This window comes from Mesorhizobium sp. M0954, assembly GCF_040319155.1.
Classification (GTDB): Bacteria; Pseudomonadota; Alphaproteobacteria; order Rhizobiales; family Rhizobiaceae; genus Mesorhizobium.
On sequence record NZ_JAMYNR010000017.1, the window covers coordinates 1 to 115,343 of the forward strand.

Below are 115,343 nucleotides of genomic sequence, written 5' to 3' on the forward strand. Positions count from 1 at the left end.
AGCACTGCAACGCTTCGTTTCGATCTTCTCGGCTCTGCGCAATCTCTTCGTCCCGCCCCCCTCAAACGCTCAGCTCTCGCTACACATACTCACCGCCTGCAGGCCATGGCGGAATGGAAAGCCGTGGCCGTGGTCAGCTGACATCAGCGGCCGCAGCTCTCAACGCGTTTATGTGCAGACAACGTGACATCGCCGGAAATCGCATGCCGGGAAGTTCCTGGCGAAGAATCTCGCCAGCGCGTTTTTCGTGGGCGTCGTATCGATAGGCGTGGACAAAGCAGACTGCGACGGCAGCAACTCCCGCGGAACGCAACTGGGCCGCCGCGGCTCTCACAGCGGCTTCATCCAGCGGTATGAGTTACATCGCCGTCCGCAGTGTACCTTTCGGCAATCTCAAGGCGTAACCAGCGCTCGACCAGGGGCGCTGGACGGTGAATGGAATAGTCATAGAGGTGCGGACGCTGCTGCCGCGCGATCTCCAAGACGTCCCGGAATCCCCTTCATGGGGACCAGGCCGGTCAACGTACCTTTCCGCTCAATGATCATGTTAGTGGCGACAGTGGTGCGTGACCAAAATGAGCGATAGCCGCTGGATTGAACCCGCTATCGATGACCTTTTTCAATCCATTTTCGATCGCCTCCGACGGATCGTCAGGCGTCGAGGCGTCTTGAAGTGGTGCAGTTCACCCGTGAGTTCATTGGCCAGCGACAGATCGGTGAAAGTTCCGCCAACGTCCACCCCGATCCGATATTTCTCCTGCGCCATTCCGCCCGACCCTCGACACGTTCAATACCTCGGGACAGGTTCGTTTCCTTTCGTAGTCACGGACAGTCAGAATTGCGCCAAAAAATAGCGGAATCCTGCCAAACAACTGTCAGGTTAGCAAACTTGGCAAGATCAAAGGCCCGCTGGGGCGATCACAAAGGTGTCATGTGCCTATCCGAAGGTGCGCCACATCAGGCAGCCCAATCGGAGCAAGATCAGCCAAACCGCGCGTTCTCCTATCGTTTGGGCGGCCGCCCGCGAACGCCAGCAGCTGCTATTCATCACCCGCGACGCCTGCATCCTCTTCCCCGTCATTGGAAAACTCGGCATGATGTCGCCCGCAAGCAGCTTTTCTTTGGAGAGCAGGCCTGCATCCTCGAGCGCCTCGAAGTCGGCAAGATCGCGCAGCGTGTCGAGCCCGAACTCCAGCAGGAACTCTTTGGTCGTAGTGTAGGTGTAGGGAGCGCCGGGTGTCGGGCTGCGGGGGCCGGAGGCGATCAGGGCGCAGCCACGCAGATGGCCGATCAGGTCGCGAGAAATCTCCCTGCCGAAGAAGGCCGAGAGCTCGGTACGGGTCATCGGCTGGAAATAAGCGATGCACATCACCACCAGCGCTTCCGATTGCGAAAGGTCCTTTTGCCCCTGCTCGTTCGTGCCTAACGCCGCGCGAATGGCATCGCCGTCGGCCGGCCGTGTCAGATGCCGAGAACCGCCAGCGACCGCGACCAGGTCATAGGGGCGGCCACGCAGTTCCTCGCGGATGTCATCGATGATCAGATCGAGATTGCAGTTCTTGCCGACGATGCGCGCGAGAACCTCACGCGAGACGGGTTCGCTGGCGGCAAATATGGTCGCCTCGACGCGATGCATCCATTCGCGCCAGCGAACCTCCGCCGGCAGATGATCGAGCTCGCGGTCGACCAGCATTCGCTGGACATCTCTTTTTCTCGTGTGCGTCGTGTCGGTTCCACCATCGATCACAATCCGTGGACGCGGAAGGTCGGCCGGCCGGACAATTCACGCACCACCCCGAACTCGAGCAACCGGTCGAACAGCCTGCGCAACCCGCGATCGCTCATGCCGGCAATCTCTTGCGAGGCGACGACCGCATCGTCGGAAAGCAGCTTTTCGATGACGGCATCCGACCCTTTCGCGCGCAGCTTTGGCGCCACTGCCAGCAGATGGTCGGCGCGGCGGCCGCGCATAGGCGGCAAAAATGCGCTGCCGGGATGCTGGCAGCGCCTGCCGTTGGTCCTTTGGCGACGATCGACCACCGCTTGCCGGTGGCGTCGGGTAGGCGCCGAGCAAAACCGCGCGCGGCCACCCAAGCCGACCGGCGACAATGACGCCGGCCAGCCACGGCCCAATCTCACGCGCGGCGCGCAGACGCTGGCGCTCGAGCATCGCGATCGCATCGGCGGCCGCGCCGAGCGCATTCCCGTGCGCGGTGGCAATCCGCTCGATCTCAGCGCCGAGACGTCCTACCGCCTTATTGTCGATCAAGCTCCCCAGATCCGCGCCGACCTCGCCCAGCGCCGTTTCGCCGACCAAAGTCGCGACCGGGCGCCGCCAGCTTGCGCCAGGCCAGCAGCATACGGCCGGCGGGTCCGACGTCGTCGCCACGACGGGTGATCACCAGCGCGTCGCGCAGCGCGGCCTCGTCTTCAGTGCGACCGGCCTGCCGCGCCGTCGCCGCCGGCGCTAGCGCCAGGCGCTGGCGCGAGGCGCCCGCCATTTTTCGTCCCGGCGCACAACCGCATCGAGCGCGGTCAGCGCCGCGCCGGCGGCAAGCGCAGCATCCCTCAACGGTTTGCGCCGTCTCGACGGCCCGGCGCAGCCAGGCCGGCACCGTCGCCATGTGCGGGCACGCGCGGCGCCGAGCGGCTGGACTGGGTGGCGCGGGGACGGTTGGGGTGAGGAATCATTCCGGCCAAGATGAAAGATAGCGGCGCTTATGGCAACAAAAAGCGGAAAACCGCCGCGCCCTGTCGACGTCGTTTTATGTCCGATAAGCTTGCGTTATCGCACGGAGCGGCAAAACGCCTAGCGCAGCACCTCCAGTCCGTGCTTCTGCACAACGCGGACAAAACGGGGAGCACGTCAGCTCTGATCTTGTCAACGCGGCTCAACGGAGCAGCGGTATGCCGCCCATTGGAACGAGCTGAGGCACTTCTGAAGATTCATTCCTCACCTCATCATAGTCTGGCCCCTGGTATCCAACTTCCTTGCAACGACCGAAATGCTCAGCCCTTTGGCCAGCTCGGCTATCGCAGCCAGACCGCCAGATCAGAAAGAGCACGCTTACGAAATAGGCCAACTGAAGGAGCAACGAACAAGCCAGCGTCGTGACGATTACTGTGCGGATGGAATGAGAAGCGAAGCAGACAATCAGAGCATTGCTGCAGAGGAACAGCCCCAGGACGCGACAAAAGATTTTTAAGGGCAACGCCGTTCTCCTGGTTTTTGTCTCCTCAGATCATGCTGCGACCTGGTCGGCCGCAACATGGGTCTGGCAGTTCTTCGGGCAGACGCGGGCGCAGGCTCCGCAGCCAATGCAGCGGCCGGCATGATCGACGACCATGATCATGCGATTGAGCTCGCCATCGAAATCGTCATCCTCGTCGTCGCAGACGCCCAGAATTTCACCCGCGTCATCGACGCCGTAAAGATGCATGACCTCGCGCGAGCAGACTTTGAAACAGCGTCCGCAGCCGATGCAGGTCTTGCCATCTATTGCGGTCAGATATTCCGGCATCCATATGGAGCCGTTGCGGGTGGTGAATGTGCTCCTCATCGTAACTTCTTCATTGCAGCGAGCTCTCTCTTGGCACCATCCAACTCGGCAAAAACGGCGGACGTTTCCTTGGCAACGTCCTCTATCTCCGTCCATTTTCCCGGGAGATCCTCTGCAAGGTCGCGCAATTTCATCTTGGCGACTGCTGCGCGCAGCTGAAGCTTTCGGACTTTCTTCCCCATTTCATCTAGCTTTGACATAAACCCTTCCTCGAAATCGGTTTCATCACGCCGGCGCCACACCGGGACCGGCTTCAGTGGCTGCGGTCGCATCGTCGATTAGTTTCGCACCGGCCTCAGCCAGTTTCCGGAGCATCTCGAAGCCGACCGAATGAACGTCTTGCCAGAACGACCAACTGCCCGGCCGTGGAAAGGAATCGTCCGAAGCCCCATGGGTTTCATCTCCATGATCGGCGGGTCATCAGGTCGGGGCCCTCCTCGGTCGCAAGCCCCACGGCGCTGTAAACTGTCGAGCCTCCACAGCACGTCCGGATCGGGATCTCCGATGACAGGCATCGCACGGCGCTGTTTTCTGGTGACGGTGAAGTCAGCCAGCAGCGTGCGTCCCATATGCCTTCCCATGCCCGTAGAGACCCTGAGCACGGATCAGGCGCACGAGGCATTTGACGAACGGGTGGCAAGGGCCGCCTCGTCCACGTTGACACCGAGGCCAACCGAGGCGTGAGACACTTCGCCTACTCCTCATTTCAGTCCACTTTCTCGAAGGACGGTTTCTTTTTTCGGGGACGCCTCCCTCGGGCACACTTGCGCAGCCGACGCCCGGCTCGGCGCGGCTGAAGCCACGCAATTGATGTCCCTCTGGCCGACCTTGAACACGTCCTTGACTGCGAAGTCTGCAACGTGAATTCGCGTCGAACATCCCTTCCGCCGCAATGGGGCCGGAGGCCATGAAGTTTCGAGCCTCGATCCTGCTGCAGACGATCGACCAAGTGCTGCATTGACCCTCCTGCTGCGGTCACGCCAGGGAAATGGACGAATTGCCCAGTGAGCCATTTCGACCAATCACCCCTTTCTATTTTTTGTCCTCGGCCGACCGCGCTTTGGCACCTTCGTGAGATTGTTTTGTGGAGCCGCCCAGAGAGCGCCGTAACAAACCTTCCCACCCCTGTACTTGGCGAGGGCCTGCAGCAAATCCGGCAAATGCTGCTCTTTCAATTCGGCCGGGATAGGCTCCGGCCTGTCCAGCGACGTCAGTGCCAGTTCGACCAACTCGATCGCGCGATCATTGTTGCCGTTCTCGTGATAGTACCGGGCGACTGCGGGATAGGACCGGAACTTAGGGCTGTCGCCTTGCGGGGGATTCAGCGCCAGGATGTGTTCGGACAGCTCCTTGCCCATCGCGAAGCGCTCAGCAGGGGGAAGGCGCGAATGGTCATTGACCGGATGGAAAAGTTGGTCTAGCGCCGACACCATCCAGTCCTCGGAGTTTTTGTCGATCGCTTCGCGAACCAATTGGCGCATCACGGGCAAGCCGGTCCACATGTCTTGAATTTTGTGAAGCAACAGATGCGCATGAGCCAAGCGGAAATTGATGTCGTCCGGCATCAAGGCGATGCCCTCTTCGATCGCCCAGAGCGCCGTCTTCCAATCTTCTAACTTCACCGCCCCCCAGAATCTGTCATCGATCGGCTTCTTCAACGCTTGTTCACGCGCCATGGACTCGCTTCTGGCGATCCGCTCCGTATCGGCGGCTTTCGCTTTATCGCTGGTGCCCCAGCTGCCGTTGAGCACTTTCGGCAAAATCTCATAGAGTTGGCTGGGATGACCGATAAAGGCGATGTGGCCGTCTCGGTCGACCACGAACGAAGTCGGAATCCCGGCGGAAAAGCTGGGTTTCATCCAAAGCTTGTTCATTTCACCTGTGTGGTCGAACGCGATCCGATAGCTCAGATGCGAGCACTTTTCGGTCAACCACGCGTCCAACTTGGTGCGAGCCTCAACGGCCGTTGGAGCGTCTTCATTAGCCGCGACGCCGACGACCTCAAGTCCGCTGTCCCTGTATTTTTCCTGGAGCCGCATCAGATCGAGCATCTCCGCCATGCATAGTTCGCACCAAGTTGCCCAAAATTCGACGATATAGACTTTGCCGGGCTGGAAGTTCGCAAGGGGCTCGCCACGCAGCCAGTCCTCCACTTTGATCGAAGGAGCCGGTGACCCCAGCTGCACTACCATGTTGCTCTCCAAAGCTGTTGCCAAAGGTTGGGTGACCTTATGCGCGAGCTTGTTCCCCTTTGAGACGGGGCACGAGGGTTCAAGGAAGGGAGAGCATCGCTCGTCTTGCGAATCTGCGTGCAGTCAGCCTTCACTCAGTGTTGCTGACTCTCAATTCGCAAAGGCCGTGCCAACGCGCTAAGCGCGCAGTAAATGCTTGATTCCACTTTGAAAACCGTCCGGGTGCCCAAGATAGCCGGTTGTATTGGACGCGACATGTTTTCTGCCACTGTCAGATCTTGGACACGCATCACGCGCTTCGCGTCGCCAGAGAAGCGTGGCCACGGACGACTCGACATATATTCGGGCTGATGGACGAGCAGATGGACATCGTGACTGCGTTGGCTACCGCCAGGCTCGTCATCATCGTCGGCCTCAAGCCTTGCTTGAGCTTCTTGCCATCTCGGTCGCTCAGGTGGTAGCAGAACGCCATTGCGATTGCAGGGCCGCTCCATCCGAGCATCGCCTCTGCCCTACCCTTCCGCTTTGCCATTGATTTCCTGGCTCGCGACGCAGGAGTTCTTCACGAGGCCCGGTCCAGCTGCGGGTCGCGAGTACCGTCATCACCAGATTGACGATGACGATCGTGGCGAAGAGGGCCAGACGAGTGCCGGCATATCCCGGCCGGTGAACTCTGCGGGATCCCTGCTTTGTGTTTACTTCTGTGTTCCCGGTGCTCAGGTGCAACGGGACCTCGCGGCGCGACGTGAGCGTTGGCGGAATGCAAACCCAAAGACCGCTCGGTCGCCACGCAGGTTGGGCCGGACCAACGGGAAACGCTGGAGATGCGGCTGTCCGCCACTAACCCGGGCTACCATCCCAGAGATGACAAGGCGATTGATGCCATCGTTCGCGCCGACGCCGGCAAGAGCCCGACCGTCCCGACTCGAAGGTCGGTGCCTTGGCCACTGCACGGCCGTTGCGGTGGTCAGCTCCCGGCCAGTGGTGAGGGAAATCGTGATAACGCGAATACGATGCGGCTACGGTCCGAACGCGGCCTGCCGCGCTGAAACGACTCTCTTTCTCGACCTGACGCCGACGTGAAGCGGTGGTTTTGAGTGCATTGAGGAGCGCCTGTACCTCTGCGCGGTCTTTGGGCTCCGCGTTACGGATCATCTCGGGCGAGGAGAACCCCCGAGCGCGCCTTAGAGACGTCCGGGATGTCTCGGCGACGGCGCTTGCAGATTCGAGCTTCGCGAAGCTTGCACGTTTGCCACGATCTTTCTCCGACTTGGCAGGGTGACCCAGTGAGTAGAGCTTCGAACAGCGTCGGTGCTGCTTCGGAACCCGTCAGCGACCAAAAACAGCGGCAATGGCGGCTTCCCAACTATCCATCTCGTCACGCCACCGAAGAGCCGCTCGCGCAGCCGGCGGCTGCCGTAAGCGCCCATGACTATCATGTCGGCGGACGTGTCGATTGCGTGCTGCGCGAGCACCGTGGCCACCGGTTTGCCGGCACTCGGCAGCAGGTCAACCGAGACCCGAGCACCGTGCCGAGTGAGTCGGCTCCCGGCTCGGTATCGTTTCCGGTGCAGGTCGCCTCCGGATCGACTAATGCGACACGAACTTCCTCAGCATCGGCTAGCAGATCCAGCGCTTCCCGAACTGAATGGGACGCCTCGACTCGCGAATCCCAGCCGACCAGCACGCGCCGTGCCGACAGAGTCGCCTCAGCGCCCTCCGGCACGACAAGCACCGGCTTTCCGGTATCGAACAGGCTGCCGTCGATAACAAGAGGTCCGAGATTAATGTCGTTGAGAAGTGCGGGGCCGACGATTGTCAGGTCATTGCAGAGCGCCCGCTGTTGCACCGCGTCACCGACGCTGGCCTGATCGCAGTAGTGGGTATCGACGTCATAGCAAAGGGCGTGGCTCTCAGCTGTTTCTGAATTTCCCTGGATGTTGTTTCCAGTCTGGCCATGTCCTGTGAAAATCTTTCGATCTGCCTAAACCGTTTGTCCAGTCTGGCGATGGCCTGTGCGCGTTGTCCAGGCCACTCGGGGATGCCATCGCCGAGCAGCGGAGAAGGCACATAATGAGCGGCGGAGGCGACATCACCAGTACGGAAAGATACGCGCCGACTTCGGCACACAAGCTGGCAGCTGTTCTGACATCCTGATCGGAGTGGTCAGCTCCCGTCCCACTGAGTATGCTTCTGAAAGCCATTTGACTGCTTCTTTCTGAATATGTCGTACCTGCCGGCGCGTTTCGAAGCCGCAAGACTTGCCCTCAGCACGGCGGAAATGCGGAGTGGCACCACATCGGTTATCTATTCAGCCGTCCGGCCACTCGAGCGAGTAGCCGGCCGACCTGACGGTACGAATGACGCTGGAGGGGGAGGCCGCCTTCAGAGCCCTTCTGAGCCGGCTGATATGGACATCCACGGTGCGTACACCGACATGGATATTGGGCGGCCAGGCCGCGCTGATCAGCTCGTCTCTGGTGAAGACCTTGCCGGGAGTCTCAAGCAAAAGCCGCAGCAGGTTGAACTCGATCGGCCCAAGGTGGACTTCGTGGCCATTACCCCGAACGCGGTGGGCATCGAGCCTTATCTCAAGGTCGCCACAGGAGATCCAGCCGCCGTTTTCAATCCCGTTCGAACCCGGCTTTGGCAGCGCCAGCTTCATCCGTAGACAGTCAAGCAGCTTGGCCGGCGCGAAGGGCCGCACAAAGCTCTCGTCAATACCAGCCTTCAAGAGATCGAGGTGCTGGTTCTCGGCGCCGGGCGCGATCAGCGCAATTACGGGCAGGCCGCCGGTCCGGGGCTCCCCCTTGAGCCGGGCGCAGATTGTGGAGCCTGTCGCGATTGTTGGCTGGCAGTCCAGCACCACGGCCTTCGGCTCCCGTTCACTGGCCAATGCAAGCGCCTCCTCCACGCCGCCGGCCAGTTGAATCGTGAAGCCATCCACCTCCAGAATGTGGCTGTGGACCAGATAGAACTCCGGATCCTGCGAACAGATCAGGACCAGTGGCTTCATCAGCGCTACCCCAAGAACCACATCGGCCTCGACCGCCTCGATTGAGAGGGCTGGCCATCGCATGTCCTCAAGGCCTGACACGATCCCGTTGATCGAAAATCGGTTTCATCACGCCCGCGCCACCTCGGGATGAGCCTCAATGGCTGCGGTCGCATCGCCCGCCAGTTTGGTACCGGCCGCGGCGAGTTTCCAGAACGTCTCGAAGCCGAACCGGTGGACGTCGCGCAGGGTCTTCGACAGAACGACCAACCGCCCGGCCGTGAGAAGCACGCGCCCAAAGCCCTCATGGCTCATCTCCATCATCGGCGATGCCATCCGGCCGGAGCGCTCCTCGATCGCAAGCCCGACGGCGGTGTAAAACATCTCGAGCCTCCACAGCACGTCCGGATCGGGATCGCCGATGATCGGGATCGCACGGCGCTGTTCCCTGGTGACGATGAAGTCGCCCAGTAGCTCGGCGTCCGATTTGCCTTCCCAAGACCCGTGGGAATCATGAGCCCGGACCAGCCGCACGAGGCATTTGACGAACGGGGTGGCAAGGGCCGCCTCGTCTTCGGCGACAGCAGGGCTAACCAGGGCGTCAGACATTTCGCCCGCTCCTCATTTCAGTCCTCGTCCTCGAAGGACGGTTTGTGTTCGGCCACACCTGCCTGCGCCAGCACCTTGCGCAGCCAAGGGGGAGGACACATCCTGAGCATCATCTGCGTGCGCAACAGCACCTCTTGGATGGTTTGGGGGTGCGGCACTTTGATCGGATGAATTTTTGCCGAAACAAGTTTGGCTGCCGAAGGTCCGCCGATCGCCAGACAAAACAGGAGATGACAGCCCTTCAGCGCCTCCACCTTCGGGGTGATGCGGTCGTCGCCCTCAGTTCGATGCTTCCCGCTCTCGTCGGAAACGTCATCGAAGGCCACGGCCTCGACGAGCTTCCACTCCTCGCGCATCACGTCGTAGACAGCAAAGCGCCTGGCCGAACCGAAATGGGCGTTGAGGTTCTTCATGTCCTGCGTGGCGATCGCCACGCGCAATGCGCCAGCTTGGCGTTCCGGCGTCGGTGCGTGAACCTCGTCAGTGACGAGCGAGAGGCGACGAACGGAGCTCATCTGGCATTTCTCGCTTACGGAGTGGATCAAGCGCCTCAGGCGTCGGCGCGTGCCGGTTGGCTTCAAAAATGTTGGCGACCTCGAAGATCAGGTCGCGGGTCCCCTGGTAGAGGATTGTGAGCTTGTGCTGGTTGCCGAGCCGGTCGAAGATCGGGAAGCCGACCCGCATGAGCGGAATGCCGAGGCGCTGCGCCGCCTGGCGGCCGTGGGAATGGGTGACGAGAAGATCAGCGCCGGCGCCAAGAGCTTCCAAATCGCCGAGATCGCCGATTTGAACCGACTGCGCCGGTACTTCCTCCAAAATTTTCGACATGTCGGTCGTGGTGACCGCCGCCGCGATTTCGGAGCCCATTCCGATGAAGAAGCTCGCGAGTTGGTAGAGTTGGTCTGGTTCAGCAGCGATCGCAATTTTCTTGCCTCCAAAGTGGAAATGTCCGTCGAGCAACGCATCCTGCAACTGCGCCCGGCGACGGCGCACCCCAGCCGGCGCCGCCGCGCCCGAAACCGCGGACAGCAGCGAGACGAACCGGTCGGCGTCCTTCAATCCAGTCAGCGATCGGAACAGCACGTAAGGCACGCCGGTCAACCTCTGCAGCAGCTCGGCCGGGCGGCGCATATGCTCACCGATGACGATGCATTGCTCGGCCGTGCCAAGCTCACGGATATCCTCGACACTGGTGCCGCCATAGGTGGTCGTGACCCAGCGGTCGGGCACCGTACCGTCGAGCGAGCCGGAGACGTCCGGCAGAATCACGGGCTTCAGTCCAAAGCTTTCAACTGTCTCACGCAAATGCTCGATATCAGCCACAGTGAAGTTCCAGCCAGGCAGGATCACGATCTTCTTCGACTGGCGCGCCTGCTCGCCGGGCCGCGTAATCCTTTCGATCATCGCGGTGACCGCCTTGGCCCAGCCCTCTTCGATCGCGCCGTCGAAATCCGGTGTGTTGGCTAGCACCACCTCCGTACCCGCGAGTTCTTCCGTGCGCTTCAGCCTGATATCGGCGATATCTCCTGCGCAGTCTTCGCCCCGGGTTTCCACCAGCGCCGTCGTGCAGACCCCGATCAGCGTTGGCTTTGTGCGGGCCTTGAGGTTGAGGATCGCCTCTTCCAGATGGTCTGCCCCGCCGAGGATCGTCGCCACCTCGTCCATCGCCGTTGTCTGCAGGGGGATGGCTTCCTTGAAATGCCGCACGAAGAGCACGAGCGCGAAGCTGGTGCATCCCTGGCTGCCGTGGAACAACGGCATCGCGCCGTCGACGCCAAGAAAGGCCAAGGCGGCACCCAGCGGCTGCGATGACTTCAGCGGATTGACCGCCGCCGCTTTGGTCTGGGGAAGGATGCGGACCATCGGCTTTCTCAACACTCGCCGAAATCGTCGGCCGTCGTGCCGGCGAATTCCTGGACAGCATGTAAGGTCGCGGTCTCATTTTTCGTGCTCGGCAGTTCCTCCCTCACCGCAGGCTGGCAATCCCATGGTGCCGGCTCCCGCACCTGGCACCAGATTGGGTTATGAATGGCGAGATCAATCTGGCGTATGAGTTCCACCATGCCGTCATAGCCGGCGTAAGGGTGTTGGCGCTCCTGGTTGATATCGAGCCAGGGTGTCTTGGCCTTCAGCGCGATGAATTGCGTGCGCCCGCCCGACAGCATGATATCGGCCTTGTGTTCTGAGAGCATGGCGTAAAGCTCGCGCGCTGCCATCTGCTCAAACATGTGGTTGTCGTCCTTGAGGATGTGCTTGATGCGCTCCTTGTCTTCGACTGTGGATTTCTTGACAGAGGTGCCGACGATCTCGATGCCGATCTTCATCAGCGCATGGACGACCGACCAGGACTTCACACCACCGGTATTGAGCAGCACGCGCTTGCCTTCGAGCCTTGGCCGGTAGGCCGCGAGCTTCGTCCATGCGATCGCCTCCTCATCTGCAATCAATGCCTCGGTGCGGCCGAGGATCTCCGGATCGGCACCCATCTTCACGAGCAGCTGAGAGATCTGTCGGAGCGCTTCCGAGGTGTCGGTGATGCCGTAGAAGGAGCCCTCGAAGAACGGAATATCCCAGCGCTGCTCCATCTTGCGGGCGAGATTGATGAGCGCGGTCGAGCACACCATCATAGCCGCCCGGGCGCGGTGCGCGGAGGCAATGTCGAGGTAGCGCGCGTCGCCCGGAATGCAGGCGCGCACCCGGATGCCCAGCCGATCAAGGAGCGGCTTCACCAGCCAGAATTCGCCCGAGAGGTTGAATTCGCCAAGGATATTGATGTCGTAAGGGCCGGCATCGGCGGGCTCCACCGTGCCGATGACATGATCGAGCAACGCCTCGCCGGCAAGCTTGTTGCCAAGATTCTTGGAGCCGACGAAGCCCGGCGCATTGACCGGCACCACCGGCAGGCCGAACTTTTCCGCCGCGCGCTTACAGACGGCCTCGATGTCGTCGCCGATCAGCGCCGTAACACAGGTCGGATAGACGAAGATCGCCGGCGGCCCATACGCTTCCTTGATCTCGCGGATCGCTTTGAAAAGCTTCCGCTCGCCCTGGCCCATCACAACGTCGAGTTCGGTGAGGTCGGTGGTGAAGCTTGTGCGCCACAGCGTTGGCCCGGACGAAGCCGCACCGCGGTTGTCCCAGGAATTGCCCTCGCAGGCGAGCGGCGCATGGATCAAATGCGCAACGTCGGTGATCGGCTGCAGCACGATCTTGGCGCCATCGAAGGCACAGCCGCCGGCCGCCGCCCCGGGGGTCAGTGGCTTCGAACAGCCCTTTTTGCTCGCCTTGGCATCCTTGCCGCGGTTCTTCTCGCAGGCAGGCTCGTTGAAGACATCCTGGATTTTGGCTCTAAGCAAGGACATTGCGTCGGTCTCCAAAGTCCCTCGGGAAGACGACCGGCCAAAGCCGACCGTCACGCTTAGCGGGTGAGGTCATACGAATAGTCCGTCACGCCCGTCTCGCTTGTCTCGTGATCGAGCTTGTCGAAGATCTTGTCGAGGATCGTCGTCAGGACGCGCAACCCGCCTTGGTAGCCCATGAGCGCAAAGCGATGGTGATGGTGGCGGTCGAAGATCGGAAACGCCAGCCGGATCAGCGGCGTGCCCGTGTCGCGCTCCAGATACTTGCCATAGGAGTTGCCGATCAGCAGGTCCACCGGCTCGGTGAAGAGCAGCGAGCGCATCGCCCAGAGGTCCTTGCCCGCCCAGACTTGAGCATCCTTGCCGAAGGGCGAGGATGCAAGCAGTTCCTTCAACTCCGCTTCCCAGGCCGAGGTGCCGTTGGTGGCGAGGCAATGGGTCGGCTCGCCGCCCGTCTCCATGATGAAGCGGGCCATGGCGTAGACAAAGTCCGGATCACCGTAGATGGCGTATTTCTTGCCGTGCAGCCAGGATTGGCTGTCCGCCATGGCGTCAACAAGTCGGCCGCGCTCCAGGCGGATTGCCTCGGGGATTTGCTTGCCGGAAATCGCGGAGACCTCCATCAAGAAGTCGTCGGTCGCCTGGACTCCGAGCGGGTAATGGAACGAGGCAGTCGCCTGCCCTACCCCCTCGCAATACTCCAGTGTTTTTCGGGTGTTGTAATGCTGTAGCGACAGCGTCGCCTCGGCGTTGAGTGCCTTCCTCACGTCTTCGATCTTCGTGCCGCCGTCATACATGCGGTATTCGCCGTCGGACGGCGTGTCGAACTGGTCAGAGGCGTCTTGGATGAAGGTATAGGACACGCCTATCAGATCGAGCAGGCGCTTGAGTTCCCGGTTGTTGCCAACACAGAAGCCGTCGAAACCCGGAATGACGTTGATGGTCCCCTCGGCTTCCGTTCGCTCCTCGCCTTTCCAGAAATGCTCCAAAATGCCCTTGACCGTTACGTCATAGCCATCGACATGGCTGCCGACGAAGGCCGGCGTGTGGGCGAAGGGCACGTCGAAGTCGCGCGGGACCGAGCCTTGGTCCTTGGCGTTCTCGATGAAGCTGTGCAGGTCGTCGCCAATGACCTCCGCCATACAAGTGGTCGAGACGGCGATCATCTTCGGGTCGTAGAGTTGGTACGTGTTGGCGAGCCCGTCAACCATGTTCTTCAGGCCACCGAACACTGCCGCGTCCTCGGTCATCGAGGAGGAAACTGCGGAAGCAGGCTCTTTGAAATGGCGCGACAGGTGCGAGCGGTAATAGGCCACGCAGCCCTGGCTGCCGTGGACGAAGGACATGGTTCGCTCGAAACCCGCGGCCGCGAACACCGCGCCCAGCGGCTGGCAGGCCTTGGCGGGGTTCACGACAAGCGCTTCGCGAGCGAGGTTCTTTTCGCGGTATTCCCACGTCTTGGTGAATTCGCGTTGGTCGGTAACGACCTGGTCCGGGTGCGGACATTCGAAATTCAGCCTCTTCTCGGCGAGCATCTGCCTGTATTCCGGCTCGCGGAACAGGGGCGCGTGGTCGAGAACTTTTTCAGCCGACTGCGGCATGGGTGGTTACCTCTTTCCATCTGGCCCGCCATACGGCGGCACAGGGACGTCGAAACGTTTCAGGTCTCCCGCGGACAAAGGGCCACAGGCGTTCAACGGCCTCCCGGCTTCCGGGAGGCCAGGTTTTCATTCGGCTGCGATCGCCGCCGACGGCTCGGCTTTTTTCTTCCAGGGGGCGTCGTAGAGGTTCCAGACTGGGTTGTTGATGGCCAGATCCATGTCGCGGGCGAAGATGGCGAAGCCGTCGTAGCCGTGATACGGGCCGGAATAATCCCAGGAATGCATTTGACGGAACGGTATGCCCATCTTCTGGACCGGGTACTTTTCTTTGATGCCGGAGCCAACGAGATCAGGACGGATCCCCTCGATGAACTTCTCCAGCTCGTAACCAGTCACGTCGTCATAGATCAGCGTGCCCTTCTTCACGTAATGGCCGGTACGCTGATAGTCGTCGTTATGGCCAAATTCATAGCCAGTGCCGACGATCACCATGCCCAGATCCTCATATGCCGTGACGACGTGACGGGGGCGCAGCCCGCCGACATAGAGCATCACCGTCCTGCCTTCGAGGCGCGGCCGGTACTTGGCGATGACGGCATCGACCAACGGCCGGTATTTGGCGATGACCGCCTCGGCCTTGGCCTCGATTTCCGGCCCGAAATGCTTGGCTATCTTGCGCAGAGAGGCTTCAGTCTGGGAGGGGCCGAAGAAATTGTACTCCATCCAGGCGATGTCATATTTTTCCTCCATATGCCGGCAGATGTAGTTCATCGATCTGTAGCAATGGATGAGATTGAGCTTGGCCTTCGGCGCTCGCTCTATTTCGGCCAGCGTAGCGTCGCCCGACCAGTTGCCGACCACGCGCAGGCCCATCTCCTCGAGCAGGATGCGCGAAGCCCAGGCGTCGCCGCCGATATTGTAGTCGCCGATCACATTGACATCGTACGGGCCGGCCTCGAACTCGACGTCCTTCTTCTCGAACACCCAGTCGCGGATCGCGTCGTTGGCGATGTGGTGGCCGAGTGATTGCGAGACGCCGCGGAAGCCCTCGCAGCGCACCGGGACGATCGTCTTTTCGTGTTCCTTGGCCTTGTTGCGGGACACCGCTTCGGTGTCGTCGCCAATCAGGCCGATCGGACATTCGGATTGCACGCTCATGCCCTTGTTCAGCGGAAACAGTTCCTCGATCTCGTCGATGATCCGTTCCAGCTTCTTGTCGCCGCCGAAAACAATGTCCTTCTCCTGGAAATCGGAGGTGAACTGCATCGTGACGAACGTGTCGATGCCGGTCGTGCCGACGTAATAGTTGCGGCGTTGCGACCAGGAATATTGCCCGCAGCCGACCGGGCCGTGCGAGATATGGACCATATCCTTGACTGGACCCCAAACCACGCCTTTCGAGCCGGCATAGGCGCAGCCGCGAATCGTCATCACTCCGGGGATGGACTTGATGTTCGATTTGACCTCGCATTCGGAAAGGCCCTCGCTTTCCTCGCCAGCCTCGTCGCCGCTCTTTGCGACGCTGAGGTGCTTTTTGCGGCGCTTCGCCGCCTTGTCAGGATATTGCGACAGCACCTCCTCGATAAGCTTCGCATGGAGGGCGCCGTCATTCTCGTATTCCAGGCTCATGGGACCCCTTTCAAGGTTCAGGGTGACGCCTCACCAACGAGGCGCCGTTCTTTGAAAGGCGCGCCAGGTCAAGGCCGCGCCTCGTGTCGGCAGCGGTTGTTACTGTGCGGCCGCCTTCGCCGCTTCCTTGACCTGAAGCTCGGCAAGCATCTGCTCGTCAGTCTTCATGATGCCGAAGTCGAGCAGCATGTCCTCGAGCTCCTCCATGGTGATCGGGGTTGGGATGGTGCCCTGGCCCGAATTGGCATGGATCTTCTCGGCCAGTGCCCGGTATTCCCCGGCCTGCTTGGAGTCCGGCGCATACTGGATGACAGACATCTTCCTAAGTTCGGCGTGCTGGACGATGTTGTCGCGGGGCACGAAGTGGATGAGCTTGGAATTGAGCCTGGAAGCCAGCGCTTCGGCGAGGTCGAGCTCGCGGTCGGTTTGGCGCTCGTTGCAGATCAGGCCGCCGAGCCGCACGCCGCCCGAATGGGCGTATTTCAGGATGCCCTTGGCGATGTTGTTGGCGGCATAGAGCGCCATCATCTCGCCGGACATGACGATATAGATTTCCTGGGCCTTGTTCTCGCGGATCGGCATCGCGAAACCGCCGCACACCACATCCCCGAGCACGTCGTAGGAGACATAGTCGACATCATCGTAGGCACCGTTCTCCTCGAGGAAGTTGATCGAGGTGATCACGCCGCGGCCGGCGCAGCCGACACCCGGCTCAGGGCCGCCCGACTCCACGCATTTGATGCCTTTGTAGCCGACCTTGAGCACGTCCGCGAGTTCCAGGTCTTCCACCGAACCTTCCTCTGCCGCGAGGTGCAGGACTGTATCCTGCGCCTTCGCGTTCAGGATCAGGCGGGTGGAGTCGGCTTTGGGGTCGCAGCCGACGATGAGGATTCTCTGCCCGAGGTCGACAAGGGCGGCGAGCGTATTTTGGGAGGTGGTGGACTTGCCGATGCCGCCCTTGCCGTAAAAGGCGATCTGACGCAAACCTGACATGTAGCTTTCCTTCCTTCGTTCCATTCATCGCGGCTGCCGCGACATGAATGCCGGTCGGGCAGCTGTCGCCGCCTCGCACCCAAGGATCTCAAGACTCGTGCCAATTTGGCTCGTCGAATCGAAGAATAATTTTGTGGTTGTTTTTCAGGTATTTAGCTTGAAGCCGCAGAAAGGATCGTCGGAACAAGCCGTGTAGCGGACCCGACAATGGCGACACAAAGCGTCGGATCGCGATCCCCAGTCACGCATTCGTTCGAACCGCATCGTTGTGTTGAGGTGGGCGAACAGCATCTCGACCCTCTTGCGTTTTTGCGGGATGCTGCGAACTCTCCTGTTCCGGCGAGCTGACGTGCTTGGTCTCGCGTGCCCTCATCGACACTGCGCGGAATCTTGCGCCACGCTGGCATACCTGCGAGCCACCGCCATCAATTCGGGGCTGCGGGCGATCATCCGCAATATCATCAATCCAAGAGGCTCGGCTCACTTATTGGCGCAGGAGTTCAGTATCGGCGTCATCGCCTTCACATGTTCGTCGATCCGCTCGATCACTTTCGCCGCGACAACGTCGCGCTCAGGCAGATGCCACCAGTGCTCGTTGACGAGTTCGACGGTCTCGACCACTGCCTTCAGGACTGCCGGCTCCGGAAGCCTTGCACGGTTCGCGAATGCTTTCCATCGCGGTGCTGCTAGCGCCTTGAACGAGCGCTCCCCTCCAAGCGAAAGCGCCATGGCGTCGGCGGGAATATATGGCACGGTCGACAGAACGTCGTAGATTGGTGCAAGCACCGGCTTGTCGCCGTTGCCGGGATAAATCAAAGACCAGTTCTTCAGGTGCATGTCGCCATGGCCGGTGATGACCGTCAGCACCAGGCGGCGGACGAATTCGAGAGCCGCCGTAGGCGAGACGGCTACGCCAAGGGCCAAGGCTATGTCGTGATAAGCGGCCCCCTCATTTTTGCGCGAGGAATAGACACCGAAGACCTGAGCGAAATCCTCGATGTGTATCCTCTCGCCATCGGCGCCGCGATCGAAGCGATTGACGAGAAGGACCTTGCCCTCCGACAGCGTGTTGAATTCTTCGGGAACGCCCTCAAAATCGGACTTCTCGACCAGTTCGCATTCAGGAACCTCCATGCCGATCGCTGCAGCCAGCGCCAGGTTGGCGAATTCGTTCTCGGAAACGCCCGGAAACGCCGCCGAAGGGAACTTGGCGATGTACCGGCCCTGCTCGTCGTCCATCGGCAAGGTAAGGCCACCGCCTTTTCCAGTGTTCTTCATGACCGACAGCTTCATCTGCACGCCGGCAAGTGAGAACCGTGCCTTGGGTTTATCTTTTGAAGCATCCTGCGAAACCGCTATCGCGCCGTCACTGGGCAACGCCCGTACGGCTCCCGGCAGATCGGCGCCCAGCGCCGCTAAAAGATCGAAATCATTGCCTGGCCGGACATTGCCTTCGTGGTGCTTTTCCATCGCCTCGCGCAATTTCTCCTCCGGCAGGAGGTTCGCGAAGAAAGCGGGCAAGGCGCCCGCCAGAGGCTTCGGATCTTTCCGCAATCCTCCCGTCGCTGCCCGGAACGACAGGCTGAAAACCGGAAAGCCGCCCGTCGCGCGGTAGGCCTCATCGAAGTTGAATGCATTGAAATCGCCCGGCGTCCTAACGATTGTGCCGACCTTCAGTGCGTTCAAGAGCACGTCCAGCGACGGGATCGTCTTAGGTGCGCGAAAAACTGGAGCCATGATCGTCATCGTCAGGTTGAGGAACAAAAGCGGGTCGATCGTCATCATCATTCGGACGCAATAGAGCCTGGACAGCCGGCACCATGACTTGCGGAACCATCATCATTTCCAGACCGAGTGCGCGAGCGATATTCATGAGCGTCGTCGCACGCGCCGCTGCGGCTCCCTTTTCGATGTCGCGATAGCGGGGACGGGATATACCCGCCAAATCAGCGACCTGCTCCTGCGTCATGGCACCGGCCAGCCTCGCCTGCCTGAAAAGCCGACCGATCTCGCGCAGAATTTCCGATTCAGATGCCATCATGATGCCTATACGATCTATTCCAATGCGCGATGATACGCAAAAGTATCTCATTGCTCCGGTGAGTGCGATATGAGCCCAAGGAACCGGTGCGACCTGGGAGAGCAACTCGGCGGGAATATCGATGCCCTGGCTGCGGACATAATCGACAGCGCAGCTGAGATAGACGGTAAAGCGCGTAGGCTATTGGCGGCCCGTTCAGTTCTGGCTGTCGGAAAGGCGCCCGAAGCCGGTTGCGAAGTTCGCCCTTGATCTCCGCCGCCCGGAGCTGCACGAGCATATGCGCACCGTGAAGTGACCAGCGCATCTGCTGCTTCTTGACCATACGTTTCCCGACGACTGAGTTCACCGCCGACTCGGCGAGAGTGGTGGCGACGGCGAAGCCCAGCCCGGCAGCGCTTTCCATCCTTTCTCACTCAGTAAGACTAGGCGCCCGCCGCCACGTGCGGGCGCCGCCGGCGTCAACCAGCGGGCAGATGCGCCGAGGGCAACAAGCGCGCCTGACGCAACGCCGCCAGATCAGCCGAGCCGGTGCAGAAGCAGGCGACGGCCAACTGGCGGATGACGATCTCGAAATGCGCGACAACCGCCTCGGTGGATACCGTAGCCGCGCGTAGCACGCCGGCTGCCTGCCCGGCGATGTCCGCGCCCAGGCGGATCGCCTTGGCCACGTCGACGCCGTCGCGGATCCCGCCCGACGCGATCAGCTTCACCGCTGGCAGCGCCCTACGTACCGCCTGCACGCTGGCTGGGGTCGGAATCCCCCAACCGGCGAACGCCATCGCCACTCCACGGTCGGCGGCATCGCGGGCCCGCTCGCCCTCCACCGCGGCCCAGCTGGTGCCGCCGGCGCCGGCGACATCGATCACCGCCACGCCCGCCTGAACGAGCGCACAGGCCACCGAGGCGGACAGGCCCGACCCCACTTCCTTGGCCACGATCGGCACGCCCACGCTGCGCGCGGCGCGAGCGATCTGCGCCAGGACGCCGCGCCAGTCGCGGTCGCCCTCCGGCTGTACCGCTTCCTGCAGCGGATTGAGATGGACAATGAGTCCATCGGCCTCCAGCGCATCCACCGCCCGGCGCGCAAGGTCCAGGCCGTCAGCCTCGCGCAGTTGCGCGGCGCCGATATTGGCAAGCAATGGAATGTCTGGCGCCAGGCGGCGCAGCGCGCGCGTCAGCCCCTGGGAGTTGCGGGATTGCAGGCTCACGCGCTGCGAACCGACGCACATGGCTATCCCCAAGGCTTGCGCTGCCTCGCCCAGATGCCGGTTGATGGCCTCGGCGCGTGGCATGCCGCCGGTCATGGAGCTGATCAGCAGGGGCGCGCGCATGGTCTTGCCAAGCAGCGAGGCGCTCAGGTCGATCTGCGTCAGGTCCAACTCGGGCAATGCACAGTGTTCGAAACGAATGTACTCCCAGCCGGCGGAGGCCTTGGCCCGCGCTGTTCGCCGATCCAGCACGATGTCCAGGTGGTCGTCCTTGCGCCGGCTCAGGTTGGTGTCGCTGATGCTCGCTCCATCCGCCGCATCGGGCGACGGCGTTTCGTCGGATCGGACCGACGGCAGCGCGCGCACGCCGCCGTTTCCCGCGCGTTCAGGCCGGCGCACGCTGGCCTCCGCCCGCAGCGTCGCTGCGGTAGCGGCTGGTCGAGGTCTGGTAGTACTGCGCGCGGATGGCCGCCATGGCCTCGATCAACGGTGCCCACGGCGGGGGAAAGCGTTGTTGCGCCATCACCCCGTGCAGCATGCGCATATGGCCGGCCAGCTCGTCCTTGAGGAACTCCACCACAGGCATAGCCGGATAGCGCTGCAGCAGCAGGATCGCCGCGTTGTCTCCCTCGCCGGCCGACCTATCCTTTTCGCGTCCATGGAGATCGTTCTGCAAGCGCCCTATCGCGGAGATGAGCCGCAGGACCTGGCGAAACGCCGGACGCGCGCGCAAGGTCGCCATGTCCAGCCCCCACAGCAACGACAGGCAACAGAACACGTTCGTGTAGGCGATCGAATCGATGCCGTTGTGCAGGTACTCGGCGTAGGACCAGCGTTCCGCCCCTGCCGCCTGCGCGTGTCCGGCGCGCAGCGCCGCGCAGTAGCATCGGGTATCGTCGAGTAGCCGAGCATAGTCGCGACGATCGTAGGCGAGCGCGGCCAGCGAAGCGCGCAGCACAGCGCAGCCCTCGAATCCGGGGAGCGCGCACGGCACGCCCTGCCCCAGCGCCTGCTCCACCGCGGCGAGCTGCTCCGGCGCGATCAGGCCAAGGTCGTTGCAATCGTCGAGCCAGAACAGCAGCGCCAGTTCGCGATAGAACGCCACGATCAGCGTTTCGTCCTGCGGATCGCGGCCGGTGCGGGCGCTGGTGTCGCGCAGGCTCGGGTGGATGCGCTGCAGGATGTACTGGCCGCCCCTGACCGCTTCCACGGCATGCTCGTCGGCGAACCCGGTCAGCGAATGCCCCCACTCCAGCACCTGCTGCAGCGCGCGTTCGGTCTGGATCATGGCGCCGCTCCTGCTCCCTCGGCCAGGACGCGCCGCCCCCAACGGAGCGCCAGCCACAACCCGGCGAGTTCGGCCACGCGCACCACCCGGCTGGGGCAATACAGTTCCTTGCCGATCCACAGCGGCGTCTGCGGCCATGCATGCGCCGCATGGCGGGCGAGCATCCACTCCAGCGCACGCGCCACCGCCTGCGCGATGCGCCGGCGCCCTGTCGGCTCTTCGCTCCCGTCCATCACGTGCAACGCGAACAGCGCATAGGCGGTTTCTTCGAATGTGGACGCGCGACCGGCGCCCCAGCCGCCGTCGCCGCGCTGCGCCTGCAGCAGCGCCGCCAGCGCGCGCTCGTCGCGCCACTGGGGCTTGCCTTGCGCCAGCGCAGCGACCGCATGCGCGGTGGGATACAGCCACGAAACGTGCCATTTTTCGTTGTCCCATAGACCGTGCGCGTTGCGATTGGCCTCGACGTAGGCGCTGGTGCCGGCGGCGGGCTTTCCCAACATTCGCAACGCATGCAGGGCGTGGATGTTGGTCGACACCGAGGCATTCCGCTCGCCGGGGAAGGTGACGAACAGCTCGCCGATTTCGAAATGGCGCAACGCATGGACCGCCGGGTCGCGGCCTGCAAGGCGCAGGACGCACATCGCAACGGCGGTATCGTCCGCATCGGCCGCGAAGTGCAAGGCCGGGCCCAGACCGCGCACGCCCAGGCGGGCGTCGAGCTGCGCGACGATCACTTGCACCGCCTCGGCGAGCGCGGGATGCGCGAACAGACCGGCCAGATGCAGGGTGTACAGCGACCAGCATGGCTCGAATACATTGATCGGCCAGACGTTGGGAAAGACACCTTCGATGCCGCTGCGCGTCGCCCGCGATGCCGCCTGCAGATACGCGTCGGCGCGCCCGACCTGCGGCGTGCTCCCCTGTGTCACGGCGTGCGCACGCCACGCGGCGGTGGCCGCCGGACTGATGCCGATGCTGCCGTCGTCATCCGGGCATGCGGTGGTCGGCGACGTTCCCCAGGCTTCCCAGGAGTGCAGCAACGGATGGCCGCTCGGCAACGTCGCCACCGCCCCCAGCTTGACCAGGCACGCTTGCCGCAACGGCAACAGCGCCGGGTGGCGCGGAAACGCCACCCCGCCCAGCAAGGATGCGGCCTCGCCGCACAACTGCGGCTGGATCCGCTCCGCGCCGAGCGGCGCGTCTTCCGGCACCGCATGCGCGTAGGGATCGGGCTGGCGCTCGAGGAACCGGGTTGCAGCCTGGACTGCGTCGGCAGCGCCGGGAAGAGGATCGGCACGCTGCAATGCCAGCAACGCCGCCCACGTGGGCGCATGGCGGAACAGCGGGAAGTCCGCACTTCCCCATCCGCCATCGGCCTGTTGCTGCGCGATGAGCCACGCGTATGCGTCCTGCCGACCGGTGACGTTGCCGTGGAACTGCAGAGCTCGCGCCGTGTCGTAGACGGACGGACCGACGCTGCCGCCGTCCCTCATCTCGCTCAGCAGGTGGCGCAATTCGGAAAGGATCTGTTCGGACAGCGCGTTCACGCGGGATGTTCCTTCTGCAGACGGTTGACGAGAACCAGGATCGGCAGACGCCGCGCACATCGCCGCGGACTTGGGCACAGTGCAGCATGCACCGCTGGCGCCGGCCGATCGCACCGGCACAGGGGCGAGTCCATGCGGACGGGCGCTCATGCGTATGGCGCGGACAGATACACGTTGGCCCGCTGCAGCATCTGCGCCAACCGTTCCGCACGCGGCCCCAGGGGGGCGATGGCCTCCCCGGCGTCGCGCAACAAATCCAGCGCGAACTGGCGCGCTGCCTGCAGCCCCATGATCGACGCGCAGGTCGGCTTCTGCGCCGCCGCGTCCTTGCCGGGGGTCTTGCCCAGCGTCGCGGTATCCGCTGTCGCGTCGAGAATGTCGTCGATCACCTGCAACGCCAGGCCGAAACAGGCGGTATAGCGATCGAGCGCACAGTACAGCGCAGCGTGCGCGGCATCGTCCGCGATGGCGCATAGCGCGCCCATGCGAACGGACGCGCGCACTAGCGCTCCGCTCTTCTTCCGGTGCATCGCCACGATCCTGTCCAGCTCGGCGTGCTTTCCGACCAGCGACAGATCCATGGCCTGCCCGCCTGCGGCACCCTCGGCGGAAACCGCCTGCGCCATTTCGCGCACGAGCGCGATTCGGTTGTCGCCCGGCGCATCCAGGCTCGCCAGGGTCAGGAAGGCGTGCGCCTGCAGCGCATCGCCGACCAGGATCGCAGTGGCTTCGCCGAACTTTACGTGCACGGTCGGAAGGCCGCGGCGAAGCACGTCGTCGTCCATCGCGGGCAGGTCGTCGTGGACCAGGGTACAGGCGTGCATCATCTCGATGGCGGCGCCGACGTCGTCGAGCATGTGCGCCGGCGTGTCGGCCAGTGCGCCGGCAGCCAGACAGAGCAAGGCGCGGGTGCGCTTCCCGCCATGCAAGGTGGCGTAGCGCATCGCCGCCATCAGCTCGGTCTCACCGTCGTCTTCGGCGCAGAGAAGACGCGCCAGCGCCTGTTCGACCCGCTTTGCGCCGTCCTGCATCCAGATCTCCGGCAGCAGCCTGCCGGATGCGCCGCGCGCCTGCGCGCCCAATCCGCCGAGCGCGGAAACGCCAGTTCGGTCGTCGTGTAGCGTGGAACCGGTCTGCATGTTTTTCATGTCCTTGTACCTGACACGAGATGGCCACGGCGAGCGCCAAGCCGCAGCGGTGTTGCCGGCGTCGCACGGAGCGCGTGCGCTGAGCGCAGCAATGCCGCGCCTCGCCGGCGCGGCTGCCTCGCCACACGGGGCATGCGATGCCAGCTCATGAGAAGCCTATGCGGATTGCCAGGGACGGATGTGCGGTCGGGTAATAGCGCCGGCCTTTTTCGACGCCGCTCAGCAACTGCGGCCGCACCCCGGCCTTGTGCATGGTCAGCGCCAAGGCGATGCAGAACTGCACCATTTCCAGCCATACCAGGTGGTAGCCGATGCAGACGTGTGGGCCGGTACCGAACTGCAGCATGTCCACCGGCCGGATCGGCTCCGTGCGTTGCAGCCACCGCGCCAGGCGGAACTGATCAGGCGCCTCGTGCAGCAGCGCCGAGGTCGAGAAATGCAGCAGCGGGATGCACAGATGGGTGCCCGCGGGAATGCGCCGTTGGCCGAGTTGCAATTCCTGCAGGGCGCGACGCGGCAGGAGCGTGGTCGCCGGATGCAGGCGCAGCGTCTCGCGGAACAGCGCCTCGGCGACCGGACACTGCGCCAGGTCCGCGTGCCGGGTCGGCACCGCGCCCACGCGTTGCGCCTCCTCGACCAGGGCGTCCCACAGCACAGGCTGCCGCGCCAGCTCGATCACCATCCAGGCCATCGTCGAGGCAGTGGTGTCGTGACCGGCAAGCAGCAGCAAGCGGATATTGGCGACCAGGACGTCATCGGAAAGCGCATCGTCGCTGCGGTCGGAGGCGCTCACCATGTCGTTGATCAACCCGGTGCGCGCGGCATGCGCGCGCGCATTGCGGACGAACTGGCGCAACTGCGCGTCGATCCAGTCGCGGGCGGCGCGGCCTCGCCGCAAGGGCAGTCCGGGCAGGTCGACCGGGGGCGCGACGATCAACTGCAGCAGTTGCCGGTACTTGCGATGCCATCCCGGCAGGTCCTGCGCGGGGATTCCCATGAGGCCGAAGATGAGCTTGAGCATCAGGTCGCCGGTTTCGCGCAGGATGGTTACGTCGCCGCGGTCGCGCCACGCCTGCACCCGTGCCCAGATGACGGGCGCGAACAGGTCGCCGATGCCGGCCTGGGTCAGCCCCTTAGGCAGGAACGCCGCCTTGATCGCATCGCGCGCCTGCCGGTGCGCGCCGCCGTCCTGGGCAACCAACGTTCCGCCAAGCAATTCGGGCGCGATCTCTTCGATCAGCGCCGAGGACACGTCCTTGTGCCGGAGCAGTGCGAACGCATCCGGATGCACACAGGTCATCAGATGTCCGGCAGGGCCGAAATCCAGCCAGAAGTGGCTGCCCAGCGTCCGTTCCGCGCGCCGCAGCAGCCGCGGCAGGTCGAAGACGATGGCGGGAAGATGCCCGACCAGGGGGAAAGCGCCGGGCATGACCGGGATGTCGTGTCGCAGCCGGTGCCGACGCTTGAGCGGATTGAGCAGCATGTCCATCAGCAGCGCGCCGCCGCGGCCGCTTCGGCGGTGTCGCCGGCAGGCCGCGCGGCGCAGCTGTTGCCACCGTCAGCGTACGTCGGCACATGCGCCAGCATGCCGCCGTCGATGCACACGACCTGGCCAGTGATGAACGCAGCATCGTCGGAGAGCAGGAACGCCACGAGCGCGGCCACGTCCTCGGGGCGGCCGACGCGCTGCAGGAGCTGGTGCCGGCGCAGATGCCGTTGCATGCACTCGTCCAGCTTGGCGAGGAGACGCTCGGTCATGACGAGACCCGGCGCAACGGCGTTGCAGCGGATCTGCGCATGACCGTACTGGGTGGCGAGCGAGGCCGACAGCATGTTCATCGCCGCCTTCGACGCGGCGTAGGACGTCTGCGCCGTGTCACCGCTGAGTCCCTGGCACGACGACATGTTGACGATCGCGCCACCGCCACGGGCGATCATCCGTGGGATGGCCTGCCGGCAGCAGAGCAGCGTGCCACGCAGATTGGTGGCCATCGTCTCATCCCAAACCGCTAAGTCCAGGTCGAGGATCGCGCGGTCGCGCGGGGTCAGATGCATGGCGCTCGCATTGTTCACCAGCAGGTCGACCCCCCCGAAGTGCCGCTCCGCCGTCTCAAACAGCGCTGCTACCGCCTGCTCATCGGCGATATCCATGGCTATGGGCAGCGCGTGGCCTGCTTCGGCCGCGATCTGCGCGGTGCAGGCGATGGCCGCCGAGCCATCAATGTCGGCCACCACCACTCTGCCGCCCTCGCGCGCGATGGCGAGAGCGCATGCCTGGCCGATGCCGGCGCCGGCGCCGGTCACCACGGCCACCTTGCCTTCAAACCGTCCCATCGTGTCTCCTGAATTGCATTGGTCTTTCGCAGCATGCCGCTGGGCCTGCTCCGGAGAAGGCGCAGGGTCGGCGCTGGCGCGCTCGTCATGGCCAGCGTCGCTTTCGATGACCCGAATGGCGGCGACCGGGCACTGGTTGGCCGCAAGCCGCACGGCGGCGTGCAGCGCCTGCGGGACCGTCGCCACGCACACTTCGGCCACGCCGTCCGGTTCGCGCTGGCGAAAGGTGCCCGGCAGCGTCAGCACGCACTGCCCGGTAGTTCCGCATAGATCCTGATCGACCAGGACGCGCATCTCAGCCCTCCTGCCCATGCAGCCGCACCGGCAGCGCGCGGAATGTCCTAAGGAACGCGGAGGGCTCCCGCGTCGGCTGCTCGGCCAATGCCAGCGTGGGGAAGCGCGCCTGGATCCGCGGCAGGCTCTCGGCCAACTGCACTCGGGCCAGTTGCGCACCCAGGCAGAAGTGGATGCCGTGGCCGAAGCTCAGCATGATCTTCCCGTCGATCGACATGCCAGGACTGGTGCCGTAGAACCGCACGGGATCGAAGCGGTCGGGATCGGCGAAGGCGTCCGGGTCGCGATTGCCGGCCGCGATCAGCACGCGCACGTCCGCGTTCTTCGGGATCACCACGCCGCCCAGTTCGATGTCGCGCTGGGCGATACGCGGAATGGAGCTGAACATGGCGGGCGCGTCGTAGCGCAGGGCTTCTTCGACGAATGCCTTCACCCCCACGGCATCTCCCTTCAGCCAGTGCCGCTGTTCGGGATACGCCAGCATCGCCAGGACCGCATGGCCGATGGCCGCGGCAGTGGTGGCGAAGCCGCCCAGCAGCATGCCCCAGAGCATGCTGATCAATTCCGCATCCGACAGCATCTCGGCATCGTCGTCGTGTGCGCCGACCAGCATTGACACGATGTCGTGGCAGGAATCGGTGCGCTTGCGCTGTATGAGGTCGCCGAAGTAGGCCTGCACTCTGGCGCTGGCCGCGTCCCCCGCAGCGAGTTGGGGATCGCTGGCGTGCGGGCTCAGGCCTTCCAGAATGGCGCTGATGCCGGTGACGAGCCCGAGAATGTCGTCCGGGGGCATGCCGAACAGTTCGCCGAAAACCAGCATGGGCAAGGCCAGCGCGAATTCCTGATGCAGGTCCACTGCCTCCCCGCGCTCCAGTGCGGGCGCCATGCCGTCCAGGCGCGCTGCGACAATGCGAGCGATGGTCGGCCTCAGGTTGTCGATCTGGCCCATGGTGAAATCGCGCGAGATCAGCCGGCGCAGACGCGTATGCGTCGGTGGTTCCTTCATCGCTAGCGTGGACGCCAGCAGATTGAGTGACAGGCTGGTCGCCGCACGCGGGAAATAGCGCGCCAGTTCGCCCGGCGCCGGTCCCCGAAAAGCATCGCCCGTGGCCTTGAGCGCCCAGTAGATGTCGGCGTGGCGGCTCAACAGAAAGAGGCCCGACGCCGCGCGATGCACCGGATCGTGCTCGCGCAACCACCGCATGAACGGATACGGGTCGTGGATGCACGCTGGCGACGCCAGTTCGGCGAAGGCGTCCCGGCATGCTACCGTGGTTTCTTGCACGTCCATCTTGGTTACCTGTTGGCTGGCTGATCTGACCGGCGCGCGCCAGGCGCGCCGGCAAATTGCGGAGAAGATCGCGATTCCCGGCGGCGTCCGCGCATCACCAGAGCACCGGGAACTCCTCGAACCCGCCAGTGATGATCTCCTTGCGCAACTTCAGTTCTTCGGGCGCCACGGCCAGGCGCAGCGCGGGAAAGCGCTGGAAGATCGAACCGAACACCACCTTGAGTTCCAGCCTGGCCAGCGCCGCGCCGATGCAGTAGTGCGGCCCATGGGAGAACGCCAGGTGCGGGCTTTCGTCACGTCCGATGTCGAAGATTTCCGGGTCGTTGAAATGGCGCGCATCGAACGAGGTCGCCGGCAGGCCGACAAGCACCTTGCTCTCCGCAGGAATTTCCACGCCCGCGATGGTCACGTCTGTACTCGGATAGCGCATGATGCCATCCCAGCCCGCGCCCGGCGGGTACATGCGCAGGATTTCCTCCACCGCCTTGTCCACCAGGGATGGATCGCCGACCAGGCGTTCGCGCTGTTGCGGATGGCGGAACATGGCCAGCAGGCCGAATTCGATCTGCGCGACGGTGCTCTCGTGCCCCGCCACCAGCATGCCCGTCGCCAGGCCGATCGCCTCTTCCTCGGTCGCCTTGCCCTGGTCGACCGCCGCGAGCAGATCCGTCAGCAGGTTGTCGCCAGGATCCTGGCGCTTGTCCCGCATCTTGCCGCGAATGTAGGCGCGCAGTTCTTCCCAGGCCAAGCGCGACGCGCTGCGCGGGCCGCTTTCATGCTGGTGCGTCATCACCTCGTCGGACAGCCCGGCGAAAAAGGCGTGATCCTCGTAGAGCACGCCCATCAGCGCGCTGATGACCATGGCCGGAAGTGGAAAGGAGAGGTGGCGCCGCAGGTCGGCGGGCTGGGGCTGGGCCGCCAGTGTCTCGAACAACTGCGCGGCGATCACCTCGACTTGCTGCGCGAGCAGCTTCACCCTGCGGTTGCTGAAGGCCGGCGCCACGATCGTGCGTAACCGGGCATGCTCGCCCCCCTCGTGCGAGACCAACCACCCCGGCGATCCGAGAATCACCGAATCCGGGGTGAATGCCGCCGGCGGCATTCCCGAGGGCCGGAACGCCGCGTCGGACAGCACCGCCTTGGCTTCATCGTAGCCTGTCACCCACCAGCCTTCGTGCCCGGACGGGAAGCGCACGCGGTGGATCGGACCGTTGGCGCGTTGCGCCAACATCTCGGGCGAGGGCTCGATGTGATCGACGCGCCACATCGGCAGCGTCGGCAAGGGTTGTTCGGACATGGTGGCACTTGATCTCTAAGCGATGGAAGGGCGGAAGGTGACCGGCAGGCGCTGCGGGCAGCGAATGGCTTAGGAAGGCATGTAGACGACGTCCTCCGCAGCGTAGCCGATTCGATTATCAAGGTCGGCCAACGTGTAACTGCCTAGGCATACCGCGCGGCGAGATGCAGAACGTTATCCTGCGCCTTCGAGTTCAGGATAAGGCGAGTGTGGCGGGCCTTTGAGTCGCAGCCGGCCATCAAGATTTCCTGCGCAAGGGTCGACAAGGGCGGCGAGCCTGTTTGGTAGGGGGCGGTTTCGCCGAGGCCCCCTTCCCATAGAATGCTATCTGATGCGGATTTGACATTTTGCTTTTCTTTCTTCGTTCCATTCGTGTCATCCACGAAATGAAAGTCGGTCGGCGGCTCCCGGCCAGCAACGAAGGTGCTTCAAATCTCGTGCCAATTTGGCCGCAGCAGAAAAAATTGTGGCAGCTTCTCAGCGGCCTAGCCTGAGGCCAGAGAAGAGCTAGGCGAAATAGGCCGGTGTCGCGGGCCAACAAAGGCGACGGAACAGTGTCGGACAGAACGCCTCGGGCGACCTTTAGGTCGGGCTTGCGACATTCTGGTCCAGTTTCGAACATAAGAGGGCGGCAAACAGACACGATTGGGAATTCGATCCTCACGGCGCCAGGGCGCTTGCCCAAGAGCGCGCGCTCATGTTGCTGCGACAGGCGCGTGTTCGCGATAGCCGGGCCTGCGCACCCATGAACGCTAGCGGCACACGCTACGCAATGACTGGAGTGCCCGCCAGCCTCAGGTAGTGCATCGGCTCCGCTTTCGGTTCTTCTTTGCCCAGCCGGGGCTGAAGCGCCGAATATCCGCACCCTACAGCATCGTTGTTGCCTGTGTGACGAGGCGGTATAGCGCGCGCCCGATCTTCTAAGACACGGCCTCCGAGAAGAAGGGGGCGGTCCAACAGCACCTCTATTTGAAATGGCACGCCGCTTGCTGCTCCTGGTTAGAGCACCATCAAATCACGATGAAAGCGACTTGCACCATGCCCGACGCGCGAAGCTCTAGACAGTGGCCTGAGGAGACGATGCCCGTTCCCGCTGAACATCGGGACACCGTCTCCTCCGGAAGGCCGTTCTCGGTGGCCGCTTTGCGCATGGCTGGTCCGATGCCGGCACGCCAACACGGGCCGCTCGCGCAAATGCCGTTTACCGGTTCTGTTCAGCATGTGAGTGCCCAAGAGCCCCGTCAAAGGGTCACCCAAGCCAAGGCCGGCGGGTCACTGCCACATATCGACAACACGCTGAACCAGTCCAGTGACCCGAGTCTGCGTGAAGTGACATTTCAGGCCCCCACATGCTTGCGATATTGGCTACTTCCGGCCGCTATCCCTTTTCCAAACGCACGATCGCGAGTGACCGATCCCGCTTCCGGCGCCATAGCCGGGGGAACCAAGCGGCTCGACGGTGTCCAGCTCGCTCAGATCGATTGCGTTCGGGTGGCCAAGACCAGCCGCCAAGACCTTCCTATACGTCGGGAGGGAAAAAGGAGGTTGCGAGCCGCGAGGTCCTCATTCCGTGCCGGGCATACGAGCCTTTGCTCGGTATTGCGCCAGCCTCTACCAGAATTCAGCGCCAGTTTTCTTCTTTAGGAGCAACTTGATGACAGTTCAAAAGAAAGTTCCCTTCGTCACCTTTCTCACGCGTGTTCACGATAAGTCAGTCCAGGGGACAAATCCATATCGCTGGCAAGAAAAGACATCTGACGACTACTTTGCCGGCAAGCGGGTCATCCTGTTCTCGCTGCCTGGCGCCTTCACGCCGACCTGCTCGACCTACCAATTGCCCCAGTTCGAAGAGCTCTATGATGAGTTTGAGAAGGAGGGAATTGACGCGATTTACTGCCTCTCAGTCAACGACGCCTTTGTCATGAATGCGTGGGGGAAGTCCTTGGGTCTGAAGCAGGTCGAGCTCATCCCCGATGGCTCAGGCGAGTTCACACGCAAAATGGGCATGCTGGTCGCCAAGGACAATCTCGGCTTCGGGATGCGCTCCTGGCGCTACGCCGCCCTGATCAACAATGGCGTGGTGGAGCATTGGTTCGAGGAGGAAGGTTTCTCCGACAACTGCGAGGCCGACCCCTATGGCGTCTCGTCCCCGCAAAACGTTCTCGAAACGCTGAAAGCCGCCGCATGACCTAGAATACGTCTCAGTGGTGCCATTGCCGGCCCCAAGAGGCTCCTCGACAGGATTTTCGCGCTCACCATGCAATCCTCAGCAAGCCTGCTTCAGCGCCAGAAGCAATCCATGGTCGCATCGCCTCAACTCATTGAGTCGATTCGCCTGCTGCAACTGGCGCATACTGAACTGCATCAGTTCGTGGAGCGGGAAATCGAGAAGAACCCGCTTTTGGAATCTGCATCAAGCGATGGCGGGCCTTTTGACGACGTCTCGATTTCGGGAGCGGATCAGCCTGTCGGCCCTGGCGCAAACGCCGTTGAAGGACCGACCGGGGCAGGGTCGGCTGAACGGCTCGGGCAATGGAAATCACTCGGCAACACGACCAACAACCCGCCGGGCAATGGCCCTTCCCTCGACGAGTTTGCCACCCTCGCCGAAACATTGCACGACCATGTCGCTCGTCAGATCGCCCTCACTGCGTTCACACCACAGGAGCGGCTGATCGCTGGCCAGCTTGCCGCCGATCTGGAAGACACTGGCTATCTTCGGGCAAACCTTTTGGAGCTGGCCGAGAGCCTGAATGTCCATGAGGCTGTTGTGGAACGGGTTCTCGGAACCTTGCAGCAATTTGATCCACCGGGAGTTTTTGCGCGAAGTCTCAGAGAATGCCTCGAGATTCAGTTGCGCCAGCGAAATCGGCTCGACCCGGCAATGGCAGCTTTGGTTGCCAATCTTGAAATGCTTGCGCGACGCGATTTTGAGGCACTGAAGCAGCATTGCGGCGTCGATGAAGAAGACCTTCTCGACATGATGCATGAGATTCGGGCGCTCGATCCCAAGCCTGGGAACCGATTCCAATCCGGTGCGTCTGAATCAATCATACCCGACGTCTGGGTCACGCCCTCGCCGCAAGGCGGGTGGCAGATCGAACTTGATCCCGCCACACTGCCAAAGCTGCTGATCAACCAAAGCTACTATGCCGAAGTGTCGCGTCAAACTCCCCAAAATTCGAAAGATAAAGCATTTCTCGACGAATGCTTGCAAAACGCGACCTGGCTGATCCGCAGCCTCGATCAGCGCGCCAAGACCATTGTTAAGGTTGCGGCTGAAATCGTGCGTCAGCAGGATGCCTTTTTGGAACATGGCGTCGCCCACCTGCGGCCTCTCAATCTCAGAACCGTCGCTGACGCGATCGGCGTGCACGAGTCGACGGTAAGCCGGGTGACCTCGAACAAGTACATGCTTACCCCGCGCGGAGTCTTTGAACTGAAGTATTTTTTCACCGTCGCGATCGCGTCCTGCCAAGGCGGCGATGCGCACTCCGCCGAAGCTGTCCGGCATCGGATCAAAGCGATCATTGCCGCAGAATCTCCCGGCGACGTGCTTTCCGATGAGGACATCGCTGTCCGGCTGAAGGAAACCGGCATCGATGTTGCGCGCCGCACCGTCACAAAATATCGCGAAGCAATGAACATCCCCTCCTCCGTGCAACGCCGCCGGGAAATGCGCTTGTGTTTTTAGATTTGGGTCAAGGCAGCCAACATCACGTTGCATTGCATCAAAGTGGAGACTTCGTTCATGACCCAATCCGCAGCAGGCGTCATGGACGCTGTTCTGCACGACCCAGAAAAGCCCGTCCCACCGTCTGGTCCCGCATGGGGTGCGGTCATTTCGCTTTCCTTGGGCACCTTCGGGCTGGTCACGGCAGAGTTTCTGCCTGTCAGCCTGCTCACGCCCCTCGCGCATGATCTCGGTATCAGCGAGGGAGCGGCTGGACAGGCGATGACGGCAACAGCTATCGTCGGGGCGATCTCGGCGCCGACGGTGGCCATCATCACAAAGCGCCTGGACCGCAGGACCGTCATGTGGACCATGACGCTGCTGCTGATCCTGTCGGACGTTCTGGCGGCCGGCGCGTGGTCGCTGGCGGCTCTCCTGACTGCACGCGTCGTGCTCGGCATAGCGCTCGGAGGCTTCTGGTCGATGTCGGCAGCACTGGCGATGCGGCTCGTTCCAAGCCACTTCCTGCCGCGCGCCATGTCGATCATCCTCACCGGCGTTTCCGTAGCTACCGTGTGCGCAGCTCCAATCGGCGCTTATGTCGGCGATATCTGGGGATGGCGAAGCGCCTTCGTGCTCGCCGCAGCCGGCGGCGCCGCTACACTGCTCGTGCAACTCATAACTATTCCGAGACTGCCTCCGATTGGAGTGGCTAGCTTCCGCAGCCTGCTGGATGTGGCCAAGATTCCGATGGTCAAAATTGCGCTTTTGGTCATCCTGCTGGTCGCTTCCGGCCACTTCGCCGGAATCACCTATATCCGCGCCTTCCTCGAGAAGATTCCCGCGCTGGATGTCGAAACGATCTCGCTTGTGTTGCTTGCTTTTGGCATCGGCGGATTCTTCGGCAATTTGGCCGGCGGGCTTCTGGCCGAGTACAGTCTCAAGGCAGTCGCTGCCCTTGCACCGCTGCTCATAGCGATAGCCGCTGTTTCGCTGCTGACGGCGGGAGCATCGGCCTCGGCCTCGGCGATTGCGGTTGCCGCGTGGGGCTTTGCTTTCGGCGCGGTGCCGGTGGGATTGCAGACGTGGATGGTGCGGCGCGCCGCTCCCGAGCAGGCCGAAAGCGCCGGTGTGCTGATGGTCGTAGCGTTCCAAGTGGCAATCGCAGCCGGCGCGATTTTCGGCGGACTATTGGTGGACAATGCCGGGATTACCAGTGCCATTGCCTACAGTGCTGTTGCCACGTTCCTCGCCGCCCTGACAGTGTTCCTGCTCGGCCCGAAGCGGGAAACCTAGACCGCCTGACAGAAGAGGCCTCAGCAGCGCAGCGGGACGAGAGATGCAATCGCATGCACGGCGCGGCGCGATCCTCCGCATGATTACGCATGGACCAGCGCAAGCGCCTCGCCGGCTTCACCTCCGGGCCACGCGACCGACACCGGTTGTCGACAAAGCACCTCGGTGCGCGGCATCTGCCGCACCGTTAAAGCCAACGTACAGCGACCTTAGAGGCTCGCGCATACACATCTGAGACACTCAAGGGTAGAGATGTCCCAAAATGCAAGACGATAAGAAAGCCTCTCGGTTTGGCGTTGATCGTTGACACAAGTGCTATATCAGCGGTCTGCGTCACTGAGCTCCACGTCAGGAACATACTGTCGGATGCCAGACTATCCGAATCGACGGACGATGCAGTGTTCATCGAACTGCGCAGCAGACTGATTGAATCTACGGCGTGATATACGCTGAATTCGAGCAATCGTACAAAATTGGCCGCACTGAGCTGGCGCAAACATCGATGTCGTACGTAACGCGATACGATCTCAAGCAGGTTCGCGGAGGAAAACGAGTTCGTCACAGCTCTGCGCGCCGGCGAGTAAGGACTGATTGCACGATTGCGAAGCATGAGGGACCATTACTACCGACTTGAGCATCGTTTGGAGGACTGCGATATCCCCACACGAGAGATTGGGTTCGGCACCGAAAGCAGCAATGCCGATCCATCGCGACCCTGAGCTTTAGCCTCTGGACGTTCGGCGCTTGCTTGCCAATCAACCAGCGCCGTCGGGCCAGCGGATCTCGAATCCGCCGGTTCCAATGGGCCAGGCCAGGCCAAAGCCGTTGTCAAACGCCAGACTTAGATCGTTCTTGCTCGTCACCTTCGCACTGACGAGAATTACCTGTCGGCCAGTCCACCGCTGATGCTGGCGGTAGTCGAGCAACTGGCCGATCGCGGCGCGAATCGCGAAGCGCATCGTAGCCGCATCAGCAGGCTTGATCTCGACCATCACTTCCGGCATTGCGTCAACCGCAACCGAAGGTCGTCGCGAAAACAAGCGGGAAAATCAATCCGCGGATATCGCTCGCTGAGAAACGCTACGAACTGTTTGTGCAGACTGTCATGCTGAGGATGGACATTGATCTCGTACTTCCGCACATACCGTTTGTAGACGTCGGACGCTGCCGCTCCAGCCGGTCGGCCACGACCTCCATCATGATCGGGCGATGCCCCGACGGGAGCGACTGGCTCGCCTTCGATAAATGCCTTTACTCTCTTGACGAATGCTCTGGCGGATCGATCTGTCGTATCGTTCGCATACCACCAGCTTGCCTGGCCACTCCACCCTTTGCCACGGTGCCTATCCTCCGGGGGCAGCACGAATGCATTTTCGGCGAGTGTCCTAGCCCTGAACGACCTGATCTTATCCTTGTAGTGCTGGGCGGAAGGGTTACGCCCTTGAAGTGCTGGCGGTGGCGATACAGTCGCGCACCGCGATACCACCCGACCACCACGCGCGGATCTTTGCCTTCCTCCGGAGCCGTCCAAACGATGTCGATCCCGTCGACAAATTCGTCGTGCTTGCCTGAACCCAGATTCTGGATGCGCACCTGCCGATCCAATTCGCCCTTAATCGTCTCGAAGCGCCGTAAACGTACCCGTCATCGGCTGCAACAAAGTTGCATTCTTCCGCGCAATAACCCTGCTTACTCGGAAATGCCCCGCCACCGAGAGGCGGGTCATCCGCGCTCCGCCCGGCGTAGTCGTTCATCCACGCAACATTGCAGAACAAAATAGGCATTTCTCAACCTCTATGGGACGTCATGACGGATTCGATCGAAAGTTCCTATGTCAGACGAGTTGGTTAGTTGAACCGTTTTGAGGCGAATTCTAATCGAGCCTAATCCAGCTGGTGAATGGTAGATTGTGGCACAACAGCCTTGGCGATTTCACATAGGTGCTTGTGGTGCGTGAGATAGATGACCTGACCTGTGTTCGCCATCTCCCCAAACAATCTGAAAACCTCCTCCGAGCGAATATGGTCAAAGGTTTCCATGATGTCGTCGGCGATGAAGGGAACCGAGGGCCGGAATTGCGCGAACTCGTAATAACCGGCGAGCCTCAGTGCCAGGTAGAGCTGAAAGCGCGCGCCCTTCGAAAGCGCGTCAGCGAGCTTGGATTGCCCGTCGCGCTGCACCGCGATGAGAACCTCCCCGCCTTTCACGGGCTGGGTTGTAAGGCCTGAATACTGCCCACGGGTCATTAGCTTGAATGCGTCTGATGCACGCGCCATCATCCCCGAACGGTGGTTCTCACGGTAGATCCGCAAAGCATTTCCAGCCGACATGATGCCGAGCTTCAGCTCGATGTAACGAACGGCCTTCTCCTCGATTTCCAACAGGGTTGTGCGCCGTTCGGCATCCAGGTGTGCAACCGCGCTGTCGCCGCCGATGGCGTCCAGCTTATCGGCCGCGCGTGTCTGCCGGATCAGCTGTTGCTGGATCATCTCATCGAACTGGCGAAGCCGCTGCTCGCCCTCAGCCTTCTCGACCGTGAGGCTGTCGAAATCGATCGCGTCCAGGATCGAGCGTGCCTCCTCGAATCCGTCGACTGCAAGTTCCGCCACTACCCCTTCCTCAAGGTCAGCGACGGCAGCGCGCAATCCATCCCGCTCGCGCAGCAGCTCATCGCGTTCGACTACTTCGGACAGAGTGGCGACGCCAAAAACGCCCAGCACTTCGTTCTTGCGGCGTTCGTGCGCCGAAATCTCATTGTCGAGGATGTCGCGCGCCTCCTTCAGGCGCTTCAGGTCGTGGCCGAGGCTTGCCTTCGTTTCCCGTGTCCGCTGGGCGCGCTCCAGGCGCTCGGCAAGGCGGATGGCCAACTGCTCCGGCTCGCTATCCTTCGTCGGCTCGTCGGCTTCAACCGCTACGGCGATGACCTCGACCAGAAAATTAGCCCTGTCGGCCGCCATCTTGTCGATACGCAGCTGCAGATCGTCCCGTTCCTGCAGGCTTCTTGACAGTTCGGCCAATTGATCGAGCACAGTGCCGACGCCGGATGCTGAGAGCCCGCTTTCGAGCCAAGTTCCCTTGAGTGCTTCGACAATGCCGGCCAGCCATTCCTCCTCGCGACGCTCCGCCACGCCTACGGCAACCCGTCGGGCCGCTAGATCCTCTTCTTTGGAGCTCACCATTCTGAGCGCCTCGGCATACTCTGCGTCCACCTTGCGCTGCCGATCCAGAAACAGCTCAGCGATGGCCATGATTGCTTCGAGGGTGTCGCCGGGCTCTGATACTATGCCGACGCTTTCCAGCGCTGCTCTCATTTCCAAGCGTATCTGCTCGCCGGCGTCAGCGGCTCGCTCCGCCTTCCTGCGGAGAAGTTCGATCTGCTCCCAGGCAGCGAGCGCATCGCTGCGCGCCTCGATCTGATCCTCGATCCTTTCGATCAGGCGCTCAGACGAAGGTTCCACGGCGTCTCCGAGCAGGTCTCTGGCGGCCGCGCGGATTTCCAACAATTGGGTATCGACATCCTTGCCGAGCTGTGTGCGTTGGATGCCGTTGCGTGACAGGTTGGCCGCGACCTCGGCCAGTTCGCGAGTCGTTGCCCGGATCTCGGCAAGATCCGCCGCGCCGGCCAGCCGGCCCGCGCTGGCAATGTCATCGCGCGCCAGTGCCACGGCGAAATCGTCAGCGGTGTCACCGGTCAGCGCTGCGCGGTGCGTTGCCCACGCATCATCGCGGACACGGCGGATCGCGGCAGCCCCATCATCGTCGACAACGTCGACCGAGGCACGAAGGGCATCCAATCCAGCCTTGAGCATGGCATGGTTGCCCTCGTATTCGGCGAGGCGTTCGGCAAGTACGGCGGTGTTTCTTGCCAGTTCTGACGCTACTGTCTTCCAGGCGGCAATGTGCCCGGCGCTCGGAACCGCGACGTTGGCGAGAGCAAGGGCATCTCCTCTCCATGGACGCAAGCGCGCGAGCGACACCTCCCATCGAATTGTTCCCGCATCTTCTGCCTCGCGAGCCGTCCTGATCTCCGCCAGGTGTCCGCTTGCTCGCGCTTTCGACAAAGCCGAGCCCAGCCTTGCCCTGGCAGGTTCGGGCACTGCCCTTTCCTCGCCGACCCGCTGCCTTGCCGCCTGCAGCGCATCGAGTGCTGCCGCCGCCTCGTCGCGGGCGGCGCGCACCCCGGTAGCAATCCCGGACCTCTGCTCGACCATAGCGCGAACGACGCCAACGGTGACGGCAGGCAGAAGCAGCGCGGCAGGATCCGGCTCGGAAGATCGACCCAAGGCGGCTAGGCAGCTTGCCACGGTGTTGTTGAGGATTTGCAGCCCCATCCTGCGAGTGGGCAAGTCAAAGCCAGCCGCGGTATGGCGCACTTTGCTCTCCGCAAGCCCGCGGATTCGTTCGGAAATCGACAGGATCGATTCATCCTCATCGACCGCAGTGACTTTTGCCGCCAAGCGCTGGACCTCGTCGATGTTTGCGGACAGCCGCGTTCTGAGGCTGGCATCGTCATCGATGAGTCCGGTGACACTACCCGTCCACGTGCGAGCTGGGGAGGCGATGTCCGGCAGCTCATTCAGCCGGGCAATCTTGCGCCGGATATCCGCCCGCATCGGCGCAGCACGCACGTAACGAGCAATGGTATCCAGCCTGGCCACCAGCACCGCTCGGTCACTGATGGTCCGGTCGTATTGCTGCGCTGCATCGAGACGTTCGGCCTCCAGGCCCTCGTAGGTTGATGCAAGGGTATCGATCGCATCCCTGCGCGACTTCACGTCAACAAGGCGCTTCTTCAGGAGCGCCAGTTCGGTGCCATGCGCCTGCTTCCGATACAGAGCGTCTGCTTCGGCCTCGAGGGTGTTCAACGTATCACTTGCGTTCCCAAGACCGGCGCTTGCCGTGAAGAGGAGCTTGCCGAGGTCGCCCCGCGACTCCAGAATCGACTTCCCGCCCGCTTCCAGCGTCTCGTCATCGAGTGAGAACATCGTCGTGTAAGCGTCACGCGACAGTCCGGCGAGATGCGCCGTGATCGCCACGTCGCTCACCGGTTGGCCCGTCGCGTTCAATAGCGAATTAGTACGCTGTTTCGTACGCGTGAACGTGTGCTCGGAGCCGGCCAGTTCCAGCACGCCGCCAATGCGCATGGCGCTGTACTCGTGCAGGAAGTTGTAGCGGCTCCGTTCCTCGATGCCGAACAGCAAGTCTAAGTAGGCGGAAAGCGCGGTCGATTTGCCGGCCTCATTCAGGCCGAACACGATATGCAGGTCAGGTCCGGATTCCGGTTTGGGTCCGAAGTCGATCGTACTATTGGTGAACTTTCCATAGCGAATGAGGTCAAGTCGCCGCAACCTCATGACGATCCACCGGACTTAAGGCGGGCAGTGACCAAGTCCGCACCCTTGGAAAGCACCTGATCGAGGAACTGCTCCAGCCCGGCTTCGTCCTTCCCAGCAAAATCCCGTCCGTCGGCCGGAAGGTCGGCGACCATCTTTTGGACGAACGCCCTCGCCTCAGCGCGGAAGGCCTCCGAGGTGGCATCGGCACGCATTGATTGCCCGAGTTCGAAAATCGGATCAGCAATATCCTCGGCGGTCTCCGTCCGAGGCGGCGCGAGGTCAAGCTCGAGCTTCTCCACCCACATATGGCCCAGCTGTTCCGCAGCCTGTTCGGCTTCGGCAAGAAGGAGGTCCCTGTCGCGGATCAGCGCCCATAACAATGGTGACGTCCCTCTCAGGCCGACGCGGGCCACAGCATGACGCGATCGGACGGTGGCCCGCATCTCTTCGAGCGCGAAACGAATACGCGCGACGGCCTCGGGCCACTCCACCGCCCCGGTAAGGTCGACGCTCACCCGTTCGAACTGCGCAACGCTGGTCAGCCGTTCCTCGATCTCCACCGAACGGTCGTCGCGCACCGTCACCAGGGTGACTGATTTCTCACCCGCCTCGTTAATATCCCTCCCCTGAGGTATTCCCGGCATCACCACGGTGCTTGCGCCGGAATAGACTTGACGAACATGAATGTGGCCGAGGGCCCAATAGTCGAAACCGTGGGCGTGCAGGTCAGCGATGCTGCAGGGCGCGTAAACGTCGTGACCGGGCGATCCAGCCAGACTGGTATGCATGATGCCTATGTTGACGGCCCCTTCACGAGCAGCCGGATATTTGGTCAGCAGGCTGTCCGGGGCCTTTGGGTTCGCAAAGCTCAAACCGTGGAAAACGATGTCCAGACCGCCGGCTGTCTGCAATACCGACTGAGCACGACCGCCGAAGATGGTAACGGTGTCGGGAAACACCAGCTGTTTGGAAATCCGCGACAAGGCGTCATGATTGCCGCGGATCTTGAAAACCCTGATGCCGGTCTGGTGCAGGCGTGTCATTTGCGATGCCAGAAACCGCGCAGTTTTCATCGAGGTCTGCTCGCCATCGTATAGGTCGCCAGCAATGACCAACGCGTCGACTCGTTCCTCAAGGCAGAGATCCACTATCGAAACGAATGCCTGGCGGCTGGCGTCGCCCACGAGCCCGGCAAGATCGGGATTTCGCATCGCCAGCGAACGAAGCGGCGAGTCGAGATGAATATCGGCCGTGTGTACGAATCGAAATGCCATTCGGCCTTCGCCAGGGAAAGAGGTGTTCTGAGCTCGACTGAAATTGCAGCGAGGTCGCTGCAACGCCCCATTACACTTCGGCTAATTTCTCGCTCGTGGAGTCGCCGACCACCAACAAGCCGTCTTGGGACCGTAACAATCCCTTGGCAACTGAATCGGCGACCGCGGCCGAAATCAGCTGCTTCAATTGTGCGCTTGTGGCTTTGAAGCCCAGCATCCTCGCAACGCCTGTGGCAATTTCTTCCTCTGTCGCACCGAGATTGGATTTCACGACTTCCATAGCGCCTTGGGCGACCTCGTCCTGCGCAATCATTTCGGGCTTGCGCAATCCAGCGGACACGACCCCACTGCGATCCCTGAGACGAACAGGAGCACTTGGCTTGAAGCAGAAGTTGCCTCGACGGGCTACTGCACCACCTCTCTGTGCTATGCTTATCCCCCGCTCGATTGCATCCTGAATCCTGCCACCGGCCCGCTGCAGACCCCAGGCGTCCCGAATACGCGAAACTATTTCGTCGACATGGATTGGCGTTTCTGTAGCCACGACCTGCTCGACCAGTCCGGCCATGATTCCGCTGGGCGTCTCGTGGAGTTCGAACGATCCCGGTCGCTTTAGTTCGGCCTCTTCGTAGGCTCGATTGGGTGTCTCGGATCCGTTTGTGCTTTCGAGACCGATTTCCGTCACGTTGCCTCTGTCAACCGTAACAACCTGCACGGCTACAGCTCGATTTCTCTGGACCCCCAATTCGGCCCGCTCATCGAGTTCCTTTCTGGCAGCCTCAATCGCTATTATGGTTCGCTCCAGCTGCTCACGAGGTCGTTGGAACCAGTCAGCGCTCCAGATCCGATGAATAATCCAACCATGGTCTTCCAGAACAGATTGCCGTAGCCGGTCACGATCTCTGGCAGAGCGAGATGAATGATATTCCGCGCCATCGCATTCGATGCCAAGAATATAGCGGCCTGGCCTCTCTGGATCCGCAACAGCGAGGTCGATGAAGAAGCCGGCAATGCCTACCTGAGCATGAACCTGATAACCCTTTTCGATCAGGGCGTTGGCTACCTGTTCTTCAAAGATTGAATCCATTTCGCGAACCGTGGCTTGGGCAAGCGAAATTCGCCCTGTTCTCGCGTAGTGCAAGAAGAGCTTGAAGGCGAAGATGCCTTTCCCTTTGCCACGCTCCAGGTCGATGTCCTCGTCTGTGATGGACGCGAATACTTCGCAGCTGCGCTTGGCGCGGCTTATGAGGACGTTGAGCCGACGCTCGCCGCCTTCCGCGCCAAGAGGGCCGAAACGCATGGCCATGTATCCCTGCGCATTCTTGGCATACCCCACCGAGATCATGATCACGTCGCGCTCATCGCCTTGAACATTTTCGAGGTTCTTGACGAAGAATGGCTCGCTTGGATGAGCGTGAAAGAATTCCTCGGTGTCGGGATTTAGTCGCCGCAGCGCTTCGAGTTCATCTTGGATCGCGCGGCGTTGGCTAACCGAAAATGTTGCAACGCCTAGAGTCTCTTGCGGGTTCACCTTCGCATGACGGATGATCGCTTCGGCTACAGCTCTCGCCTCTACCGGATTGGTTCCTGTGCCACCGGAATCGAAGACCCCCTCCGGCACATGATGAAACCGCAATCCCATACCTGCCTCTTGGGTATAAGGGCTTGGCACGATGAAAAGCCGGTTCTCGTAGAACTGGCTGTTCGATACTGCGATTAGAGATTGGTGACGGCTACGGTAGTGCCAGCGGAGCATACGCTGCGGCAAGCCGCGGGCCGTGAACAGGCCGAGGATGCTTTCAATGTCGGCGACCTGCGCGCCCTCACCCTCGTCATCGTCAGACTGCGAGCCTGTCATCTTCGCGAAGAAGGTCGTGGGTGGAAGTTGGCGTTCGTCGCCAACAACGACCACCTGATTGGCCCTGGCGATCGAGCCAAGCGCGTCCACGGGTTGTATCTGAGACGCCTCGTCCATCACGAGCAGATCGAAGGACATCCGGCCGGCCGACAGGAATTGCGCCACCGAAAGCGGGCTCATCATGAACACTGGCTTCAGTGCCTGGATGGCAGGGCCTGCCTTCTGCATCAATTGCCGGATGGGCATGTGGCCTCGTCTGCGCGCCATCTCAGAACGAAGCAGTCCGACAGGTCCAGCTCCGCCGTCTCTTGAAGGAATTTTCCGGTGATGAGCCGTTACAACTTCGATGGCGCCGGCCTTGATGCGCCGGCGGTCCAGATCTGCGAAGTCACGTACAGCCCTCGAATGCAGTTCTCCGTCGAACCTTGCCAGCTCCGGCTCATCGGTCGCCATCGCTAGAAACATTCGCTCGTAGTAGGCCATATCAAAAACTGATCGCGCCGATCCTGTTGTGATCTCGCCGTTGGCCAGGCCGTCTATCAACTGTCCCAGTCCGGCCTTGCGCGCTGTTTCAGACCGCTCTTCATAGGCAACCCATTTCGAGAGCTGCTCCTGATGATCGAGCCAACCCTCAAGTCGAGAAACGACCTCGCCTATCGCGACGTCCGGAAAATCGTCTACTCCAAACAACGAGGAAGCATCGGCTTTCAAATTGCTTGAAAGCGCCTTCAATTCCTGCGCTGCCGCTTGGGTCGCTTCACGTGCTGAACGAGCCGAGTTTGCGATCGCGATTCTTTCAGGCAACCGCGCAGCCAGATGTCGGATCGAGCCATTTTCTTTCAGCCAAAGCTCGGCTTGCGTGAGAGCGGCCCAATCGGATCCTCGACCCTGCCACGACGAGCCGAATGCGAACTTGCCAAGGCTTTCCCCGGCATCGATCTCTTGAGCAAGCGCTTGTAGTCTGCCTAGTCGGCGCAGTAGCTCCACCCGCTCAGTGATCAGATCCGGAGCGTCAGTCAGAACCTGTCGTGACGCATCATCGGCTTGAGCTACAGTGCTCGCCTTCGCTTCCATCAGTTGCAGCGAGGCCCGCTCGGCGGAAGCCACGTCGCCTAGCATGGATGACGCGAGGTGCCCGAGATCGTTCCAGAAACCCTCGATAATCGGCCGACCGATTTCGATGACCTTGCGAACTCGCGCTGCACGCGCGCCGGCCTCGGTGCGTTCCGCCATCCGGCCGGCGATAATCCGAGGTTCGGAGCCCAGCCCCCGTAAAGTGCGCATCCATTCCACTAGCGCCAGCAGTGGCACAGATGGCGATCGCTCCCCACGCCAATCTGCCCCGAAGGCGGAACGGCCAAAAGCGTCGCCTTCGCGGACTCTTGCTGCGGCAGCCTGACCCTTCATCAACAGGTCGAGGAGACCAACTATCTGCGTCGCAGGCGCGCTGGGGTCGACCACAATAGTCCGCACAAGTGCAGTGGCGCGACGGTAGTCGCCGTTCAATGCTTTCAATATCCCGGTGTGTGTGGCGAGCGCTTGCCGCGCCGCGGCCACGTCGGTACTCCACGCGGCATCAACAACCTTGCCCTGAAGCTCGGCTCTGGCAGTCTCTAGCGTCGCTACGCTATCGGCAAGGTCGCCTGCCTGTTCCAGCCCAGAGTCCCAAACGGTGGCTGCGAATGCCTCAGGGCTCGCATCGGGGGCTGCCGCAACTCTCTCGCCAGTCACCACTAACCTGAGAAGTCCTGCAAGCGTGTCCGGTAGGACCGTAGACCCCAGTTCTTGATTTAGCCGCTCAGCTTCTTCCTGCAAGCGTGGCAGCAACACGGTTAGTTGGCGCGCACGATGGAAACCATCTTTCGGAAATTCCGAGGGAAGCTTTGCAAGCTCTGTCTCGAGACCTTCAATTGGCGTGTCGATAGCCATCGTCGCCAACTGCTCTGAAAGTTCCTCGGACTTGCGGGCGAAATCCGTTCCTGACCAGAGAAGCGATGAAGTGTCTTTCGGACGCTCATCCCATACCGGCGAGACGAGCGCCTCGGCAGGAAGCCCAGGCGCAGACGCAAGAAGTTCAGCGCGATCTTCTATCTCACCGCTGTCGCTGAGAATTTGCGGAGGCTTCGCCTCGATCCGCTCAGCAATATCGACCAGTTTGGCGTGCAGCGCCTTGGCTTGATCCAGCAACGCCGCGATGCGTGGGACGAGCCTCTCAATGGTCGTTGGAAGAACGACATCCAGGCCAACTCCCCTCCATGGGTGGTGGATGGGCAAGCCGATCTCGTTGATCCGTTGAGAGACCTCATCGAGCAATTTGCGACGTTGCGAAACGCCATCATTTGTCCAGCTTGTGGCGTCCGTAAGTTCGATGTCCACGGGTTTCTGACCGGCCTGCCTTAGGCGGGTCAGCTGACCTAGAACCTGATAAGCGGTGAGTTCGGAGGCTCCATACGGAACATGCATCCTTGTAGCATGTGCATTGAGTTTATCCCTAGCCTCCAGCAGGCGTTCAGTAAGAGAAGAAGCCAGCTGTCCGCGAGGCGATCCGAGTTGCCAGGTGCGCCGCAACTCCTCCAGCATCATGCGCTTGTTTGCCTTGTTGCTATGGAGCTCGAGGCAGGCGTCGCCCACCCCCGCAGTGTCAAGCCGTCGCTTCACGACCTCAAGTGCGGCCATTTTTTCCGCAACGAACAGCACGGTCTTTCCGTCGGCAACGGCCGACCCGATAATGTTCGCGATCGTCTGCGATTTTCCTGTCCCGGGAGGACCTTGGATAACGAGGTCGCGACCCTTTCTTGCATCATGGATCGCCAGCGTCTGAGAACTGTCACTGTCGACGATATGCAACATTTCGGCAGGCGCAATATGCGGATCAATCGCAATGTCGTCCGACATCAGCGGTTCGCGTGTTTCGAAACCATCTGAAAGAAGCGAGCGGATCTTCGGTTGTTCGATAATCTTTGCGCCATCCGGCCAGAGATCCGGATCCAGGTCACGGTACATCAAGAACTTAGCGAACGAGAAGAAGCCGAGCACCATATCATCGGCAAGCACCTGCCAACCCTCTTTGGTCGACACTGCTTCGGCAACGGCATCGAGATAGGCCGAGACGTCGAAGTCGTCTCCTACTTCAAAACGCGGCAGGGCGAGCTTGTGGATACGGTCGAGATAGAGTTCCAAGGAGAGGTTTGCGGTAAGATCTTCCGGACGAGCTCGCAGCCGAAACTTTTCTCCAGCGGCCCCTCGCTCAAGCCGTACCGGCACCAAAATGAGAGGAGCCTGACGGTTGTTTTCTTTGTTGTTCGGGTCAATCCACTTCAGCATGCCAAGGGCCAGAAAGAGGATATTGACGCCCTGCTCTTCCTCAAGTGTGCGGGCATCGTGGTAGAGATCAAGGAGCCGGCGCTGCAGCCCCGTTGGGGTCATCCTCGTCTGAAGCTTGGTGTCAGAATGTCGCGCAGATACCCCTCTATCGTCGAATCCTTCGTCCTCAGGCTGAGCAAGAGCAACGGGGGAATAGTCGATTTCCTCGTCTGGAGGGCTGCTTTCAACCTGGCCTGCCTTCGGCCGATCCGGCTTGCCGGCCAGGAAGGTAAAAGCCTTTCCTTCGCTCACCAGCAATCGATAGATCTCAGACGACCTCTCGTCGACAATATCGATCGTCTTCGCGCTCTTTGAAAACCGTGGCACATTCAAAAGTCGGTTGCGAGCAGAAAGGTCGAGCAATTCCATCCTGGCTCGCTCGAGCTTTTCCTTTAAAGGCAGATCGCTTTGGAAGACCGATTTTTCAACTTCCGACACTCACACCCCCCTGATAGGCTGGACACATAGAGCCTACACAAGGGCTGTCCGCAACATAAAATGCTCGTTTTTCAACTTCGAATGGCTGCCACCAACACTTCAATCGTTTTAGTATTGTGAGCACCGCGGCTTAGTGGAAAAATTGCGGATGTTTGTTTAATGTTCCGGACACTTCGCATCCCCACCTTGATCTCGAGGTTCCCTTTCGGACAAAATGCCATCATACCTCTGGACGAGGTGTTGGCAGCTCTGGCATCTGCCTCGCCGGCCACGACCAACTGGCGCACAAGCCGACTTCTTTTTCAATCGGCCCTCCTAATTGCATTCCGAGAAAACTTGTAGGCTCCAGCGCGGAAAGATGGTCGTGTTCACGAAAAGGGCAACTACAAAGTCGTGACTTCGGGCTGATCTGCGAAGGCACCATGGTGTTCAAAGCGCCGAACTACAAGGCAAACCAGCGCCAGCGAAAAAGGCGCCTACGAAGCGTGCAGAGGCACGTTAGAAATCATGCAGCCTGCGTTTCGCAAAGGATCGGAAATTGAATAACAATCGCTATTCTCATCGTCGCCGCGCGCGACCAAGGCGCGGCGCGGAACCAATCGTCCGCAGACGTTTCTTTCCAGATGTGCCCTTGCCTCTGATCCTAGTGATCGTGGTGGCCTTGGCTGCTTACGCCACCCACTATTTTACAGGGCCGGGCGACCAGTTACGTGGTCTGGATATAGCAAACTCGACCGGGTCGAGACCGGCGCCGATTGTCGGCATAGCATCGGTGGTTGATGGAGACACGATAGAGATCCACGGGCAGCGCGTCCGCTTCAACGGCATCGATGCACCCGAAAGCCGCCAATACTGCAATGACGCGAGCGGACATCAATACCCCTGCGGGCGCCAGGCGGCCGAAGCACTGGCGAATTTCCTTGCGGCTTCGCGGCCTGTCCAATGCACATTTGTTTCATGGGATCGGTACCGTCGCTTCGTCGGTGATTGCCGTCGCGCGGACGGTGTCAGCGTCGCGTCCTGGATGGTTGAACATGGTCGAGCCTTGGACTGGCCCCGCTACAGCCACGGGGGCTATGCGCAACAGCAAACTAAGGCTGAAACCGCTAAGGTCGGAATCTGGATTGGAACTTTTGACAAGCCTTGGGATTGGCGCGAACAACATTCGGAAGCTACGAACCCAACCAAAAGCCCACTTGGGCTCATCAGCCGTCGCCAAGTAGCACAGAGCTACTCATGCCAACCTCGCCGCTTTTGCAGGCAGATTTCATCTTGCGAAGAAGCGCGTTGGTATCTCGCCAACTGCTCATGGGGGAGCAAGTTGGATCGAGATAGCGATGGGATTCCATGCGAAGGCGTTTGCTGACCTGGCCATGCTTTGAGCCATCGCCACTATCAGTCCCTTGAGTGCGCGTTCAGCGTTATGGATTGGCGGTCGGAGCTTCGATGCAATTGCGCGAGTGCCGATAGAGCCTGGCAAAAGGGCTGGCTGACGTTTGTCTTGGAAAATTCCACCAGCTCGTTAAGTCCGGACGGGCTAGAAAACCGCAACGCTTCGTAGCGGCAGACAGGGATCTGCCGATTGTCTTTGAAACGCTTGTCGGGCCCGCCGTTTTTGTTTGGGTGAGCCCAAGTGTAGCTCACGATCTCCGCATCAGATGGAACTTTGCCGGTCTCGATAAAATTACTCGGGGCGAATTGGGTCTGCAGATCGGCATATCCGACTGCGCCGTATCGGTTTCCGTCCTTCACCAGCACTAGGTCAGGCATGAAGAAGAGCACCTGCCGACCCACATGGATTGAAGGCGGAGTAACGTTGCTGCGCACAACCTTCGGCAAGGAGCTTTCAAGTGTCGTGGGCTTTTTATCGACCAGCATGCTGGCCCCGGCATTTCGCTTCCAAGCCGTCAGATCCTCTATCTTGCCGCCGGCAGCGACATGCCATCTCCCGCCGCAGCCGGTGAGAGTTTCGAACGCGCCGACAAGTCGCCCGTAGGCGGCCTCCGCGTCTTTTTCCAAATCGTAATAGAGCACGCTTACCCGGCGGTAGCTGTCAAACCATTTGCCAATGAGCATACCCGGCACAAAGGCACCGATGCCCAGCACCGGTGCGGCACCTCCGAGCTTGGTCCCCACAAGGAAACCTGCAATCCCGAACAGAACCGCGAGTGCTACGGACAGCCGCGTCTGCGATTGCCTAGCATTGATTTCATCGAGTACATTGGCAAATGTCTCGTCACGCATCTCCACCACATCGCGGGACTCGATTTCCCTCATTACGACGCCGTCAGAGACGTACTCCGGGGGCGAGGATTGTGGACGGGGTTGCGGCGCAGATCGGGTTTGAGAGAGCTGTACTACCTTCTTGGCGCTAGCCTTGCCTAAAGTGCCACGATAGTAGAGCCCACCGACGCCGGCGTGGATCTAGTGACCTCGTGGCCCAGTGCCGATGCGGAGGCCCTTCACGCCAACGGAAGCGCCAACCCCGCCGGACGAAAAGTTAAAGCGGAATGGTCCCGCACTGATCGATTTTCGAACGTAAAACCCCATAGCCCAATCCCCCAACTCAACTGCCGTACCGGCTAAGGCGCCAGTCTCTCGTCCCCATTCATGGCTTGGCGCCACCAACCGGCGCCAATTTTGATCGCTGCCTCACCCTAATCTCGATGCGCCTTCGAGCCCGCACATCGCCCATCTGCGCTCCGTCGGTGAGATGATCGCCGGGCAGGATGAGCTGACCACCTGACATCGGCAAAATCGTAAACCCCTTTAATGCGGGCATGTCACTGAGCACACTCGTGACTGAAATCGCGCGCGCCAGACCAAGGCCGGCATTGTCGGCGGGATGGAGTGAGCCGATTTCCACTTTCCCTGACAAAACCGGTTGGAGCCCTTTGTCCATGTTGGAGGATTCGCCCGCCATTGCCTGTTCGTCCGTGTGTCCAATCACCTCAATCACGTCGACACCGTAAGAGGTCGCAGTGCCGGCGATTGTCTTCGCAAGATCGCGCAACTTTGTTTTGAACGGATCCGAAAGCTCTGCGCTTCCGGTATCGAAATTATAGCCATCCAGTTCGCTGAGACTAATGATCGGCGGCCAATCGTGAGGTTTTGCTGCTTGCGTCGGCTCTGCAGCCTTCTTGAGCACATCAGCCAGATCCTGCAGCCCTTTGTCGGTGCCGATGTAACCAAATTCTTTCAAGACCTTCGCCGCATCTATCATGGCCTTGGCCTGATCAACGCTTATGTCGTTGTCCGCAAGGACCTTCGCGACAGGGGCATTTCGCACGACCTCCTCCAGGGAAATACCTGCTTCCTTGACCGACTTAACAGCATCCTTGGCCAGGACCAGCTCGCGCCATTCTTCGTCGGGAACGGTTCCTCCGCTCGCGGGCTGAAACACCGCTTTTATCTGAGCCAGAAGCCGCTTGTTTTCGGCTTCGAGCCTCTGCACGTTTTCCTTGTTTGATTGAGCGGCTCGCAGCGCCTCATCGGTCTCTTTCTGCTTTTTCGTGATGATAGCACCGGCTGCTAGCAGCAGGCAGAACACCAAAAGCAGCATCGTCTCGGCCATGGTCAGGCCCAGTATCAAACCGCGGCCGTAACCCTTGCGCTCGAAGGCGACCGAAGTTCCGCCAGCGTCACTCACCTGCCCCACCAACTGGTTCGCTTAGGCGGTTCCGTTCGTTCGGCGGGAGGCTCGCTTCCCAGAGTTTGGAAAGCGTCTGGTTGGGGCTCAGGCTCGACCCTAATCGGTGCGCTCTCGACGGTGTCATTTGCGGCCAGATCTGCCAGTGGCTGTTCGATCGCGATAGGAGCGTTGAGAGGGGGAACAGGCCTCGGCGCGTGGAGGCTTCTTCCTGCCAAGGTTGCGACAAGGTCTCCGGTGTCCTTGCTTTGCTTTTGCACCACTGCAGCAAGCGCCTGGGTCAAGCGCTGTTGCGCTTGGACACTCTCCGCTGTTTGCTCTGCGGCTGCCACAGCCCTTTCCACACCTGCGGCCACTTTAGCCACAGCATCAACGATGCCCGCCATGCGGGCTTGCTGTTCCTGCGAAGCCGTCTCTGTTTTGACAGCATATTGGGCGACCGCGCTGCCAAGGAGTTTCACCATCGGCGCCAGATCGTTCTTAAGGACCTCATCAGGGACGACAACCTTCTCTAACTTGGTGGCTACGCTGTCGGCCTGTTCACCCAGTCTGCCAACTGAAGAGGACATTGAGCTGTTGGCCTTGTCGAGCAGATCGGCTGCCGCCTCGACGCGCTGTGCGATCGACGAGAACTGACTTTCGATCTGCCCAAAATTATCGCTCAAAGCATTGCTGAGCTTTCCCGAGGCCTCTTGAACCGGTTTGATCGATTCCATCGCGATTTTATCTAGCGCCGATCTTATGTGCTCTCCGTTCCGCTCCGCTTGAACGGCAATTTCGGCAAAACCCTCCTCCAACATCTGATTGCTGACGCGGCGAAAGTCAGCGAATTCCCTGGTTACACTTTCCATCTCAGCTCTTACACGACGCGTCATATCGGCGAGTTCGTGCCTGGCCGTCCGTTCGATGTCGGCAGGATCGCGGCGCATCTGATTGTAAAAGATCCGCAGAGCAATGCCCGTGATCGTCGACGTCACCGCGATACCAAAGTTCCTCACGATTGTGTCGGTGGATCCTTCGGAACCAAACTGAAACAGCGATACGCCGAGACTCGTCAACGTAAACAGGAAACCCATGTAGTAGAGATTGTCGCCAGTCTGCTCATCGTGGAGCCGCAGCTTGCCGGTGAAGACGGACGCGGCAAGATAGATGAGCATCAGGCATACCGGTGCGCTCGCCGCCATTATCGGGTCTACGCCCGACAGCTTGGCTATTGCGATGAACACACAGCCGCCCAGGGTTAGTGTCGCAAAGACGACAAGGGGCAGGCTCGGATGTCCCAAGAAGGACTCCCCTCGCTTCTTGGCCATCAGTTTAACCCCTCCAACCCTACCAGCTTCTCAAACTCGCCATGATGAGCTTGAACCCACCGGGTCCAGAACTCTGCATGTCCGAAAGAGCCAAATGGCTTCTTCGCCCTATCGACATAGAGTATCGTAACCCCCACGCCATCAAGCGATGTCCCGTAGGTCCTGTCGGCCGAACTATCAAGGTACTTCTGGTAATCGAGACCCGAACGATATTGTGAGTACAGCGCCGTATGTTCAATCATATCCGACACGACTATTATTCGCTTTGCGGTCTTCTCTTTCGCCAAACCGCTATCGAATAATGACAGTTTGATTTTTTGCATTCCGGCCATGATTGGAGATTGGCTAGCGGATTCGCTATTGGGAATCTGGTCGGGAAGCTTCGTCAGAGGATCCTCGAATGCATCTTCCCATTTCTTCTGCCGCCGGGACGGATTGTTCGTCCAGCTGTCGACCGTCGAGCCATCGCCCGGGTTGCATCCATCAAACATCACAGTCAGGTCGCCGGGGGTCGGGCCCAGCGTCAATATCCTCAGATAGCCGCCGGGCTCGACGCGCCCAATGGTCTTACGGAATTCATTCTTCAAATCGGCCATGGTTATTGGCGAAATCGGGTCGGTGGCGTCGATCAAGACCGCCGTCAGGCTTACAGGACCGGCCAACGGGCAATTCGTGCTGGCGTCGATTTGGTCCTTCCCGGATCTCGACCACATCCAAACAAAACCGGCCAGCATCGCAGCCGACAGCACGGCCAATCCAACTGCTGCCACAATGGTGCCGCCACTGCCATTCTTTCTTCTGCGGCCCCGCCTAGCCATTCACGCTGTCCGGATGAAGCTTGTCGAGATCTCGGTACTGTTCGATCCCCCGCTCGCATTCCAGCCCGATGAGCCGCACCTGAGCGTTGAGTTCTTCCTGCGCGTCACGAATTGAGGCGCCCAGGTCCTTCTCGCTCCATTCATCGTCGGACGATATCAGGGGTTTTATGCGCTCGAGTCTGTAGGGCGTGGCAAAATGTTTTGGCGCTGGCTCTGTGCGGGCCTGGATATTGGCCTCCCTGTACTTTGCGAGAAGCTGGTTGCAGGCTCGCTCCAGCTGGTCTTGATGCTGCACAAAGAGCGTCAGCAGCCTCGACCGATGATCGATGATCGCCCGATGCTCCCTGCGTCTGCTCCCCAGCCGCTTGACGATGTCCTCCACCTTCTCGTTGTGCTCATCGCGCACCTCTTGCAGAGCCTCGATGAGCTCGCTCTTGCGCTCGATGTAGTCTTCCCTGCGAGCGACCAATCTGTTTTCGACACCCGCATAGCCTGGGTATGGGTCGAGAACGAACCAGCCGTCGATAAATGCAAAAATCGAAAACATGAGACCGATGCCGAACAGAAGCCAGGATTTCACATCCATAAGGCCGGCCGGATTGGCGAGCATGCTGCGCACAACCTCGACACCGGCTCCGTTCACAAAGGACCCGCTGACCTCGCGGTAATGTGCAAGCGCTAGGTTTATGGTCAATGCCAAGCCGATGTATGCCACTATCGACAACGCGCCGATCACCTTCACGAAAAACGATCTGTGAGTCACCAGGCGTGCACAGAATATTGCGAAAAGCAGAGCGGCGCCGATGTTCAAAAACGAGAACGCGGCGGCTTCGAGGAGTCCGCCAAAAAATCCCTGTTCATTTCCCTTGGCAAGGAAATTTCCGTTCATCGCCGTTTCAATCAGAAACAGGAAAATCAGCAAGGAAATTCGGAAAACGTAGGCTGCTCCGTGCTGAATCCTAACGGCGCGGACAAGCCCGTGCTTCTGTTTGAACCAGGCGTGCTCCTTCTCCGCGTCGTTGAGCGATTTTCGCAATCCGTGAAGTTCGTCCAGGCCTACCGCGATCGAGGCCTTGAAATCAGAAACACTGGCGGCGTTCGCCTGACGGATCAGACCAAATTGCTCTTCAAAGTCGAGGCCCGCCAAACGTCCGGAGAGAAGCTGCAGGCTATCCTCGAGGGTGTGGTGTGCCGCCTTTTTTTCGTCCTCGACCCTCTCGATGACTGCATGCTCAACGTCGTCGAAATTCTTGGCCGCCTTCGGAGGTTGGTTCGCCTCGCCCCGCTGCTTTCCGCGATCTCCAAGATCCATTTCGCGATCAATTTTCGCGACATCCAAGCTATTGAACAATTGGGTGCTGGCGCGGAAATCGTGATTTGCCTCTAGCAGTGACTCTCGCAGTTTATTTAGCTTTTCGAATTTTATTCCCACAGCACCGCACCCAGATTTTGTACCTCTGCCCGCACAAATGGCTTCTATGCACAGTAGAAGCAAAGGGCAACTGCGTCTTCGCAACTCTGCGGTCCACTGCTCACGAGACGATCGTCTGATGTAAAAATGACCACGATAGCTGCCGTGGCAAGCGGGCTTGGGCGAATGAATAGGCCAGGCAGCATACTCTTCTCCGCCGGGCTTTGTGGCGAAGGAACTGAAGATCACGCCAACGAGCTGATAAAATCGACTCCAGAGGCGTTTGCGCAGTAGCAGAAGCGCGCGCCCTATTTGGCTGGGACTAGACTGCCGACCCCAATGTCCGCCGTCCTGTGAAACCGGCTACGACCTCGATTGCTTCGTCGGCGACGTTGATTCGTTTGAGGCCAACAGAATTAGTCTTGAGCTTGATCGCCAACTTTTCTGCATCCTTCAACCGGGCCAACTGCTGCTCCAACTGGGCTTGCAGCTTTGCAATTTCCGGTTCAGGTCGAAAGTCGCCTTCTCTTCGAGCGCCTTTCTTATCGGCCCGCTGAAAATCGGTCGAAGTCTGGCGTTACCAGGTATAATGCTGACGTCAACAATGGACGCTTCGATATACCCGTCCACGTGGCCAGTTCCGTTCGTTCTTGCCGACTGGTTCTGCTGGGCGCAGTTATTTATGGCGCCTTGCTTGCCGCAGGGGCCATTCGCAGGTCGCGGCCAGTCATCTTGCCCAGGAGGCCGAAAAGAGGGCTATCGCTGCCGAAATGGCCGTCTCAACGATGGCGTCCGTCGAGATTTGACAACAGACATATGGCGCGGCGCGAGCGCTGACGCTGTACGACTGACGCAAGCGGCTCTCAATCCTAGGCGTTGTCCTTGGTCCGTGTGAGGCGGCTTTCGCCTTCATCCGGGCCGAAGCAGCTTTCGAAATCATTGCAGTCCCGGCAACTGGGGGCGCTGCACAGCGAAAAACCTTCGGCCTCGCAGAGCTTTCGGTAAAAGTATTTTTTCCATTTCATGTTTTGGGTGTTGCCGGCCGCCAGCGTCGGAAAATGCGAGGCGAGCAGGCGGCCGAGGTCGGTTCGATTAAAAAGGCCAAGGTCCTGCCAGAGGTGGTCATTGCGCATCGCACGCCGGGCGATGATCTTGGCGAAGCGGGCGCTCGCCGGGTCGCCATGTCGGGCATGCGCCAGCAGCAGTCCATGCAGAAGTTCTTCTTCCAGATCCGGCTCGGGCTCGCTCACCTCTTTCAAGGCAAACGCGTTGATAGGAAAAGCAGGGAAACAGCGGACCAGGACATCGCGCAACTCGGCGCGCGAAAGTCCGGTTGCGTCCGTCGCCGTCGCCTCGCCGGCCTCGATCTCCTCGAGCGCACGTGAAAGCACACAGGCAAGCACATGCTGGTCGAACCTCCTCTCCAGCTCGATGTGCGGCCATTGGCCGGTGCTGAGCCGGGCATAATGTTGGGCAAATATGGTGCGTTCTCCTGGTTTCGTCCTATCAAATCATGCAGAGACCCGGCCTGCCGCAACATGGGTCGGGCAGTTCTTCGGTATGGCACTCCGGGTCGCCTCGCGTCGAGTAGTTCGGCAATTCTCGTCTGGTCCGTCGGCTCTGACGCAAATTCTGTGATTGGAAGAGGTGTTCGCGAACCCCTGCCCTGCCGTTTGCGCCTCACGGGGAACACTGGCGCCGGAAATGCCCCTGCAGAGTTGGACGTGAACCGTGCGGGACAGAGGTCGCGTGCTGAGTGCGGCCACATGGTTCAAGCCCGCCAGACTCTCGGTTGAATGAGTCCTCAAAGCGCGCAGCGGGTGAGTTCCAGCGCACGTTCAGGACAGGATCGCGCGCCTCGCGATGCACGCAGCTCCTCCCCTTCCGCAACTTCAATGTCACCAGGCAGGATGTAACCCTCGTCATCAAGCTTGAAGATGTCCGGCGCTTGCACCGCGCATCGCGCGTGACCCTGGCATTTGGCATTTTGGACGATGATGCGCATGGCGCTGCCTCCATTGTCTGTGCCCCGGCTCGGGGCGGGCCTAAGACCAGTCCAGGATCAAATTTTCGATCCCGAACACATGGCCCCCAGAGGTTATCGGTGCCGTACCCTGCTTGATCCTGAAAGGTGGGATGCGCGCCAGCCACTCCTCCAGGCCAATGACAATCTCCCGCCGGGCAAGGTGTGAGCCAAGGCAACGGTGGGGACCATAGCCAAACGCTGCGTGGCGGTTGTCCTCTCGCTCCAAATCGATCGTGTTGGGGCATTCGAATTCCGCCGGGTCACGATTGGCAATCATCGTGGCGCAGGAAACATAGTCCCCCTTCCGGATCGGCGCGCCTTCGAAGTCGATATCTTTCGTAGCCACGCGGATCAACTGAATGGGCGGATAGGCCCGCAGCAATTCTTCGGTTGCGAGCGGGATGCGGTCCGGTTCGCTCCGCAGCAATTGCTGATCTTTGAGGTTGCGCGCGAGGTACGCCAAGTCAAAGCCTATAGCTGCTGCGACCGTGTCGAGCCCAGCGACGAAGACAAGCACGCCGATGCCGCGGACTTGGGTGTCCGTCAGCCGGCGGCCCTCGACCTCTGCCTGCACGATAAAGGTCATGAAATCGTCAACCGCCTCCTGGCGGCGCATGGCTGCAAGTTCGTCGATGAATGCCACGATCGTCCGGGCAGCCACAGGTCGTTCCTTATCGTCGCCGTGGAGCAGATCTTTCCCCCAGCCGACGAATGTATCGAGTCGGTCATCGGGCAACCCCAGAAAGCGAAGAAAGGTGCTCACCGCGAAAGGAAAGGCAAAATCCTTCATCACGTCGCAGCTTGTGCCCGACGCGGCGATCCTTTCGATCAGCTCGACCGCCCGTTCGCGGACAGCCGGTTCCAAAGCCAACACCCGCTTTGGCGAAAGCAGCGGATTGAGCAGTGAGCGAAAGACGCCATGGGCCGGTGGATCGAGCTCAAGCGGGATCGTCGGCCAGTTTTCACCCAGTATGGAGGAGAAGATGCTGCGATGGCTGGAAAAAGTCTCTGCGTCCTGCAGCACCTTCCGCTGGTCCGCGGCACGGGTGATGACCCAGGTACCCCGGCCATCTTGCGTGTTGTAGCGGGAGTAAAAGATCGGAGGCCCGTCATGTACGCAAGCGACAGCTGCGTGTGGATCCCCGTTGGGTGTTGGTGGCATGCCTGGCGATGTAAACAGGCTGAAGTCCCTCACCATTTCGGGCGGGACATGATCTGGAACGGGGTTGGTCGCCATTTTGTGTTCTCTACATTGGCGTTCATGGCTCGATTGAGATTGCACCGCTGTTCATAAAGTCGATTTCCAGCATGGGCACGTCTCTTGTCGGGCGCCTTCTAGATTCTGTCGCCTGATACAGCCCACCTGCACCAGCGCGGATGAGATCGGTTGCGAAGTCGATCAGAAGGGGCATCTCCGCCGCGCTGCGGTCATGAAGCAAAGCCGCCGCTTATCCCCGTTAGGGTTGAGAGGCTGGTCAATCACCTCTGAGCACCGTGACGCACTGCTGATGCCCTGCTGATCAAATTGTCGAAGCAAGTCGCGTGCCGGATAGGCGTACCCATGGCGCTGCACCAATCGATGCCAGCCTGCACTGGGCCCGCCGCCGCTAAGTTGATGATCAGCTGTCCATCATTCTTACGACAACGTCCGACAACCGACATCCGCGGTTGGTTTTGTCGAGGCCGCGACATCGGGCTGTTCGACCTTGCTGCTGCTGCACTGCCTTCCGGTCGACGAGCGAGGAGATCGCTCGCACGGCCCGGACTGAGCAACGACGCGATCCAGCGCAAGGATCGGGTGCGGTCCGACAAGACCCGGCGGCGCTTGCGCGTGATGATCGAAATTATCAACAAGGTCGAGCCGCGCTTCGGTTCGGCACTGATGGCGTATGCGTTATATCGCTCGGAGCCGCTGCAAGGATTTCCGGCTAGACGGCGATGCACTCGTGCGCAGCGGTCCGGCCGACGACGAGCTTGACTGTATCGCTGCGGTCAATTCCGGCGTGCACCCTAACCGCCCTATGCGCTACGACGGCAAGCTCTATCGCACATGGACCTATATTTCCTCGCGAGCCGCTGTCGGAACGTGGTGCCGAGTCCTATGGCGGTCGGTTCAATCCGAGGGCCTGTCGGCTCTACACATCCCTGTCGGTCGGACCGGGAACGCGTGGCAGACTCTCGGCCAGAAACCGCCAGTCGCTGCGCTCGCGTTCGCCTTCCTTGCGCGTGCCGAAGAACTGGACGATCATCTTGCCGTCGGCGCCATAGGCTTCAACGGACGTGACGTGACCGTCCCTCGTCGGCTTGCGCACGGCCCAGACCTCGCGGATGTGATGAGTCCTAAGATGGAGATGGAAGTTCTCGTCGAGCACATTGATCCGCGGCCCGATCTGCTTGACCGACTTGATCGGGCCGGAATGGATCTGGATGCAACCACGATTGCCGACAAAGCACATGATCGGCATCTCGTCTTCGGCCGCCTGTTGGAACAGGGCGCCAACGGCATCATTGTCGAGCAGCCAGGCGTAATCCTCGTCGGCCATACGCATCGCCTGGCAGCGGCTGAGCTTCAGGGTCTTCAACATATGGTAGAACTGATGCACGTCGCTCAGCCGGCTCCAGTGCTCGCGTAGGTCGTCGACCGTGGCGGCTTGGTCTGGACTCACTGCATTATCGAGCGCCCCGCTCGCCTCGACCGATATGATCGGCTCCTGGTCGGAGGATACAAGCTCTGCCGCCAGATTCTGATAGGCGTGCAGGTTCGAGGCGGGCCTGAGATGTACTTTGTGCATCGCCTCGCCGGTGGCATCAAAGAATTGCAGGCTGCGGCGGATCTCGGCTCCCTCGCGCTTCTCGACGGCGAAGCCATACGCCCACGCTTTCGGGAAGATGCGCAGGTCGATCTCGTCGCCGAGCACCATGGCATGCGGGTTGCCGGTGACCACTTTGTCGTAGACGCCGATCTTTTGGTGCACGGCACTTTGGTTGCGGGTGACCGCCATCACCTCGCCGACCGCTTCGAGGCCGGTCAGCAGATCATCGACGCGCGGCTCGATGCGCACCGCGCCGTGACCACAATGCGCCGCGACCAATTCGGCTTCCGAAATGCCCAATCGAGCGGCGAGATCATGCTCCCGGATTTTCGGATTGTCTTCGCACGCCCGCCGGATTTCGTCCGGCGACGGTTTCTCGCGCTGGTCCATGTCTTACCCCTGCTTCCACCTACGTGTGAGGATCAGCTGCCCTGCCGGTGAATCTTCAGCCGATCGGGCGCGCCGTAATGCTCGACCCTGATCTGCTGCTGGCCCGTGAACAAAGTGTCGCTGGGCAGCGTGCGCACGTCGTCGCACCCGCGCGAAAACCGGGGGTGCTATCGGAGCGGCGAGACCCGAGTGACACGAGCAGGCACATGCCGATGGAATCTCATCGAGCCGGTCGGTGGCCACCGGGCGGTGGTGAGCGATTGTGGGTGTTGTCGCAATCGGCCAATCGGTCATTCGGATGCCACGGGCGGCGCTGCTTCGCCAAACCAAGCGTGTCTGACCCAGTCCTGACATGTTGCTCCCTTGCTTCGCCGCATCGATCGCGAGGGCACCCACGACACGATTGTGGATCGGCAGTCTCTTGCCGCCTCGCCAGTGGAGCTTCAAAAACCGTGCCAATTGCGCCCAAGCAAGCTCAGAAGGAGTCTTCTGTAATGGTCATTGGTTTAATGTGAGTTCAGCCAACAACTCAGGCCCAACATCCCGCGTGGCGGACCCGACAAACCCGACAGTACGTGTCGGTTGGCCGACACCTTCGCAGCAATGGACTCACAAGAACCACCGCAGGGTCAGAGATGCCGCGCTGTGTTGAAACATTTTTTGCTTTGGCACGGTGCATGCAACGTGATGCGCAAGCAGGTCCCGGACTGAGGAGAATGGAGCCATGATTACGCTCACCGACAACGCTGTTGCCGCCATCAAGACTGCTCTTTCCCGCGCCAGCGAGCCGGCGGAAGGCTTTCGCATCATGGTCCAGGCCGGCGGCTGCGCCGGCTTCAAATACTTAATGGGCCTGGAGAGCGTGTCGCGCGAGGGCGACGCGATCACCGAGACAGATGGGATCAAGCTGTTCGTGGACGCGGGCTCCCAACCGCATGTCGCCGGCATGACCGTCGACTTTCTCACCGGGCTCGAATCTTCCGGCTTTGTCTTCGATAACCCCAACGCGCGCGAGAAGTGCGGCTGCGGCAAGTCCTTCAGCTGATCGATCGCCCGAAGCGCCTGTGCGGGTCCATGAAGCGATTGCCGCCGACGGACTCATTTGCGGCAGAGGAGGCTTATATGGCCGGCACAACAGATGTCCCTGTCCTCAAGAACAAGGCAAGGTCGAAGCCGATCTTGGGACCGGCAATCGCTTCAGGTAGGATCCAAAGAACGTCGCCTCCCGAAACAGTTCGGTTCCTGGTGGCACCCAAGCTGCTGGCGGCCAAATCGCGCTGCTGCGCCAAATTCGGCTTATCGATAACGTTGTCGTGTTCGGGCGTCCTTACCTGCGGGCTGACGGCGGCGACTGCGGACTTGGCCATGTCGACGCCGATCCGGTCTACGTCAAACTCTCGGGCGTCCGCGCCGGCTGCCAGTTCGGGCCCATCATCATCAACGGCATACGCCAGAGGCTCAATGAGGCGGTCGCGCGCTCGCGTCATTCCGGTCAACTGAGGATCGCACATGAAACCTGTCTACCTCGACAACAACGCAACCACACGGGTCGATCCTGAGGTCATGCAAGCGATGTTGCCGTTCTTTAGGGATCAATTCGGCAACCCTTCGTCGGCGCACGCTCTTGGCGCCTCAGTCAGTGCGGCGGTGAGAAAGGCGCGGAGGCAGTTGCAAGCTCTGATCGGCGCGGAGTTCGACGATGAGATCACCTTCACCTCGGGTGGGACAGAAAGCGACAATGCAGCGCTTCTTTCGGCGCTCGAGGCGGCGCCCAACCGAACCGAGATCGTTACGTCCGCGGTCGAGCATCCCGCCGTGCTGACGCTCTGCGCGCATCTTGAGAAGACCCGCCGCGTCAAGGTGCACAGGATCCCGGTGGATTGCCGTGGCCGGCTCGACCTCGACGCCTATATGGCCGCCCTCACCCCACAGGTGGCAATCGTCTCGATAATGTGGGCGAACAATGAGACTGGTGTGATCTTCCCCGTGGCCAGGCTTGCCGAGTTGGCCAAGGAAGTGGGCGCCCTTTTCCATACCGATGCTGTGCAGGCGGTCGGCAAGCTTCCGATGAACCTGAAGTCGACCGCAATCGACATGCTGTCGCTCTCCGGCCACAAGCTGCACGGGCCGAAAGGGATCGGCGCGCTTTTCGTAAAACGTGGCGTCAATTTCCACTCGCTGATCAAGGGGGGCCACCAAGAACACAACCGGCGTGCTGGCACCGAGAATACGCCCGGCATAGTCGGGCTCGGCATGGCGGCCGAACTCGCCTTGAAATTCATGGACGACGAGACCACACGGGTAAAGTCGCTCCGCGACCGTTTAGAGGACGGGATTCTCCAGCGCATCCCAAGCACCTGTGTCACTGGTGATCCCCTGGAACGGTTGCCCAACACCGCAAACATCTCCTTCGAACATGTCGAAAGTGATGGAATTCCACTTCTCCTCAGCCGCGTGGGCATCGCGTGTTCCTCCGGCTCCGCCTGCACCTCCGGCTCGCTGGAACCGAGCCATGTCCTGAGCGCGATGAAAACGCCACACGCGGCAGTCCGCTTCTCCTTGGCGCGGGACAACGGCGAAGCGGACGTCGACCGGGTGCTCGAGGTCATGCCGGCAATCGTGGAGAAGCTGCGTGGCTTTCCCAGTTCTGGGCCGGGTAAGCGAAGCTCCGAAGACGTTCAATCCGGTCTATGCCTGAGCGGCAGCAGAACAGGCTTCCGTTCATGACCCGTCATGTCTTTCTCAACGATACGACCTTGCGCGATGGCGAGCAGGCGCCCGGCGTCGCCTTTACCACGACGGAAAAGCTAGAGATCGCCGAGTCTCTTGCGGCGGCCGGCATCACAGAGATCGAGATCGGCACGCCGGTCATGGGCGCCGACGAGATCGAAACAATTCGCGCCGTGGTCGCGCGGTGTCTCCCGGTTCGGCTCATGGCCTGGTGCCGGATGACGTCGCTGGATCTCGATGCAGCGATCGAGAGCGGCGTCCACGCCATCAATCTATCGCTGCCTGCGTCGGACATCCAACTTGCCGCCAAGCTCGGCCTCGATAAGGCGGAAGCGCTCCAGGTCATCGAACGTATGGTCAGGCGCGCAGCCGCCGCCGGCTTCTTCGTCGCGGTGGGCTGCGAGGACGCCTCGCGGGCCAATCGGGATCATCTCGCCCGCGTCATCGAGACGGCTGCACGCGCCGGCGCAAGCCGCGTCAGGCTAGCCGACACAGTCGGCGTTCTCGACCCGTTTTCGACCTTCGAACTTGTCGCCCAGCTCGTGCCGCAGTCTCCAATCGAGCTTGAATTTCATGCGCACAACGATCTCGGACTTGCTGCCGCCAACACGCTGGCCGCAATCCGCGCAGGCGCGCGCCATGCGTCCGTCACTGTCCTGGGGCTCGGCGAGCGTGCGGGCAATGCCGCGCTGGAAGAGGTGGCCGCCGCGATGGCGGTCTTCGACGGCGCGGATACCGGCATCGAGCTGACCGCATTGCCCGACCTCGCCGCCCAGGTGGCTTGGGCCGCCCGCCGGCAGACCGCGGCCATTAAGCCGGTCGTCGGCGCCGATGTTTTCACCCACGAATCCGGCATTCACGTCGCAGGGCTGCTAAAGGACTCGCGTACTTATCAAGGGCTCGATCCGGCTCTCGTGGGCCGCTGCCGGCGTATCGTCATCGGCAAGCATTCCGGCGCCACTGCGATTGCCCATGTGCTGAGCGAAAGCGGTCGCGATCTCGACCCGGATCTGGCAGCCGCGATGGTGGCCCGCGTCCGGCGCGAGGCGGCCGAGACCAAATCGACCGTCACTGCAACTCAACTGGTCGAGCTCTACGATGGAATGTGCAGCGAGGCATCCCTCGCGGAGCTGTGCGGGTCCAGGTCAGCCGTGCGCGAGCGCACCGACACCACAGGTTTCCGACCAGGGAGAATGCAATGAATTGTTCCGCTGACAGCCGCCCTATCGATGTCACCGACATCCTCGCACGACTGAAGCGCCTGTCGGCTGCGGAGGAGTTCTTCGCAGTCCTTGGCGTCTCCTATGATCCGAAGGTGCTGAATGTCTCGCGGCTTCATATCATGAAGCGCGTGGGCCAATACCTTGCCGAAGAAGATTTCTCCGGTCTGCCCGACCAGGTGATTGCCGCGCGGGTGCGCGCGACGCTCGAACGCGCTTACGAAGACTTCGCGATTTCCTCGCCGCTCTCGCATCGGGTCTTCAAGGTGCTCAAAGACCACGATCCGAACAAACCTGCCACGCCGGGCCGCACCTTTGTCCCGTTCGACTCCGTACTGAAGCGGTTCGGACAGGAATGACCGCGACACGGGTTGCGACGCGACAATGTCGAGAAGCCGACAAATCCGTCAGCACCACGGCGCCCTCGGAAGCAACCAAGCGAAGTTCTAGGAATAGGGGGCAGCGCAAAACAGTTGGCACGAATGATGCGCTCCAAAGAGATAACCGCCAAGCCCGCATCCGGACAGGAGCCTAGGGAAACCGCCAATGCACATTGTAATCTGCATCAAGCAGGTGCCGGACTCGGCACAGATAAGGGTCCATCCGGTGACGAACACGATCATGCGCCAGGGTGTTCCGACTATCATCAACCCTTACGACCTGTTCGCCCTCGAAGAAGCCCTCAGGCTGCGCGACGCCTATGGTGGCGAAGTCACCGTGCTCACTATGGGTCCGCCCATGGCAGAGGACGCGCTGCGCAAGGCGCTCGGCTACGGCGCCGACCGAGCGGTGCTCTTGACCGACCGCTATTTTGCCGGCTCCGACACGCTGGCGACCTCGTTCGCCCTTTCCCAGGCAATCGCAAAAGTTGGCGAGACGTTCGGCACGCCAGACCTCGTCTTCACCGGCAAGCAGACGATCGATGGCGACACCGCCCAGGTCGGGCCCGGCATCGCCAAGCGCCTCGGACTCCTGCAACTGACCTATGTCGCGAAGATCGCCTCTATTGACCTTGCTGCACGCGAGATCAAGGTCGAGCGCCGCTCCGAAGGCGGCACACAGATGCTGAAGAGCAGGCTCCCTTGCCTCATCACTATGCTGGAAGGCACAAACGAGATCCGCCGGGGCTCGATCCAGGACGCCCTGTGCGCCGCGCGCAGCCAGGTCTTGAAATGGAGTGCCGCCGACGCCGGCATTGAGGATCTCACCAAATGCGGCCTGCGCGGTTCACCGACGGTCGTCAAGCGCGTTTTCGCGCCTCCTGCGCGAGCGGAAAAGGCGGCAAAAATCGACACCGCCGAGATGGCTTTGCGCGATGTCGCTGACGAACTCATCACGGCAATCTTCACCCGCCAGCCGGCATTGGAACATGAGCTCGCCTTCAACGGCGGCGCGTGAGAGGGCAAGGATCAGACGATGTCGAACGCGAACCGAGAAACCCCTCGCCCTGCCGCCGGCCGTGCCGGCATAAAGAAGGAGCTGCCCGCGCATTTCAAGGACTACCGGCACGTTTGGGTTTTCATCGAGCTCGAACGCGGTCAGGTCCATCCCGTATCATTCGAACTGCTCGGCAAAGGCCGCAAGTTAGCAGACAAGCTTCAGGTCCAGCTTGCGGGCGTCGTGCTTGGACCGCCGGGAGAGGCCATCGGGAACGCCGTTGCCGAAGCCTTCGCTTATGGTGCCGACCTGGTCTACATCGTCGAGGAGCCGCTGCTCGCCGACTACAGGAACGAGCCTTTCACCAAGGCGATGACGGATCTGGTCGATACCCACAAACCCGAGATCCTTCTTCTCGGTGCCACCACACTCGGCAGGGATCTTGCCGGCTCCGTGGCGACGACCTTGCAGACAGGGCTCACGGCCGACTGCACCGAACTCGATGTGGATACCGACGGTTCGCTCGCCGCCACCCGTCCGACTTTCGGCGGTTCCTTGTTGTGCACGATCTATACGCTCAATTTCCGCCCCCAGATGGCGACAGTGCGACCGAGGGTCATGCCCATGCCGCAGCGGGCGGATAAACCGGTCGGGCGTGTCATCCGGCACAAGCTCTCGGTAGCCGAGGACGAGATCGTTACCAAAATCCTCGGCTTCCTGCCGGATAGTCAGTCGGCAAAGGCAAATCTTGCCTATGCCGACGTCGTGGTTGCGGGAGGCCTCGGTCTAGGCGCGGCGGAGAACCTGCAGCTTGTGAAGAATCTCGCGCGGGCAATCGGCGCCGAGCATGGCTGTTCGCGCCCGTTGGTCCAGAAGAGCTGGATGCCAGCTGATCGGCAGATCGGCCAAACTGGCAAGACCATCCGGCCGAAGCTTTACATAGCGGCCGGGATTTCCGGCGCCGTCCAGCATCGGGTTGGCGTCGAGGGGGCGGATCTCATCGTGGCCATCAACACCGACCCGAACGCGCCGATTTTCGATTTCGCTCACCTCGGGATCGTCACCGACGCGATCCGCTTCCTGCCCGCACTGACGGAAGCCTTCACCCGGCGGCTGTCGCCCCACAGTCGCGATAAGCTTGCGAGCTAAGGGATGGACATGATTGAGGAACAATTCGACGCCATTGTTATTGGGGCCGGCATGTCCGGAAACGCAGCTGCTTACACCATGGCCAGCCACGGCCTGAAGGTGCTGCAGTTGGAGCGGGGTGAATATCCGGGCTCCAAGAATGTCCAGGGTGCCATCATGTACGCGAACATGCTGGAGAAGATCATCCCGGATTTCCGGGACGATGCGCCTCTCGAGCGGCATTTGGTTGAACAGCGGCTTTGGGTGATGGACGACACATCCCATACCGGGATTCACTATCGGTCGGACGACTTCAATGAGGCGAAGCCCAACCGCTACACGATCATCCGTGCCCAGTTCGATAAATGGTTTTCGCGTAAGGTGCGCGAGGCCGGCGCGACGGTTCTGTGCGAGACGACCGTGACGGAACTCATCCGTGACGCCAAGGACAGGGTGATCGGCGTCCGCACAGACCGGGCCGGCGGGGCCATCTACGCGGACGTGGTCGTCCTCGCAGAAGGTGTATGCGGACTGCTTGGCACGCGGGCCGGCCTGCGCGAGATGCCGAAGCCGCAAACCGTGGCGCTCGCCGTCAAGGAAATGCATTTCCTGCCCGAAGAGGTCATTGAGCAGCGGTTCGGCCTCAAAGGCGATGAAGGCTGCGTGATCGAGGCGGTGGGCACGACCTCCCGCAGCATGGCCGGGCTCGGCTTCCTCTACACCAACAAGGAGTCGATCTCACTGGGCATTGGCTGCCTCGTCTCCGATTTCGCCGCGATGGTCGAGAGCCCTTACGTCCTCCTCGACGCCTTAAAAACCCATCCTTCGATCCGGCCGCTGATCGCCGGCTCGGAAGTGAAAGAATATTCCGCGCATCTCATTCCCGAAGGCGGCTACAAGGCTATTCCGCAGCTCTTTGGCGACGGTTGGGTCGTGGTCGGCGATGCCGCGCAACTGAACAACGCCATTCACCGCGAGGGTTCGAACCTCGCCATGACCTCCGGCCGCATCGCGGCTGAGGCAATCATCGAGGTCAAGAGCCGCAACGGTCCTATGACCAAACGGAATCTCGCCCTTTACAAAGCCATGCTGGACAAGTCCTTCGTGGTCAAGGACCTAAGGAAATACAAAGACATGCCGGCCTTGCTCCACACCAACTCCTGCAATTACTTCACGGCTTATCCGCGGCTGATGTCCCAAGCCGCGCAGAACTTCATGCGTGTCGACGGCACGCCGAAGATCGAGAAGGAAAAGGCGACCACGGCGGCCTTCATCAAGGCGCGCTCGCGCTGGGGGCTGGTCAGCGACGCGGTCCGCCTTGCATTGGCGTGGCGCTGAGGGGAGACGAAATGACGATCGCAGTGACGAAGTCACGTGTCGAGGACAAGCTTTACCAGAACCGCTACTTGGTGGATTCTGGCCGTCCGCATATCAAAGTGCGACCGCACGAGAGGCCAAGCGCGAACTTGCTCGCGCTGACCCACGTCTGCCCCGCGAAATGTTATGAGTTGAACGACAAAGGTCAAGTGGAGATCACTGCCGACGGCTGCATGGAGTGCGGCACCTGCCGGATTTTGTGCGAGACCAGTGGCGAGATCGAGTGGAACTATCCACGCGGCGGCTTCGGAGTCCTCTTCAAATTCGGATGAGGACGCACGCACCGTATCAAGAGGGTCAATCTTGGTACACCTGAGGTCGCGACCAACGCCAAGTCTATCTTTGCTTGAATTGCCGCGCCACGAAGAGGCGCTCGTGAATACTGTGCTTTCACAATTCAGACTCAGACACAAAAGGAGGAGCACTCTGGACGACAACCGCTGAGGTGTTTCCATGGCTCACGTACCGCAAGATCGGGTCGACGAGGTAGCACCTCGGGATACCCGCCCTGAACCGCCCATCAAAAGCATGCCCCAAGCAGATATCGCGCTCAGGGGACTCTACGAGATATCGAAGGTGCTGACCGCCCCCAGCGAGCTGGAGATTACGCTCGCCAATGTCGTGAACATCCTGCCTTCGTTTCTGCAGATGCGTCACGGAGCAATCGTCGTCCTGGACGCTGAAGGAGAGCCGGAGATTGCCGCAACTGCCGGCAATACCCACGCACCTCAATCAGGCACTCGCCGCGTCATACCACAGGCCATAACAGATCAAATCGTCGCTACGGGGACGCCGCTCTTCATACCGGACGTCCGCAAGTCCCAACTATTTCAGGCTGACCTTCAAACATCTTCGAGCAGCGGCACCATCCCAATTGCCTTTATCGGTATCCCGCTAAAGGCTGATCATAAAATCCTTGGGACATTGTCGATCGACCGCGCCGGAGACGGCGCCACCGACTTTCGCGACGACGAGGACACATACTTCCTGACGATGGTCGCCAACCTTGTCGGCCGGACGATCCGTCTCCATCGCATCCTGAGTACAGATCGTCAGCGGTCTGTCCATGAGCAATGGAGACCGGAGAAATCGCCCAACGAGGGGAGGACCTACGACCCTGCCCGGCATGCGGATGTCAAAATCGACGGGATCATCGGGGAAAGCCCCGCACTCAAGCAGGTGCTCGAAACCGTCTCGGTCGTAGCAGGGACCAATTCCACCGTGCTACTGCGGGGTGAAAGCGGCACCGGCAAGGAATTCTTTGCGCAAGCCATCCATAAGCTCTCACGTCGGAGGAAGAAATCTTTCGTCAAATTGAACTGCGCCGCACTGTCTGAAAGCGTTCTGGAGTCAGAACTGTTTGGGCATGAAAAGGGCGCTTTCACGGGTGCTATCTCCCAGCGCGCCGGTCGTTTTGAATTGGCAAATGAGGGAACGCTGCTACTTGATGAAATCGGCGAGATTTCGCCGGCCTTTCAAGCCAAGCTGTTGCGTGTCTTGCAGGAAGGCGAGTTGGAGCGAGTCGGCGGCACCAAAACGCTACAGGTCGACGTGCGCCTCATATGCGCCACCAACAAGGACCTCGAGACGGCCGTCATAAAAGGGGAGTTCAGGGCCGACCTTTATTACCGCATCAATGTGGTGCCAATTATCCTGCCTCCGCTCAGAGAGCGACCCGGCGATATTCCACGCCTTGCGAACGCCTTCCTCAATCGATTCAACAAGGAGAACGATCGCGCACTCGCCTTCGCGCCGTCGGCGCTTGACCTGATCTCGCAATGCTACTTCCCTGGTAACGTCCGCGAGCTGGAGAACTGCGTCCAAAGGACGGCCACACTTGCGCGTTCAAGGACGATCACGCCATCCGATTTCGCCTGTAAGAAGAGCCAGTGCCTTTCCTGGCTCCTCTGGAAGCGAGCCGACCGCTCGAATGGCGGCAATACCATCGACGATCTCGCACGGGTCAACGCAGTGCCGGTCGGATTGCGGCTGCCGGCCAGTCGCATCGGTGTCTCCGCAGGCAACGTATCTCCCCTTGCGGCCGGCGATCCAAACGATCCCGCTTGTCCCCCGCGTCTGACGGAACGCGACCGGCTGATCGACGCGATGGACAAGGCCGGTTGGGTTCAGGCCAGGGCGGCTCGTATCCTCGGCCTCACGCCGCGGCAAATCGGCTACGCGCTGCGCCGATATGGCATCGAGGTGAAGAAATTCTAGACGTCGTGATGACGTCAAACGTAAGCCCGGAGTAGTCTCCCTCACACCCTTCGCGCCCAAGGCTGGTAGCCTTCGCGACCCGATTTGCTTGTCCACTGTCGGAAGCCCGACAAAGGTGTGTCGGAGCAATCCGACGGAATCCGACACGAAAGCCAATTCGTGAACCAAAACCGCTCTTTGAGCTGGCATAGCTCTTGCGGTTTGAAATGCGACATTCACCTAGCAACGGAGCCGTTCGATGTCCGCACCGGCAATTGCGCTTGAGAGCCTCAGCACGACATTCGGTGACCAGTTGCTTGCCACCGTGAAAGCCGGTGGCTGCGCGTCTTCGTCCTGCGGCTCGTCGATAAAGCCGGACGACACGGATCCGGCTATCTGGGAGAAGATCAAGGATCACCCCTGCTTTTCAGAAGAGGCGCATCACTATTTCGCGCGCATGCACGTCGCGGTCGCGCCCGGCTGCAATATCCAGTGCAACTACTGCAATCGCAAATATGACTGCGCGAACGAAAGCCGGCCTGGGGTGGTCTCCGAAAAGCTGACACCCGACCAGGCGCTACGCAAGGTGATCGCGGTCGCCAACGAGGTGCCGCAGCTTTCCGTGCTCGGCATCGCCGGACCTGGCGATGCCTGTTACGACTGGAAGAAGACGAAGGCAACGTTCGAACGAGTCGCCAGGGAAATCCCAGACATCAAGTTTTGCATCTCCACGAATGGGCTCGCGCTGCCGGACCATGTCGAGGAGCTTGCCGACATGAATGTCGATCACGTGACGATCACCATCAACATGGTCGACCCTGAGGTCGGTGCAAAGATCTATCCTTGGATCTTTTACGACCATCGCCGCTACGTCGGCATCCAAGCCGCCCGGATCCTGCACGAGCGCCAGATGTTGGGTCTGGAGATGCTGACCGCGCGCGGCATCCTCACCAAAATCAATTCGGTGATGATCCCCGGCGTGAACGATGAGCATCTGATCGAGGTGAATAGATGGGTCAAGGAGCGAGGCGCGTTCCTGCACAACCTCATGCCGCTGATTTCGGACCCGGCGCACGGCACGCACTACGGACTGAGCGGGCAACGCGGCCCAAACGCAATGGAGATGAAGGCTCTTCAGGACCGTGTCGAAGGCGGCGCCCAGTTGATGCGCCACTGCCGGCAGTGCCGGGCAGATGCCGTCGGCCTGCTCGGTGAGGATCGTGGCCAGGAATTCACACTCGACCGGATACCCGGCGAGGTCACCTACGATGCCAGCAATCGCAAGGCCTATCGGGAGCTGGTCGCGGAGGAGCGCCGTGATCACGTGGCGGCTAGGAGAGAAGCGATCGGATTGGTCAAGGCAGCGAGCCCCGGCAAGTCCCTTCTCTTCGCCGTGGCAACCAAGGGCGGCGGCCGCGTCAATGAACATTTCGGCCATGCGAAGGAATTCCAGGTTTATCAAGCCTCGCCGAGAGGGATCAGCTTTGTCGGGCATCGGAAGGTGGAGCAGTATTGCCTCGGCGGCTGGGGCGGAGAAGCCGCCCTCGATGGCGTCATCGCTGCGCTTGAGGGCATAGATGTCGTGCTGTGCGCCAAGATCGGAAACTGCCCGCAGGATCAGCTCGCCGACGCTGGAATCCAAGCCACCGACGCATATGCCCACGACTATATCGAGACCGCAATCAGCGCGATTTACGCGGCCGCGTCTGGGACCCCCGCACTCGCGGCGACGGCCTGAGCGCGTCTCATCCATTCGGACCAGGAGTTAAAATGGCTTTCAAGATCATCGCATCCCAATGCACCCAATGCGGCGCCTGCGAATTCGAGTGTCCCTCCGGCGCGATCAAGTTCAAAGGCGAGAGCTATGTGATCGAGCCGCAAAAGTGCACCGAGTGCGAGGGGGTCTTCGATGCGCAGCAATGTGCCTCGGTATGCCCGGTGCCGAAGACCTGCGTTCCTGCGTGACGAACATTGGGCTGCCGACATGGTCGGGGATGCCTTCGCAGGACGCCTGGAACGCCTTTGTTCACAATCTGCAGCCTCAAGAGAAATCAGGGAACGGACATGTCGCTCGGACGCGAAGAGGAGGTCGAAATCCGCAGGCCTCCACGATTCATGCCGGGAGAGCGGGTACGTGCCACTCGCCACATAAAGAATGACGGCACCTATCCTGGAAGGGAGATCGGCGAAAATCTCGTGCGGAAGGGCGACGAGGGATATGTGCGCGACATTGGCACCTTTCTCCAGCAGTTCTTCATCTATGCGGTCGAATGGATCGACCGTGGCACCGTCGTCGGCATGCGAGCGCGTGAACTGATGAGCCTCGACAAAGCCGAGGCGCCCTGCAGTGCTGAAAGCAATACCAATGAAGGGACGGCGAGATGAAAGTCATGATCCGCAGGACCGATGCTGGCTTGTCGGCGTATGTCCCGAAGAAGGACCTCGAAGAGCCGATCATCAAGCTCGAGAAGGAAGAGTTGTGGGGCGGAACTGTGACGCTCAGGAACGGGTGGCGGCTCCTCCTACCCGATCTTCCACGGGATACGCGTCTGCCGATCACCGTCGAGGCAAAGAAGGTTTCCGAAGAGGACTGATGCTGCCCCTTGATAGGTGCGTCGCGAGGAACGAGCATGAACACGATCCTGACATCGGGCCACCTGGTCATCGTACGGGACAGTTTTGCCGAAAAGCTGCTTGACCTGGCGAAGGAAGCGCTCGCCGCCGATCAGGTGATCCCCTATCTCGGTCCGGGTCTTCTTGGGTTCAACTGTGCGGAACCGCCTGTGCCGCATACGCCGGAGGTCGTTGCCGCGGCACTCAATGCGCGGGCGCCAGCCCCTTCCAGGATCCGCACCAATATGTGGTCGGTTGCGCAGTTCATCGAACAGCGCCGGCGTCGCCGGACGCTTCAAGCTTGGATGACCGACATGTTCGCAGCGCCGGTGGCGCCCACCCTCCTCCACGCCTGGCTCGCAAGGCTGCCGCTCTCCCTCATCGTCGACAGCTGGTACGACGGCGCGATGCGCACGGCTCTCGTAGAGACCGGCCGAACGGACGTCGTTGAGATACAAGGCGTCACGCGGGCGAACGAAATCGGTAACATTTGGACGAAAACCTACGATTTGTCCGGGAGGGAACTCGACCCCCGATCGGGGGCAAAGACGGTTCTCTATACACCTCACGGGAGTATTAGGCCGGCGCAAAACTTTCTCGTCGCAGATTCCGACTATGTCGAAGTCCTGACCGAAATCGATATCCAGACACCGATCCCAGACGTGGTGAAGGAACGGCGCATCACCCGTGGATTTTTCTTCGTTGGCTGCCGCTTCAACGATCAGATGCTGCGCACCTACGCTAGGCAGATCATGAAGCGCTCCCGAGGTCCATATTGCGCGGTAATAGACGCGGAAACGCTGACCAGAAACGAAGCGCGTTTCCTTGCGGCAAGCGGAATCACGGTGATCGACATGCCAGTAAGTGAAGCCGCGGCTCGGCTTATAGGAACGCGCCCTGCTGCAGGTGGTGGACAGGATTAACAATGGCGGGCCCCTTTGATGATTGGTCCTTCGGCTTGCCTCGAAGGCGCAAAATGCAGTCGGGAATACATCCGTGAGCAGTGATGCTATCGGCAGCGCAACGAACGCTCTGAATTCGTTGACCCATGTGGAAGCGGCGCGCTGGGGCCGGGATTTGAGTACGCTGTTGCGCATCACGCGGATGAATTTGCGGCATCCCTGGCACGTCGCCTTCGCTATGGGCTCGACGATCATGGCGGCAATCCTCCAGTTGCTCATTCCCCAGCTGCTCGGCCGGGCTGTCGACCAGACCCAGACAGCCATCGGGGGCGGTGTCGCGGGGACCGCGGCAGGACAAGCGCTCTGGATTCCGGCTCTCCTGCTGCTCGCCGTCAGCGCGCTACGCGGCCTTTTCACGATGGCGCAGAACTATTTTGCCGAAGCCGTCGGGCATCATGTCGCGTACGAACTGCGGCTCGCCTACTACGACAAGATCCAGCGTCTCAGCTTTTCCTTTCACGACCGGGTCCATTCAGGCGATCTGATCACCATCGGAATGCTCGATCTCCAAGGCGTGCGGATGTATTTTTCCACCGCGCTCGTTCGCGTGGTCCTGCTCACCATGCTGATCGGGATCGGCGCCTACATGATGATCTCGACCGATCCCATGCTCGGCCTGGTCGCGCTGAGCTTCGTGCCTTTTGTCGCCTGGCGCTCATCGGCCACACAGCTTAGGCTGCGCGCCACCTGGCTCGACCTGCATGAGCGGCTTTCGGTACTAAGCCGCGTGATGGAGGAAAATCTCGCAGGCATCCGCGTGGTCCGCGCTTTTGCGGCTCAAGCCTATGAGATGCTGAAGTTCGACGGCGCTTCCAAGAACGCGCTCGACCTCGCCCACGACCGCGTTGACATCTACGTGCCCAGCACGTCGGCGATGACCTTGTCCTTCTTTTTCGCAATGGGATTGGTGCTCTGGATCGGTGGCAGCAAGCTCGTCGCTGGCGAGATCAGCGTCGGAACGGTGGCGACCTTCCTGACCTTCATGACAATCCTGCAAATGCCAGTCCGCCAGATCGGCCTCATGGTCAATGCCTTTGCCCGCGCTTCTAGCTGCGGTTCGCGGCTTTTCGGTCTCCTCGACCAGGAGATCACAATCAGGGATGCTCTCGAGGGCAGACCGCTCGAGATAAGCGACGGCACTCTGCGCTTCCACAATGTCTCGTTTGCGTACCCCAGCGCCGAAAACCGCGCCATTCTGAAGAACCTCAGCTTTGAGGCCCGTAGAGGCGAGACGATCGCGATCGTCGGTCCGCCGGGTTCGGGCAAATCGACGATAGCTCATCTGGTCCCCCGCTTTTATGACGTGACCGGTGGCGCCATCACGCTGGACGGCCAGGACATACGCAATGTCACCCTCGCGACGCTTCGCAAGGCGGTCGCCATCGTACAGCAGGATGCATTCCTATTCACCACTACGATCGAGAACAACATCGCTTATGGCGATCCCTGGGCGAAGAGACAGCGAATCGAACGCGCTGGCGAATTCGCCCAGCTCCACAACTACATCCTCGGGCTCCCAGCGGGCTACGAGACGGTCGTGGGCGAACGCGGCGTCTCTCTCTCTGGCGGCCAGCGCCAGCGTCTCACGATTGCTCGCACCATGATGCTGCGCCCCTCCGTCGTCGTTTTCGACGACTCAACGGCCGCGATCGATGCCGGCACCGAGCAGCGCATCCGCGCGGCGATGCGGCGCTTCGCCAAGGATCGGGTGACGATCATCATCGCGCACCGGCTGAGTGCGCTTGTGCATGCCGATCAGATCCTTTTTGTCGATAACGGCGAAATCGTAGAACGCGGCACGCATCAAGAGCTTTTGGCGAAGCGGGGACGCTACAGGGCCCTTTACGATCTCCAGACGCGCCCGGGTGATGACAATATGACCCAGTATGGGGGCGCCCGCTGATGGCGCAGGGCCGCGCCGGCGAAGTCGAAGCCGAACGTGACGACGGTAGACGCCCTCCGCGCGCGGTTGTCGGCTCGCACCGCATCGAGGAGGAGATGTTCGGCCGGGCTTTCGACAAGAGCATCCTCCGGCGCATCTGGGCTTTCGTCCGTCCCTATCGGGCCAGGGTAGTCATCACGATTGCAGCAATGCTGATCTTCAGCGGGACGCAGCTTCTCATCCCGTTGATCATCCGCTACGCGCTCGACCAGGGCATGAACCCGGCAAGGACCGATCGCTCAGCCCAGCTCGCGGCCGTCGGCGCGTTCGTGTTGGCGATTTTGGTCAATTTCGCTGCCGGCTACATGCAGGAAACCGTGGTTGGGAAAGTGGCCGAAACTGTCCTGTTCGACATCCGCCGCGCCATGTTTGGCCATCTGCAGAAGGTTTCGCTCTCCTTCATGGACAAGACCGAGGTCGGACGCCTCATGTCGCGCCTGCAAGGCGACGTCAACTCCATACAGGAATTCCTCGAAACCTCGGTATATTCCGTAGGCGATGTTGCGCTTCTCTTCGGCATCGTTTTCGTAATGCTGTGGCTCGACTTCCGCCTCGGCCTCCTGACGCTCTCGGTTCTGCCGGTCCTGGTGATCGTCCGCATTGTCTGGCTGCCGCGTGCCCGCGACGCCTTCATGGCCGCACACGAGACTAATTCCGTCGTCAACGGCGCGCTGGCCGAAGCCATTCACGGCGTGCGCACCGTCCAGTCAATGGACCGCCAGCAGGTGAATTTCATCCTTTTTGACGACAAGGCCCATGCCAACCTCAGGACCCACCTGATCGCTGCCAAATATGCACTGGTCATGGTGCCTATCGTCGATGGCCTCACCGGCCTCGCCATGGCCGCCGTTATTGTGGTCGGCGGCTCGATGGTCATGAATGGCCGCATAGATGTGGGCGTATTGGTTGCCTACCTATTTTACATCCAGCGCTTCTTTGACCCGATCCGCTCACTCACCCTGCAATATTCGGTCATGCAGCGCGCCATGGCCTCAGGCAAGCGCCTGACCGATGTGCTCGACGTCAAGATCGATGTTCAGGACAAACCCAATGCCGAGGTGCTTTCGCCCGAAATGGACGGCTCGGTCGAGTTCAGGGACGTCACCTTCGGCTACAATCCGAACCGTTCGGTGCTGAAAAATGTCTCCTTCCGGGTCAATCCCGGCGAGACGGTCGCACTGGTCGGGCCGAGCGGTTCTGGCAAATCGAGCGCGATGGCCCTGGTCCACCGCTTCTATGATGTTCAGCAGGGCCAAGTGCTGGTCGGCGGACATGATGTGCGCGATCTCACCCAGGAATCGCTCGGCCGCCAGGTCGCCATGGTGCTGCAGGAGCCGTTCCTGTTCACCGGGACGGTCTTCGAGAACATTCGATACCACAAGACGGAAGCCACGCGCGACAAGGTGATCGAGGCCGCCAAGGCGGTCGGCGCCCACGACTTCATAATGAGCCTCGCCGACGGGTATGAGACCCAACTTGGCGAACGCGGCGACAACTTATCTCTCGGCCAGCGCCAGCTTATCAGTTTCGCCCGCGCCCTCGTCGCCGACGCCAAGATCCTCGTGCTCGACGAAGCTACCGCCAACATCGACAGCTACACGGAAATGCAGATTCAGAAGGCTCTGATAAAGCTGCTTGAAGGGCGCACTGGCCTCGTCATCGCCCACCGTCTTGCCACGATCCGGGGTGCCGACCGCATCATCGTGCTTCAGAATGGCCAAGTTATTGCGACTGGCAACCACGATCAGCTAATAGCCATGGGCGGCCTGTATTCCAAACTCTACAATCTCAACTACGCCTCCTTTGACGATATTCCAGAACACGATACGACCGTACAAGCCGGCTCCCAGACCTGACGTCTTGGCGGCCTTGTGGTACTGACATTGACTTCGGGCGTGCCGGCGGACACTCAGGCCGCCGCAGACGAGGAAGCAGGCAGCATTCATGCAAAGCACTCGCGCGGATCGTGAAGACCGGCTGCGAACGATTTCCTCCAGCGTCGTTATCCGACCGCGGTGCACGCCGCGACATCGGGCGAACTCGCTCCAGGTGGTGTCGCTCGGCGTAGCAAAGCCGCTCGCGAGCGCGCCCTCAACAGCGCCGTAGCGAGTGACGGCTTTGCTACCGCCGAGCCGCTGATGAAGCTGGATGCGGGAGCCGCCACCGGCGCCGCCCCGGTCGAGAAGAACCTCTTGCGGCGGGCTATGGGCAACGACTAGCGCGAGCGCGACGAGCAGATGCGTGCCGGCATCGTGACGCGCTCGGCCATCATCTCCTTAGGATCGTGCAGTCTCACACCGTGCCCAGATGCCGGCCAACGTACAAACCTGGTAATCTGTGCCGCCGGCTCGTCGTCAGTTTGGCCTCCCTCACGATTTCCCCAATCCCCACCACGTGCACGCTCGAGCAATGTGAGGGAGCGCTGTTACAACGATTTACCTTCGGATCAGACCGCGAATTTCATGGTCAGCCAAGTCGAGCCATGATTTCGGATTGAATGGTCGTCGCGGTGTATAGGGAAGCATCTAGCGGCAGATTCCCAAATGCCAGTTGACAAAGAAGGTAGTTAGCACCTGCCTCTTCCAACTGACTGAGCAGAGCTTCTCGCACAGACGCTGCTGATCCTACCACGCACAATTCACTCTCGACTGCCGCATCGAAGGTCAGCGGCAGGTTGGGTGGAGTGGGGATAGCGTTAAGCTCGTAAAGGAATTGGAAGCTCTTGAGCCATCGTTCGTAAGCAGGTGCCGCGAGCGAATAGGCATGTGTGTCACAACGCCCAACCACGACCATGCGGAGCAATCCAATAAATGGCGCTCGATTGCCCGCGCCAGTGTTGTCCTCTTGATAGGCGCGGAACGCATCAGTAGTTTTGCGAACAGAAGAGGAAGGTCCTACACACGCGATATTTGCTCCATTCGCAGCGGCCCAGGCTGCGGACTCGGGTCGATTGGCGGCGACCCATGTCGGCGGATGTGGACGCTGATGAGGTCTTAGCGTCAAAGGAACGTCATTGAGCTCAAAATGGCGGCCCTGATAGCACAGCGTGCCAACCTTCATGGCATTAACAAGTATTTCAACAAGAATTTCGCTGGCTTCCGCATAGCGGCCCGGCACCGCGTCCGCACCAATCCCGAAGTAACCCAATTCGATCGGGAGAGCACCGCGCCCTATGCCCAGTTCGAGCCTGCCACCGCTCAACTGGTCCAGCATACAGATCTCTTCGAACGCACGCAGCGGATGATAAAGCGCAAGCAGCATCACCAAGGGTCCGAGACGCAGGCGCCGGGTGCGCTGGGCGACGCTCGATAAGAACAGATTCGGCGATGGACCTCTCCCATGGGGGGTACAGTGGTGCTCTGCGAGATGATAGGCATAGAACCCTAGCTGATCGCACGCCTCTGCTAATATCAGGCGATCTTCGTACTGCCGGGCGATATCGAGGCCGTCCTCGTCCAGATGATCGAAGATGCCGAAGGCTAGGTTTGAAGGAAAGACGTTTGTCACTCGATATTGTCCCTGATTTTAAAGAAAAATGTTGTCGTGCTTGGGTGACCAAGCAAGTCTAAAGATAGCAATGTGTGATATCGGATTAGCGTCAGCGTACCGAACGAGCAGAGCCTGACGCTCCCCTGCCCGTGGTGCTTGGTATGTTTAAGCTTCCAACTATATCGCGAGCGGCAGCAAGAAATGCATCCAATTGCTCTTTTGTGCCGATGCTGACGCGGATGCAATGTTCCAAACCATTGTCCGGAAAGTAGGCAACGAGTATCTTTTGCCTTTCCAAGGCTGCTTGCCACCATGAGCCGTCCTGTCCCGCTGGCACACGGGCTAGCAGGAAATTTGCGTGGGAGGGCGTTACGGAAAATCCAAGTTGCGACAGTGCGGCTGTCACTCGCTGTCGTTCATGTCTGATGTGCTTGTGGTTCTCTGCGTAGGCGCCGCGATGCGCAAGCACGCTGATACCAACCGCATGCCCGATCACGTTCATGTTGAAGACGTTCTGGATGTTGCGCAGCCTGCCAATAATCTCAGGGTGACCGAAACCGAAACCGACGCGAATGCCGGCGGCGGCATAGCTCTTCGAAAATGTTCTCAAGATCAGAAGGTTCGAATAACGGTTGATGAGGCGCAGCCCGTGATCGGGTGCAAAGTCGACATAGGCCTCATCAAGGACGACCAGGCGATCCGATTGTGCCACGAGGCGTTCGATATTGCTTATCGAGAGGAATGTTCCGGTCGGATTGTTTGGATTGGCCACCAGAATGAACTTGGCGTCTTTTGCCGGACCGGAAAGCAATTGCTCCATTGGCAGCGAATGAGTTTGACATCCGATCTCGAGAAACTCAGCACCATGCAACATGGCAAGTTTGCGGTTGAACGAAAACCCTGGCGATATCATCGCCACCTTGTCGCCAGGGGCGAGGAAAGCTCTGTAGATGAGTCCGAGCAGTTCAGACGACCCGTTGCCTGCGATGACCTGATCCGTGGATACCCCATAGGTATTGGACGCTGCTTCCCTCAAGCTGATGTTATCGTCGTCCGGATACAGATACTGGCGATTGAGGGCCGCCACTGCACTTTGCATTATGATTGGCGGCAACGGAAACGGGTTCTCATTCGTATTCAGCTTGACAAAACTTTCGTCCGGCGCTGGTCCGTTGGACGGCAGAGCATCTAACTGTCGCGTCCCTTGCGGAAGAGACGAAAGCACAGCTTGCAGTTTTGCATCGGACATATTTTATCTCCGTTTCAGTCGCACAGGGGCATCCGTATGAGCTCGCAACGAGAGCAACATGGCGGACGGATTGACGATGGCAGCGTCGCCTTTCACAAGATGGTCGCAACGCCGGCTGCCACGGGAATTCGGCCAGGCTGTCCTCGGTCGGATCGACTTGACGCGGACGCGGATCTGCATCCCTGCGCGGGCCAAGCCGCTAAGCGGTCTCAGCTAATCCGCCTGAGTCATGCTTTCACAGACGCTTGACCTCGATGCCGTATTTCCTCAGCACGTAGCCAACCTGGCGCGGGGTCAGTCCAAGCAGGCGCGCCGCCTTTGCCTGCACCCAGCCACATCTTTCCATGGCAGCAATGACGCGCTCGGCGTCGGTGGTCCTCGCGCCCAATGAGTGGGTTGCTCCGGCAGGCGGGACTGTGGTGGCGGCCGAACGAGCGGCCGCATCCGGCGGCGTGGCCGGATTCACTGCCTCTGGGAGGATTGGCGCTGGTTGCAGCGCGGCCTTGCCCGATCTGCTCTTCCGCAGCGCCTCGGCAAAGCATTGGTCGTGGGAGCACGCAAAGTCGTTTCTCCCGATTGATCGTCCCTCCGCCAGGATCGCTGTCCGGTGCACGCAATTTTCAAGCTCGCGAATGTTGCCGGGAAATTCACATTTCATCAGTACTTCAATCGCACGCGCATCGAAGGTCAGCGTACGGCCGTTCTCATCGTTGAAATTCTTGAGAAACTCAGCTGCGAGGAGCGGAATATCGCTGCGCCTTTGGCGTAATGCCGGCACCAGCAAGGGAACCACGTTGATGCGATAATATAGGTCGGCGCGGAACTCATTCCTTGCAACCGCCTCTTCAAGGTTCCTGTTCGTGGCGGCAATCACGCGAACGTCGACCTTGATGGTCTGGTTGCTGCCGACGCGCTCAAACTCCTGCTCCTGCAGCACGCGCAGTAGCTTTGCCTGGAAGGAGGCCGAGATCTCGCCGATCTCATCCAGAAACAACGTCCCCTTGTCGGCGAGCTCAAAGCGACCCTTGCGGGAATTGAACGCGCTTGTGAAGGCACCCTTCTCATGACCGAACAATTCGGATTCCAGGACTGTCTCTGGCAGCGCTGCACAATTGAGTTTGATGAAGGGCCGCTTGGCGCGCGGCGACAACTCGTGAATTGCCTTGGCGACCAGCTCCTTCCCGGTACCGGATTCGCCTCGCAACAGAACCGTGGTCTTTGCCTTAGCTACCACTGCGATCTTCTCGAGCAGCGCGCTTAGCGCCGGACTATCGCCAATCATCCCCTTGACGTGAACCTTCTTGCGCTGCGGTGCAGGGTGCTTGACATCAGAGAATTGCGTTTGCAGCCGATCTTCCACCTCTGTCGGTCGTTCGCGGTCGCCCGCGGAGAAGCGGTGCAACTTGACTGTCTGTCCCACCATGTTGGCGATCATGGTGAGCAGCCGGACATCATAATCGAGCCGATACGTTGACCTGCTGTCCAAGGCGCGGTCGATAGTCAGCGTGCCTACGGCGTTCCCATCAACACGAATGGGAACGCCGGTGAACGACACGGGGTCGGAGGCCCCAAGCACCTCTATGTCAGCGGCAGTGAAGGCCGAATGCACCGCTATGTTCTCGGCGACGAGCGGCGTGTCCGTCGTCACAATCAGATCGATTGCCTTGCGCGGCAGGCGCATCCGGGAGCGCTCATCGCTGTTCTCGTCGCAGCCGGTGACTACGGTGATGTCCAGTACGCCCTCAGCGTCGAAGAGAGCGATGATGCCGTGCCGCATCTGCACAAACGAGGGCAGGAGATCGACGACCTTGGCCAACGTGACTTCGAGCCGGGCGGGGTCGGTGAGTACTTTCGATATTTCGAAGATGCCGGTAAGCGCGTGCTCGTGCGATGGCACAAAAGGGACCGCGGTGTTCATCTCGGACTTTGGGTAAGCCCTTTTCGCATCCGGAAGCGAAATGCGGCACTCGCTGGCATTTTGTTCTGATTTGGGAATGTTGTGGTGCATATGATCCTCGATCTCGCGCCATGAAATGCATGCCGGCGGCATGTGCGCCCGCGACGTCGCGGGCAAGCGCGAAAATGCTCTGACGTGAACTCGTGCCACCGCCGTGTGGTCGAGTGCAAAGCGGGTCGACCCCTGACGCATCGCTTGGCTCTCCCTCCACGAAGCTTGGCCACGTTCTCGGCTTGCACGGGGGCAACCACACGTTGATTTTCAAAAGACTGGAGCGAGGCGGGATAGTCAATCGAGCTTTCTTTCATTCGTGAAAGGAAACCTCGCGGCCTATGATAGAATTCATCAGTTCTAATTTTTGTCGGCGATGTTGAACGACAGAAATACGGCGCCGGCGATGCGGTGCCCGAGCGGCTGACCGCGCCGAGTTGCCGGGCCGTGCCAGTCACCAGCGCCTGCGAACCAGGGGCGGGAGCGATAATCACTGCCGACGACACTGGTCGGTCGCGGCAACCGCCATTTCCTCGATATTGATGACGCAGATAAGGCGGGGGCGTCGCGTGTGAAGGCGCGAAGGTGGCGGTCGAGCGCGGCTTTCTCCGCGGTGCTCGGAACTTCTGAACCGCATCGTCGCGGTCAGCACCAGCGGCGTCAATCCCTACGTCTCGACGTCGCTTTCAAGCTGTCGCTGCAGCGGGAGCGCGGCAAAGAACACGGCAATTCTGCGCCCTGGTGCCAGCGATGCGGCCCTCCCAAAGTCGGCAAACCGAGGAGCCCGCCACGATGTGCAGCAAAACCGCCAGCCAGAGAGATCGACCGGCAATCTGCCGGAGAACATCAAGCGCGTGCTGGACGGCGGCCTTGTCATTCGCGTCTTGTGCCACCGCATTCATCCCATCATAGGCGAGCCCAACGTCAGTTCAGGTCATGCGGATCCATTTGGCATGGGTATTGCGGCGGCGTTGGTGCAGCGTTCGACCGGAGCGCCGCGATAGGGAGAAGCCCGGGAGAAGTCACGCCACCTCGATTCGGTCAGGGAGAGAGAAACAGTGTCAGCTGCACAAGTCCGCGGCGCGAGTCCCGCGCCCCGCAAACCCTTCTATGCCAAGCTTTACGCGCAGGTGCTTGCTGCCATCGCCCTCGGCATCGCAATTGGCTATTTCTATCCGGGGACCGGCGAGAGCCTGAAGCCGCTGGGTGATGCCTTCATCAAGCTGGTCAAGATGATCATCGCGCCTGTCATCTTCCTGACAATTGCGACCGGCATTGCCGGCATGAACGATCTTCACAAGGTCGGCCGGGTCGCCGGCAAGGCAATGGTCTATTTTCTCACCTTCTCGACGCTGGCGCTGATCGTCGGCCTCATCGTCGCCAATGTCGTCCAGCCTGGCGCCGGCCTCAACATCGATCCGGCCTCGCTCGATGTCCAGGCCGTGAATACCTATGCCGCAAAGGCCCACGAGCAGTCGGTCACCGGCTTCCTGATGAACATCATCCCGCCAACGATTGTCGGTGCCTTCGCGGAAGGCGACATCCTGCAGGTGCTGTTCTTCTCGGTTCTGTTCGGCATGGCGCTCGCGATGGCCGGAGAGACGGGCAAGCCTGTCGTTTCCTTCCTTCAGGCGCTCATCGCGCCTGTCTTCAAGCTCGTCGGCATTCTGATGAAAGCCGCGCCGATCGGCGCTTTCGGCGCAATGGCCTTCACCATCGGTAGATATGGCATCGGTTCGGTGGTCAACCTCGCGATGCTGGTCGCGACGTTTTATTTCACCGCCTTCCTCTTCGTGTTCGGGGTTCTCGGCGCGGTCTGCCGCTACAACGGCTTTTCGATCTGTTCTCTTATTCGCTACATCAAGGAAGAGCTGCTGCTTGTCCTCGCAACGTCCTCCTCGGAGGCCGCGCTCCCCTCGCTCATGCAGAAGATGGAGAAGGCGGGCGCCAGGCGTTCGGTCGTGGGTCTCGTCATCCCGGCCGGATATTCGTTCAATCTGGACGGCACGAATATCTACATGACCCTGGCGGCCCTCTTCATCGCGCAGGCGACGAACACGGATCTGTCAATCGGCGATCAGGTGCTGCTGCTGCTCGTTGCGATGCTTTCCTCCAAGGGCGCTGCAGGTGTGACAGGTGCGGGCTTCATCACCCTGGCTGCTACGCTCGCCGTAGTTCCGAGTGTTCCCGTTGCTGGGATGGCACTGATACTCGGCATCGACCGCTTCATGTCCGAATGCCGGGCGCTGACGAATTGCGTCGGCAACGCAGTGGCATCCCTCGTCGTTGCCCGCTGGGAAGGAGAATTGGACCGAGCGCAGATGAAAGCCGCCTTCTGCGGTCATCAGCTTGCCGAGGCATCAAACCGGCTGTCCTCCGCCGAGTAAGGGCGACGCACCGCGACCGGTTTCGCCAAGCTGGTCACATGACCTGAACGATCGACTCGCAGGCTCTAAACGGCGCCTCACGGACCATGTATCAGAAGCGCTAAATGTGTGAGTGCAAATCGTCGCCGCCCTAAGCGAATGAACCTTCCGTTATACCCGGCCGGTCTACGTCTGGAGTAGTCCAATACGCTGTCGATCATTCAGTATGCGGGCGTCTTCACTTTGCCCACCCGAAACCATTGTCGAATCGCGCTAGGTGACAGAGAGCCAGCCTGCGTCAAAAACCAATCAGAATAGGACCCATGACCAAGCGCCCCACAATTGCCGATCTCGCCCGCGAAGCCCGAGTCAGCGTAGCAACGGTCGATCGGGTTCTGAACGCCCGCCATCCGGTGCGCGAGGAGACCGCGCGGCGGGTCCACGACGCCGCCCACGCGATCGGCTATCATGCTGCCGGGCTCATCAAGCAGCGCTTGCGGCGAGACCTACCGTGCTACCGTCTGGGCTTCATCTTGAGAAAACCGGCCCAGCATTTCTACCAAGACTTTGCGCGCGAGGTCGAAGCGTCGGTCAATTTGGCCCAGTCCTTCCACGGCATTCCGCTCATCCAATTCGCCCCGTCACATATGCCGAGCGACCTAATCGCACCGCTCAAGGATTTGGGCGCACGCTGCCATGCGATCGCGATGGTGGCACCGGACCACCCAAAAATTACAGCAGCGGTTGAGGACCTCAAGGCCAAAGGCATTCCGGTTTTCTCGCTGCTTTCCGACTTCGCCGCCGGCGTGCGACAGGGCTATATCGGCCTCAACAACCGCAAGGTGGGGCGCACGGCCGCTTGGATGGTGTCCAAGGTCGCAAAACGGCCCGGCAAGGTGGCGGTGTTTGTCGGTAGCCATCGTTTCCAGGGGCACGAGCTCCGTGACGTCGGCTTTCGGTCCTATTGCCGTGAGAACGCGCCGACGTTCGAGGTGCTCGATCCGCTTGTGAACCTGGAGAAACGGCAGGTCACCTACGAGGCAACGCTTGATCTCATGCAGCGGGAACCCGAGCTCGTCGGCTTCTATGTCGCCGGGGGCGGCATGGAGGGCGCCATCTCCGCGGTCCGGGAAGAGGGTAAAAGTCGCGATCTCGTCGCGATCGTGAATGAAATCACGCCGGAATCTCGGGCGGCACTCGCTGATAACATCATCACGATGGCGGTCGCCACGCCAATGCGCCGGCTTTCCCAGGAGCTGATAACGCTGATGACGCGGGCTATCGAGACCGGCACTGCTGAAACACCAGGACAGACATTTCTGCCGTTCGACATTCATCTGCCGGAAAATATATGAAACTGATGGCTTCTATCGTAAGCGGGGAAGTTTCCTTTCATAAATGAGAGAAAGTTGATTGATGATCCCATCCACGCGGGGTAGCCGCACCCCACAGGCCTCAGCCGCGGCCCAGGATGAAGCGCCAATTGGGTGAACGGATCGGCCACGCGTTCAGGCGGAAGCGCGAGGTAAATTCCCTACATCCGCAGCGTCAATCGCGACCGGCTTCATTGCCAACATCTCGACGTTGTCGGTGCAGGGCGGTGTCGTCAAGAATGCCTCACGCCAGTAGCCGAGCGAGGCCGGCACAGTCCATTGGGATTGACCTTGTCGACCGGCATCTCCTCGCCTGGCCGCGCGTGAAAAGCCGCGGCAAGGCCGGCAAAGTTGGCATTTGAGTGGGGCTAGACATCTTCTGGGACTTCGCACGCGAAATCGGAGGCGGCAGTCAACTCAGCACCAACCCGGGCATGTGTTCTGCTCGTTCCTGGCCCTCGTACTCAGCAAGGAACTGCGCCGCTCTGCCGAGCCAAAGGCCTGACGCCCGAATGGCAACCGCTCCTACGCGATCGCGACCGCCTCCAGGAAGCCCGAGACGCTCAATAGCTTTCAAGCAAAGGCGCCAGGCGAGATGCCTCCTGCAACATCATTTCCCGCATCCACAGGCTTGCCGGATCAGTATTGTGAAGCGCAGGCCATTGGACGGCCTCGGTGAATGCGGGATGAGGAAGTGGCGGCGGAAGTCCGACAATCCGCAGGGGTGTTGTTTTTGCGAAATGCTGCGCCAGCCGTAAGGGCATGGTCCCGATGCGGTTGGTGCCTGATAGGACGGGCGCGATCAGGCTAAAGCCCTGTACGACGACCTCGATACGTCTCTCGAAACCGTGCTCGAGCAAATACCACTCCTCCATGGTGGGCTGCCGGGTGTGCCTGAATTTGAGCACGACATGCCCCATCGACAAGTATCGCTCGAATGTAAGTGGCTCTGACAGCTGCTTGTTCGTGCCGCAGCCTACGCATACGAGCATATCTTCGAACAGGGCTGCGCGAGGATGTTTCGACATGAACACTTCCGGCATAATCAGAAAATCAACGTCGCCGCGCCGGAGAAGCTCCTCGGGGTCGTCGCAAATAGGCAGACATTCGAAGCGGACGGCGGGAGCTTCCCGCGCAGTACGCTCTACGATCCTCTTAAAAAGCACGAGCGTGAGGTAATCGGAAAGCATGATTCGGAAGAGACGATCCGATTGGGCTGGGTTAAAGGCGTCGGAGGAAATAATCGATAGCTGGATGTGCAGCAATGCGTCCCGGACTGCTGGGGCAAGCCCCTCCGCGCGCGGTGTCAAAATGAGCTCGCGGCCGTTCATCGTAAATAGCTCATTGCTGAAGTAGGCGCGTAACCGAGCGACGGCGGCGCTCATGGCCGGCTGGCTCAGGTTAATACTGTTGGCCGCGGCAGTGACTTTACGCTCCCTGATCAGAGCGTCCAGCACAACGAGGAGATTCAAATCCAGCCCCTTAAACCGCATATCCTGATCTATCCAGCGTGTGGATGGGCATCATCTAAACAATCAATTTTACGAATTTACGAACCATGCATTAGAGGAACGTAAATGACCGACGTCAAGCTCAAATCGACGGCGCCGCCACACGGGCGGGAACATCGAGAGAGCTCATTGGCGAGCCCCACCGGCTGGCTCACCGTCGCTAACGACAACGGTTGAGTGCAGCCAACAACGCCGCCGCTTTGGCCGGGTAATGCGGCCCGCAAGAAACTATTTTGAAGAGAGGTCCTGAATGCGCCCTCAGGTGCAGTGGAAATTGTGCTGGGAAAACGAGTTGCAGCTCTCGGACCACGTCGAGCTCGCCCAGTTCTTTCGTAATACCTACGGGCCGACTGGGGCGTCCAACGCAGAACCGTTCGAAGGTAGTCGAAGCTGGGCCGGCGCCAGGCCTGAACTCCGCGCAATCGCCTATGATTCGAACGGTGTAGCGGCTCACATGGGCATACTGCGCCGTTTCATCAAGGTTGACGCGGTCGATCTGTTGGTGGCTGAGCTGGGCCTGTACGGGGTACGTCCGGATCTTGAGAGTCTCGGAATCGCCCATTCAATCCATGTCGTGCTTCCAATACTGCAGGAGCTTGGCGTTCCATTCGCTTTCGGAACCGTCCGGCACGCGCTGCGGAATCATGTTGAGAGGTTCGGGCGGCGATACAGCCCTTTGGCCGTCTTGTCGGGAATTCGCGTGCGCTCCACCCGACCAGAGGCGCGCCTCGACCTGCCGCCCACACGCATTGATGACGCACTCACCATTGTTCTGCCAGTTGGACGGCCGATCAGCGAATGGCCCACGGGCACGATGATCGATCGGAACGGACCAGAGCTATGAGCCGTCCCGATTGCTTGTACGAAGTGCGCCGTGAGTGCTCTGACGGCACCGGCCCTCGCAGCGTTTATCTGACGTTTGACGACGGTCCCAATCCACTTTTCACACCGGAGATTCTGGATGTGCTGGCAGAGCAGCGGGTGCCGGCGACTTTCTTCGTCATCGGCGCCTACGCCTTAGAGCACCCGGATCTAATCCAACGAATGTTTGCAGAAGGGCACGAGCTAGGCAACCACACGATGACTCATCCGGATCTGTACAAATGCGGCTTCGGCGAAGTGCAACGTGAGATCTTTGAAGCGAACGGCGCCATCATGAGGGCGTGCCCTCAGGCCTCGGTGCGCTATATTCGCGCGCCCTACGGGGCCTGGAGCGAAGAAGTCTTCACAGCGTCACAGATCGCCGGGCTGACGGCCGTCCATTGGTCCGTCGACCCTCGAGATTGGTCTCGCCCTGGGGTCGACGCGATTATCGATACCGTGCTCGCCTCTGTCCGGCCGGGCGCAATCGTACTCTTGCACGACGGATGCCCTCCCGGCGAGTTGAGCCAGGGCGCTCACGCCGGTCTGCGCGACCAGACGGTCACGGCGCTGTCCCGGCTGATTCCAGCACTTCATGAGCGCGGATTTGTAATCCGCTCACTTCCTCAACATCACTGAACAAACGAGATCCCATGACTCTTCTTGGTACAACCAGCACTGTGGCCATTTCGCTTTATGCACTGCTCTCGACTGCTTATAAGAGCATGCAGGGGATTTATGCTCTGCCGACAAACGACTCATCGGCGTTGGAGGATCTCGTCGGCTCCGATCAACTGCCCAGCGTGGATGTCATCGTCCCCTGCTTCAACGAGGATCCGCGCACGCTTTCAGAGTGCCTGGCGTCCATTGCAGACCAAGAATACGCCGGAAGACTTCGGGTCTATGTGGTTGATGACGGTTCTGGAAATCGCGAAGCCGTACGAACTGTCCACGAAACCTACGCGCGCGACCCTAGGTTCGACATCATTTTGCTTCCCGAGAATGTTGGAAAGCGCAAGGCGCAGATCGCCGCGATACGCCGCTCATCCGGGGATTTGGTGCTTAACGTTGATTCAGACACGATACTCGCGTCCGACGTCATCACCAAGCTTGTACCGAAGATGCGAGATCCAGCGGTCGGCGCAGTCATGGGTCAGTTGATTGCCAGTAACCGGAGCGAGAGCTGGCTGACAAGGCTGATAGACATGGAGTACTGGCTGGCTTGCAACGAGGAGCGCGCGGCACAGGCTCGCTTCGGTGCCGTTATGTGCTGTTGCGGCCCATGTGCCATGTACCGCCGGTCTGCGCTCCTTTTGTTACTGGACCAGTACGAGTCGCAATTTTTTCGGGGCAAGCCAAGCGACTTCGGGGAGGATCGCCATCTCACTATCCTCATGCTGAAAGCAGGCTTTCGAACCGAGTACGTTCCGGGCGCCATCGCGGCCACAGTCGTTCCGAACAGACTCGGACCGTATCTGCGCCAACAACTCCGTTGGGCACGAAGCACATTCCGGGACACGCTGCTTGGGCTGCGCTTGCTGCCCGGCCTCAATAGCTATCTCACGTTGGACGTGGTCGGACAGAATCTCGGGCCGCTACTCCTCGCCCTATCGGTACTAACGGGCCTCGCACATTTCGCACTGACAGGCACTGTGCCTTGGTGGACAGGACTGATGATTGTGTCCATGACCATGCTCCGATGCAGCGTGGTAGCATTTCGTGCTCGACAGTTTCGATTTCTGGGCTTTTCCCTGCACACGTTCATCAACATCTTTCTCTTACTTCCCTTGAAGGCCTACGCGCTGTGTACATTGAGCAATAGCGATTGGCTGTCGCGAAGCTCTGCTGTCGCTACATCGAACACTGGGGGAAAACAGGCCCCCACCCAAACTCCGATCACTGGATCAAGCAGGGCAGAATTCTCACCGCATGCGGCTCCGCTTCGCAGGCTCAATCTTGCGCGGATTCTTCGGGATTAGCGCTGTCGAGCAACATCTGCGGCGACGAGTGATCGCTAATTACCTAGGTGGACGAGAGGTGGACGAGTTTGACCCAGAACATGAATCATCAGTTGCTCGATCGGGAATTGGCCGCAGACGATCCGTGGCGCCTCGACGGCAATCCGTTCGAGCGGGAGCGCCACACGCAAATGCTCCAGCTGGCGCTTGCCCAGGGCTCCATTACAAATGCCCTCGAAGTCGGGTGCGCTGCCGGCGCATTCACGGAAAAACTAGCTCCCTACTGCCAAGGGCTCACCGTCATCGATGTCGTGGCGCAAGCGATTGCTCGAGCACGTCAACGGATAAAGGAGCCGTCGCGCATCAACTGGATAGTCTCCGATGTTCAACAGTTTTCGACCGACGAGTTGTTTGACCTGATCGTTGTGGCGGAGGTCCTATACTACCTCGAAGACATAGCCGAGATGCGCGCGGCCGTCAAAAACCTGGTGCGGGTGCTTGCGCCAGGCGGGCATCTGATCTTCGGATCGGCAAGGGATGCTAATTGCCGTCGCTGGGGTCACGCCGCTGGTGCTGAGCCGGTCATCGCCATGCTGAACGAAACGTTGATCGAGGTAGAGCGTCTTGAGTGTCGGGGCGAGTCGGTCAACGAAGACTGCTTGCTCGTCCGTTTCCGGAACCCGCTTTCCGCTTCCTGATCAATCGAATCTATCGCCGTTAACGTGGAGACACTATGCGCATCTGTGGTACCAAGCTGACCCATGATGGGGCGATCGCCCTTGTCGAGGATGGACGGCTCGTCTTCTGCGTTGAGCAGGAAAAGCGGCACAACAATCCGCGTTATCAAACCATCGATAATCTCGACGCAATTGTCGCCGCTTTGGCGGAACAGGGGCTAAATCCTTGTGATGTCGATCAGTTCGTTATCGACGGCTGGGATGGCGAAGACGAGTCACAGTTTCAGGTCCGGCAGGCAACCAAGCAACCGCCAGTCTTGGCGTCCCTCTCGGTAAAATGAACCCATGTCCATGGTAGCGATCGATCTTACTGACGTAAGCAAAACTTATGACAAGCTCGTTGTCGACAGACTGTCGTTCCGCGTTGCGGCGGGGGAATGCTTCGGGCTCCTGGGACCGAACGGTGCGGGCAAAAGCACGATTGCGCGTATGGTCCTCGGCATGACATCGCCTGATGCGGGGAAGATTACTGTGCTCGGCGCTCCAGTGCCGGCGCGCGCGCGTTTGGCACGTATGCGCATCGGCGTGGTCCCGCAGTTCGACAATCTTGATACCGCGTTCACTGTACGCGAGAACCTGTTGGTGTTCGGGCGCTACTTCCGGATGAGCAGACGCCAGATCGAAGCGGTCATACCATCGCTGCTTGAGTTCGCCCGCCTCGAGAACAAAGCGGATGCGCGCGTCGCCGAACTGTCCGGCGGCATGAAGCGGCGCCTGACGCTCGCGCGTGCGCTGATCAATGACCCGCACTTGCTGGTGATGGACGAGCCGACCACCGGCCTCGATCCGCAGGCCCGCCACCTGATCTGGGAACGGCTGCGATCGCTGCTGGCGCGGGGCAAGACTATTCTTTTGACTACCCATTTCATGGAAGAGGCCGAGCGGCTGTGCGATCGGCTGTGCGTTATGGAGGAGGGGCGCAAGATCGCCGAAGGCCGCCCGTCCGCACTCATTGACGAGCAGATCGGCTGTGACGTGGTCGAGGTCTACGGCGGCAATCCGCATGAACTGGGTGCGCTGATCCGGCCGTACGCACAGCGGATCGAGGTGAGCGGTGAGACGCTTTTTTGCTATGCACCCGATCCGGAGCAGGTGCTGGTGCAGCTACGCGGGCGCGCGGGTCTGCGCCTTCTGCAGCGTCCCCCCAATCTCGAGGATGTGTTCTTGCGGCTAACCGGGCGCGAGATGGAGGACTGAACAATGGGCGAACGTTATGCGGCGGCCATGCCCGCCAATGCGTGGAATTGGGTCGCGGTTTGGCGCCGCAACTATCTTGGATGGAAGAAAATCGGGCTTGCATCGGTTCTCGGCAACCTCGCCGATCCGATGATCTATCTGTTCGGTCTCGGTTTTGGCATCGGAACAATGATAGGTCCTATTGAGGGCACGTCGTACATTGCGTTTCTCGCGGCTGGCATGGTTGCCACAAGCGCGATGGCATCGGCGACTGCTGAAACGGTTTACGGGAGTTTCGGCCGCATGGACAACCAGCGCACCTGGGAAGGAATGTTATGCACTCAGCTGACGCTTGGCGATATCTTACTCGGCGAATTGGCGTGGGCAGCCACCAAGGCCCTGATGGCGGGCACAGCAATCACTGTTGTTGCCACCACGCTCGGCTACACATCGTGGCCATCCATCCTCTGCTTGCTGCCAGTCATCGCTCTCAGTGGCCTCGCCTTCGCGAGTCTAGCGATGGTCGTCACGGCGCTTGCGCCCAGTTATGAATATTTCATATTTTATAATACGCTTGTTATAACACCCATGCTGTTCCTTTGCGGCGCGATGTTTCCGGTCAACCAATTGCCCGGCACTTTTCAGGACGTCGCCTCCTTGTTGCCGCTCGCACATGCAATTGACCTCATTCGTCCGGCGATGCTTGGCCGTCCGGCCGGCAGCATGGGCCTGCATATCGGCGCGCTTTGCATATACACGGTTTTGCCGTTCTTCCTATCGGTTGCTCTATTTCGTCGTCGGCTGATGCGTTGACGCTACTCACCATTCGTAAAATTGATTCTTTGGGCGATACCCATCCACGCGTCGGATAGGTCAATACATGCGTTTTAAGGGACTCGATCTAAATCTCCTGGTTGTGCTGGACGCTTTGATCAGGGAGCGTAAAGTCACCGCCGCGGCCCGCAGTATTAACCTGAGTCAGCCGGCCATGAGCGCCGCCGTCGGTCGGTTACGCGCCTATTTCAGCGATGAGCTATTTACGATGAACGGCCGCGAACTCATTTTGACACCGCGCGCGGAGGGGCTCGCCACAGCAGTCCGGGACGCATTGCTGCACATCCAGCTGTCGATTATTTCCTGGGACGCCTTTAACCCGGCCCGATCGGATCGTCGCTTCCGCATCATCCTTTCCGATTACCTCACGCTCGTATTTTTTAAGAAGATCGTAAAGCGTGCTGCGCGGGAAGCTCCCGCCGTCCGCTTCGAATGTCTGCTTATTTCCGACGACCCCGAGGAGCTTCTCCGGCGCGGCGACGTTGATTTTCTGATTATGCCCGAAGTGTTCATGTCGAAACATCCTCGCGCAGCCCTGTTCGAAGATATGCTCGTATGCGTAGGCTGCGGCACGAACAAGCAGCTGTCAGAGCCACTTACATTCGACCGATACTTGTCGATGGGGCAGGTTGTGCTTAAATTCGGGGACACCCGGCAGCCCTCCATCGAGGAATGGTATTTGCTCGAGAACGGTTTCGAGAGACGTATCGAGGTCGTCGTACAGGGCTTTAGCATGATCCCGCCCCTTCTATCAGGCACCAACCGCATCGGGACAATGCCCTTACGGCTGGCACAGCATTTCGCAAAATTAACACCCCTGCGGATTGTCGAACTTCCGCCGCCACTTCCTGCCGCATTCACGGAGGCCGTCCAATGGCCTGCGCTTCACAATAATGATCCGGCAAGCCTATGGATGCGGGAAATGATGTTGCAGGAGGCATCTCGTATGATTACCCCGCCTAAGAGCACCGGACGTCTCAGTTGTCGGCCGACGACCCCTCGGTTATGAGAGGAGGCATGGATGGCGATTGGAATTGGGCGATTCCTGCATTGTCGAGAACGATGCAGGGAGAGCAGATCCTTCAGCCTGAAGAGGTGGCAGCGATGCTGCCGCTGCATGAGCTTGGCTGGGGAACCGACGGGCGAACGAATTCGGGTGCGCTCGCAACACGGTGCCTCGGTATCTAAGCGAGGGCGGGACTGTTCCGTTTCGCAAGCCTGTGCGGCCGACCGCGTTTGACGGACTGGACGATTGGCTGCGGGAGCGCTTCTTCCCCCATGGCTCGGGCTGGATGACGATCTCGACCCGCTCCAGATGCGCCGGGAACGCCTTGCGCGGTCGCGCAGCACGTCGCGGCTCGCCTGTCGGTCTTGCGGCCTCGAGCTCGGACTCAATCGCGCCGAGCCCGGTCTGGATTTCGAAGGCGAAGGCCTGCTAGGCACGTTCGAGCTTCTCGGAGCTGCGACCGAAGCGGCGCGCTCCAGCTGCTTGACGATCCCATGAAGGTCGGCGATCCTCACCTGGGCACGCTCGTTGAGTGTCGCCATCCGGACGATCTCGGCCTTGAGTGTTTCGCTCCGGAGTTGTTGCAGTTCGGCCTTCTCCGCCGCCATGGCGACGAACATCGCCTTGAGCGTATCGATTTCGTGGGGACGGGCCGAAGCGCTTCTCATCATGACGCCGACAGAAGCTTATTGTGCACGGCCTGAAGCCCGCCTTTTGCGCCTGAGTCACTTCGCCACCGCCTTCCGGCCGGACGCCGTCGCCGTTCGGCTCGAACGCGTGTCCAGTCCATGCCTTCGACGAGCGCCATCAGTTTCGGCGCGGCAAGCCGATCACGCCGTTCTCCGCCAGCGGAACTTGTCCTCGTCCAGCGCTCACGGTGCGGGTATGCCGGCGTCGAGCAAACAGAGAGAAGTTTGGGGCCCAACCAGGACGGCCCCGTTACGAAGTTCGTCCTAGTCCCGGTTTGAGTGTCGAATCTTCATCGATTGCTTGGGCGACCAGCGTCCCCGCCGCCAGCGAGCCCGCAACTGCTCAGCAGAAGGGCGAAGTGAACGTGAATGCATCCATTTCGTAAATGTGTGTCTATCCAAGCAATCGATTTCTCTAATTATCCGATGAGCAATATGAACGCGTCAGGCAGGGTGCATCATTAGGAGTATTTTCGATGGCAAAGATTATCGAGGGTGGCCCGGGTGCCGAAACACTCATCGGCACCGAGCTTGACGATTGGATGGAGGGTTTCCAGGGCGGTGACTGGATTGACGGTCGTGGCGGCAACGACGAGATCTCGGGTGGCCCGGACAGTGACCGACTCATCGGCGGCAAGGGTAACGACCGCATCTTCGGCGGAGATGGCTGGGACGATCTCTCCGGCGACAACGGCCGCTTCAACCCGCGCGTCTCCGGTGAGGACAATGACAGGCTCAGCGGCGGTCCCGGCCAGGATGTCCTCTACGTGGGTGACGGCCAGGACACGTTGACCGGGGGCACCGACAGTGACACGTTCGTGTTCCAGTTCCACAATCCGGTGCCTGGGGTTGTCGGGTCGAAGTCGGACATTACCACTATCACCGATTTCAACCCGGCGGAGGACAAGTTCGCCTTCGATGCGGTGGGCCTCTACAATGACGGTTTTGGCGCGAACTTCGTCAACAACGCCAGCATACAGTCCGGCTACCCGGTGAGCAGCTTCTACAGTGGTGCGGCCTCAGGTGCGAACGGCGAACACGTCGTGGTAATCACTGGCGAATCTTTCAACTCTGCTTCTGAAGCCGCGAGTGCGATCTCCGGCGAGCACGCCGGCGACATCATTGTCTACCAAAGCAGCTACACCGACAGAGTCGCAACTCTGGCCTATGTCACCGCCGACAACAACGCGCATGAATTCGTCCACCTGGGCGGTGTGGTCACCGTGGCCGACCTAGGCCTGACCGCGTCGGACTTCACCTTCGTTTGATCCAGAAAACCCATACGGAACAGCGCCCCGCCCCCCGGGGGCGGGCGCTTCCGTTTCCGCTACTTGCGATGGGCCGGGGCGCCCGGGAGCAGTCGCAGCGTGTACAGCTTGACGAAGCCCTGCACGTCGCGCTGGTCGTACACCGAAATCTCCCTGAAGGCGTGGAGGCGGAAGCCTGTTCGGGCCCTTGCGGCCGGCCACGATGACGTTGCCCTTCCAAACCTTCAGCCGGACGGTGTTGTTGTTGACCCGCTCCATTAGATGCCAAACCAAACACATTCGGCGGGAGCACTGATCCTGAATCAGCGAGCGGATGCAGTCGGTTGCCGCTCGGGGAGCAATATAGGGAGCTGGGTCGCCAGATCCTCACGGAGACCTACGTGAGTAACCATTCCTTGAAGGATTCAGCTTTGAGACCTTTCCCTCTGACTTCCGCTATTTGGGGAATTCTGTTGATCAGCGGCGTGGTCAACGTGCTTGCGCTGATCTCGCCGCTGTTCATGCTTCAGGTCTACGACCGCGTTCTGGCAAGTGGCAGCGTATCGACGCTAGTGGGGCTCGTCGTGCTTGCTGCAGGGCTTTATGCGTTCCAATGCCTGCTCGACGTTTTGCGCGCCCGCGTGCTGCTGCGGATTGGCGAGCGTTTCGATGAACAGTTTTCCGGACGCGTTCACGATGCGATCGTTCGCCTTCCGCTTTTAACGCGCATGCCGGGCGACGGCTTGCAGCCGCTACGCGATCTCGACAATGTTCGCGGATTCTTAGGTGGAAACGGCCCGACAGCGTTCTTCGATCTGCCATGGATGCTGCTTTATCTTGGCATTTGCTTCCTCTTTCATTTCTGGATCGGCATGACGGCACTTATCGGGGCGATCGGTCTCACATCTCTGACACTCCTTACCAACACTCTCTCGCAAGGGCCGATACGCGATACCATTGACCACAACATGGTACGCAATGGTCTACTGGAAGCAGCGCGCCGCAATGCCGAGGTCGTGCAAGCTCTCGGTCTCGCAAAGCGGATCGCTGCCCGATGGCACAAGGCCAATGCCAAGTATCTGGCCGCCAACCGGAAAGTCGGGGACGTGGCAGGTGGGCTGGGTGGCATTTCAAAGTCGCTGCGCGTGCTGCTGCAATCGGCCATTCTTGCCGTCGGCGCGTACCTTGTGATCAGGCAGGAGGCTACGGCCGGGGTCATGATTGCAAGTTCGATCATGATGGGGCGTGCGCTGGCTCCGGTCGATCTGGCCATTTCAAGCTGGAAACCCTTCCTCATGGCGCGCCAGGGTTGGGCGCGGCTGGAGGACCTCTTGGGAAAGGTTCCTGAAACCGCTCCTGTTATGCCAATGCCTGCACCTGAACGCGAACTCCGCCTCGAAGGCGTGACAATCGTTCCGCCCGGCGAAAGGAAGCCGACCGTGACCGGCCTTGCGTTTGCCGTTCAGGCGGGAAGCGCACTCGGGATCATTGGTGCATCGGGTTCGGGCAAGTCGACACTCTCGCGCGCCATCGTCGGCGCATGGGCGCCGGTCGCCGGAAAGGTTCGCATCGACAGCGCAAGCCTCGATCAATGGGACCGGGAAGCGCTAGGCCGTCATATCGGCTATTTGCCGCAAGGTGTTGAACTATTCGACGGCACCATTGCCGAAAACATCGCTCGTTTTGAAGATAATCCTGACCCTGAGGCTATTGTCACCGCGGCGAAAGCAGCGGGCACGCACGAACTGATCCTCCGATTTGAGCACGGCTACGAAACTCCGATTGGTGAGGCCGGATCGGCACTTTCCGCCGGGCAGCGCCAGCGTATCGGTCTTGCCCGTGCTCTTTATCGAGACCCTTTCCTTGTTGTGCTGGATGAACCCAATGCCAATCTCGATGCGGAAGGCGAGGCTGCGGTTGTCAAGGCGATCGCCTCCGTGCGCGAGCGCAAGGGCATTGCGGTTGTCGTTGCCCATCGGCCGAGCGCCATCCGCGCCGTGGATTTGGTGTTGGTGATGGAAGGTGGACGGCAGCGAGCATTCGGTGCGCGTGATGAGGCGCTTTCCAAAGTCCTTAAGGGGGCAGCGATGGCATCAGGCGCTGGGGTCAAGGCCATCGAGTCTACACAGGATAACGAGCGCGCTGACATGGAGGATCCCGGTGTCCGGCATTCATCAGAACAATGACGTTTCCAGGTCCATTCGCCGGCACCTGGTGGCGGGCCTGCTGGCGAGCGTGATCTTTGTGGGAGGAGCCGGAGCCTGGGCGGCCTTCACGAATCTCTCCGGCGCGGTTGTCGCGTCCGGACACTTTGTCGTCGATTCCTATGTGAAGAAGGTGCAGCACCCGACCGGCGGGGTGGTGGGAGAAATCCTGGTGAGCGAAGGTGATAAAGTAAAAGCCGGCGACATCCTCATGCGGCTCGACGCCACCCAGACGCGCGCCACTCTCGCTGTAGTCACCAAGCGGCTCGATGAGCTGGCCGCCAACCTGGCACGACTCGAAGCTGAGCGTGACGATCTGGCGGAGATCGCCTTCCCGGACTGGCTGCTCGCCCGCAGAGATGTTCCGGACGTAGCTTCGGCAGTACATGGCGAGACGCGGCTGTTCGAATTCCGCAGACAATCCCGCGACGGAAGGCAGGCGCAGCTAGCGGAACGCATCACTCAATATGAGCACGAGATCGAGGGGCTCAAGGCGCAGGCAATCGCTTGTGAGAAAAGCACCGAGATTCTCCAAAAGGAAATTGCTGCCCTGAGTGGGCTGCGCGACCAAGGCATTGTCTCGGACCAACGCTTGAACAGCCTGAAGACGCAGGTTGCCACTTTCGGCGGCGAACGCGGTGAGAAGATTGCACATCAGGCACAGACGGCAGCCCGCATAGCCGAAACGCGCCTGCAGATCCTACAGATCGATCCGGATTTCAAGACGGAAGTCGGCCAGGAGCTCAGAGAGGTTCAGGCGCAGGTTGGGGAGTATGTTGAGCGCAAGGTGGCGGCTGAACAGGAACTGCGACGGATCGATATTGTCGCGCCGCAGTCAGGCGCCATTCAACAACTCGCAGTTCATACGGTCGGAGGAGTGATCACGCCCGCCGATCCGATTATGCTAATCGTGCCGGAAGGCGACGATCTTGCGCTTGAAGCACGAATCACCCCGAAGGACATCGACCAAATCCAGCTTGGTCACAAGGCCGTGCTGCGGATGTCAGCCTTCAATCTGAGGACCACGCCGGTATTGAACGGATATGTCAGCCGGATCGCAGCCGATCTGGCGACGGACGAAAAAAACGGCGTTTCGTATTACCTGGTGCGTCTGTCGGTTCCGCATGCGGAACTGACGAAGCTCAAGGACCTGACGCTCGTGCCCGGCATGCCGGCCGAAGCGATGATCCAGACGGGCGAGCGTACGGCGCTTTCTTATTTTGTGAAGCCGCTGTCGGACCAAATCAGTCGCGCATTCCATGAGGAATGAAAGTAATCCACACAAATATTTTGTTTGTATTCTTGTTGGTTGTTACGCATGCATGAGAGTCATAACCGTCTGAAAACACAGCCATACTTTCCTCAGTTGGATTCCGTCTCTGACTCAGATTCGTGGTTCCGCGGTCATTTTGCCCTTCCAAGTCGCCGACCATTCAGTTCTTGGCCTCGAGCGCATTAAGATACCCATCATCGTACACAAAGGCTGGAAAAGAGTCCGGTGTCTTGAGCGATCCTGAGGTCTGGAGACCTAGGGTGAGCCTGCAAGCACAGGGCTAGGACATGATTGAGCGTCTGCAATATTCGGACAGGTACATAGGAAGACAGGCAGGCGTCAAAAACGCGCTTTCAACGCGCTAAACCGATGCTACGCACCCCGAGCGTCTTGCCGCCCTCGCTCCCGCCGGTAGGAATCAATCGCGAGCAGGCTGCGACGTTCATCGGCGTAAGCTCAACGACCTTTGATGAAATGGTCCAGGACGGCCGGATGCCGCAGCCACGAATGCCGAGCAAGGGGCGCATTGTTTGGGACGTCGAGGAACTTGTATTGGCCTTTCGAAAGCTCCCTCACCGCCAAATCGGAGGAGCACCAAAGCTTGACGAAGATTCGCCGCCACTAGACAATCCTTGGGATCGAAAACCACGAACATGACGGATGAGCCCGTGAAAATCGATCTTAAGGGCGTAGTGAAGGACACTGATCGCCACGGCAATGATCGGTACTATTTTCGCGCACCGGGTCGGAAGAAGGTCCGGCTCCGTGAACCGACCGGCAGCGACGAGTTCCTCGAGGAACTGCGGTGCGCGCGCGCCGAGGTCACTTATGTTCGGCCCGGCACTCTTCCCGAGATTTGCCAGCGCCTCCCCAAGCCTTCCGAGCCAGCGAAGAAAGGCACGTTGCTGTGGCTTTGCCAGGAGTATTACCGTCGGGGCGGCACGGAAATCACCCAAGACACTATGGCGCGCCGACGAGCAATTCTGGAGCGCGTATGCGAATTACCTCATCCCCTCGAAGGTGACCCGGATCCTCAGTATCCCACCAAGGGATCTCTGCCATTCGCCGGTATGAAACGGTCTCATGTTAAGGAGATCAGGGACACCAGGCTCGACGCCCTTGGCGCGGCAAACAATATCGTAAAAGCCATCAGCGCGATGTTTGAGTGGGCAAAGGACACAGAGATTCCGGGCGTCGACTCCAATCCCGCCCGCGGCATCAGACGGCTAAAGAGCGGCGACGGCTGGCACCCATGGGACGTGTCGGAGATCGTTCAATATGAGAAGCGGCATCCGCTGGGTACCGCAGCCAGACGTGCGCTCTCGATCTTCATGTTTACTGGCCTGCGGTTGTCCGACGTCGCGATCTTCGGTCGACAGCACATCACGCTCGTCTACAACGAGGAGACCGAGCAGTGGGAGAAGTGGATCAGAATTAAGCCTGGGAAGACCAGTCGTAACAAGGATGCGGTGTTGGTGGAGCTCCCGCTTCTGCCCGAACTAGAGGCGGAACTTGAGCACACGCCCTCCGACCAGATGACCTTCCTGGTCAATGAGTATGGTCGCCCGTTCTCGGAGAACGGTCTGGGCAACAAGATGCGCCAGTGGTGTGATCAAGCTGAGCTGCCGCACTGCAGTGCTCATGGAATTCGCAAGGCCGGCGCGACGATCGCCGCTGAGAACGGCGCGACGCACGAGCAGCTGAAGGCGATATATGGGTGGACTACGTACCAGCAGCCCGACCACTACATCAAGAAAGCGCGTCGCCGGAAGGTAGCGAGAGCGGCGAAATACCTGCTGGTTATCGATCGAAAAGAGAACAAAATTGTCCCACTTTCTGAGGGGGTTGAAAGAGGTGGGACAAAAATGGCCAAAAAATCCAATTAAATCAACGGCCACAAAAGCCAATGGTGGGCCCGGAGGGACTCGAACCCCCAACCAAGCGGTTATGAGCCGCCGGCTCTAACCATTGAGCTACAGGCCCCACGGCGCTGGATTAGTGTTTTTCCCTGAACCGCACAAGGCTTTCCGAGCAGGCGTTCCAAGGGGGCTGGCAGGGATCGCCCAAATCAGCCCATATTGATAACCTATTGCACGTCGCCCATTGGACGCCGGCCAACACTCGGCTGTCTTGGGATCCCAGATCGAGGAGATTTCATGACCAGACGTATCTTGCCCCTGGCGATTGCCGCCGCAATCGCATTTCCGGCGATCGCGGCCGCCGCCGATTCGCCACCGCCGCCGCGTATCGTCGTCACCGGTGAAGGCGAGGCGGCGATAGCACCCGATCTGGCTCTGCTGACGCTCAGCGTCATGCGCGAAGCCAAGACGGCACGTGCAGCGCTCGATGCCAATAACGACGCCATGGCCGCGGTGATCGCTGCCATGAAATCGTCCGGCATCAAGGAGCGCGACCTGCAGACAGCGGGCATCCAGATCAATCCGCGCTATAACTACACCAACAAGCCCGACGGCAGCCAGGAGGCCGAGCTTGTCGCCTATCAGGTGACCAACACGCTTTCGGTGCGCGTCCGCGACATCGACAAGACCGGCGACATTCTCGACAAGGCGGTGTCGCTCGGCGTCAACCAGGGCGGCGGCATCTCCTTCTCCAACGACGATCCGGCGGCAGCCGTCACCGAGGCGCGCAAGAAGGCCGTCGCCAATGCCATGGCCAAGGCCAAGACGCTGGCCGAAGCGGCCGGCGTCGGCATCGGCCGGGTCCTGGAAATCACCGACCAGAATTTCGCACCACCGCCGATGCCGATCAACGCCAAGGCATTCGATGCCGCCGGCGCGTCGGTCCCGGTGCAAGCCGGCGAGAATTCCTATACCGCACAGGTGACGGTGACTTTCGAATTGAAATGATCATCGCTTGCAGCATGAAAAAACCCCGGAGGATCGATCCTCCGGGGTTTTTTGAGCCGCGCTTTCCGTCCTGGCGGAAAGGGCTCCGCTACTCTACCGGCTGCAAGTCAGCCGGCCGCAAGCCCGAAGACCTTAGCGATAGATGATCGGACAGCCGCGCTCGTTGGCGAATACGATTACGACGCGGTCGCCATACTGGCGGCCGGCGACCTTGACCGTGCGGCGGTTGATGTCGATGATGCGGGCGCGGTGCAGGCCCATGCGTTCGGCCTTGTCAATGGCACGCTCCGGCGAACAGGACCGGCGCCAGCCGCCATGACGGCGGTGTTCGCGATAGTAACCATCATCTTCGTCGCCGGTATAGACGCCGACGCGCGGATCCTGGTTGTTGCCGAAGCCGAGATAGATGCTGTCAGCATGAGCGGGGATGGCAGCAAGCGTGCCAAGGCCGACAAGTGCCGAAAGAGCAACCGTCTTGATGGTATTGAACATTGTCTTCTCTCCTTGTTTGAGGGTTTCCACCCGTTTTCGTCAAACCTATGCGAGGAGAATGCACCCGCCTGTCTGAATTTTTTGCGAACCGGCCATTCATCCCCCGTTCATGCGGCAAGAATGGGCCAGCCGTTAGTCTGTCCGTTTCTGGAACCGTTCTATGCAGGGCAGATGGGGAACGTACCCTTTTGCCATGGTTCCCGGTCTTCGTTACCGCAGGAAATCCTAAGGCTCGTCCGCGAGCATATGGTCGAAATAGTCGTCCGGCTCGGCAAGGTCGGTCTCGCTGGCGCTGACCCGGCCGCGCATCGAGATGCCGGCCTCGTGCACGGTCTCGTCGCTTCCCGACACCAGCCTGTGCCACCAATAGAGATCGCGGCCCTCGGCCACCAGCCGGTAAGCGCAGGTCTTGGGCAGCCAGCTGATGGTGCGCACGTTCTGCGGCGTCAGCCCGACGCAATCCGGAACACGCGCCAGCCGGTTGGCATAGTCGGAGCAGCGGCAGCTTCCAGCGTCGAACAGCCGGCAGCCGACGCTGGTCCAGTAGATCTCTCCGGTGTCCTCGTCTTCGAGTTTCGACAGGCAGCACTTGCCACAACCGTCGCAGAGTGATTCCCACTCGGCCGGGGTCATCGCCTCGAGCGTCTTGGTCTTCCAGAACGGCTTTTCCATCGTCGGCATGTGGCCCCCGGACGCTTCAAGGTCAAGCACGGCAACCGTGCACCCTCGTCCGAACGATACGCCGGGACCATACGCCGGAACATACGCCAGGACCATACGAATGACATGAAGTCGCCTTCAAAACGCCGGTCAATCGCCCTGTGCCACAGCTAGAACCTACAAACAGGAACCAAACATGGTTGCTGAAAGTTTGGGCATGGATGGGACGCCACAAGGAGTGTTTATGATGAAACGCCAACCACGGATTCTGGCAGGCACGGCGCTTGGCCTGTTGATGGCGTCCGCGCCGCTAGGCGCGTTCCCACTGCAAGGCGACGCCGCATTCGGCCCCGTGCAACGTACCGCAGCGCCGCTCATCCCAGTGCAATCGAGTTGCGCCGAGGGCGAGTCGGCGGAGGCCTGCGCGCAAAGCCAGCAGGCAGAGCAGCCCAGAAAGAAGAAGCGCGACCAGCAGCAGCAAACGGAATCCGCTCCGGCCGAGCAGGCGGCTCCAGCCGAGTCCGAGCAACCCCGCAAGAAGCGGCGCAATCAGCAGCAGCAAACAGAATCCGCTCCGGCCGAGCAGATCGCTCCAGCCGAGTCCGAGCAACCCCGCAAGAAGCGGCGCAATCGGCAGCAGATCGAAGCGGCCCCATCGGAACAACCGGCCGAGCAGGCAGCGCCGGCAAACGACAACCAGCCCAACGTCAACCCGCGCAAGAAGAAGCAAAAACAGAACCAGCAGATCGAGGCTGCCCCGGCAGAACAGGCTCCGACTGTCGAGCCCGGACAAAAGCCGGGCAAGCGCAAGAAGCCTGCTGAATTGACCGGACCCGCCACGGAGGCGGAAGGCCAGCCGGCGCCGACCAATAAGGAAGCGACCCCACAGGCCCAACCGGCTCCGATCGAGCAGCAGGCCGCTCCCGTCCAGGGCGAACAGCCCCAGGACAAGATCAAGAAACGTGGCAAGAGGCCTGTCGGCGAACAGCCGGTGACAGGAGAGCAACAGCCCTCGACCGGCGAACAGCCTTCGACTGGCCAGGCCGCGCCGGTCCAGGGTGAAAATCCGGTCCAGGGTGAAGCCCAGGCCAATCCGAACGAGGCACCTGTTCTGGACAGCCAGAAGGATGTCTTGCGCAAGCGCAAGGGTGGCAAGGAGCGCGGCCAAAATGCCGGTAAGCAGCAGGGCAACCAGCCCGCCCAGCAGGGCGAGAACCAGGTGGAAGCCCCGAAGCCGGCTCCGGTCGATCAGGGGCCGCCACCCACCGACGACCGGGCAGCCCAGCGGGAGATCAAGCCTGAAAAGATCGTTCCGGTGACCGAGGAAAAAGGCAAGCGCGTCGAGCGTGCGCCGGACGTCGAGGATGTTCGTCGTCGTCCGCGCCCCCAGGGCGCCAACGTCGTCAGGGAATTCGGCGACCGCGTTATCCTCCAGTTCAACAACCAGACGTTCGTCGAAAGCAGCGATGCACCGCGCATGCACCGCGGCGCCAGGAATGTCTATTATGAGGACCTGTCGGGCGATCGCACCCGGGAAATAGTCGAGCGTGACAATGGTGTCCGGATCGTCACCATCCGCAACCGCTACGGCGACGTCATCCAGCGTTCACGCATCGCGCCCGACGGCCGCGAATATGTGCTGAGCTATGTCGACGAGCGGAACTATGACGACGATGCAGACTGGCGCGACCCGGGCGACGACCTGCCGCCGATGCGCCTTACCATCCCGCAAGAGGAATACATTCTGGATTCCGAAGAGGTCGAGGATCCGGACGACTACTACACCTTCCTCGAACGGCCGCCGGTCGAGAGGGTCCAGCGCCTCTATTCGATCGACGAGGTCAAGCGCTCGGCCCGCGTGCGCGACATCGCCCGCCGCATCGACCTCGACACGCTCAACTTCGAATTCGGTTCGGCCTCGATTTCCGACACCGAGGTCCAGAAGCTGGAGGGTGTTGCCAACGCCATGGACAAGCTGCTGAAGAAAAACCCGGCCGAGAGCTTCCTGATCGAGGGCCATACCGACGCTGTCGGCACACCGGAAGCGAACCTTGCTCTGTCCGACCGCCGCGCCGAGGCGGTCGCCGAAGCCTTGACCAACGCCTTTGGCATCCCGCCGGAGAACCTGACGACGCAGGGCTATGGCGAGGAGTATCTCAAGGTTAACACGTCGGGACCCAACCGCGAGAACCGCCGCGTCGCCATCCGCCGGATTACACCCCTGGTAGCGCCTGTGGCCAGCGCCCAATAAACCGCAATGTGAACCGCGCGATTTGATCAACCATTGAATCGCGCGGTCATCAATCTTGAAACGCGCGGTTACCCATCCCAGATTCTGGAAAGGGCGTTCCCTGCCCTGTCCCGACTCCAGCGGGACACACGAGCCCCGCCGGTTCCCCTCCCCGGCGGGGTTTCGTTTTTTTGAAACCTTGCAAACCGCCGCAGCCTGCCCGAAATACGGCACTCCGATAACGGAGCCCGAATCGCCGCATGAAGCGCCTCGAACTCGCCATCGAATCGATCATTCTCGCCTCGCGCTGGCTGCTGGTCGCCTTCTATCTCGGACTGGGTGCGGCACTTGCCATCTATGCCGTGTCCTTCGGCAACAAGCTGTTCGAGTTCGTCTCCGTTGCCTTCACGCTCGATGACACCGACACCATCCTGAAAATACTCGGCCTCATCGATGCCGCGCTGGTCGCCTCACTGGTGGTGATGGTGATCATCTCGGGTTACGAAAACTTCGTCAGCCGCTTCGATGAAAATGACGGCAAGGTGCATTGGCTGGGCACGATCGATGTCGGCTCGCTGAAGGTCAAGGTCGCCTCGACAATCGTAGCGATCTCCTCGATCCACCTCTTGCAGGTGTTCCTGAACTCGGTCTCCTACACGACCGACCAGCTGATGTGGCTGACCATCATTCATCTGGCCTTCGTTCTGTCGGCACTGATGCTTGCCTATATCGACCGGCTGATGGGTCTTGGCAAAGCCAAGAAAGCCGAAGACTGAGCACACGTCTGTGCCGGTCTTTAAGAGATATGCCTGTCAGCTAGATACTTTCCGTCAGTAGATACCTTTGATTTTGGTATCCGTCCGGCCGAACACCTCGTCCGGCACAAAAAAGTCGCCGGCGAGCGGGCCTGTCGCACCCGGCGCATAGGCCGAGAAATCGCTGACGCCCTCAGCGCGCAGCACTTCTTCGTCAATGTAGAAATTGCCGGTCGCCTCACGCGACGGCCTGACCAGGATGGCGTATGCCGCATCGGCCATGATGTCGGGCGAACGGCTCATCGCCGCCACCGTCGCCCCGCCCAGGAGGTTACGCACCGCCGCCGTGTCGATGGTCGAGATCGGCCATAGCGAATTGACCGCAATGCCGTCCCTGGCGAACTCGGCGCTCATGCCCAGCGTGCACATCGACATGCCGAACTTTGCCATCGTGTAGGCGACATGGTTCTTGAACCACTTGGCCTTCATGTCGAGCGGCGGCGCCAGATTCAAGATGTGAGGATTTTCCGCCAACCTCAAGTGCGGAATGCACATTTTGGAGACGAGAAAAGTGCCGCGCGTGTTGATCTGGTGCATCAGATCGTAGCGCTTCATATCGGTCTCCAACGTGCCGGTAAGCTGGATGGCACTGGCGTTGTTGACGCAGATATCGACGCCGCCGAACCGCTCCACGGTCTTGGCGACCGCCTCGGCGACCTGTTCTTCATCCCGAATGTCGCACAGCGCCGGCAGCGCCTTGCCGCCGGCCTGCTCGATCTCGTGCGCCGCCGTGTAGATCGTCCCGGGCAGCTTCGGATGCGGCTCGGCGGTCTTGGCCGCGATCGTCACATTGGCGCCATCGCGCGCGGCGCGCAGCGCAATCGCCAGCCCGATGCCGCGCGACCCGCCGGAGATGAAAAGCGTCTTTCCCTTGAGCGACATCCTTGCGCCTTCCTGCAACATGAAAGACACGATCCTTGCGCGGCTGAGAACCGCCGCGCAAGGCCCAACACACCGCATGCGGGTTACGCTGCGTCGGCCTTGAGACAATCTGAACTAGACCAGCACCAGGCCCTGCCGCATGGCGATGGCAATCGCATCGGTGCGGTTGGCGGCACCGAGCTTCGTCAGGATCGCTGCGACATGGAACTTCGCCGTATGCACGGAGATGTTCAGCCGCCGCGCGATGACCTTGTTGGGGGCGCCCTCGGCCAGCAGCGCCAGCACCTCGCCTTCCCGCGGCGAAAGCGTCGGCCGGACGATATGCTCGTCAGTCGGTTCCTCTTCGAACCGGTCGCTGCCATGGAAGGTCAAATCGTGATGCAGATCGGATAGAGCATGACTGTCACGCGAAATCCGGTAGCCCGCAGCCGCGAGCCGCGCGGCGGCGGCGATCAGCAACTCGTCCGCTTGCACCGGCAGCACGGCAAATACTGTATCGGCCGGCCGTTCACGGGCCGCTCGCGACGATAGCAGCACGCGAGGCATAGCCGCGTCGACGAGCCCGCCTTGTAGCCCATGATCATCGACGATGGCGACATCCGCCGCCTCACGCCCGTCGACTTCGCCGGCCAGAACCGGCCGCAGATCATCGGTCGCGGCGAGAATGGCGGACAGACTTCGCGTGCGCTCGGCGTCACCGAGCGCGATCAGCACCGTCAGCCGTCTGCCAGCGACCTCACCGCTTACCATCTATCCCTCAGCTCAGTGGCTTTTCACCGATGGTCAGGGAAACCTCACGATTCTCGCCGCCGCGCACCACGCCGAGTGTCACCAAGGCACCGGCGCTGTCCGGCCCGAGCTTGCGGATCAGCTCGCGCGGGCCATGCACCGTCTCTGCGTTCCACGACACGATGATGTCGCCGAGACTGAGACCGGCTGATTTCGCCGGCCCGTTATCGTCGAGACTCATCACCATGGCGCCCTGTGTATCACCATTGCGGACCGGATGCAGGCCGGCGCCAAGATAGCCGCGCGCCACATGACCCTTCTCGCGCAGCGTCGTGACTGCCCGCTCGATCGTTTCGTAAGGCATGACCAGCGCCCGCCGGCGTGGCCCGAACAGCAGCATGCCGATCAGTCCGCCCTTGGCGTCGAGCACAGGGCCACCCTCGAAACGGCCGCCGGCATTGACGGCAAGGTTGATGCGCCGGTCGATCGTGCCACCGCGCATTGAACGCCAGGCCGGGCCGACCTCGCCGACCGTGCCGAAGGTAGCGAGCGAGGTGCCGTCGCTATTGCCCGCCACGACCACCAGGTTGCCCGGCCGCACCGCATCCGCCTTTACCAGTGACGGGGCGGCCGGCGCGCCGGCCGGTTTCAAAACGGCCGTGCCGGTGGACGGGTCGCGGCCGACCAGTTCCGCCTTGACGGCTTCGCCCGAAGAAAACGTCAGCTCGATCTCCTCGCCGGCCTCGACCGCCTCCTCGGCAGTGACGAAATAGCCGTCCCGCCAGTGGAAAGCAGTTGACGTCCGGTGGTGCGTCGCGAAGCTGGCCGTCGCTGGTGCCGCGGCTGCCGCGATGTCGGCAATGGCGTCGGAAAACGTGCTCAGATTGAAATCGCTCATGATTTGTCTCCTGGGTTCTTCGTGACCCAGATATCGCCCGGCAGGGCGTTGGCGGATACTCGCCTGACGGCTAGTTGGGCATTTGACTGGCCATCTGGTCAGGTCGCGGCCGGTCCGGCCGCTCCGCACATATAGGCATTGTTCATCTTGTTCCAAACGGAGCCTTCGGATGGCCCTGCCCGCCCAGCAATTGCAATATGACGATGCCCTTCTCGATGCCTATTCGGCGACGGTCGCCGATGCCGTCGACCGCATCGGGCCCGCTGTCTGCCGCATCGAGCGCATCGGTGGCCCCGGCGGCCATGGCTCCGGCTTCGTCATCGCGCAGGACGGGCTGGTCGTCACCAACTTCCACGTCGTCGGCGATGCGCGCAGCGTACGCGTGTCAATGCCGGACGGCGCCTCCAGGGAAGGCCGCGTGCTCGGCCGCGATCCCGACACCGACATTGCGCTGGTGCGCGCCGACGGCAACTTTGCGGACGTCGCGCCGCTTGGCGATTCCAAGCGATTGAGGCGCGGCCAGATTGCTATTGCTATCGGCAATCCGCTCGGCTTCGAATGGACCGTCACCGCTGGCGTCGTCTCGGCACTCGGCCGCTCGATGCGTGCCTCCACCGGCCGGCTGATCGACGACGTCATCCAGACCGACGCCGCGCTCAACCCCGGCAATTCTGGCGGACCGCTGGTGTCCTCGGCTGGCGAGGTGATCGGCGTTAACACCGCGATGATCCACGGTGCGCAAGGCATCGCCTTCGCGGTTGCCTCCAACACCGCCAATTTCGTCATCTCGGAAATCATCCGCTTCGGCCGTGTGCGCCGTGCCTTCATCGGCGTTTCCGCCGACACCACCAACCTGCCGCGCCGCGCAGCCCTTTTGTCGCAAGTATCGAGCAGCACGGCGGTGCGCCTGCGCACCGTCGAAAAGAACAGCCCGGCGGCCAAAGCCGGCCTCAGGGAAGGCGACATTATTGCCGCCATCGACGGCCGCCCGGTCACCGGCGTCGACGATCTGGTGCGCATGCTCGACGCCGAGCGCATCGGCCGCGAGACACTGTGCACGGTGGTGCGCCGCTCCGGCATTACTCAGGTCACCGTGATGCCGTTGGCGCGGGCGAGTTAGCGCGCCGCAGCACCCTGCGCATATTGCGCCATAAATTCTGGGCTCGGCGGGATCGGCCTGATCACGTCGATCAGCACGCCGTTGGGATCCCTGGTGATGAAATGACGCTGGCCGAAGGGTTCGTCGCGCAGCGTTCGCAGGATCGGCAGGCCAGCGGCGGTGATCCGCTCACAGATGGCATCCGGATCCCTGACCTCGAAATTGATCAGCAGGCCAGATGTGCGGCCCCGCCCTTCCTCCGGGATCGTCTCATGATCGCCCTGGACGATGCCGAGGTTGACGCGGCGATCTTCGGCTGAGCGCAGATGCACGTACCAGTAGGCCTCAAACAGCGGCTTGAAGCCGAAATGCGCAACATAAAAGGCTGCCGTGCCGGCAACGTCGCTCGTCATCAGCACCGGATAATAGCTCGTCGTCCTCATCTTTCCTTCTCCCGGCAAATAACATACAGTCTGCATGTAAATGGCAATAACATACAGGCTGCATGTATGCAACAAGGATCCGCTCGTCGCTCCAACCGTGATCGCACCGAGGCGACACGCGCTGAGCTCATCGCCGCGGCTCGCAAACTGTTCACCGAAAAGTCCTATGCCGAGACCGGCACACCCGAGATCGTCGCCGCTGCCGGCGTCACGCGCGGCGCGCTCTATCATCACTTTGCCGACAAGCAGGCGTTGTTTGCCGCTGTGGTCGAACAGGAGGCGCAAGCCGTCTCGGAAGAGATCGAACGCGCGTCGCCGCCTTCGCTATTTGCCCGCGATGCGCTGATTGCCGGCTCGGATGCCTATCTGGCTGCCATGCGTGCGCCCGGCCGTACGCGGCTCTTGCTGCTTGACGGCCCGGCCGTGCTCGGCCGCGCCGCCATGGATGCGATCGACAATCGCCATGGCAACCGTTCGCTGCGCGACGGCCTTGTTGCCGCGATGCGCTCGCACTCCATGACGAGACTGCCTGTGGAAGCACTGACCGCTTTGCTCGCAGCCGCCTTCGACCGCGCAGCGCTCGCAATCGAAACTGGAGCATCGATCGAGGACTATCGCGCCGTTCTCATGGCGCTGATCGACGGCCTGTCTCCGGCTCCTCCTCAGGTATCTCACCCGGTTCGAACTCGTTGAAACAGCCTAGCTGGCGCTTGAACTGGTCGATCAGCCAGGCGGCCGCCGGTTTCGGGCTGCGATCGGCGCGGTGCATGGCATAGAGCGGCGAGCGGACTTCGCTGTAAGGCTCGAGATCGAGTTCGACGAGCCGCCCGGTCGCCAGATCATCGGCGATGAGCCATCGCGGCAGCCCGCCCCAGCCCAGCCCCTCGCGCATCAGCACGTGCTTGGTGCGCACATCCGTCAGCCGCCAGGTGCGGTAGGCGAAGACGCCATAGTCACGCCCGCGCGTACGCTCGGACTGGTCCGAGACGACCAGTTGGATGTGTTCGCGGACATCCTCTAGCGCCACTGGTCTCGGCAGCAGCGCCAGAGGGTGATCAGGCGCTGCGGCTGGCACCAGGGAGAAGAAGCCGATGCGAAGCAGATTCACGTCCGTCTCACCCAGAAGCCCCCCGATGCCGAGATCGGCCTGTCCGCCGACAACATGATCGAGGATAAGGCCAAGCGAGCCGATATGCAGACGCAGCGTCACGGCCGGGAACTGCGCCTCGAATGCCTTTAGCACCCGAACCAGCACCGGCGACGGTAGCGTCACGTCGACCGACAGCGTCACTTCCGCCTCCAATCCCTGCCGGTATCCGTCGACACGCGAGCGGATGCGTTGCAGCACGCCGACCATGCGCCGCGCATCTTCCAGCGTCGCCTTGCCGACATCGGTCAGTTGCGGTTCACGCGTGCCCTCGCGCTCGAACAGCTTCAGCCCGAGCTGCGCTTCGAGGTTGGCGATGGCGTAGCTGATCACCGATTGCGCGCGATTCAATTTGCGCCCGGCGGCCGAGAAGCTGCCGGTCTCGGCCACCGCAACCAGGATCTGCAGTTGGTCAAGCGTCGGGTTCGGTTGCATCGTTCAATCCACATTTTAGATGGATAATATACAAAATATACCAGTTTTTCAAATGGGTCTGCGCACACATATCTGCCGGGAGATTTTGATCCAACCCTGGAGACCCCATTATGTCCATCCTTCTTGTCACATCGAGCCCGCGCGGCGCTGCCTCACACTCGACCCGTATTGCTACTGAATTCGCCGAAAAGCTTGTTGCCGCCGATCCGTCGAACACGCTTGTCGTGCGCGACCTCGTCGCCAATCCGTTGCCGCACATCGATGCCGATTATGCGACCGGCATCTACACGCCGGCCGAAGCGCGCACCTCGCGCCAGGCCGAAGTCGTTGGCGTCTCCGATGTCGTGCTGGATGAACTGTTCGCCGCCGATTCGGTGATTCTCGCCACCGGCTTCATCAACTTCAACATCTCCTCGACGCTGAAGTCCTGGGTCGATCACATTGCCCGTTCCGGCAAGAGCTTTGCCTATGGCGAGAACGGCCCCAAGGGCCTCGTCACCGGCAAGAAGGTCTACATCGTGCTGGCTTCGGGCGGCATCTATTCCGAAGGTGCGGCCGTGCAGTTCGATCACGCCATTCCCTACCTGCGCAGCGTGCTTGGCTTCCTCGGCATGACCGATCTCGAGGTCATCCGCATCGAAGGAGTCGGTATGGGCGCCGATGCGGTGGCAGCAGCGCTGGCCAAGGCCTCGACCAAGGTCGACGCCATTGTGGCCGCGACCGGTAATGCCGAGCGCGTCGCCACCGCGGCGTAAAGCGTCAGGATCGTCTGAATTGTACAAGGGCAGGCGCCCGGCGCCTGCCCTTGTTGTCGTTGGCGACAACCTATTGTGGTGGGCCACACAACCGCCATTGGTTATTCCGCTTGTCTGCGCTATCGGTCGCGGATGTTCCTTTCCGTTGCCACAACGCACCGTCCGGCCACCGATCTCGGCTTCTTGCTGCACAAGCATCCGGATCGCCTGCACGAGACCGACCTGTCTTTCGGCAAGGCGTGGCTGTTCTATCCCGAGGCAACCGAAGAGCGTTGCGAGGCTGCACTCCTGCTCGACGTCGACCCGGTGGGACTGGTGCGAGGCAAGGGCCAGTCAGAAGGCTTGCTAGACCAATTTGTGAACGACCGGCCTTACGCTGCATCATCCTTCCTGTCGGTGGCGCTGAACAAAATGCTGCGGACGGCGATGACCGGTATATCGAAGGAGCGCCAGGAACTAGCCGACAGCGAACTGCCGCTGGAAGCCGTGGTCACGCCACTGCCAACGCGCGGCGGTGAGGTTCTGGTTCGAAGTTTGTTCGAACCCTTGGGCTGGACAGTCGATCTGACGCCAATCGAAGGAATCGGGGGTGCTGCGGGCGAGCCCCGATACGGCCATCTGAAGCTGACCGGCACGGGCTGGCTCAGCGCCTTGTTGAACCACCTCTATGTGCTGATCCCGGTGATGGACGATGCCAAGCATTACTGGGTCGGCGAAGCAGAGATCGACAAGCTGCTGTCCAAAGGCGAAGGCTGGCTGGAAAACCATCCGGCCAAAGACCTGATCGTGCGCCGCTATCTGGGCAATCGCCGGGCTTTGGCCCGCATCGCCCTGGAGCGGCTGGCTCCCGAGACGGCTGGCGAGGCACAACCTGCCGAGCCGCGCGTTACGCCCGAGGAAGCGCTGGAGACGCCTATCCGGCTCAACGATCTGCGCATGGACGCAGTTGTCCACGCCATTCGGGCGACGCGAGGAACCACGGTTGCGGACCTGGGATGCGGTGAAGGCAAGCTGCTCGACAGGCTGGTGCGCGAGCGATGGATTCACAAGCTGTTCGGTCTGGATCCGGCGGCGCGCGAACTGGAATGGGCCGCAAAGCGTCTCAAGCTGAACGAATTAGGCGGGCCGCCCGAGGGCCGGGTCACGCTGCTGCATGGATCGCTGACCTACCGCGACAGCCGTTGGGCCGCAGCCGACGTCGCCGTTCTGGTCGAGGTCATCGAGCATCTCGACGAGGACAGGCTGCCCCTGGTCGAACGCATCGTTTTCGGTGAGACGGCGCCCAAATCCGTCATCGTGACCACTCCGAATGCGGACTACAACGCTCTGTTTCCAAGACTGGTCCCTGGCGCATTTCGCCATCCCGATCACCGTTTCGAATGGAGCCGGGCTCAGTTCCAAGCCTGGGCGGCCAAAATCGGCGAGATCTATGGCTATGCAGCCACCTTCAGCGGTATCGGAGCCGAGGACCCGACCCTCGGCGCCCCCACACAGATGGCGGTGTTCACCCGATGAGAGAACCTGATAAGACCCACCTCACCATTCCTGACTTCGCCCTCGTCGTGCTGATCGGCTCGACCGGATCGGGCAAGTCGACTTTCGCCACCAAGCATTTCCTGACGACTGAGATTATCTCCTCGGACCAGTGCCGGGCGCTGATCTCCGACGACGAAACCGACCAGGACGTCTCTGCGGATGCCTTCGATCTGGTTCGCGAAATAGCCGGCAAGCGGCTCAAACACCGCAGGCTGGCCGTCATCGATGCCACCAATGTGCGAGCCGCCGACCGCAAGCCCTGGATTGAGCTGGCGCGCAAGTGGCACGCTTTGCCCGTCGCCGTGGTCCTCGATCCAGGCGTCGAGGTGTGCGTCGCACGCAATGCGGTGCGAGCCGACCGGCAGTTCGGCGCCGGGGTCGCCCAGCGCATGACAACCGAGGTCCGCAAGGGTCTTGGGGGCCTCCAACGCGAGGGCTTCCGCCAAGTCTGGAAGCTTACCAGCGAGGCCAGCATCGACGCGGCCGAGGTGTCGCGACAGCCGCTGTGGACCGATAAGCGCGACGACCATGGCCCGTTCGATATCATTGGCGACATCCACGGCTGTTCGGATGAGCTTCATATCCTGCTCGCTCGATTGGGCTACAGCATCGTCTGGTCTGAGCATCAGGGCGACCGAACGGTCACCGTGGTCCCACCAGAGGGCCGCAAGATCGTCTTTGTCGGCGACCTCGTCGATCGCGGTCCCAACTCGCCCGACGTGCTGCGCATTGCCATGAGCATGGTCGCGGCTGGAACCGCATACTGTGTCCAGGGCAACCATGAACGCAAACTCAGCCGCTGGCTAGAAGGCCGCAAGGTCACGGTCGCTCACGGCCTCCAGCAGACTGTCGATCAGCTAAGTGCACAGGACCGAGGCCTGCGCGAGGCGCTGCCGGCCTTTCTCGACGGCCTGCGCAGCCATGTCTGGCTCGATGGCGGAGGCCTCGCCGTCGCCCATGCCGGCCTCAAGGAAGAGATGATCGGACGCGGTTCCGGCGCTGTGCGCGAGTTCGCTCTGTACGGCGAGACCACAGGCGAGACCGACGAGTTCGGGCTGCCCGTCCGCGCCGACTGGGCCGCGGCCTATCGTGGCAAGACGGCCATTATCTATGGACATACGCCCACGCTATCGGCCGAATGGGTCAACAACACCCTGTGCATCGACACCGGATGCGTATTCGGCGGCAAGCTGACGGCCTTGCGCTGGCCGGAACGCGAACTGGTCGAGGTGCCGGCAATCCAGACCTGGTCGGAGCCGATACGTCCGCTGGGCGGGTCCGGTCCCGGTAAATCGGCACAGGCCGACGCCGACGGCGTGCTCGATTATCAGGATGTCTCCGGTCGCCGTTGGATCGAGACCGGACTGAGGGGCCGGATTGTCGTGGCCGAGGAGAACGCGTCGGCAGCACTGGAGGTGATGAGCCGCTTCGCGCTCTCGCCGCAATGGCTGATCTATCTGCCGCCGACCATGTCGCCGTCCGAGACCAGCAGCCAGGACGGCTGGCTGGAACGTCCGGAGGATGCCTTCGCCTACTTCCGCGAGCGCGGCGTTGCGCAGATCGTGTGCGAGGAGAAGCACATGGGTTCGCGGGCAGTGATCGCGCTCTGCCGGAACGCGCAGGCGGCACGCAGCCGCTTCGGGGTCCCTGGCGACGAAACCGGCGCAATCTGGACCCGCACCGGACGCTCCTTTTTCAATGACAGTGCCATGACGGAGGACCTGCTCGCCCGTCTTCGCACCGAGGTCGACGCGGCGGATCTGTGGAAGGAATTGAACAGCGACTGGCTGCTGCTGGACGCCGAGATAATGCCTTGGTCGGCCAAGGCCGGCAGTCTGATCGAAAGCC

At 60.8% G+C, this 115,343-nt stretch carries 97 protein-coding genes, 1 tRNA gene and 8 pseudogenes (1 of these 106 running past the window's edge); 48 read left to right on the forward strand and 58 right to left on the reverse strand.

Annotated features, from left to right (window positions below):
- Window positions 1-141, forward strand: a pseudogene (locus tag NKH93_RS22160) (IS6 family transposase); the annotation flags it as partial.
- Here the strand turns inward: NKH93_RS22160 and NKH93_RS22165 are convergent.
- The 32 genes and pseudogenes from NKH93_RS22165 to nifH (NKH93_RS22315) form a co-directional block, all read right to left on the reverse strand.
- Complete coding sequence (locus NKH93_RS22165) at window positions 134-355, reverse strand: hydantoinase/oxoprolinase N-terminal domain-containing protein (RefSeq protein WP_352972150.1); 222 nt, start codon at window positions 353-355, stop codon at window positions 134-136. The pseudogene NKH93_RS22160 and the gene NKH93_RS22165 sit on opposite strands and share 8 nt — an antisense overlap.
- Complete coding sequence (locus NKH93_RS22170) at window positions 342-482, reverse strand: hypothetical protein (protein WP_352972068.1); 141 nt, start codon at window positions 480-482, stop codon at window positions 342-344. The genes NKH93_RS22165 and NKH93_RS22170 overlap by 14 nt, the downstream gene beginning before the upstream one ends.
- A gap of 137 nt (window positions 483-619) precedes the next feature.
- Complete coding sequence (locus tag NKH93_RS22175; RefSeq protein ID WP_352972071.1) at window positions 620-766, reverse strand: hypothetical protein; 147 nt, start codon at window positions 764-766, stop codon at window positions 620-622.
- Window positions 767-1,040: 274 nt separating this feature from the next.
- Window positions 1,041-1,693: pseudogene (gene scpB, locus NKH93_RS22180) on the reverse strand (SMC-Scp complex subunit ScpB).
- Window positions 1,694-1,743: 50 nt separating this feature from the next.
- Window positions 1,744-1,971 (reverse strand): DUF1403 family protein, encoded by a 228-nt coding sequence (locus NKH93_RS22185; protein ID WP_352972153.1) that lies wholly within the window; start codon window positions 1,969-1,971, stop codon window positions 1,744-1,746.
- A gap of 284 nt (window positions 1,972-2,255) precedes the next feature.
- The gene (locus tag NKH93_RS22190; RefSeq protein ID WP_352972073.1) at window positions 2,256-2,624 is read right to left on the reverse strand and encodes a DUF1403 family protein; all 369 of its coding nucleotides are present in this window, start codon (window positions 2,622-2,624) and stop codon (window positions 2,256-2,258) included.
- Between the two features lie 267 nt (window positions 2,625-2,891).
- Window positions 2,892-3,212, reverse strand: coding sequence for an exopolysaccharide production repressor protein (locus NKH93_RS22195; protein WP_352972076.1), 321 nt, complete (start codon window positions 3,210-3,212; stop codon window positions 2,892-2,894).
- A gap of 30 nt (window positions 3,213-3,242) precedes the next feature.
- Window positions 3,243-3,560, reverse strand: a complete 318-nt coding sequence (gene fdxB, locus NKH93_RS22200) for a ferredoxin III, nif-specific (RefSeq protein WP_352972078.1) — start codon at window positions 3,558-3,560, stop codon at window positions 3,243-3,245.
- On the reverse strand, window positions 3,557-3,760 hold the full coding sequence (locus tag NKH93_RS22205) for a CCE_0567 family metalloprotein (RefSeq protein WP_352571114.1): 204 nt from the start codon (window positions 3,758-3,760) through the stop codon (window positions 3,557-3,559). Before NKH93_RS22205 ends, fdxB begins: the two co-directional genes overlap by 4 nt.
- Before the next feature lie 822 nt (window positions 3,761-4,582).
- The gene (locus tag NKH93_RS22210; protein WP_352972080.1) at window positions 4,583-5,752 is read right to left on the reverse strand and encodes a TlpA disulfide reductase family protein; all 1,170 of its coding nucleotides are present in this window, start codon (window positions 5,750-5,752) and stop codon (window positions 4,583-4,585) included.
- A gap of 1,184 nt (window positions 5,753-6,936) precedes the next feature.
- On the reverse strand, window positions 6,937-7,236 hold the full coding sequence (locus tag NKH93_RS22215; RefSeq protein WP_352972082.1) for a universal stress protein: 300 nt from the start codon (window positions 7,234-7,236) through the stop codon (window positions 6,937-6,939).
- A gap of 827 nt (window positions 7,237-8,063) precedes the next feature.
- Window positions 8,064-8,768 carry a response regulator transcription factor gene (locus tag NKH93_RS22220; protein ID WP_352823563.1) on the reverse strand — a complete coding sequence of 235 codons (705 nt, stop codon included), beginning with the start codon at window positions 8,766-8,768 and terminating at the stop codon, window positions 8,064-8,066.
- Window positions 8,769-8,876: 108 nt separating this feature from the next.
- A complete protein-coding gene (locus NKH93_RS22225; RefSeq protein WP_352972084.1) occupies window positions 8,877-9,356 on the reverse strand; it encodes a NifX-associated nitrogen fixation protein in 480 nt (159 codons plus the stop codon).
- A 17-nt stretch (window positions 9,357-9,373) separates the two neighbouring features.
- Window positions 9,374-9,871 carry a nitrogen fixation protein NifX gene (nifX, locus tag NKH93_RS22230; protein WP_352972086.1) on the reverse strand — a complete coding sequence of 166 codons (498 nt, stop codon included), beginning with the start codon at window positions 9,869-9,871 and terminating at the stop codon, window positions 9,374-9,376.
- Window positions 9,837-11,219 (reverse strand): nitrogenase iron-molybdenum cofactor biosynthesis protein NifN, encoded by a 1,383-nt coding sequence (nifN, locus tag NKH93_RS22235; protein WP_352752909.1) that lies wholly within the window; start codon window positions 11,217-11,219, stop codon window positions 9,837-9,839. The genes nifX and nifN overlap by 35 nt, the downstream gene beginning before the upstream one ends.
- A gap of 8 nt (window positions 11,220-11,227) precedes the next feature.
- Window positions 11,228-12,718: a nitrogenase iron-molybdenum cofactor biosynthesis protein NifE gene (gene nifE / locus NKH93_RS22240; protein WP_352752911.1), complete on the reverse strand. Its 1,491-nt coding sequence runs from the start codon at window positions 12,716-12,718 to the stop codon at window positions 11,228-11,230.
- Window positions 12,719-12,774: 56 nt separating this feature from the next.
- The gene (gene nifK, locus NKH93_RS22245) at window positions 12,775-14,316 is read right to left on the reverse strand and encodes a nitrogenase molybdenum-iron protein subunit beta (protein ID WP_352752913.1); all 1,542 of its coding nucleotides are present in this window, start codon (window positions 14,314-14,316) and stop codon (window positions 12,775-12,777) included.
- 126 nt (window positions 14,317-14,442) lie between these two features.
- On the reverse strand, window positions 14,443-15,945 hold the full coding sequence (nifD, locus tag NKH93_RS22250) for a nitrogenase molybdenum-iron protein alpha chain (RefSeq protein WP_352972090.1): 1,503 nt from the start codon (window positions 15,943-15,945) through the stop codon (window positions 14,443-14,445).
- Window positions 15,946-16,044: 99 nt separating this feature from the next.
- Complete coding sequence (gene nifH, locus NKH93_RS22255) at window positions 16,045-16,938, reverse strand: nitrogenase iron protein (RefSeq protein WP_023801970.1); 894 nt, start codon at window positions 16,936-16,938, stop codon at window positions 16,045-16,047.
- Window positions 16,939-17,418: 480 nt separating this feature from the next.
- Window positions 17,419-18,675, reverse strand: a complete 1,257-nt coding sequence (locus tag NKH93_RS22260) for a type II toxin-antitoxin system HipA family toxin (protein WP_352972155.1) — start codon at window positions 18,673-18,675, stop codon at window positions 17,419-17,421.
- Window positions 18,650-18,976 carry a helix-turn-helix domain-containing protein gene (locus NKH93_RS22265; protein ID WP_352972092.1) on the reverse strand — a complete coding sequence of 109 codons (327 nt, stop codon included), beginning with the start codon at window positions 18,974-18,976 and terminating at the stop codon, window positions 18,650-18,652. The genes NKH93_RS22260 and NKH93_RS22265 overlap by 26 nt, the downstream gene beginning before the upstream one ends.
- A 226-nt stretch (window positions 18,977-19,202) precedes the next feature.
- Window positions 19,203-19,361, reverse strand: a pseudogene (locus tag NKH93_RS34335) (ISKra4-like element ISMet1 family transposase); the annotation flags it as partial.
- A gap of 76 nt (window positions 19,362-19,437) precedes the next feature.
- Entirely contained in the window at window positions 19,438-20,544 is a 1,107-nt protein-coding gene (gene fni / locus NKH93_RS22270; RefSeq protein ID WP_502896477.1) for a type 2 isopentenyl-diphosphate Delta-isomerase, read from the reverse strand.
- Between the two features lie 28 nt (window positions 20,545-20,572).
- On the reverse strand, window positions 20,573-21,475 hold the full coding sequence (locus tag NKH93_RS22275; protein ID WP_352752915.1) for a terpene synthase family protein: 903 nt from the start codon (window positions 21,473-21,475) through the stop codon (window positions 20,573-20,575).
- Window positions 21,472-23,022 (reverse strand): hypothetical protein, encoded by a 1,551-nt coding sequence (locus tag NKH93_RS22280; RefSeq protein WP_352972095.1) that lies wholly within the window; start codon window positions 23,020-23,022, stop codon window positions 21,472-21,474. Before NKH93_RS22280 ends, NKH93_RS22275 begins: the two co-directional genes overlap by 4 nt.
- Before the next feature lie 146 nt (window positions 23,023-23,168).
- A complete protein-coding gene (locus NKH93_RS22285) occupies window positions 23,169-24,161 on the reverse strand; it encodes a polyprenyl synthetase family protein (RefSeq protein ID WP_352972158.1) in 993 nt (330 codons plus the stop codon).
- 154 nt (window positions 24,162-24,315) lie between these two features.
- Window positions 24,316-25,659: a cytochrome P450 gene (locus tag NKH93_RS22290; protein WP_352972097.1), complete on the reverse strand. Its 1,344-nt coding sequence runs from the start codon at window positions 25,657-25,659 to the stop codon at window positions 24,316-24,318.
- Complete coding sequence (locus tag NKH93_RS22295) at window positions 25,659-26,504, reverse strand: SDR family oxidoreductase (RefSeq protein ID WP_352972160.1); 846 nt, start codon at window positions 26,502-26,504, stop codon at window positions 25,659-25,661. The genes NKH93_RS22290 and NKH93_RS22295 overlap by 1 nt, the downstream gene beginning before the upstream one ends.
- 168 nt (window positions 26,505-26,672) lie before the next feature.
- Window positions 26,673-26,816, reverse strand: a pseudogene (locus NKH93_RS22300) (ferredoxin); the annotation flags it as partial.
- Entirely contained in the window at window positions 26,800-28,089 is a 1,290-nt protein-coding gene (locus NKH93_RS22305) for a cytochrome P450 (RefSeq protein ID WP_352972099.1), read from the reverse strand. The gene NKH93_RS22305 and the pseudogene NKH93_RS22300, both read right to left, overlap by 17 nt.
- A 94-nt stretch (window positions 28,090-28,183) precedes the next feature.
- On the reverse strand, window positions 28,184-29,386 hold the full coding sequence (locus NKH93_RS22310; protein ID WP_352972101.1) for a cytochrome P450: 1,203 nt from the start codon (window positions 29,384-29,386) through the stop codon (window positions 28,184-28,186).
- A 152-nt stretch (window positions 29,387-29,538) separates the two neighbouring features.
- Window positions 29,539-29,732 (reverse strand): annotated as a pseudogene (gene nifH / locus NKH93_RS22315) (nitrogenase reductase); the annotation flags it as partial.
- A gap of 1,308 nt (window positions 29,733-31,040) precedes the next feature.
- On the opposite strand from nifH (NKH93_RS22315), the gene NKH93_RS22320 reads away from it, so the two are divergent.
- The 3 genes from NKH93_RS22320 to NKH93_RS22330 all read left to right on the forward strand — a co-directional run bounded on the left by NKH93_RS22320 (window position 31,041) and on the right by NKH93_RS22330 (window position 34,355).
- Window positions 31,041-31,574, forward strand: coding sequence for a peroxiredoxin (locus tag NKH93_RS22320; protein ID WP_352450770.1), 534 nt, complete (start codon window positions 31,041-31,043; stop codon window positions 31,572-31,574).
- A gap of 69 nt (window positions 31,575-31,643) precedes the next feature.
- Window positions 31,644-33,080: an RNA polymerase factor sigma-54 gene (gene rpoN, locus NKH93_RS22325; RefSeq protein ID WP_352450769.1), complete on the forward strand. Its 1,437-nt coding sequence runs from the start codon at window positions 31,644-31,646 to the stop codon at window positions 33,078-33,080.
- A gap of 57 nt (window positions 33,081-33,137) precedes the next feature.
- Window positions 33,138-34,355, forward strand: a complete 1,218-nt coding sequence (locus NKH93_RS22330) for an MFS transporter (protein ID WP_352491455.1) — start codon at window positions 33,138-33,140, stop codon at window positions 34,353-34,355.
- Window positions 34,356-35,110: 755 nt separating this feature from the next.
- Here the strand turns inward: NKH93_RS22330 and NKH93_RS22335 are convergent.
- From NKH93_RS22335 to NKH93_RS22350, 4 genes are all read right to left on the reverse strand, one after another.
- Complete coding sequence (locus tag NKH93_RS22335; RefSeq protein WP_352972106.1) at window positions 35,111-35,359, reverse strand: hypothetical protein; 249 nt, start codon at window positions 35,357-35,359, stop codon at window positions 35,111-35,113.
- Between the two features lie 879 nt (window positions 35,360-36,238).
- Window positions 36,239-39,709, reverse strand: coding sequence for an ATP-binding protein (locus tag NKH93_RS22340; RefSeq protein WP_352972108.1), 3,471 nt, complete (start codon window positions 39,707-39,709; stop codon window positions 36,239-36,241).
- Complete coding sequence (locus NKH93_RS22345; protein ID WP_352972111.1) at window positions 39,706-40,965, reverse strand: metallophosphoesterase family protein; 1,260 nt, start codon at window positions 40,963-40,965, stop codon at window positions 39,706-39,708. Before NKH93_RS22345 ends, NKH93_RS22340 begins: the two co-directional genes overlap by 4 nt.
- A gap of 70 nt (window positions 40,966-41,035) precedes the next feature.
- Window positions 41,036-46,624, reverse strand: a complete 5,589-nt coding sequence (locus NKH93_RS22350; RefSeq protein WP_352972113.1) for a DUF3320 domain-containing protein — start codon at window positions 46,622-46,624, stop codon at window positions 41,036-41,038.
- A gap of 538 nt (window positions 46,625-47,162) precedes the next feature.
- On the opposite strand from NKH93_RS22350, the gene NKH93_RS22355 reads away from it, so the two are divergent.
- On the forward strand, window positions 47,163-47,990 hold the full coding sequence (locus tag NKH93_RS22355; RefSeq protein WP_352972116.1) for a thermonuclease family protein: 828 nt from the start codon (window positions 47,163-47,165) through the stop codon (window positions 47,988-47,990).
- A 29-nt stretch (window positions 47,991-48,019) separates the two neighbouring features.
- Here the strand turns inward: NKH93_RS22355 and NKH93_RS22360 are convergent, their stop codons facing one another.
- The 9 genes from NKH93_RS22360 to NKH93_RS22400 form a co-directional block, all read right to left on the reverse strand.
- On the reverse strand, window positions 48,020-48,901 hold the full coding sequence (locus NKH93_RS22360; RefSeq protein WP_352491527.1) for a hypothetical protein: 882 nt from the start codon (window positions 48,899-48,901) through the stop codon (window positions 48,020-48,022).
- A 147-nt stretch (window positions 48,902-49,048) separates the two neighbouring features.
- Entirely contained in the window at window positions 49,049-49,174 is a 126-nt protein-coding gene (locus NKH93_RS22365; RefSeq protein WP_352972118.1) for a DUF4236 domain-containing protein, read from the reverse strand.
- 58 nt (window positions 49,175-49,232) lie between these two features.
- Window positions 49,233-50,273 carry an OmpA family protein gene (locus NKH93_RS22370; RefSeq protein WP_352491463.1) on the reverse strand — a complete coding sequence of 347 codons (1,041 nt, stop codon included), beginning with the start codon at window positions 50,271-50,273 and terminating at the stop codon, window positions 49,233-49,235.
- Entirely contained in the window at window positions 50,270-51,583 is a 1,314-nt protein-coding gene (locus tag NKH93_RS22375; protein ID WP_352516048.1) for a methyl-accepting chemotaxis protein, read from the reverse strand. The genes NKH93_RS22370 and NKH93_RS22375 overlap by 4 nt, the downstream gene beginning before the upstream one ends.
- Complete coding sequence (locus NKH93_RS22380; protein WP_352972121.1) at window positions 51,583-52,401, reverse strand: hypothetical protein; 819 nt, start codon at window positions 52,399-52,401, stop codon at window positions 51,583-51,585. Before NKH93_RS22380 ends, NKH93_RS22375 begins: the two co-directional genes overlap by 1 nt.
- Window positions 52,394-53,827, reverse strand: coding sequence for a hypothetical protein (locus NKH93_RS22385; protein WP_352516062.1), 1,434 nt, complete (start codon window positions 53,825-53,827; stop codon window positions 52,394-52,396). The genes NKH93_RS22380 and NKH93_RS22385 overlap by 8 nt, the downstream gene beginning before the upstream one ends.
- A gap of 854 nt (window positions 53,828-54,681) precedes the next feature.
- Window positions 54,682-55,293 carry a nitrogen fixation protein NifQ gene (locus NKH93_RS22390; RefSeq protein WP_352720433.1) on the reverse strand — a complete coding sequence of 204 codons (612 nt, stop codon included), beginning with the start codon at window positions 55,291-55,293 and terminating at the stop codon, window positions 54,682-54,684.
- Window positions 55,294-55,616: 323 nt separating this feature from the next.
- Complete coding sequence (locus NKH93_RS22395) at window positions 55,617-55,817, reverse strand: ferredoxin (RefSeq protein ID WP_352720374.1); 201 nt, start codon at window positions 55,815-55,817, stop codon at window positions 55,617-55,619.
- Window positions 55,818-55,857: 40 nt separating this feature from the next.
- Window positions 55,858-57,075 carry a cytochrome P450 gene (locus NKH93_RS22400; RefSeq protein ID WP_352720372.1) on the reverse strand — a complete coding sequence of 406 codons (1,218 nt, stop codon included), beginning with the start codon at window positions 57,073-57,075 and terminating at the stop codon, window positions 55,858-55,860.
- Between the two features lie 437 nt (window positions 57,076-57,512).
- On the opposite strand from NKH93_RS22400, the pseudogene NKH93_RS22405 reads away from it, so the two are divergent.
- Window positions 57,513-57,847, forward strand: a pseudogene (locus tag NKH93_RS22405) (hypothetical protein); the annotation flags it as partial.
- Window positions 57,848-57,973: 126 nt separating this feature from the next.
- Here the strand turns inward: NKH93_RS22405 and NKH93_RS22410 are convergent.
- The gene (locus tag NKH93_RS22410) at window positions 57,974-59,041 is read right to left on the reverse strand and encodes a hemin-degrading factor (RefSeq protein ID WP_352494970.1); all 1,068 of its coding nucleotides are present in this window, start codon (window positions 59,039-59,041) and stop codon (window positions 57,974-57,976) included.
- A gap of 724 nt (window positions 59,042-59,765) precedes the next feature.
- On the opposite strand from NKH93_RS22410, the gene NKH93_RS22415 reads away from it, so the two are divergent.
- From NKH93_RS22415 to NKH93_RS22500, 18 genes are all read left to right on the forward strand, one after another.
- Window positions 59,766-60,086 (forward strand): HesB/IscA family protein, encoded by a 321-nt coding sequence (locus tag NKH93_RS22415; RefSeq protein ID WP_023678237.1) that lies wholly within the window; start codon window positions 59,766-59,768, stop codon window positions 60,084-60,086.
- A 268-nt stretch (window positions 60,087-60,354) separates the two neighbouring features.
- Window positions 60,355-60,600, forward strand: a complete 246-nt coding sequence (locus tag NKH93_RS22420) for a NifU family protein (RefSeq protein ID WP_198023582.1) — start codon at window positions 60,355-60,357, stop codon at window positions 60,598-60,600.
- On the forward strand, window positions 60,551-61,768 hold the full coding sequence (gene nifS / locus NKH93_RS22425; protein ID WP_352972124.1) for a cysteine desulfurase NifS: 1,218 nt from the start codon (window positions 60,551-60,553) through the stop codon (window positions 61,766-61,768). Before NKH93_RS22420 ends, nifS begins: the two co-directional genes overlap by 50 nt.
- Entirely contained in the window at window positions 61,765-62,973 is a 1,209-nt protein-coding gene (gene nifV / locus NKH93_RS22430) for a homocitrate synthase (RefSeq protein WP_352972126.1), read from the forward strand. The genes nifS and nifV overlap by 4 nt, the downstream gene beginning before the upstream one ends.
- Window positions 62,970-63,350 carry a nitrogenase stabilizing/protective protein NifW gene (gene nifW, locus NKH93_RS22435; protein ID WP_352480507.1) on the forward strand — a complete coding sequence of 127 codons (381 nt, stop codon included), beginning with the start codon at window positions 62,970-62,972 and terminating at the stop codon, window positions 63,348-63,350. The genes nifV and nifW overlap by 4 nt, the downstream gene beginning before the upstream one ends.
- Window positions 63,351-63,537: 187 nt before the next feature.
- A complete protein-coding gene (locus NKH93_RS22440) occupies window positions 63,538-64,389 on the forward strand; it encodes an electron transfer flavoprotein subunit beta/FixA family protein (protein WP_352466656.1) in 852 nt (283 codons plus the stop codon).
- Window positions 64,390-64,407: 18 nt separating this feature from the next.
- Entirely contained in the window at window positions 64,408-65,517 is a 1,110-nt protein-coding gene (locus NKH93_RS22445) for an electron transfer flavoprotein subunit alpha/FixB family protein (RefSeq protein ID WP_352480509.1), read from the forward strand.
- 9 nt (window positions 65,518-65,526) lie between these two features.
- Window positions 65,527-66,834 carry an FAD-binding protein gene (locus NKH93_RS22450; RefSeq protein ID WP_023678244.1) on the forward strand — a complete coding sequence of 436 codons (1,308 nt, stop codon included), beginning with the start codon at window positions 65,527-65,529 and terminating at the stop codon, window positions 66,832-66,834.
- Between the two features lie 11 nt (window positions 66,835-66,845).
- Window positions 66,846-67,145, forward strand: coding sequence for a ferredoxin family protein (locus NKH93_RS22455; RefSeq protein WP_023678245.1), 300 nt, complete (start codon window positions 66,846-66,848; stop codon window positions 67,143-67,145).
- A 181-nt stretch (window positions 67,146-67,326) separates the two neighbouring features.
- Window positions 67,327-69,090: a nif-specific transcriptional activator NifA gene (nifA, locus tag NKH93_RS22460; protein WP_352972128.1), complete on the forward strand. Its 1,764-nt coding sequence runs from the start codon at window positions 67,327-67,329 to the stop codon at window positions 69,088-69,090.
- 238 nt (window positions 69,091-69,328) lie between these two features.
- Window positions 69,329-70,807 carry a nitrogenase cofactor biosynthesis protein NifB gene (gene nifB / locus NKH93_RS22465; RefSeq protein WP_352972130.1) on the forward strand — a complete coding sequence of 493 codons (1,479 nt, stop codon included), beginning with the start codon at window positions 69,329-69,331 and terminating at the stop codon, window positions 70,805-70,807.
- A 32-nt stretch (window positions 70,808-70,839) separates the two neighbouring features.
- Window positions 70,840-71,034 (forward strand): 4Fe-4S dicluster domain-containing protein, encoded by a 195-nt coding sequence (locus tag NKH93_RS34340; protein ID WP_023678248.1) that lies wholly within the window; start codon window positions 70,840-70,842, stop codon window positions 71,032-71,034.
- Window positions 71,035-71,133: 99 nt separating this feature from the next.
- Complete coding sequence (locus tag NKH93_RS22475; protein ID WP_031256099.1) at window positions 71,134-71,454, forward strand: nitrogen fixation protein NifZ; 321 nt, start codon at window positions 71,134-71,136, stop codon at window positions 71,452-71,454.
- The gene (gene nifT, locus NKH93_RS22480; RefSeq protein WP_352457024.1) at window positions 71,451-71,663 is read left to right on the forward strand and encodes a putative nitrogen fixation protein NifT; all 213 of its coding nucleotides are present in this window, start codon (window positions 71,451-71,453) and stop codon (window positions 71,661-71,663) included. The genes NKH93_RS22475 and nifT overlap by 4 nt, the downstream gene beginning before the upstream one ends.
- 36 nt (window positions 71,664-71,699) lie before the next feature.
- The gene (locus tag NKH93_RS22485; protein WP_352972132.1) at window positions 71,700-72,605 is read left to right on the forward strand and encodes an SIR2 family NAD-dependent protein deacylase; all 906 of its coding nucleotides are present in this window, start codon (window positions 71,700-71,702) and stop codon (window positions 72,603-72,605) included.
- Window positions 72,606-72,678: 73 nt separating this feature from the next.
- Complete coding sequence (locus NKH93_RS22490) at window positions 72,679-74,547, forward strand: ABC transporter ATP-binding protein (protein ID WP_352972134.1); 1,869 nt, start codon at window positions 72,679-72,681, stop codon at window positions 74,545-74,547.
- Window positions 74,547-76,442: an ABC transporter ATP-binding protein gene (locus tag NKH93_RS22495; protein ID WP_352910128.1), complete on the forward strand. Its 1,896-nt coding sequence runs from the start codon at window positions 74,547-74,549 to the stop codon at window positions 76,440-76,442. The genes NKH93_RS22490 and NKH93_RS22495 overlap by 1 nt, the downstream gene beginning before the upstream one ends.
- 159 nt (window positions 76,443-76,601) lie before the next feature.
- Window positions 76,602-76,805, forward strand: a complete 204-nt coding sequence (locus NKH93_RS22500; protein WP_352457028.1) for a hypothetical protein — start codon at window positions 76,602-76,604, stop codon at window positions 76,803-76,805.
- A 247-nt stretch (window positions 76,806-77,052) separates the two neighbouring features.
- On the opposite strand, the gene NKH93_RS22505 is transcribed toward NKH93_RS22500, so the two are convergent.
- The 3 genes from NKH93_RS22505 to nifA (NKH93_RS22515) form a co-directional block, all read right to left on the reverse strand.
- Window positions 77,053-78,093 carry an LLM class flavin-dependent oxidoreductase gene (locus tag NKH93_RS22505; RefSeq protein ID WP_352506792.1) on the reverse strand — a complete coding sequence of 347 codons (1,041 nt, stop codon included), beginning with the start codon at window positions 78,091-78,093 and terminating at the stop codon, window positions 77,053-77,055.
- A 91-nt stretch (window positions 78,094-78,184) separates the two neighbouring features.
- Window positions 78,185-79,324 carry a histidinol-phosphate transaminase gene (gene hisC, locus NKH93_RS22510; RefSeq protein ID WP_352720350.1) on the reverse strand — a complete coding sequence of 380 codons (1,140 nt, stop codon included), beginning with the start codon at window positions 79,322-79,324 and terminating at the stop codon, window positions 78,185-78,187.
- A gap of 235 nt (window positions 79,325-79,559) precedes the next feature.
- Window positions 79,560-81,332, reverse strand: coding sequence for a nif-specific transcriptional activator NifA (gene nifA, locus NKH93_RS22515; RefSeq protein ID WP_502896478.1), 1,773 nt, complete (start codon window positions 81,330-81,332; stop codon window positions 79,560-79,562).
- A gap of 734 nt (window positions 81,333-82,066) precedes the next feature.
- Here nifA (NKH93_RS22515) and NKH93_RS22520 point away from each other — a divergent pair.
- From NKH93_RS22520 to NKH93_RS22530, 3 genes are all read left to right on the forward strand, one after another.
- Window positions 82,067-82,276: a hypothetical protein gene (locus NKH93_RS22520; protein WP_352972136.1), complete on the forward strand. Its 210-nt coding sequence runs from the start codon at window positions 82,067-82,069 to the stop codon at window positions 82,274-82,276.
- 54 nt (window positions 82,277-82,330) lie between these two features.
- Window positions 82,331-83,659 (forward strand): dicarboxylate/amino acid:cation symporter, encoded by a 1,329-nt coding sequence (locus NKH93_RS22525; protein ID WP_352738992.1) that lies wholly within the window; start codon window positions 82,331-82,333, stop codon window positions 83,657-83,659.
- A 302-nt stretch (window positions 83,660-83,961) separates the two neighbouring features.
- Window positions 83,962-84,993 carry a LacI family DNA-binding transcriptional regulator gene (locus NKH93_RS22530; protein WP_023678260.1) on the forward strand — a complete coding sequence of 344 codons (1,032 nt, stop codon included), beginning with the start codon at window positions 83,962-83,964 and terminating at the stop codon, window positions 84,991-84,993.
- Window positions 84,994-85,574: 581 nt separating this feature from the next.
- On the opposite strand, the gene NKH93_RS22535 is transcribed toward NKH93_RS22530, so the two are convergent.
- Window positions 85,575-86,504, reverse strand: a complete 930-nt coding sequence (locus NKH93_RS22535; protein WP_352457033.1) for a LysR family transcriptional regulator — start codon at window positions 86,502-86,504, stop codon at window positions 85,575-85,577.
- Window positions 86,505-86,772: 268 nt separating this feature from the next.
- Here NKH93_RS22535 and NKH93_RS22540 point away from each other — a divergent pair, with 268 nt between their 5' ends.
- The 13 genes and pseudogenes from NKH93_RS22540 (at window position 86,773) to NKH93_RS22600 (ending at window position 100,393) form a co-directional block, all read left to right on the forward strand.
- The gene (locus tag NKH93_RS22540; RefSeq protein ID WP_352483781.1) at window positions 86,773-87,366 is read left to right on the forward strand and encodes a NodA family N-acyltransferase; all 594 of its coding nucleotides are present in this window, start codon (window positions 86,773-86,775) and stop codon (window positions 87,364-87,366) included.
- Complete coding sequence (gene nodB / locus NKH93_RS22545; RefSeq protein WP_352738990.1) at window positions 87,363-88,022, forward strand: chitooligosaccharide deacetylase NodB; 660 nt, start codon at window positions 87,363-87,365, stop codon at window positions 88,020-88,022. The genes NKH93_RS22540 and nodB overlap by 4 nt, the downstream gene beginning before the upstream one ends.
- 14 nt (window positions 88,023-88,036) lie before the next feature.
- Entirely contained in the window at window positions 88,037-89,362 is a 1,326-nt protein-coding gene (nodC, locus tag NKH93_RS22550; protein ID WP_352609807.1) for a chitooligosaccharide synthase NodC, read from the forward strand.
- Window positions 89,363-89,442: 80 nt separating this feature from the next.
- Entirely contained in the window at window positions 89,443-90,039 is a 597-nt protein-coding gene (gene nodS, locus NKH93_RS22555) for a nodulation methyltransferase NodS (RefSeq protein ID WP_352450799.1), read from the forward strand.
- Window positions 90,040-90,074: 35 nt separating this feature from the next.
- A pseudogene (locus tag NKH93_RS22560) lies at window positions 90,075-90,320 on the forward strand (carbamoyltransferase N-terminal domain-containing protein); the annotation flags it as partial.
- A gap of 43 nt (window positions 90,321-90,363) precedes the next feature.
- Window positions 90,364-91,275, forward strand: a complete 912-nt coding sequence (gene nodI, locus NKH93_RS22565) for a nodulation factor ABC transporter ATP-binding protein NodI (RefSeq protein ID WP_023719311.1) — start codon at window positions 90,364-90,366, stop codon at window positions 91,273-91,275.
- Between the two features lie 3 nt (window positions 91,276-91,278).
- Window positions 91,279-92,067, forward strand: a complete 789-nt coding sequence (locus NKH93_RS22570) for an ABC transporter permease (RefSeq protein WP_352494954.1) — start codon at window positions 91,279-91,281, stop codon at window positions 92,065-92,067.
- A gap of 67 nt (window positions 92,068-92,134) precedes the next feature.
- Window positions 92,135-93,097, forward strand: coding sequence for a LysR family transcriptional regulator (locus NKH93_RS22575; RefSeq protein ID WP_352483784.1), 963 nt, complete (start codon window positions 92,135-92,137; stop codon window positions 93,095-93,097).
- Window positions 93,098-93,105: 8 nt separating this feature from the next.
- Window positions 93,106-93,368: pseudogene (locus tag NKH93_RS22580) on the forward strand (hypothetical protein); the annotation flags it as partial.
- Window positions 93,369-94,259: 891 nt separating this feature from the next.
- Complete coding sequence (locus tag NKH93_RS22585; RefSeq protein WP_352483785.1) at window positions 94,260-95,051, forward strand: calcium-binding protein; 792 nt, start codon at window positions 94,260-94,262, stop codon at window positions 95,049-95,051.
- 395 nt (window positions 95,052-95,446) lie between these two features.
- Window positions 95,447-97,216, forward strand: a complete 1,770-nt coding sequence (locus tag NKH93_RS22590; RefSeq protein WP_352972165.1) for a type I secretion system permease/ATPase — start codon at window positions 95,447-95,449, stop codon at window positions 97,214-97,216.
- A complete protein-coding gene (locus NKH93_RS22595; RefSeq protein ID WP_352548197.1) occupies window positions 97,191-98,504 on the forward strand; it encodes an HlyD family type I secretion periplasmic adaptor subunit in 1,314 nt (437 codons plus the stop codon). The genes NKH93_RS22590 and NKH93_RS22595 overlap by 26 nt, the downstream gene beginning before the upstream one ends.
- A 671-nt stretch (window positions 98,505-99,175) precedes the next feature.
- Window positions 99,176-100,393, forward strand: a complete 1,218-nt coding sequence (locus tag NKH93_RS22600) for a tyrosine-type recombinase/integrase (protein ID WP_352972140.1) — start codon at window positions 99,176-99,178, stop codon at window positions 100,391-100,393.
- Window positions 100,394-100,414: 21 nt separating this feature from the next.
- Here NKH93_RS22600 and NKH93_RS22605 read toward each other — a convergent pair.
- Window positions 100,415-100,490, reverse strand: a tRNA-Ile gene (locus NKH93_RS22605).
- 173 nt (window positions 100,491-100,663) lie between these two features.
- Here NKH93_RS22605 and NKH93_RS22610 point away from each other — a divergent pair.
- The gene (locus NKH93_RS22610) at window positions 100,664-101,374 is read left to right on the forward strand and encodes an SIMPL domain-containing protein (RefSeq protein ID WP_352472400.1); all 711 of its coding nucleotides are present in this window, start codon (window positions 100,664-100,666) and stop codon (window positions 101,372-101,374) included.
- A 132-nt stretch (window positions 101,375-101,506) separates the two neighbouring features.
- On the opposite strand, the gene NKH93_RS22615 is transcribed toward NKH93_RS22610, so the two are convergent.
- Entirely contained in the window at window positions 101,507-101,866 is a 360-nt protein-coding gene (locus tag NKH93_RS22615; RefSeq protein WP_352637442.1) for a hypothetical protein, read from the reverse strand.
- Between the two features lie 225 nt (window positions 101,867-102,091).
- Window positions 102,092-102,538, reverse strand: coding sequence for a YcgN family cysteine cluster protein (locus NKH93_RS22620; protein ID WP_023678278.1), 447 nt, complete (start codon window positions 102,536-102,538; stop codon window positions 102,092-102,094).
- Window positions 102,539-102,773: 235 nt separating this feature from the next.
- Here NKH93_RS22620 and NKH93_RS22625 point away from each other — a divergent pair, with 235 nt between their 5' ends.
- Complete coding sequence (locus tag NKH93_RS22625) at window positions 102,774-104,777, forward strand: OmpA family protein (RefSeq protein ID WP_352972142.1); 2,004 nt, start codon at window positions 102,774-102,776, stop codon at window positions 104,775-104,777.
- A 239-nt stretch (window positions 104,778-105,016) separates the two neighbouring features.
- The gene (locus NKH93_RS22630) at window positions 105,017-105,532 is read left to right on the forward strand and encodes a TIGR00645 family protein (RefSeq protein ID WP_352450730.1); all 516 of its coding nucleotides are present in this window, start codon (window positions 105,017-105,019) and stop codon (window positions 105,530-105,532) included.
- A 54-nt stretch (window positions 105,533-105,586) separates the two neighbouring features.
- Here the strand turns inward: NKH93_RS22630 and NKH93_RS22635 are convergent, their stop codons facing one another.
- The 3 genes from NKH93_RS22635 to NKH93_RS22645 form a co-directional block, all read right to left on the reverse strand.
- A complete protein-coding gene (locus NKH93_RS22635) occupies window positions 105,587-106,453 on the reverse strand; it encodes an SDR family oxidoreductase (protein WP_352473967.1) in 867 nt (288 codons plus the stop codon).
- A gap of 114 nt (window positions 106,454-106,567) precedes the next feature.
- A complete protein-coding gene (locus NKH93_RS22640; protein WP_352473965.1) occupies window positions 106,568-107,203 on the reverse strand; it encodes a helix-turn-helix transcriptional regulator in 636 nt (211 codons plus the stop codon).
- A gap of 7 nt (window positions 107,204-107,210) precedes the next feature.
- Window positions 107,211-108,080, reverse strand: a complete 870-nt coding sequence (locus NKH93_RS22645) for a S1C family serine protease (protein WP_352491489.1) — start codon at window positions 108,078-108,080, stop codon at window positions 107,211-107,213.
- A gap of 169 nt (window positions 108,081-108,249) precedes the next feature.
- Between NKH93_RS22645 and NKH93_RS22650 the strand changes: the two genes are divergently transcribed.
- Window positions 108,250-109,200, forward strand: coding sequence for a S1C family serine protease (locus NKH93_RS22650; protein ID WP_352491490.1), 951 nt, complete (start codon window positions 108,250-108,252; stop codon window positions 109,198-109,200).
- Here the strand turns inward: NKH93_RS22650 and NKH93_RS22655 are convergent.
- Window positions 109,197-109,622, reverse strand: a complete 426-nt coding sequence (locus NKH93_RS22655; RefSeq protein ID WP_352836222.1) for a VOC family protein — start codon at window positions 109,620-109,622, stop codon at window positions 109,197-109,199. The genes NKH93_RS22650 and NKH93_RS22655 overlap by 4 nt on opposite strands.
- A 66-nt stretch (window positions 109,623-109,688) precedes the next feature.
- Here NKH93_RS22655 and NKH93_RS22660 point away from each other — a divergent pair, with 66 nt between their 5' ends.
- The gene (locus NKH93_RS22660; protein ID WP_352683626.1) at window positions 109,689-110,315 is read left to right on the forward strand and encodes a TetR/AcrR family transcriptional regulator; all 627 of its coding nucleotides are present in this window, start codon (window positions 109,689-109,691) and stop codon (window positions 110,313-110,315) included.
- Here NKH93_RS22660 and NKH93_RS22665 read toward each other — a convergent pair.
- Window positions 110,248-111,204, reverse strand: coding sequence for a LysR family transcriptional regulator (locus tag NKH93_RS22665; RefSeq protein WP_352450726.1), 957 nt, complete (start codon window positions 111,202-111,204; stop codon window positions 110,248-110,250). The genes NKH93_RS22660 and NKH93_RS22665 overlap by 68 nt on opposite strands.
- Before the next feature lie 110 nt (window positions 111,205-111,314).
- Between NKH93_RS22665 and NKH93_RS22670 the strand changes: the two genes are divergently transcribed.
- From NKH93_RS22670 to NKH93_RS22680, 3 genes are all read left to right on the forward strand, one after another.
- Complete coding sequence (locus tag NKH93_RS22670; protein ID WP_352491493.1) at window positions 111,315-111,959, forward strand: FMN-dependent NADH-azoreductase; 645 nt, start codon at window positions 111,315-111,317, stop codon at window positions 111,957-111,959.
- A 132-nt stretch (window positions 111,960-112,091) separates the two neighbouring features.
- A complete protein-coding gene (locus tag NKH93_RS22675) occupies window positions 112,092-113,474 on the forward strand; it encodes a 3' terminal RNA ribose 2'-O-methyltransferase Hen1 (protein WP_352836219.1) in 1,383 nt (460 codons plus the stop codon).
- A protein-coding gene (locus NKH93_RS22680; RefSeq protein ID WP_352922832.1) for a polynucleotide kinase-phosphatase crosses the window boundary here: on the forward strand, window positions 113,471-115,343 show its 5' portion. Its footprint extends 704 nt past the window's final position; 1,873 of the gene's 2,577 nt are visible here — the first part of the coding sequence; its start codon is at window positions 113,471-113,473; its stop codon lies off the right edge, out of view. Before NKH93_RS22675 ends, NKH93_RS22680 begins: the two co-directional genes overlap by 4 nt.

Excerpts from the sequence above, each read along its gene's own strand:
- NKH93_RS22175 (WP_352972071.1), bottom strand. The coding sequence starts at position 766 with ATGGCGCAGGAGAAATATCGGATCGGGGTGGACGTTGGCGGAACTTTC.
- NKH93_RS22185 (WP_352972153.1), bottom strand. The coding sequence starts at position 1,971 with ATGCGCGGCCGCCGCGCCGACCATCTGCTGGCAGTGGCGCCAAAGCTG.
- NKH93_RS22190 (WP_352972073.1), bottom strand. The coding sequence starts at position 2,624 with ATGGCGACGGTGCCGGCCTGGCTGCGCCGGGCCGTCGAGACGGCGCAA.
- fdxB (WP_352972078.1), bottom strand. The coding sequence starts at position 3,560 with ATGAGGAGCACATTCACCACCCGCAACGGCTCCATATGGATGCCGGAA.
- NKH93_RS22205 (WP_352571114.1), bottom strand. The coding sequence starts at position 3,760 with ATGTCAAAGCTAGATGAAATGGGGAAGAAAGTCCGAAAGCTTCAGCTG.
- NKH93_RS22210 (WP_352972080.1), bottom strand. The coding sequence starts at position 5,752 with ATGGTAGTGCAGCTGGGGTCACCGGCTCCTTCGATCAAAGTGGAGGAC.
- NKH93_RS22220 (WP_352823563.1), bottom strand. The coding sequence starts at position 8,768 with ATGAAGCCACTGGTCCTGATCTGTTCGCAGGATCCGGAGTTCTATCTG.
- NKH93_RS22225 (WP_352972084.1), bottom strand. The coding sequence starts at position 9,356 with ATGTCTGACGCCCTGGTTAGCCCTGCTGTCGCCGAAGACGAGGCGGCC.
- nifX (WP_352972086.1), bottom strand. The coding sequence starts at position 9,871 with ATGAGCTCCGTTCGTCGCCTCTCGCTCGTCACTGACGAGGTTCACGCA.
- nifN (WP_352752909.1), bottom strand. The coding sequence starts at position 11,219 with ATGGTCCGCATCCTTCCCCAGACCAAAGCGGCGGCGGTCAATCCGCTG.
- nifE (WP_352752911.1), bottom strand. The coding sequence starts at position 12,718 with ATGTCCTTGCTTAGAGCCAAAATCCAGGATGTCTTCAACGAGCCTGCC.
- nifK (WP_352752913.1), bottom strand. The coding sequence starts at position 14,316 with ATGCCGCAGTCGGCTGAAAAAGTTCTCGACCACGCGCCCCTGTTCCGC.
- nifD (WP_352972090.1), bottom strand. The coding sequence starts at position 15,945 with ATGAGCCTGGAATACGAGAATGACGGCGCCCTCCATGCGAAGCTTATC.
- nifH (WP_023801970.1), bottom strand. The coding sequence starts at position 16,938 with ATGTCAGGTTTGCGTCAGATCGCCTTTTACGGCAAGGGCGGCATCGGC.
- NKH93_RS22260 (WP_352972155.1), bottom strand. The coding sequence starts at position 18,675 with ATGGCTCCAGTTTTTCGCGCACCTAAGACGATCCCGTCGCTGGACGTG.
- NKH93_RS22265 (WP_352972092.1), bottom strand. The coding sequence starts at position 18,976 with ATGGCATCTGAATCGGAAATTCTGCGCGAGATCGGTCGGCTTTTCAGG.
- NKH93_RS22275 (WP_352752915.1), bottom strand. The coding sequence starts at position 21,475 with ATGATCCAGACCGAACGCGCGCTGCAGCAGGTGCTGGAGTGGGGGCAT.
- NKH93_RS22285 (WP_352972158.1), bottom strand. The coding sequence starts at position 24,161 with ATGCAGACCGGTTCCACGCTACACGACGACCGAACTGGCGTTTCCGCG.
- NKH93_RS22290 (WP_352972097.1), bottom strand. The coding sequence starts at position 25,659 with ATGGACATGCTGCTCAATCCGCTCAAGCGTCGGCACCGGCTGCGACAC.
- NKH93_RS22295 (WP_352972160.1), bottom strand. The coding sequence starts at position 26,504 with ATGGGACGGTTTGAAGGCAAGGTGGCCGTGGTGACCGGCGCCGGCGCC.
- NKH93_RS22305 (WP_352972099.1), bottom strand. The coding sequence starts at position 28,089 with ATGGACGTGCAAGAAACCACGGTAGCATGCCGGGACGCCTTCGCCGAA.
- NKH93_RS22310 (WP_352972101.1), bottom strand. The coding sequence starts at position 29,386 with ATGTCCGAACAACCCTTGCCGACGCTGCCGATGTGGCGCGTCGATCAC.
- NKH93_RS22320 (WP_352450770.1), top strand. The coding sequence starts at position 31,041 with ATGACAGTTCAAAAGAAAGTTCCCTTCGTCACCTTTCTCACGCGTGTT.
- rpoN (WP_352450769.1), top strand. The coding sequence starts at position 31,644 with ATGCAATCCTCAGCAAGCCTGCTTCAGCGCCAGAAGCAATCCATGGTC.
- NKH93_RS22330 (WP_352491455.1), top strand. The coding sequence starts at position 33,138 with ATGACCCAATCCGCAGCAGGCGTCATGGACGCTGTTCTGCACGACCCA.
- NKH93_RS22335 (WP_352972106.1), bottom strand. The coding sequence starts at position 35,359 with ATGCCGGAAGTGATGGTCGAGATCAAGCCTGCTGATGCGGCTACGATG.
- NKH93_RS22340 (WP_352972108.1), bottom strand. The coding sequence starts at position 39,709 with ATGAGGTTGCGGCGACTTGACCTCATTCGCTATGGAAAGTTCACCAAT.
- NKH93_RS22345 (WP_352972111.1), bottom strand. The coding sequence starts at position 40,965 with ATGGCATTTCGATTCGTACACACGGCCGATATTCATCTCGACTCGCCG.
- NKH93_RS22360 (WP_352491527.1), bottom strand. The coding sequence starts at position 48,901 with ATGAGGGAAATCGAGTCCCGCGATGTGGTGGAGATGCGTGACGAGACA.
- NKH93_RS22365 (WP_352972118.1), bottom strand. The coding sequence starts at position 49,174 with ATGGGGTTTTACGTTCGAAAATCGATCAGTGCGGGACCATTCCGCTTT.
- NKH93_RS22375 (WP_352516048.1), bottom strand. The coding sequence starts at position 51,583 with ATGGCCAAGAAGCGAGGGGAGTCCTTCTTGGGACATCCGAGCCTGCCC.
- NKH93_RS22380 (WP_352972121.1), bottom strand. The coding sequence starts at position 52,401 with ATGGCTAGGCGGGGCCGCAGAAGAAAGAATGGCAGTGGCGGCACCATT.
- NKH93_RS22395 (WP_352720374.1), bottom strand. The coding sequence starts at position 55,817 with ATGCGCATCATCGTCCAAAATGCCAAATGCCAGGGTCACGCGCGATGC.
- NKH93_RS22400 (WP_352720372.1), bottom strand. The coding sequence starts at position 57,075 with ATGGCGACCAACCCCGTTCCAGATCATGTCCCGCCCGAAATGGTGAGG.
- NKH93_RS22410 (WP_352494970.1), bottom strand. The coding sequence starts at position 59,041 with ATGGACCAGCGCGAGAAACCGTCGCCGGACGAAATCCGGCGGGCGTGC.
- NKH93_RS22415 (WP_023678237.1), top strand. The coding sequence starts at position 59,766 with ATGATTACGCTCACCGACAACGCTGTTGCCGCCATCAAGACTGCTCTT.
- nifS (WP_352972124.1), top strand. The coding sequence starts at position 60,551 with ATGAAACCTGTCTACCTCGACAACAACGCAACCACACGGGTCGATCCT.
- nifV (WP_352972126.1), top strand. The coding sequence starts at position 61,765 with ATGACCCGTCATGTCTTTCTCAACGATACGACCTTGCGCGATGGCGAG.
- nifW (WP_352480507.1), top strand. The coding sequence starts at position 62,970 with ATGAATTGTTCCGCTGACAGCCGCCCTATCGATGTCACCGACATCCTC.
- NKH93_RS22440 (WP_352466656.1), top strand. The coding sequence starts at position 63,538 with ATGCACATTGTAATCTGCATCAAGCAGGTGCCGGACTCGGCACAGATA.
- NKH93_RS22445 (WP_352480509.1), top strand. The coding sequence starts at position 64,408 with ATGTCGAACGCGAACCGAGAAACCCCTCGCCCTGCCGCCGGCCGTGCC.
- NKH93_RS22450 (WP_023678244.1), top strand. The coding sequence starts at position 65,527 with ATGATTGAGGAACAATTCGACGCCATTGTTATTGGGGCCGGCATGTCC.
- NKH93_RS22455 (WP_023678245.1), top strand. The coding sequence starts at position 66,846 with ATGACGATCGCAGTGACGAAGTCACGTGTCGAGGACAAGCTTTACCAG.
- nifA (WP_352972128.1), top strand. The coding sequence starts at position 67,327 with ATGGCTCACGTACCGCAAGATCGGGTCGACGAGGTAGCACCTCGGGAT.
- nifB (WP_352972130.1), top strand. The coding sequence starts at position 69,329 with ATGTCCGCACCGGCAATTGCGCTTGAGAGCCTCAGCACGACATTCGGT.
- NKH93_RS34340 (WP_023678248.1), top strand. The coding sequence starts at position 70,840 with ATGGCTTTCAAGATCATCGCATCCCAATGCACCCAATGCGGCGCCTGC.
- NKH93_RS22475 (WP_031256099.1), top strand. The coding sequence starts at position 71,134 with ATGTCGCTCGGACGCGAAGAGGAGGTCGAAATCCGCAGGCCTCCACGA.
- nifT (WP_352457024.1), top strand. The coding sequence starts at position 71,451 with ATGAAAGTCATGATCCGCAGGACCGATGCTGGCTTGTCGGCGTATGTC.
- NKH93_RS22485 (WP_352972132.1), top strand. The coding sequence starts at position 71,700 with ATGAACACGATCCTGACATCGGGCCACCTGGTCATCGTACGGGACAGT.
- NKH93_RS22495 (WP_352910128.1), top strand. The coding sequence starts at position 74,547 with ATGGCGCAGGGCCGCGCCGGCGAAGTCGAAGCCGAACGTGACGACGGT.
- hisC (WP_352720350.1), bottom strand. The coding sequence starts at position 79,324 with ATGTCCGATGCAAAACTGCAAGCTGTGCTTTCGTCTCTTCCGCAAGGG.
- nifA (WP_502896478.1), bottom strand. The coding sequence starts at position 81,332 with ATGCACCACAACATTCCCAAATCAGAACAAAATGCCAGCGAGTGCCGC.
- NKH93_RS22530 (WP_023678260.1), top strand. The coding sequence starts at position 83,962 with ATGACCAAGCGCCCCACAATTGCCGATCTCGCCCGCGAAGCCCGAGTC.
- NKH93_RS22535 (WP_352457033.1), bottom strand. The coding sequence starts at position 86,504 with ATGCGGTTTAAGGGGCTGGATTTGAATCTCCTCGTTGTGCTGGACGCT.
- NKH93_RS22540 (WP_352483781.1), top strand. The coding sequence starts at position 86,773 with ATGCGCCCTCAGGTGCAGTGGAAATTGTGCTGGGAAAACGAGTTGCAG.
- nodB (WP_352738990.1), top strand. The coding sequence starts at position 87,363 with ATGAGCCGTCCCGATTGCTTGTACGAAGTGCGCCGTGAGTGCTCTGAC.
- nodC (WP_352609807.1), top strand. The coding sequence starts at position 88,037 with ATGACTCTTCTTGGTACAACCAGCACTGTGGCCATTTCGCTTTATGCA.
- nodS (WP_352450799.1), top strand. The coding sequence starts at position 89,443 with ATGAATCATCAGTTGCTCGATCGGGAATTGGCCGCAGACGATCCGTGG.
- nodI (WP_023719311.1), top strand. The coding sequence starts at position 90,364 with ATGTCCATGGTAGCGATCGATCTTACTGACGTAAGCAAAACTTATGAC.
- NKH93_RS22570 (WP_352494954.1), top strand. The coding sequence starts at position 91,279 with ATGGGCGAACGTTATGCGGCGGCCATGCCCGCCAATGCGTGGAATTGG.
- NKH93_RS22575 (WP_352483784.1), top strand. The coding sequence starts at position 92,135 with ATGCGTTTTAAGGGACTCGATCTAAATCTCCTGGTTGTGCTGGACGCT.
- NKH93_RS22585 (WP_352483785.1), top strand. The coding sequence starts at position 94,260 with ATGGCAAAGATTATCGAGGGTGGCCCGGGTGCCGAAACACTCATCGGC.
- NKH93_RS22610 (WP_352472400.1), top strand. The coding sequence starts at position 100,664 with ATGACCAGACGTATCTTGCCCCTGGCGATTGCCGCCGCAATCGCATTT.
- NKH93_RS22615 (WP_352637442.1), bottom strand. The coding sequence starts at position 101,866 with ATGTTCAATACCATCAAGACGGTTGCTCTTTCGGCACTTGTCGGCCTT.
- NKH93_RS22620 (WP_023678278.1), bottom strand. The coding sequence starts at position 102,538 with ATGGAAAAGCCGTTCTGGAAGACCAAGACGCTCGAGGCGATGACCCCG.
- NKH93_RS22625 (WP_352972142.1), top strand. The coding sequence starts at position 102,774 with ATGAAACGCCAACCACGGATTCTGGCAGGCACGGCGCTTGGCCTGTTG.
- NKH93_RS22630 (WP_352450730.1), top strand. The coding sequence starts at position 105,017 with ATGAAGCGCCTCGAACTCGCCATCGAATCGATCATTCTCGCCTCGCGC.
- NKH93_RS22635 (WP_352473967.1), bottom strand. The coding sequence starts at position 106,453 with ATGTCGCTCAAGGGAAAGACGCTTTTCATCTCCGGCGGGTCGCGCGGC.
- NKH93_RS22640 (WP_352473965.1), bottom strand. The coding sequence starts at position 107,203 with ATGGTAAGCGGTGAGGTCGCTGGCAGACGGCTGACGGTGCTGATCGCG.
- NKH93_RS22645 (WP_352491489.1), bottom strand. The coding sequence starts at position 108,080 with ATGAGCGATTTCAATCTGAGCACGTTTTCCGACGCCATTGCCGACATC.
- NKH93_RS22650 (WP_352491490.1), top strand. The coding sequence starts at position 108,250 with ATGGCCCTGCCCGCCCAGCAATTGCAATATGACGATGCCCTTCTCGAT.
- NKH93_RS22655 (WP_352836222.1), bottom strand. The coding sequence starts at position 109,622 with ATGAGGACGACGAGCTATTATCCGGTGCTGATGACGAGCGACGTTGCC.
- NKH93_RS22660 (WP_352683626.1), top strand. The coding sequence starts at position 109,689 with ATGCAACAAGGATCCGCTCGTCGCTCCAACCGTGATCGCACCGAGGCG.
- NKH93_RS22665 (WP_352450726.1), bottom strand. The coding sequence starts at position 111,204 with ATGCAACCGAACCCGACGCTTGACCAACTGCAGATCCTGGTTGCGGTG.
- NKH93_RS22670 (WP_352491493.1), top strand. The coding sequence starts at position 111,315 with ATGTCCATCCTTCTTGTCACATCGAGCCCGCGCGGCGCTGCCTCACAC.
- NKH93_RS22675 (WP_352836219.1), top strand. The coding sequence starts at position 112,092 with ATGTTCCTTTCCGTTGCCACAACGCACCGTCCGGCCACCGATCTCGGC.